We start from the raw sequence: 115343 nt of genomic DNA, 5'->3' as shown, positions 1-115343 counted from the left end.
AAAGATTGTTACAAATACGTATTAATCTTTCTCTGTCTATTTTAGCCGTATTCAAAGGCGAATTATTTTCGCTTACAGTGCTTATGCTTTTTGGAAAATAGAGCTCAGTGATAACACGTTCTTAATACGACCAAGCAATTCGTTTTGCTCTTCTTCTGTACGGAATTCACCTTTGGTATTACCCCAAACCGGTCCCGGCCATGCTATGTCATCTTTGAAGCGAGCGATATGGTGAATGTGCAGTTGCGGCACCATGTTACCTAGTGCACCGAGGTTTAACTTGTCTGGACGGAATGTTGCTTCCAGTGCTTGGCTTACCGCTTGAGACTCTAGCAAAAACTGTTGCTGTTCTTTCATTGGCAAGTGGTGAAGCTCTTTTAGGTTTGCACGTTTTGGTACCAAGATAACCCATGGCACAGCATTGTCTTTATGCAGAAGCGCCACACACAGAGGGAAGTGACCGATAACGGTAGTGTCTTTTGCCAATTGAGGGTGCAGTTCAAAACTCATTATATTATCCGATTTGAATTGAATGACATCAGTATACGCCAGATAAAACAAAAGGTTGACGCTTTCACGCCAACCTTTCTAAATCGTCTCGATTCTCGATTCTCGATTCTCGATTCTCGATTCTCGATTCTCGATTCTCGATTCTCGATTCTCGATTCTCGAATCGCTTACATACGCTCTAGAGTATCGATACCTAGTAGAGACAGACCTTGCTTGATGGTCTTCGCTGTTAGCGCTGCTAGTTTCAGACGGCTTTGTTTCACAGCTTCGTCTTCAGCAACTAGGATAGGGCACGCTTCGTAGAAACTAGAGAACTGACCTGCTAGTTCGAATAGGTAGCTACACATGATGTGCGGTTGGCCTTCGCGAGCGACAGATTGAACCGCTTCTTCGAACTGCATAAGTTTAGCAATAAGTGCTTTCTCTTTCTCATCAGTGATTTTGATGTCACCTTGGAGAGCGTCCATAGCAACACCAGCTTTAGCGAAAATAGAAGCTACGCGAGTGTATGCATATTGCATGTATGGTGCTGTGTTACCTTCAAACGCTAACATGTTGTCCCAATCGAACACGTAGTCAGTCGTACGGTGTTTAGATAAGTCAGAGTATTTAACCGCTGCCATTGCAACTGTTTTAGAGATCTTCTCTTTTTCTTCCGCATCTAGTTCAGGGTTTTTAGATTCGATCAGTTGTGCTGCACGAACTTCTGCTTCATCTAGAAGGTCGGCAAGACGAACGGTACCACCCGCACGAGTCTTGAATGGCTTACCATCTTTACCAAGCATCATGCCGAACGCGTGGTGCTCAAGAGATACTGACTCAGGTACGTAGCCTGCTTTACGAACAATTGTCCAAGCTTGCATTAGGTGCTGGTGTTGACGTGAGTCGATGAAGTAAAGCACACGGTCTGCGCTTAGCTCTTCATAACGATATTTTGCACATGCGATGTCTGTTGTTGTGTATAGGAAACCGCCATCGCGTTTTTGAACGATAACGCCCATTGGTTCGCCATCTTTGTTCTTGTATTCATCTAGGAATACAACTTGCGCGCCATCATCTTCAACGGCAAGACCTTGTTCTTTTAGGTCTGCAACGATCTTAGGAAGCATGTCGTTGTACATGCTCTCGCCCATTACGTCGTCACGAGTCAGTGACACGTTTAGACGGTCGTAGTTGCGCTGGTTTTGGATCATGGTTACATCAACGAGTTTTTTCCACATTTCTGCACAGTACTCGTCACCGCTTTGCAGTTTCACAACGTAGTTTCGCGCCTTTACTGCGAAGTCTTCATCTTCATCGTACAGCTTTTTCGATTCGCGGTAGAAGCCTTCAAGGTCCGCAAGTTCCATAGAAACTTCGCCAGACTCTTGTTGTACACGTTCAAGGTTTGCGATAAGCATACCGAACTGAGTACCCCAGTCGCCGATGTGGTTCGCACGGATCACTTTGTGACCTAGGAACTCAAGAGTACGTACTACCGCATCACCGATGATGGTTGAACGTAGGTGACCAACGTGCATTTCTTTAGCAACGTTTGGTGCAGAGTAGTCAGCAACGATAGTTTGAGCTTCGTCTGCCGCAACGCCAAGACGTGAATCAGCCAGTGCTGCTTCCGCTTGTTTTGCTAGGAACTCTTCGCTTAGGAAAATGTTGATGAAACCAGGACCAGCGATTTCTGTCTTGCTCGCAATACCATCTAGGTCTAGAACATCCAGTACTTTCTGTGCAAATTCTCGTGGGTTAGTACCCAGTTTTTTAGCAACGCCCATTACGCCGTTTGCTTGGTAGTCACCAAATTGTGGCTTTGCTGATTGGCGTACTGCCGCAGGACTGCCTGCAGGTGCGCCAGCGGCTTCTAGAGCCTGAGATACTTTGTCATTAATAAGTGCTTGGATATTCACACGCGTTTCCTTCAATTCAAGGACGAAGAACTCGGCGAAATAAGTGCCGAGTTCTGTTGGAGTTCACAAAAATGGGGCTAATGATAACAACTTTATTGCTTTTCATACAGAGAGGAATTGGGGAAATTTATACTTTTTCGATTGAATGGAAATGTGGCTTAGTTTGCGTTTACTATTGCGCTCAGAGTAATGAGATAAATCGCCCCATAAGAGAGCCACAATGACGACTCAACTAGTTGAAAAACGCCTAGCGCCTAAATTGATGATCCAAGATCTGGATGAATTTATGGCGAAGATTGAAGAGCTTGCATCCCTGTTAAAACTGGATCTGAGCTTTGCTCAAGCTGACCATATTGCGCTGCGAATTAATGATACTGAAACAGCAAAAGCCGCGCATGAAGCATGGAATCAATACGGTAAGGTGATTTCACAAGCGAAAATCAACGGTCGTCCAATCATCGTTATCGAATTCGACAAAGCGTTGGAAAGCCGTGGTTGGAAGATTGAGTGTCTGGAACTGCCATACCCTGCGGAAGGCAAAATCTACCCAACTGAAAGCTGGGAACATGTGGAGTTTGTGATTCCGTCTCATGCCGAAACCGCAGATGAGTTTCTTGCTGATTTGAGACACACTTATCCAGCGTTTGGCGCACGCTTTAATGAGTTAGAAGAGCTGGGTGTGAAGATCAAACTGTCGAGCCCGAAAGGGGATGGCGAACGCTTGAATAACCCAACAGTGGCGTTTAAGTACCAAGGCATTTGTATCAAACTGCACCCGCATTCACTTAAGCGTATTGTGGAGTCTGAGCAGGCGTAAAACGCTAGGGTGAGAATTGCTGAGTTGCGATAGGCAAAAAGGGAGCCGAGGCTCCCTTTCGTAAGCGAATCACTATTTAGCCAGTGACTTGCTTTTTGGGTTGGTAATGGAAAGTTTTTTGCCTTTCAACTCTTCATCTAAAGGCAGTGTAAAAGTTTTGGCAAACGGCATTCGTTTACAATGATCCGCCTTGTCTCTAACGATAGTAATAAGAGCTTCTGTCTGTGAGCTTTGCTCTATTTTTAGGCTAAAGTCCTCGTTTTCACTGCAGCCGTTAGACTCTGTGATAAATGAAATTTGACTCTCACTTGTCCTATAAGTCTCTACCATCATTGCTTGGTGCTCAGACGTCTGGTTTGTTTGCAGTCCTGCGTTTGCTGAACATGCAGTTAAACTGATAGTGCCCAAACCAAGTAGGAATATCTTGAGTCTATGTTTCATCTCGTTACCTTTTTTTGCGTCGTACGAATGAACCTGCAGCCATTAACACCAGTAGGCCAATAGATAAACTGCCGCCTGAACTAGACTTTTTATTAACGTCGTTACCAGCATCGCCCGTATTATCTGTGCTGACTGACATATTTATGTTGCGAACAAATGCTTGCGCGCTGTAAATGCCACTTGAAAACGGGTGTTGGACGTATTCAAACGTTATCGTATTAGATGCTTTGTAAAGATCGATCTGGATCTCTTTATAATCGAGGAGTTGGTTGGTGCTATCGTAAATTTCACCATTAACTAAGATGAACAAGTAATCAAAACCATCGGACATTACTTTGAGATCCATGGTAAGTTTGCCCTTCGGAAGATCGGTCAAAACCAGCTCAGATACACCAGGATAAGCTCCCATATCCGCTGATTGCAGTTCACCATTTTCAGCCGTCCAAGCGTTTTGACCGGTATAAACATTTGCGTCTGCTAGCGGAATGGCATTACGCACTGATCTGCTTGCTTTATCTACACCTGAATACTCGAAAGTTGTTGTGAGTCTGGACAGTTTCGGATGATCGGTAAAGAGCTCTATCGTTGTTTCTGATCCCGAATAGCTAGGTTGGTAGCCGACGGTAATTTGACAGCTTTGCGAAGGCTTTAAGGTACCAGTACAAGTGCTTTTCTCGATGGTACTTCCGTATGATATTGTGCTTTCGTAGATGTTTAATGGGATAGTATCGTCATTACGAATAGTAAAGGTCTCTTGCTGCGCTTTTCGCTCAACGAAACGAAGATCTCGGTACTTAGTGAAGCTGATAGTATTGCGATGGCTATCTATCCATCCATTGTGTTGAAAATGAGCGACGTTGGCGTAAACACCATAAGCGTTTGGTTGAGCACATCCATCCCCCCAGCTGACCACGCCTAGCAATTTGTTGATACCGTTATCATCAACGATGAGTGGACCGCCGCTATCTCCTTGGCAGCTATCTTTACCTCCCCAATAGTATCCGGCGCAAATACCGTCATCTGATACATTAGAGTAGTTTCCTGGTAGGTTTTGGCAGGTAGCTCGATCTACGTATTCCAAATCTACTTGTTGTAAAACGGTTGGGTATATTCGGTCTGTCGTGGACGTATTTCCCCATCCAGCCACGTGCAACTTGTCTCCTACGCGTACGCTATCTAAAAGTTCTGGCGTTGCCAGGTCAATAGTTGCGCTATCGATATTGCGTTCTAATTCAATAAGAGCGATGTCATTGTTCGTTGTTATGTTGTTATATTCATCATGTGAATAGATATTTTTAATGGCGATGCGCTGTGCTTGAGACTCTCTGTTTTTGTCATAAAGACCAAGAACGATATCCAGATCGTCCGCATTAAGACCTTCCACACAGTGCGCAGCAGTTAATACGTATTTTCCACCTAGGAAACTGCCACCACAAAAGTGACCAATAGATGTAGGTTGTCCTTTACGTACCAGTGAAGCAATAAATTTCCAGTCGGAAGTGTTGGCAGGTTCGCCGCCGATAATGCGAGTGGATACATCATTCTGAACAGGCTCAAGAGTATCTGCGATTGTGGTTGCTGGTAAAGTCAGCCCAATCAGAAAAGCCACTAACGTTTTTTTCATTTTAATTCCGTAATATTAACGTGGTTTATTATAAGGAGGGCAAATGATAAACGGAATCATTCTCTCAGTAAATAGTTGTGGAGAAATGAAAAATTATAACGTATCGGTTTAACTTTGATGGTTAGAATTGGAGGGGGGATCTTCTGAAAAGATGAAACCCGCCAAGTTGGACGGGTTTCACTATCGTTGTAACTAGTACGGAGGGATTACAGGATCACTGTCTTATTCCCATAAACAAAGACGTGGTCATTGATCACTTTATTCAAAGCCTTACTCAATACGTTCTTCTCTACATCGCGTCCCGCTTGCGCCATATCTTGGGCATTGAATGTATGGTCGACAGGAATTACGTCTTGCTTGATGATCGGCCCTTCATCTAAATCATTAGTCACGAAGTGTGCTGTTGCACCGATGATTTTCACACCGCGATCGTAAGCTTGTTGATATGGCTTCGCGCCAATAAAAGCAGGTAAGAAGCTGTGATGAATATTAATGATTTTGTGGTGATATTTCTCAACAAACGTCGGCGTTAATACGCGCATGTATTTAGCTAGCACCAAAAAGTCAGCATCGTATTGATCGATCACTTCTAGCATCTTCTGCTCGTGTTCTTCACGGCTAAGGTTTTCATGGGTCACATGGTGGTAAGGAATGTCGAAGCGTTCAGTGAGAGTTTGCAGTTTGTCGTAATTCCCCACCACAGCGGCGATCTCAACATCTAGGCTTCCATCGTAGGTTTTCATCAGAATATCGCCTAAACAATGCGCTTCTTTTGTGACGAGAATGACGATGCGCTTACGGCGAGAGCCAACCAATTTACGCTTAGCACCTTGCGGGAGAGCTTGGTCCAAGTCGGCAAGAAACGTTTGATCGTTGAAGTACCCCTCCAACTCCGTTCTCATGAAAAAGTGGCCACTGGTATTATCAACAAATTCGTTATTGTGAACGATGTTGAGTTGGTGCTTGTAACAGATATTAGTAATTTTCGAGATGAGACCCGGGGCGTCAGAACAGTGGGTCAACAGTGTTTTCTTTTCCATAAATCAGGTACTTCCATGCATTAATATTTTAGCGTACGAATTTGTTATTATTCCCTGGCGGGTGTAACTGTACTGCCATGTTTCACCATAAATAATCTATTCTTACGTTGGTTTCAACAAAATATCCGCGTGTCGCCGCAAGCTGGTCAGATTGTGGGCTGATGTCACTCCTATTCCTCTGATATACTCTCGATAATTTTTCAAACTCAATACCAAGCATGATCGCAAAAACTTTTTCCTCTGATGGCGCGTTAGGTAAGGCCATTCCTGGCTTTCAAGCTCGTCAGCCACAAATCGATATGGCGGAAGCCGTCAGCAGTGCGATCAAAGATCAAACCCAGTTGGTGGTGGAGGCAGGAACCGGAACCGGTAAGACCTTCGCATACCTAGTCCCTGCGCTGTTGAGCGGTAAAAAAGTGATCATCAGTACAGGCTCGAAAAACTTGCAAGAGCAGTTGTACCATCGTGACTTACCGCTCATGGTCAATGCGCTTGGTTTTTATGGCCAAGTGGCGTTATTAAAAGGGCGTTCTAATTATCTGTGTTTGGATCGTTTGAGCCGCCAAATGGTCGAAAGCCACACTAATGAATCTGACCCGACGTTATTAACTCAACTGGTTAAAGTGCGTACTTGGTCATCAGAAACCAAAACAGGTGACCTTGGTGATTGCGATGATCTGCCAGAAGACAGCATGATCATTCCGACTATCACCTCAACCAATGATAACTGTTTAGGTAAAGAGTGTCCGAGCTACACCGATTGCTTTGTATTGAAAGCGCGTAAGCGAGCCATGGATTCCGACATTGTTGTGGTGAACCATCACTTATTTCTTGCTGATTTAGCGATCAAAGAGACAGGATTTGGTGAACTGATTCCAGAAGCCGATGTGTTTATTTTTGATGAAGCTCATCAGTTGCCAGATATTGCGAGCGAATATTTCGGCCAGTCAGTTTCAAGCCGCCAAATTCACGATCTTGCCAAAGACATTGAAATAGCCTATCGCACCGAAGCCAAAGATATGCGTCAATTGCAAAAAGTGGGCGACAAACTCATGCAAAGCGCAATGGACATGCGGATTGTATTGGGTGAGCCAGGCTTTCGTGGCAACTGGCGTGAGGCGTTGCAATCAGGTTCTATTAAGCGAGAATTATTGCGCTTAACTGATAGCCTCGAATTGGCGATTGATGTACTCAAAATAGCTTTAGGGCGCAGTCAATTACTGGATACGGCCTTTGAACGAGCCAATTTGATCAAAGGCCGTATAGACCGGGTATGTGATGTCGATATTACCGGTTACTCATACTGGTACGATACCTCGCCTCGTCATTTCGCTCTGCACATTACGCCTCTTTCTGTCGCGGACAAGTTCCATGAGCAAATAGAGATTAAACAAGGCGCGTGGATTTTCACGTCAGCAACCCTAGCCGTATCGGGCGATTTCAAGCACTTTACTGAGCGCCTTGGCCTCAAGCCTACAAAGCAATTTTCTCTGCCGTCCCCCTTTGATTATCAAAAGCAAGCGCGCCTTTGTGTGCCAAGGTATTTGCCAGAGCCAAACAGTAACGGCTTAGCGGATAAGTTAGTCCGAATGCTTGCTCCGGTGATTGAAGAAAATGATGGTCGCTGCTTCTTTTTATGTACCTCGCACAGCATGATGCGTGAACTAGGTGAGAAGTTCCGAGAAGTACTTGAGCTGCCTGTGTTAATGCAAGGGGAGATGAGTAAGCAGAAAACCTTGGCGGAGTTTATGGAACTGGGTAACGCTTTACTCGTGGCGACGGGCGCTTTCTGGGAAGGGATTGATGTTAGAGGTGATGCGCTGAGCTGTGTTATTATCGACAAATTACCGTTTACCGCCCCTGACGATCCGTTACTCAAAGCCCGTATCGAGGATTGTCGATTACGTGGCGGTGAACCATTTGCTGAAGTACAAATCCCGGATGCAGTGATTACGTTAAAGCAGGGAGTCGGGCGATTAATTCGAGATCAGAAGGATCACGGTGCGTTGATCATTTGTGATAATCGCCTCGTCACGCGAGACTATGGTGGTATTTTCCTCGGAAGTCTACCACCTATCCCAAGGACGCGAGACTTAGATGGAATCAAAGCATTCCTGAAAGCAGAACAATCTGTCACAGACGCAAGTGCTGAGGCATAACCCAATAAATGAGAGTTGTAGAGAGTTAAATGAGCGCAAAAATTCTTGCTATCGATACAGCGACTGAAAACTGTTCAGTTGCGTTGTTGGCTAATGATCAAGTGATTTCACGTAGCGCGGTTGCACCACGCGATCACACCAAAAAAGTACTGCCAATGGTTGATGAAGTACTCAAAGAAGCTGGCCTGACTCTACAAGAGCTGGATGCGTTAGCGTTTGGACGTGGTCCAGGTAGCTTTACTGGCGTTCGTATCGGTATTGGTATCGCACAAGGTTTGGCGTTCGGTGCTGACTTACCTATGATCGGCGTTTCAACGCTGGCTGCAATGGCTCAAGGTAGCTATCGCTTACATGGTGTGACCGATGTCGCTGTGGCTATTGACGCACGTATGGGTGAAGTTTACTGGGCACGTTACACTCGCCAAGCAAACGGTGAGTGGGCAGAGATGGATGCAGAGTGCGTAATTCCACCAGCACGTCTCGTTGAAGAAGCACAAGCAGACGACAAAACGTGGACGACAGCAGGTACTGGTTGGGATGCTTACCAAGAAGTATTAGCAGACCTACCGTTTAATCTGACGCATGGTGACGTTCTGTACCCTGATTCACAAGACATCGTGATTCTTGCTGAACAAGAATTTAAAAAGGGTAATACCGTGCCGGTCGAAGATTCGAGCCCTGTTTATTTACGTGATAATGTGACATGGAAAAAACTTCCTGGTCGCGAATAGTCCGTTTTTCATTAACCTGACAAAAAGCAGGGCGTTTGCCCTGTATTTTTATGGAGTGCTATGGCGTCGATTAATGGCTTGCCTCCTTCTTTGATTCCCGGTGCAAATCGCACTCATAAAGCCAGTCAAAAGAAGCAGGTAAATAAATCACAAACAAAGCAGCCTGTAGGTCAGCCTTCAAAGGTTGCTAACGCCGTGGCGCACTCCATAAAACACGTGGATGAGTCCCAAATTCACCGAGCTCAAGTGCAATATGACCTTCCTGAAGGGGGCGCACGTAAAGCAATGGAGCAGTACATGGATGTCATGAATCGAGCTAAAAAAGAGGAACTGGCTCAATTACTTGGTGTCGATATTTACGTGTGAGATCTCCCCAGCTTGGGGTTACTAATATTGAAAGGTGGTTTATGAAGGTTTTTGGACGGTTTTTTCTCGCATTATTTGCTACGGTTGGTTTGTCTGCGTGTAGCTCTTTGCCAGAGGAGCTAAATGCAAGCACAGAATTGGTCGTTACAGACTATAAAGCGTTTGCTGAGTCTCAGGGGCAAGTGAGTGAAGATGTTCGCCTTGGTGGAATCATCGCTAAAGTGGATAACTTTAAAGATAAAACGCGTCTAGAGATTGTAAACCTTCCTATCAGTGAGTCTGGTAAACCTGATATTGATGAAGAGCCTACGGGGCGTTTTGTCGCCTATTTTGATGGCTATTTAGAGCCTGTCGCCTTTAGTGAAGGCCGTTTGGTGACGGTTGTAGGCAAAGGAGCAGGGGAAGAAGAAGGAAAGATCGGTGAGCACGGTTACATCTTCCCAGTAATTAAGGGGGAAGGGTACCGTTTATGGAAAATTGAAGAACGTGTACGCATGTATGACTCGCCAACCTACTTTTACCCATGTTACTCGATTAACTGCCGCATGTGGCGTAATGATTTCCCGCAAGACGGTAAAGTGATAAAACAGGTCAAATAATCTGCGATGCATGAGCGTCAATTCGAGCTTCCTGCCGGCAAAATGGCAGCCCTTGAGATAGGGAACGAGAAAACGGCTGACTTGTCAGTCGTTTTTCTTCATGGGTGGTTAGATAATGCGGGCAGCTTTAAAGCGCTCATGGAGCAGTTGAATCAACTTAATCCTCACTTACACCTCCTCGCCATCGATCATTTTGGTCACGGTTTATCGAGTCATAAATCTCACGATAATTATTACCCCTTTCACGACTATATTGCCGATTTATATCAGCTGTTGGACGAATTATCACCAAACAGACTGATATTAGTAGGGCATTCACTTGGTGCTTTAATCGCAAGTTGCTATAGTGCTGCGTTTCCAGAGCAGGTCGAAGCTCTTGTGCAAATTGAGGGAGCAGGACCTCTTACTGAAGATCCTACTAACAGTTTGCCTCGTCTTCGCGATGGCGTTTTAAGTCGAATAAGACAGCAAAACAAGCCAGAGCGAAGCATTGCCTCCTTCGATCTGGCGTTAAAATTACGCATGCAAGCCAACCAATTAACCGCTGAGCAGCTTCTGCCGATAGTCGAGCGAGGAACGGAGCAGCGAGGAGATAAATGGTATTGGCGGCATGATGCCAAGTTAAAATGTGCGTCGCTTTACCGAATGGCGCAAGCGCATGCTAACTCGATTACCAGCCAAATACGTTGTCCTCATTTGATCGTATTAGGCGATCAAGGATTTCAGAATTTACCATCTAACCAAGCTGATTGGGGAGAGAACCCACCGCAAGTGGTTTCTGTCAAGGGTGGTCATCACTGTCATTTAGAGCAAATACTCGAGGTCGCAACGCGAATTCTTGGTGTAGTTAACAAAATTTAAACAAGTGTTTGAGAGTTGCGTGCTCAAGCACGTTCGCTGTGCTGTAATAGCTTTCAAAATAAAAAGGACGCTATTTTTTAGCCAGTTATAAACGAGGAGTAACATCGTGGATAAACCATGGCTTTCACGTTATCCAAGTGACGTACCTGAAACCATTAATCCAGAGCAATATGAGTCTTTGGTAGAAATGTTTGAACAGTCTGTACAAAAATATGCAGACCAACCAGCATTCATGAACATGGGCTCGGTTATGACCTTCCGTAAATTGGAAGAGCGTAGTCGCGCATTCGCAGCGTATCTGCAAAACGAGTTAAAACTGCAAAAGGGTGACCGCGTTGCTCTGATGATGCCAAACTTACTGCAATACCCAGTAGCATTATTTGGTATTTTGCGTGCAGGTTGTATCGCCGTAAACGTTAACCCACTTTACACTCCTCGTGAACTTGAACACCAATTGAATGACTCAGGTGCGACGACGATTGTGATTGTGTCTAACTTTGCGAATACGCTAGAACAAATCGTCGATAAAACACCAGTCAAACACGTAGTGTTAACCAGTCTTGGTCAAATGCTGCCACGAGCGAAAGGTACGATTGTCGATTTCGTGGTGAAGTACGTTAAGGGCATGGTGCCTAAGTACGATTTACCTGGTGCAATCTCAATGCGTCAGGCTCTACGTAAAGGTCGTCGTCTACAATACGTTAAACCGTTTATGTCTGGGGATGACATTGCATTCCTGCAATATACGGGGGGGACGACAGGTGTCGCGAAAGGCGCGATTCTGACTCACCGCAACATGATTGCGAACGTTCTACAGGCAAAAGGCGCGTACGGACCGGTTTTATCTCCGGGGCGTGAATTAGTCGTGACAGCATTACCGCTGTATCACGTATTTGCTCTTACCGTAAACTGTCTGCTGTTTGTTGAAATGGGTGGTCGTAACTTACTTATTACCAACCCTAGAGATATTCCAGGGTTCGTGAAAGAGCTACAAAAGCATCCGTTTACTGCGATTACGGGCGTGAATACCTTATTTAATGCATTGGTCAATAATGAAGATTTCCACGAGTTGGATTTCAGTAATCTACGTTTAGCCGTTGGCGGCGGCATGGCAGTGCAGCGCTCAGTGGCAGAAAGATGGCAAAAGACCACGGGTTGTTATTTGCTCGAAGGTTACGGTCTAACAGAGTGTTCTCCGTTGGTGGCGGCATATCCGCATGATCTTGTTGAATACAATGGCTCTATTGGTCTGCCGGTACCATCAACAGAAGTTCGTATCGTGGACGAAGAAGGTAACGCTCTTGCGAATACTGAAACTGGCGAACTTCAAGTTCGTGGTCCTCAGGTTATGCAAGGTTACTGGCAACGACCTGAAGCAACGAAAGATACGATTAACGAAGACGGCTGGCTATCAACCGGCGACATCGTTAAGTTCGATGACGAAGGCTTCCTGCATATCGTTGACCGTAAGAAAGACATGATCTTAGTATCAGGCTTTAATGTTTACCCGAACGAAATCGAAGACGTTGTAGCACTTCACGGCAAAGTACTTGAAGTTGCTGCTATTGGTCAGCCGCATGAAGTGTCTGGTGAATTAGTGAAGATTTATGTCGTGAAACGCGATCCGAGCTTGACCAAAGACGAAGTGATCGCGCATTGTCGAGAACACTTAACTGGCTACAAAGTTCCGAAGTTGGTTGAGTTCCGCGAAGACTTACCTAAAACCAATGTCGGTAAGATCTTGCGTCGTGTTTTACGCGAAGAGAATGACGCTGAACTTGCGAAGAAAAGCGCATAAGCCGATTTCGTCGAGTCGAGAGATTTAAAAAATGATAGAATGCCAGCGTTTTGCTGGCATTTTTATAGCGAGAAGTATGTGAACTATCAAATTATTACTAAAAACAAAGACCTAGAAGAGGTTTGCACTCATGCCCGAGAGGCAGACGTAGTGATGCTGGATACCGAATTCGTTCGTATTCGCACTTTCTACCCGCAGTTAGGTCTGATTCAGCTTTTCGATGGTAATCGCCTCTCGCTGATTGATCCGACTGAATTAACGGATATGACGCCGTTTGTAGCGCTATTAAAAGATACTTCTGTGCTAAAAGTGCTGCACGCATGTGGTGAAGATTTAGAAGTTTTCCAAAACGCTTTTGGTTGTACACCATTCCCTATGGTGGATACGCAGCTGATGGCCGCTTTTCTCGGTCACGGCCTATCGACAGGCTTCGCATCGCTGGTGGAAGAATATTTAGGCGTAGAGCTCGACAAAAGTGAATCACGTACCGACTGGATGGCTCGTCCACTGACACAAAAGCAATTAGATTATGCTGCCGCAGATGTTCATTACTTGTTACCGTTATACGAAAAGCTGTTCGATAAGGTGACGCAAGCAGGTTGGTGGGAAGCTGTACAGCAAGAAAGTGATTTACTCGTTTCGAAACGTATTCGCGTAACCAATGAAGAGCATGCCTACCTTGATATTAAGGGCGCTTGGCAATTAAAACCTTCTGAGCTGGCGATTTTAAAGCCATTGGCGACGTGGCGTTATCGTGAAGCAATCAAAAGAGATTTAGCGCTGAACTTTATCTTCAAAGAAGGTGATCTATTAACGGTCGCTCGTCTTGGTTTAACGAACTTTAAGAAGATGGAAGCAGAAGATATTGATATCCGAGCGATTAACCGCCATGGCGCGAAGATTGCCGCGATTGTTAAACAAGCGAAGCAAACACCTTCTGAAGAGTATCCTGCGAAAATTGAGCGTTTAATGGACTATCCGGGTTACAAGCAGGTCTTCAAAAATATGAAAGACTTGGTGAAATCGGCTTCGCAGAAGTCAGGTTTAGCCACGGAGTTCCTTGCCTCTAAAAAGCAGATCAATCAGTTGATCAGTTGGGTTTGGAAAAAAGATCGTGACCCAGAAGTGTTGCCTGATTTGATGCAAGGGTGGCGTTTGGATTTACTCGGCGACAAGATGAACAAAGCATTAAAGTAATGAAAGATGAAAAAGGTTGGCCTCGATGCCAACCTTTTTCGTTCTAATTAGAGCATTCGTCTGGCGAGAGAAACTGATTACTTTTCTTCGTCTGGTAGCTTCACATTTAGCTCAAGAACTGAGATATCGTCGTCTTTGTGCTCAAATGTTAAGTCAACCATATTTGGATCAATTGCCACGTACTTGCTGATCACCTTCAAGATGTCTTCTTTTAATTGAGGCAAGTAAGACGGCGCAGGATCATTTTGGCTGCGGCGCTCTGCGACAATGATTTGCAAACGCTCTTTAGCTAGATTCGCAGAAGTTTTCTTCTGTGGACGGAAAAATTCTAATAATGACATGTCTAGCCTCCAAAGAGTCGTTTAAAGAGTCCTTTCTTCTCCTCAGTAAGGAAACGAAATTCAACCTGATTGCCTAATAAGCGATCAACGGTGTCAGAATAAGCCATACCCGCATCGGTGTTATCGTCAAAAGTGACTGGCACACCTTTGTTTGACGCGTTAAGCACGGCTTGGCTTTCTGGAATCACGCCCAGTAGTGGAATATGTAAGATCTCCTCAACGTCTTCAACGCTTAGCATTTCGCCTTGAGTGACGCGAGATGGGTTGTAGCGAGTCAGTAACAGATGCTGTTTTACTGGCTCTAGCCCTTGTTCTGCACGCAGTGACTTAGAATCTAAAATACCGAGAATGCGGTCAGAGTCACGTACAGAAGAGACTTCTGGGTTCGTTGTGACAATGGCTTCATCGGCATAGTACAAGGCCATTAACGCGCCTTGCTCGATACCTGCTGGTGAATCACAAATAATGAAATCAAAGCCCATTTCATCAAGTTCGCCGAATACGCGCTGAACACCATCTTTTGTCAGTGCGTCTTTATCACGAGTTTGAGAAGCAGGAAGAATAAATAGGTTGTCCGTGCGCTTATCTTTGATCAGCGCTTGGTTTAATGTCGCTTCACCGTTAATGACGTTCACAAAGTCATACACGACGCGGCGCTCACAGCCCATGATTAGATCGAGGTTACGCAAACCGATGTCAAAATCGATCACCGCGGTCTTTTTTCCCTTAAGAGCTAGACCAGAGGCGATGGCTGCGCTTGAAGTGGTTTTACCAACGCCACCTTTACCAGACGTTACTACAATAATGCGTGCCATTTTTTTTCCTTTTTAGATTAAATCGCGAGAACTTCTAAATGTAATGATTCATCGGCTTTACTGATCATTACTTTCTTTTGCCAGTACTCGCTTTCAATTTGATCGCTTAACCAGTAGTCACCCGCAATGGATACCAGTTCTGCTTGTAAATCGTGGCAAATAATACGCGCTTCCTGCTGACCACTTGCTCCTGCAATCGCACGACCTCGAAGTGTGCCATGGATATGAATAGAGCCGTCAGCAATGACTTCAGCACCTGCACTGACGTGCGCTAGCACCACCAAATCACCATCTTTTGCGTAGATCTGTTGTCCTGAGCGGACAGGCGTACGAACTACTTTCGTTGGTGCCATTTTGGCAGGTGCTTGGCTTGGTGATTTGCTCGCCGACATAATGGCGAAGCCAGCTTCGGAAGCAAGGTTTTGTACACGCTTGTCTTTACAGCCCGTTACACCGACCGGAATAAAACCAGCATCTGAGATGCCTTGTTTAAGCTTAGGGAAATCAATGTCGCCTTGTACTTTTGCTATATTGATTACCAAAGGCGCGGATGCAAAAAAAGAAGGTGCTTGAGAAACTTTTTCTTGCAAAAATTCGACAGTCTTTGCGATCTCATTGTCAGAAAGGTGTAAAACTGACAATGTAAAACTGCTACCTTTAAGGTCTGGTGAATGGGTCATCGTGGACTTCTTGCCTTTATTGAAAGAGCGTTGCCTTAAACTAGGTATGTCATGTTATATTTCATCCTTTGACGCAGCAAGTTCTCTCGGGGGCAAATAGGTGAATTAATCTCAAATTTGCTATTAAGTTTGCGAGAATTTGACGTTTACAACCTAATCCGCACTCAACGCGGCTAAATCAGCATAAAAGGCGTGTCATGCTTTGTTCTATTTATAAAAGCTCGAAAAAAGAAGGTACTTATCTCTATATTCCGAAAAAGGATGATTTTTCACAGGTTCCTGACACCTTAATGCAGATGTTCGGTAAGCCTATCGCTGTCATGACGATTAAACTTGATGGCCGTAAATTGGCACAAGTTGATATCGAAAAAGTGAAGGCTTCATTACAAAATGATGGCTTCTTTCTTCAGGTTCCACCGCCGCCGGAGAACCTATTAGAAAAGTACAAAGAACAAAAAGCCCAGCAGAAAGGCGAATAACGTCATCGTTTTTCATCTGGGATTTCTGCCTTGCTCAAGGAGGGCAATATGAAAAAGATACTGGCTACCATGCTTAGCGTTGGTATGTGTACCTCGGCTTTTGCAAGTAGCGAGGGTTTTGATGAATACTTGAATAAGCTGCGTGCTGAAGCTCGTGATAAAGGTATCTCAGAGCAGGTCATTAGTGCTGCTTTTGCTAATGTTGAGTACAAGCCCCGAGCAGTAAAAGCGGACCGAAACCAACCAGAAAAGAAACTGACATTGGATGAGTACATTCCTCGCGCGGTGCCTGAATGGAAGGTGAAGCAAGCCAGACAACTCTACAAAGAGCATTACACCGAGCTAAAGCGTATAGGCGATGAGTACGGTGTCCACCCGCGCTTTATTGTGGCACTTTGGGGAGTTGAAAGTAACTTTGGTAAGTTTACCGGCAACTTTAAAGTGATTGATGCACTATCCACAATGGCATTTGAAGGCCGTCGTGAAGAGTTTTTCCGTAAAGAGACTATGTCGGCACTGCAGATCCTCGATCAAGGCCATATTGAGCTAGAGAACTTTAAAGGCTCATGGGCTGGTGCTATGGGTCAATGCCAGTTTATGCCAAGCTCTTTCCTTCGTTTTGCTGCTGACGGCAACGGGGATGGTAAAAAAGACATATGGCAATCTGAAGCGGACGTGTTTGCATCAACCGCTAACTATTTGAGCAAGTCTGGTTGGGATGATAAATATACCTGGGGTCGCCAAGTTAAGGTTCCTAAAAATATTGATCGCAGCCTAGAAGGGCGCACGGCTGAAAAAGGCAAATACCTTCAAGAGTGGAGCCAATTAGGTATCACAAAATATGACGGTAGCCCGTTGCCAAAACTGGATGAAGACATCAAAGCATGGTTGATCATGCCGGACGACGAGAATGGTCGTACGTATCTGGTTTACAATAACTATAACGTATTGATGAAGTGGAACCGCTCTTACTACTTCGCACTTGCTGTGAGTCACTTGGCTGACCGCATTAAATACTGATCTGCCATCAAACAATTTGGCATCCAGTCTTCAATACAAGGGCTCTTCGGAGCCCTTTGTTTTTTCTATAACCAAATCGAGGTAAAGCGTGTTATCTGAACGTGCCGCACAAATGGTGATTTTCTCCGCTCTTCTTAAACACAAAAGCTTCACAGCTGCTGCAAAGAGCTTAGGCGTGTCGGTGTCTCATGTGAGTAAACAGTTAAGTCAGTTAGAAGCGTCTCTTGGTATCAAGCTTGTTCAACGCACTACGCGAAGCTTTACGCCGACTGAGGCAGGGAAAACCTTTTTTCATCACTGTGAGCAAGTGGTACAAGCGGTGAGCAGCGCCACATTAGAGATGGAAACCCAGCGGGATGAAGTAGCAGGTTTGGTACGTCTTGGGTTGTCGCAATCATTTGGTACCTTACACATTATTCCAGCGATTCAAGAGTTACGCGAACTGTATCCTCAACTTCAAGTGGAAGTACATCTGTTTGACTATAAGGTCGATATGTTAGCCGAAGGGCTCGATTTATGGGTAACCAACAACGAGCATTTGCCTGAAGGTTACATTGCGCAGCGTTTGACGGATTGCCAGTTTGTTGTTGCGGCATCGCCAGATTACTTATTGAAACATGACACGCCAACAGAACCGGATGACCTATCTGCTCACAACTGCCTCATATACAGAAGCTGGGAGCGTGACTATACGGGGTGGGCGTTTACCAAAGATCAGCAAGAATTGAACGTAAAAGTCTCGGGTAACTATTCAGTGGATCTGGCAGAAGCCGTCCGGGATGCGGCTATTGCAGGTTGGGGTATTGCCTACCTTGCCACTTACTTGCTGGGTGATGAGTTCAGAACGGGTAAGTTAATACAGCTGTTACCTGACTGGAAAGCTAGCCAGTCGATGCCGTTTTATGCGGTATACCCAAGCCGCCAACATATGCCAAAAAAAATATCCGCAGTGATTAACTTTATCAAACAGAAGATCGGCAACCCTTGTCATTGGGACCAACGTTTGGCGCCTTACATCTCTATTCCTAAATAACAGGATCAATGACGTTGTAGAACGACACATAAGGTGATTCACTTCACAAAAATTTTTCCTGAATCAGAAACATATTTTCCATATGGAAATAATTAAAATAAGCAAACGTTTATCTTTAATAAATTCAATTGGTTATTTTGTTGGTCAGTTATTGGTCGCTTAAACTTTTCACACTGTTAACATCCTCAACTTGCAGCATTTTGAGTCCGCTATACAATCCGGTGCCTTCCATATCCCCCTTCTGTCGGATTCATTTTATGAACTCAATTATTGGTATCGTAGCCATACTATTCCTAGCATGGCTACTTTCTACAAATAGAAAAAATATAAAGCTGAGAACGGTGTCGTTTGCGTTTGCTTTGCAGGTACTGTTTGCGTTGTTGGTTTTATATGTACCAGCAGGACGAGATGCGCTGAATTCAGTGAGCAGTGTTGTGTCGAATTTGATCAACTATGGTCAAGAGGGCATTGCGTTTTTATTCGGTAATTTGGCTACAGGGGGCTTCACCTTTGCGATCAATGTTCTGGGTATCATCGTTTTCTTCTCCTCTCTTATCTCAGGTCTTTATCACATTGGTGTGATGCCAAAAATCATTAACTTTATCGGTGGTGGTATTCAAAAGCTGCTGGGTATCGGTCGTGCTGAGTCTTTGTCTGCTACGGCGAATATCTTTGTTGGCACCATTGAAGCACCATTAATGGTAAAGCCTTACCTAAAACACATGACTGACTCGCAGTTCTTTGCAGTTATGACCGGTGGTTTAGCGTCAGTTGCTGGCGGAACGTTGGTTGGTTACGCATCACTGGGTGTCGACCTCAACTATCTTATTGCTGCTGCATTTATGTCAGCACCTGCCGGCTTGTTGATGGCAAAAATTTTAATGCCAGAAGATACGGATAAAGCAGCAGATATCGACATTAGCCAAGTTGAAATTCCACGTGCAACCAACGTAGTAGAAGCATTAGCCGATGGTGCCATGGCGGGTGTACGCATTGCTGTATCGGTCGGTGGTACGTTACTGGCGTTTATTAGTGTCATTGCAATGCTAAACGGCATGTTAGGCTGGATAGGTGATCTTATTGGGACCCCCTTAAGTTTTGAGCTCATCCTAGGTTTTGTGTTTGCGCCAGTCGCTTGGTTGTTGGGTATACCATGGCAAGAGGCAACCACAGCAGGCTCGCTGATTGGTAACAAGATTGTGGTGAATGAGTTCGTCGCTTTCATCCAGCTTGCAGAAGTGAAGTCTCAACTTAGTGAACACTCACAAGCAATCGTGACGTTTGCTTTGTGTGGCTTTGCAAACATCTCAAGCATGGCGATGCTGATTGGTGGGTTGGGCTCATTGGTACCAGAAAAGCGTGCATTTGTTTCTAAGCATGGTTTCCGTGCGATTATCGCTGGTGTCATGGCGAACTTAATGAGCGCTTCGATTGCGGGCGTGATTTTAAGTCTGTAATTGAAATAGATATCAACAATTAGCAAAAAGGCTCCTTGCGGAGCCTTTTTCGTATCTGAAGTTTTACGTTATTTGTCTGTGTGGAACTGTTCGCAAGCGAGCATCGTGTTCTCAATTAAACTTGCGACGGTCATTGGGCCAACGCCACCAGGAACAGGAGTAATAAAGCTCGCACTTTCACGTGCTTTGTCGTATTCCACGTCGCCAACTAGTTTGCCTGAATCAAGACGGTTAATACCGACATCGACCACCACTGCGCCTTTTTTAATCCACTCACCAGGGATGAAGTTAGGCTTACCAACCGCCACCACGACAACGTCAGCTTGACGCACATGACTCTCTAGGTCTTTGGTAAAACGGTGACATGTTGTTGTTGTGCAGCCCGCAAGCAGCAGCTCAAGTGTCATTGGACGACCAACAATGTTTGATGCACCAACCACAACCGCATGTTTACCACGTAGCTCAATGTTGTAACGGTCGAGTAGGGTAATTATGCCCTTTGGCGTGCAAGAGCGAAGCTTTGGAATACGCTGCGCAAGACGACCAACGTTGTAAGGATGGAAGCCATCCACGTCCTTCTCTGGGTGAATGCGCTCTAAAACATGTGTTGTGTCTATGCCTGCAGGAAGGGGTAATTGCACTAGAATGCCGTCAATTTCATCATCGTTGTTTAATTCATCAATCAGAGCTAGTAACTCTTCTTCTGAGCTAGACGCAGGAAGGTCAAAAGACTTAGAAACAAACCCAACTTCTTCACATGCGCGGCGTTTGCTACCGACATAAACGTGAGAAGCAGGATCTTCACCAACTAGAACCACTGCTAAACCAGGAGCACGTAGCCCAGCTTCAACACGTGCTTTAACACGTGCAGCCACTTCGGATCGAACAGTTTGGGAAATGAGAGTTCCGTCTATATTTTGAGCAGTCATGACTTTCCTTATAAATTAAGAAGGCAGATTATCTGCGGCGCATTGTCGCAGAATTTCTTATTAACATCCATACGCAAACGTTTGCTTTGTGGTGTTTTTGAACATTAAGCGTTTTAATGGACTTTTTTTAGGCATTCAGATCAGAATGTTATGAAAACCCGTTGATTTACCCGTTTGAACTCGTATAATCCTGTCCCTGTAGCGCGCCCTTAGCTCAGCTGGATAGAGCACGTCCCTTCTAAGGATGTGGTCATAGGTTCGAATCCTATAGGGCGTGCCATTTATTTCGGGGCGTAGCAGGTTAGTACTTGCTACGCCCTTTTTCGTTTTTGCTATTTTTAGTCAAGTAACTAGTCAAGTAAGCGTGAAGCTTAATGTAACTAACTGAATTACCATGCTTACTATTCCCCTTTCAATGTTAGTACGTGCTTTGTTTACATTGGGGAGTTGGGCATCGATGTATTGCCAAATCCTAGTTGATACCGAAGGAGTGCTACTATGGTGTGGATATATCAAGTGCTTTATAAACTCATATCAAAGGCAATACAGGGCTGATGTTGACTGTACTTTGAACATGCTCATGAAAGATCTTAGTTTTATCCATGTAATGGTCAGGTAAAGCGATAAAATACACGCTCGGACAATGGCCGAAACTTATTCGCTACATTGACGACAGCCACTTAACTATCGACAATAACAGTGCTGACGTGCAATTAAACCTCTGGTCATTGGCAGAAAAAACGGTCTCTTCTCGACCAATCCAAATGAGGTTGAAGCGAGTGCGATGCTTTACAGCATCGTCGAGACAGCGAAAGCTGAGCCTAATATAGATGCGCTTCTACCATGGAACTTCAAACATTAGCAAACCGCCCCGTAGGTTCATGGGCGCTTACGTCTTAGCTACCTAGTTTTAGTTTTTCAGTCATATTAAGTGAGTTGTTGAAGATAGAGTCAGCAATTTGAGTCGGGAACTCTTTAGGTAATCTGGATTTTAAGCGCTCAATAGCTTTAGGCATTTCAACTTGCATTTCATCAAGAATCGCTTGCATTTTTTCTTGGTCAAAACCTACATGCTTAGCTGTATCAATAAAGTGACGAGGATAGATTTTACTTATCTCATACTTTTTACCCTTGGTTGCTTTTAACCCCATAGCAAGCTTTAACTTCCGAATGTTTAGGCCTCTTCCTCCTAGTACTGGGTATGCTGATAAAATGTCGTAGAAAGGGGTTAGTCTGTAGCTTCCTCCTTTTTCTATAAAGATAGAAAAGTTTTTAGCATGTCCATCTGTTGCGCCGATAGCCCATTGAAAAACTTGGAATTTCATAAAGTTATATTGATCTTCGATTGCATTGTTAGAACCCATTAATAGATCCATTATTTCTGCAATTCCAGGTCCACCTTGAGATTCATATTTGATAGATGAGGGCATTCCATTTACCTGGCAAATATCTTCCTGTGGCAAACGCAATAGTTTTGTTTTATCACGGTTCCAACGTCTATCAAAGCGCTCTACTGCTAATGCTTTTACTTCACTTGTTTGGATGATTTCAACTTTAGGTACTTGAAAACCAAGCTCCCGAGCTAACTCAATACATAAGAATTCATTTTCAACACTATCTGTTAAATCCAATGTTGCTTGAGCTTGCTGTATCTCACCGATAGGTAACTTTATAATGTGTGTTGTTGGTGTATTACCTTTTGGTATACACCATTGTTCGTTGAAGCGAAGTAGAGCTGTTTTTTCTTGGGCGCCTGCTACAGAAATCCTAAAATCATCTTCCTCTTCTAGCATTCCTAGTGGGATGTCCGACTTGTAGGCGAGAAGTACATTTTCAAGTTTGTTCTCGTCTAATATTTCATAGCTAAGAGGCTCTTCTTTGTAAGGTTGATCTGGAGGCAATAATGAGACTGCTCCAACACTATCTTTCCCGACTTCTTTGAGAAGATCAAATGGCTGTTTAGATGCTGCCTTGTATCTTGCTACAATTCTGTCTCGAACTTTTGGGGTGTCAGGCAAAAGGTTATCAAAGTAGTTGATGACTGCGTCTGACTTTATAGAATTTAGTTGTAGTTTTAATGATAGTGATAAAGGGCGGGCTTTATCACTATCAATCCAGCTAGGGTCATATTTGAAAGAATGTGCTCCATTTGTTTGTTTTTGTAATCTACCAACAAGCTCTCCGTTCATATATGCGACTAATTCTTGCATCACCAATCCTCATCACTATTAGTATTGCTCTCTGGCTTATGATTTTTTTCATATACACTTATTGTCAGCTCCATCGCTTGAAGCAGTTTGAAAAAGGTTGAAAGTGTTGTTCCACTGGGATTATTTTCAAAGTTAGAAATAGTCGATTGTTTTAAGCCTACTTTTTTTGCTAGCTCACTTTGACTCCAGCGATTTTTTTGCCTTATGAGGAGCATTCTGTCTGCGAGTTGTTTTGGGCTATATATCATTTGTACTACCCCCGAGTAGTCTGTTTATCTAGTGAGATCCGCATAACCTATTCGACCTATATTCAAAATTTGCTATAGATTTTTAGTGATATTATCCCTTACAAGCGATAATAACATGACTATCCCTTCCAGAGGATAGATGATTCATTATCCCTTTCAGGGGATAGATAATGCTTTATCCCCTAAAAGGGATAGATAGTGCATTATCCCTTTCAGGGGATAGATAATGCTTTACCCCTCTATAGGATATATCTATTCAGGCATACATCTTTGATGTCTTAAACAAGATCTCAAATAGGCTAATAAAACTTGGTTAGGGGATCTGAGTCTGTTACTTTTTCTTTTATATTATTACAAATCAAATGCTTAATGTTTGGTTTCTGTTTTTACATATCTAATCTGGTAGCTATTTCTGGATCAATGATTGGTTGACTCGACATTAATACCCGTCATTTGATTAAACCGAGCGTTATGTTGTATTTCGCGCTCATTGCACTTTTAAATTACCAATTCTGAAGTTTCCTAAACAATACTCCAAGTCGAGCTAGCTTGGTTAGTTAGGGCGTATCACATCATTCAATTACTCCATACATGAGAAAGTGGTTATGACATAGGGTTGTTTAACCAATTAAATTTCAAGATATGAAGGTCAGACAGCCATTCCCACGCATGTGAATACGGTTATGACAGTGGGACCTAATTAATCAATTAGGTATGACGTGTGTTGAGACAATAAAGATTGCCCGTAAGCAAGAAAGTTTGCCCGTAGCGCACAACCCATTGTTTCGGTTAGTAGAGTATTGATGGTTGTTAAACCGATGCCCTGAACAGATCTGGTTAAGACCTACACCTTACGGGCAAACGCCGTGTTTTAACGGGCAAAGTTTATTGTTCCTGCACACATGCCGATAAGGTTGATTCCCATGAGTGGGAATAGAGCAAGTAACTAAAAATCAGCGGCACTCGATTTTGTTGAGCATGCCGATAATGGCTGATTCCCATGCGTGGGAATAGGGCAAGTAACTAAAAATCAGCGGCACTCGATTTTGTTGAGTATGCCGATCAAGTTGATTCCCATGCGTGGGAATAGAGCAAGTAGCTTAAAATCAGCGGCACTCGATTTTACTGAGTATGCCGATCATGGTTGATTCCCATGCGTGGGAATAGGGCAAGTAGCTTAAAATCAGCGGTACTCGATTTTGTTGAGCATGCCGATCAAGGCTGATTCCCATGCATGGGAATAGAGAAACTATCTAAAAATTAGCGGCACTTAATTTTGCTAAGTATGCCGATCAAGTTGATTCCCATGCGTGGGAATAGAGCAAGTAACTGAAAATCAGCGGTACTCGATTTTGTTGAGTATGCCGATAAGGTTGATTCCCATGCATGGGAATAGAGAAACTAACTAAAAATTAGTGGCACTCAATTTTGCTAAGTATGCCGATCAAGTTGATTCCCATGCGTGGGAATAGAGCCAGTAACTGAAAATCAGCGGCACTCGATTTTACTGAGTATCCCGATCATGGCTGATTCCCATGCGTGGGAATAGAGCGAGTAACTAAAAATCAGCGGCACTCGATTTTGTTGAGCATGCCGATCATGGCTGATTCCCATGCGTAGGAATAGAGCGAGTAGCTTAAAATCAGTGGCACTCGATTTTTCAGAGCATGCCGATCATGACTGATTCCCATGCGTGGGAATAGGGCAAGTAACTAAAAACTAGTTGTGCAGGAACAATAAACTCTGCTCGTTAAAACAAGGCGAATGACAATAGAGTTTGCCCGTATGGTGTAGGTCTTAACCAGACCTGTTCAGGGCATTGGCTTAACAGCCATCAATACTCTACTAACCGAAACAATAAGTTGTGCGCTACGGGCAAACTTTATTGTCTCTACACAATGACGATATGAAAATAACAGCACTATTCCCATGAGCTGGAGTAAGCTGACGATAAAGGTTGAAAAATTATGAGTTGAAAAGAAACTGAGAAGGATTTCTTCCTAGTTACCAGCTCGGAATGGGACATGAATGAGTTGGGGCAATCTGTCAGTTTCACTTCCCCGATGTGACCAGACCTGAAGTCGTATGAAGCGTTGTTCACCACGACAAGAGTGAATGTATCACCAGATGCCCCTAGGATTCTGAATAAAGTAGCGAATCCGACAATGTAACGAAACTTGGCCGTTAGACTGAGTGGGAACAAAATCGTGAGAGGATGTTCCTCCTGAAAACCACAGTTCGGGTAAGTGCTAGGGAGTCAATATGATGAACGCATGTGAATCCATTAAAGGTACGTTATGTGATGAAGCAGCGGAAGTGGTTAATACGCTGTGGCCAAAATGGCAATGAGAGTCGGAAAGGAGTTGGGCAGTGGCCTTTCGTGATCGTTATACTCTCCGTACTAGAGTGAGCATCTAAGTTGACATTTTACGTAACATACGGAACAGGGTAAGCCTGTATCGCTCCCTATGGGAAAGCCTTTTGTGGCCGATAGTGATGCAGGTAAAGGAGGTCGGAAAAAGCGATACCAAAGGGAGGGATAGCGATAAACTACTAGATCATATTAACCTTGTCGAACGTTAGTCCCTAACCCCTATTATTAATTAGCTAGCCAGTTCTAACTCACGAGACAGCTCGCGGTTCTCGTCGCTTTCCTGTATGTAATAGTCAAAATCAATATCAATATTTACAAAATCATTTTGTTTGTTCTCAGCGAATGTTTGAAATAAGGACTTGAACTTACGAGGTTGACCTGACGGGCAGGCACGTAGCAAGCCAGTAACTTCTGAGATGTGCGACTTTAGGATGGCATAGCCAATATCCTCTGTAAGGCGCTGATAAATCTTGTGTTTCGGATGACCTTTATCGCTGTACGTTCGGCTTTTTTTTAAAAAACTCTGAACTTCAGGTGGCAGCAGACTATAGACGTAGCGGAGTGTGACTTGTGCTACCCATTGCTGAGTTTTACCCATGCCACGGAATTTATGACCATAAACACGATGCACTTGCTCATAAAACGCGACGGGGAACATACCATCCACTGGCACAGCGCTCAGTTGATTCTTCAATGTTGTCATTTTCTTCAGCGCATCCGTCGCAGGCGTTTCGCTAGCAGAGCGAGCGATACCGCAGGCCTCGTCTATGAGTGATACAATGGAGGAGCTGACAGATTCTTCCATCATCTCGATGCAACGCCAATACAGATCGTATTGTGTGTGATGTAATTGACCCTCACGCTTTAGTCGACTATAGAGAATGCAGATTGAACCGACCAACTCCGCTCGATAGCCATACCTAGTGTTACCATTTTTGTCTTCGTAGTACACGCGCTGAGCAAGTTCCTGAATTTCAGGCGTTACATGCGGAAGAAGGTTGTTGGCCCCAATGACTGCTGGCATACCGTCGAGACGTTTTTCGCCCTTTCGTGAACGATTAAATGCCTCAAAAAGCGCGGTATCATTAAGTAACCGATGGCCTTTATTGGTCACTGTGCAACTTAATGCCCTATTGAGTACATAGACATTGCCAGAACTAATTTCATAGGTGGGTACAGAACTGTCGTGCGGATCGAATGACTGAAAGCTATTGAAATATAATTTCACCTCATTGGATAGACGTTTAATGTGTTTCAAATTATTTTTTGTCTTATTTGAAATGGATTTATACATAGTAAGTTTTCCTATATAGCAAGAATTAAATTTTAGCAATAAACATTATTGGATATAACCTAATGAGCTTCCTGATCAAGTTTCTGCCTGCCTAGCGATGTGCGTAGGATAATAAAATATGAAAAGATTGGAAGTGCAAAAAATTATCGTGAGCCGAACAATATTTAAACAGTGTGAATTATATACAGTTGGCTCGTTTGTGCTTAGGTGCTGAAAATTAAATAATTAATGAAGTTAATCAAATGCTAACAATGTTAACATGTTGCGAAATGCATAAAGTGTATTTATATCAATGCATTACAATGATGACTATAGTGGAAGGGTTGTGGCAATATAAGGATGAAAAGATAAAAGAGAGATGATGACTGTTCAATAATATTTTGTATAATAAAAACAAAAATAAAAAAGTAGTATTATCACAAAAATAAAAAAGTGGTTTTCTCAGGGGAGAAACTAAAAATCACAAAAATTTTAATTTTTTTGTGGGGGTTTTAAATAAAAAATATTTTATGGTATTATAAGGACGAGAAACTTAAGAGCTGACGAAAAGTGTTTAATAGTTTTTCTGGTAAGAGAAAAATTAAAATTCCGTGGTAATATAAGAACAATATTCAAAAATAAAAACTTCGTAGTACTTGAAAAATATTTCTCTAAAATGACGGGTAGTCTAAACCTCAAAGCATTAACATTCTAACCTGAAAAATTAACGTGGTTTGGTAGTCTAATATTTAAACAATCTAGCGACCGTTATTAAATTGGATTACTATCGTGCTGTTGAATATAATAAACCATCAACCAACTGAATCTACAGTCAATATTCCTCCCCTTTAATTTCTGACTAAAAAACACCCAGTCAAAAAAAACGACATTGTATGGGTTTTGAACCGAAAAGGTGTTCTAATTAGCTTAATATTTTAAGCATTTAGTTTCATTTGGTGCTACTTTGTCAGATTCTGCGAAGGTTAGTTCTAAGTTCAATACCCAACAGACATATAAGTATTAACATACTTTTCCTAATCTGATTACAGTGGATTAGGGCAATAGTTCTAAAGCGTTCTGTCCAAAAGTGAGCTGTGTGATGTCGAGTGTGGGTGTACGATTAAGTCACACTTTATAATCAAATCTGTCAGATCGTGTATGAGTTAGTATATGTGATTTTAGTCCTGCTTAGTTTGGTCTGTTACTTTTATTAAATCTCCGCCAGGTTGAAATTGATACTCCAGCTAACTGACAGGCTTTGAGCTGTGATAGCCCATTTGATTCGATGTATTGATTAGCCTTGAGGCACTTTCCAACAGTTTCTTGAGTCTGCTGTTTGCCTCGGTACTTGCCTTCTTTCTTAGCTTTATTTATTCCTTCCGCTTGTCGTCTTCTACGATCTTCATAATCCTTCGCGGCAATCGCTGCGAGTACATCAAAGAGAAGTTCATTCAGCTTCTTGAAAATAATGTTCGTAAGCTCATCACCGATAGAGTCGTCATTCTTTAATAACTGGTAACTCGTAGGGATATCGACAGCTACAATCGATACGCCAGATTGAACTAGCTTGTTTTTTAGCTTTTCCCAATCCTCGCTTGATAGACGTGTTAAGCGATCTAATTGCTCCACAAGGATGGTGTCACCATCTTCTGCAATATCGATAAGCTGATTTAAGATAGGTCGGTCAAAATCTCGACCTGAAGCATTTTCAATGAAGTACTCTGCTACTGTTACTTTGTGCTCACTTGCAAACCTTTCGAGGTAAGTTTTTGCACGAGTAGCATCTTGCTCCGAAGTAGATGCTCGCAAATATCCATAAATCATACTGTCTTATTCCTAATGGTTCATTTAGATACTCTAGTGAACTATAGTTCATTTAAGTCTGAGTTCAACCTAAATGACGCTCAAGCTCATATAGATGTGACGGGTATACCTAAAAGAACCAAAGAACAGTGTTCATATAACAAACAAAATAGAAAAAGCTAAAGAGCTTACTCTTTAGCATTGCCTAGTGACATGCTCGGAACTATAAAGCTTTGAATGCTTAAGTTCAGTTTGATAAAGAAGGGGGGAGTGAAGTCACAAAGTGGCAAGAACAGTGTTCCCGATGTTTTCTGCGTCAGTGTAAATGGAGAACCAATCACTAAACTTTGCTACTGATTGCTTACCTATACCGAGTTATCTTGTACGGAGTAATATTCTGTTGATCCTTTAGTATCAAACCTCATAATCTGACGAGCATGCAAAGAGTTCACCTTGTAAAGTAGAATAAGCTAAAGAGCTTTGCTCTTTGGCATTACCATCATTGATAGATAGAAGTTAGTTGCTATCGGAGTCACTAGAGCAAATTTTGTTTTTTGTTTTTTGTTTTTTGTTTTTTGTTTTGAGACGAGTGACAAGAAAAATCTAAGTTGCCACTTGTTATATTTATACCTTTGATTTTTAAGAGTAAATTTTTCTTATTGGTCTTTGGGGGATAAGAGAACACTGTTCACATTGTCGGTTTTAATTTTTTGTTGATTTCGAATTACATGATTAAAAACAAAAAAACTATAGAACAGTGTTCTTAAATCATGATTCCACCACTTTTATGGCTAGAGCTTGCTTAAACTAGCACTCCAGTCAGGTATAATCCCGACTAATTAGTAAAAGGATTCGCAAGAGCGAATGCACTTCTATCGAGAAAGTTATGACAACCAATACCGCAGTAGAAAAAATCAGCCTTGAAGAGCTAAAAACATGGCTTTGGGGCAGCGCAAACATCATGCGTGGCACAGTAGATAGCTCAGACTTCAAAAACTATATCTTTGGTCTCCTGTTCTTAAAACGTCTTTCAGACGTATTTGACGAGCGTGTAGAAGCCGTGATGGAAGAAGAAGGTTGCAGCGCCGAAGATGCAATGGCGCTCATTCAGGAAGATAACCCAGAGCAATTCGTTCCTGTGTATGCACGTTGGAACAAGCTGATCGAAAGAACGGAAAATATTGGTGAGTACATCGATGAAGCCTTTGCTGAAATCGAACATCAAAACCCATCACTAGAAAAAGTGCTTACCGCCATTCAATTTGGCGATAAAGAGAAGCTCAGCAATGAGTTACTAACTCGCCTACTCCGTCACTTTAACCAGCACAAGCTGGGCAATAAAAACCTCTACAAAGCCGACCTACTTGGTGATGCATACGAGTATTTGATTGGTAAATTTGCTGATGATGCTGGCAAGAAAGGCGGCGAGTTCTACACCCCTCATGAAGTGGTAGAACTTATCGTTAAGCTGATTGACCCACAACCAGGCCATGAGATTTATGATTTGACCTGTGGGTGTGGCGGCATGTTGGTTGAGTCCGCTCGTCACATCAAAGAGAACTACGAGAATGGCACCATCATGGGCAAGCCTAACTGTAAACTTTACGGTCAGGAGAAGAACCTAGGAACATGGGCAATTGCTAAACTCAACATGTTCTTGCACAACCTAGATGGTGACATTAAGCGCGGCGATACACTGGTAAATCCATTACATAAAGATGGCGAAGGCCTTCAAACGTTCGACCGTGTGATTGCCAACCCACCTTTCTCTCAATCTAAGTGGTGGGAACCGCTAGAACTCAATGACGGTAAAATCATTGATGGAAAAAGTGGCAAAGAGAGAAACGTGAAATACAGCACTGACCTTAAAGATCCTTATGGTCGTTTTGGTCTTGGCGTTGCACCGAGGACAAAAGCAGATCTAGCCTTTGTTCAGCATATGGTTGCCTCAACGAAAGATGACGGTCGTATCGGCGTTGTCGTCCCTCACGGTGTACTTTTCCGTGAAGGTGATGAGGGTAAAATTCGTAAAGGTATGCTTATCGGCAACGATGAATTTAAAGGCGACTTGATCGAAGGTGTAGTTGGTTTGCCGCCAGCACTTTTCTTCAACACAGGCATTGCGGCTGCTGTTTTGATCATCAATAAAGACAAACCTGCTGCACTGAAGAACAAGGTTATTTTCGTTGATGCTTCCGCCGAGTTTGGTGAAGGTAAGGCGATGAACTTCCTTCGCGAAGGCGATATCAAGCGCATCACGACCGAGTACAGCAAAGCGAAACAAACTTTAGTTGATGCAGGAAAGCAAACGGAAGATAAACTTTCTAAGTTGCTGGACTCTGTCTCGGTTGATAAATATCTACGCGTTGTCGATATTGCAGAAATAAAACAGAATGACTTTAATCTCAACATCAGTCGATATGTAGATACTTCAGAACCCGAAGAAATTGTAGATATACAAGATGTACTGAACAATCTTACAAATATTGATTCGAAACTAGCTGAGGTTGATCAATCTTTATCTAAACAATTGTCATCCATCATTAAACAGGGTTAATTATGCTTGGTAATAAGATTAATAACATTCCTGATGGATGGAAAGTTGAGCACATCGAAGACTTTGCATCGATAAAAACAGGCACTGGAGATACTCAAGACCGAGAAGATGGTGGTAAATATCCCTTTTTTGTACGCTCAAACACTATTGAAAGAGTAAACAAATATACGTTTGATGGAGAGGGAGTTTTGACATCAGGTGATGGTGTAGGAGTTGGTAAGATTTATCACTATGTGAATGGGAAATTTCACTACCATCAACGTGTCTATAACATCCATAACTTTAAACCTCACGTTTTAGGAAGGTATTTCTACCAGTTTTTTCGCTATCGCTTTTTTCAGCGTGTATCACGAATGAGTGCAAAAGGTTCTGTAGATTCGGTGCGAATGGAAATGATTGCGAAGATGAGTATTCTTATCCCTACAATCGAAGAACAACAGAAAATTGCAGATATCCTTTCAACTGTTGATAAGAAAATCGACCTTATCGACCAAAAAATTGCAGAAACCGAAAAGCTTAAAACAGGCTTAATGCAAAAGCTGTTTTCAGAAGGTGTCGGTGTTCAGGACGAGAATGGAGAGTGGCAACCGCATACTGAGTTTTATCTATTACCGACAGGAGAATACCCTCAAGCTTGGCAACCAAAAACTCTAAATGATGTTTGTGAAAAAATTGGTGATGGCATTCACACAACACCTAAATATGTTGAAGATTCAGAGTACAGGTTTGTAAATGGAAATAACATAAAGAATGGCAAATTAGTAATTACTAAAAAAACTAAATGCGTGTCTAAAAATGAGTATGATAAGCACAAAAAGGAGCTATCTCTAGACACTATTTTACTATCTATCAATGGAACTATTGGAAGCTTGGCGTATTACGATGGAAGCTCTATTGTTTTGGGCAAAAGTGCTGCATACCTTTCTCCCAAAGAAATGATACAAAAAGAGTTTCTATACTACTACTTATCCACCTCAAACGTATCCAAATGGTTTGCTATGGGATTAACAGGCACAACTATCAAAAATTTATCTTTAAAAACAATACGTAATACACCAATAGCAATACCACATTTTAAAGAGCAAGCCGCAATCACAAGTATATTGACAGAGGTCGATAAAAAAGTTGCCCTTTTGAAAGCTCAAAAACACGAAACCCAGCAACTGAAAAAAGGCTTAATGCAGAAGCTACTTACGGGTAAATGGCGAGTTCCTGTTGAGGAAACTGAAGCAGCTTAGCTATAGCTCTATGATGCCTTCAAACGAAGGCATCTAAAAAACAAAAAATGTAATTTAAATGAACAATAAAAAATGAATAACAATAAATAAAGGAATAAGGTATGTCAGGTCAGGCTGAATCATCAAATCCAGAGCTAGTTGGGGTAGAACGCCCAGCGATTGAATGGTTAAAAACTCTTGGTTATCAGCATATTAAAGGTCGAAATGTAGAGCAAACACACAAGACCGAGCCTGTTATTCTGGAGTCAGTGTTAACTGACAGGCTACACGCCCTTAATCCTTGGCTGGCCGAGATTCCAAACGGAGCAGGCAAAGCGATTAAACAGCTCAGAGACATATGGTTTGAACATAACAGCGACTTAATGCTGGCTAACCATGCGTTCTGGAAGCATGTTCTGTTTCAATCGAACCTGCAACAAAAAGACAAATATGGTCAACCTCGTAGTATCCGCTTCATTAACCAAACGGGTGCCGAGGGTAACTTATTCCATGTGGTTGATCAGTACATCGGTAAAAATGCCAACGATGAACTTTTTAAGCCAGATTTATTGTTATTCATTAATGGCTTACCCCTGGGCTTGATTGAGTGTAAAAACAGCTCAATTAAGCTCAGCAAAGGCATTGCACAAATTGATGGCTACCAAGGCACTTTTACTCAACACTTTGCCTTTAATATGGTTTGTGCTGCCATTAACCGCAGCCAAGCCAAGTATGGTGCTATCTATGCGTCAGAACAGTTCTATCTAACTTACAAATTTGATCCGAAAAAGCCTGACGAGAACATTGTTCTTACCGAATTAGAAAATCGATTAGGAAAGAAGCCTACAGAGCAAGACAAGCTACTGTGGGCATTATTCGAGCCTTCCCGATTCGTGCGTTTAGTCTGTTTCTACCCTATGTATGAAATTGAAAAAGGCGTCATGATCAAGAAACTGCCACGTTACCAACAGTGGCGTGCCGTAGAGAAAACGCTACTCCGTCTACAGGGTAAAGACCCACAGCTATTAGGCCAAGAACTTGGCGGCGTGGTTTGGCATACGCAAGGGAGTGGTAAATCACTGACGATGGCACTACTTGCCCGTTTAATGCGAGCCGAAATTTCTGGTTTCAATAACCCAAGTATTTTGATTCTTACCGACCGCACTGACCTTGACCGTCAGATCCACAATACCTTTACTAATGTCGGCCTTGAATCGATTAAAGCAGATTCCGTCGCTGGGCTAGAAGCCATGCTCAGCAATGACTACGGCACCATTTTCACTTCGACCGTTCAAAAGTTTCAAGAAAGCGATGGTAAGCAGATACAGGCCGCAAAAGAGTCTGAAGATGAGGATTCCATTGCAGACTCTAAAAGTCGTGTCAGACGCGTTTTGAGGAAGGATGATTCTGGGCAAGAACAGTGCTGGATTTTGAAGGAGAACAATGTTCTTCACGGTCAAGCCGATGCTAATGGCAACCCTAAAAAAGCCAAATGGGAACTCGTGAGCGAAGAGAAAGTTGATTTTCGTGTTCTGAGTACCAAGCCAAACTTCTTCGTGATGGTTGATGAAGCTCACCGCAGCCAGTATGGATTCCTTGCTGCATTCATGCGTGCTTCTTTACCTAATGCCAAGTTCATAGCATTTACTGGCACCCCGCTTTTTAAAGACGATAAAGAAACCCTGGGTACATTCGGCGGTAAAGAGTACATCGATACTTACCGCCTCGACGAGGCGGTTGCAGATGGTGCAACGCTGCCTATTAAATATCTTGAAGGTATGGCGCAATGGGGTAGCGACGGAAAGCTAAAACAAGCTTTTGAGGATGAATTTGGTAATGAGCCTTTAGCCCGTAAGAAAAAGCTAAAGCAAGAGTTACTCAAAAAACGTCGTGGTGCTATCGGGCGTATTGAGGAGAATGCTCGCCATCTCGTCGAACATTTTCTATCAAGTGTGAAGCCTCGCGGCTTTAAAGCCATGCTGGTATGTGACGGGCGTGATATGGCTGTTCGCTATAAAGACGTACTGAACCAAATCATGCAGGAACGTCAAAACGAAGGTCTGCCGACCTTTGAAAGCCGAGTGGTTATTTCTCTCGGTAGTATGACAGATAAGCGTACAGGTATTAGTGAACAACAAGCTCATTATGCATCAGGCTCAACCTCAAAACTTGAAACTATCGAAGAGCGTATCAAGCGAGAACTCAAACAAGGCCAAACACCGATAGCTGTACCGTCAGAAAAGATCCCAAGCTTGGTGAACGATGAATTTAAGCTACCGTATGGTGATGAGTCTGCTAATACCAAAGAAGAAACCAAGTTTAACAACATTGGGTTAATCATCGTTTCTGACATGCTGTTAACTGGCTGGGATGCTCCTATTGTCAGCACTCTATATTTGGATAAACCGCTAAAAGAACATACTTTGCTTCAGGCTATTGCTCGTGTAAACCGAACTCGAAAAGGTAAGAAAGCGGGTTACATTGTCGATTATTTCGGTGTAGTTGAGTACCTAGATGAAGCGCTGAAAGTTTATGGGGGTGACGTACAACCCGATCAAGTATGGACGGACGTAGAAGCGGAGTTACCACGTCTTCAATCAGCTTTGACAAAAGTGTTAGACATTCTTCCGAAAAAGCACAATCCCGTGAAGCAACCAGAACCTTACAAAGAGGATGCAGATCTCTACCTAGACCCAGATACTCGTCTAGATATTGTTGAAGACTTCCTCGTTGCTCTCGCTGGATTCAATAGCCGCTTAGATATCGTGTTACCCGACGAACGCGCATCTAAATATCAGCCTTACTTCAAAGTGCTGAATGAGATAAAACTCCAACTGCGCAACAAAATGCCTGAGAGTGCTGATACGGTTCGCATCACCGCATCTGAATCTGAGCTGCTTAAAAACATGCTCGACGAGCATATAGAAGCAAGTGAAGTTAAGAGCTTGCTAGGTCGTGAAGTTTCAATTCTGGATGCTGCAGATATGGATCTACTCCGCAAACAAAAAAGTGCAGGGAGTGCAGCGTTGGTCATGAAGAACAAACTCAAACACACCATTAAGACGGGTAAAGGTAAAGATCCTGCCTTCTTTGGCGACTTGGAAGAAGAGCTAGAGAAACTTATCCAAGATGAACGTGAAGGACGTATTGAACAAGCTCTATTCCTAGAGCAGCTAGAACTTTTTGCTCAGCGTGTTCGTGATAAAGATGCAAAACCATCTGAAATGGGCTTGGAAACAGCAACAGAGCGAGCCGTGTTCAACTACTTGGAAAAGCAGGTAGAGGAAGCTGAAGCTCTGGCATGGACTAAAGGCATCTTTAGCCACCCTGATATCGCTGAAGTAATGTTGTCTCCGATATGGAAAAAACAGACTGATATTCACAATGAGATCAAGAAAACAATCAGAACGATTTTACGTGGTCTTGGAGGCTGGGATATGACAGTAGCACGTCAGCACTCTGCTGAAATTTTCAGTATTATGCTGAACAACTGATCCTTTGCTTCATTAATGACGAAAGAAACAGATGCCAATTTTTCAATACGGTACAACTGAAATCGAGTGGGAATTTAAGCTCGATTCAAAACTCAGTCACCACTACGTTACTGTAGAACGAGGTAAGACCGTTCTTCTTAGAGGCCCAAGTGCCTCTGAGGACGAGCAACGAGAGCTGATTCAGTATAGAGCAAGGTGGATCAAAGAGCGCCTAGCCGAAGTAAATCAACCGTTAAAAGAAGAAATCGTCACAGGTAGCCGAGCGCCCTACCGTGGTCGTTCTTTCTATTGTGAAGTGATCCCTGCGCCAGAGTTATCGACGGTAGAAGTGAAGTTTAACCAAAGCCGTTTTAAAGTTCTTTCTCCCGAAGGCCACTTCGTCAGCCGTGAGCGATTCAAACCAGCTTTAGAACGTTTCTACAAACAAAAAGCCTTAGACAAAGTTGCTTCTCGTTTACGCTATTGGCAGCAGGAAACGGGTATGCAAGCCACAACTTTCCACATAAAAAAGTTTGATGCACGTTGGGCTAACTGCACCGAGAACAATGTTCTGGAGTTCCACCCTCGTTGCATGGAGTTTTCCAATAAGGTGATGGATTACATAATCCTTCATGAGCTATGTCATACCGTAGAAAAAAGCCATAGCAAAAACTTTTGGAAACTAGTCGCCAAGTATTGTCCTGACTGGAAAGAGCTGCATGAAGAGGTAGAGCGTTCTGGTATGGGTTTTTGAGGAAAATAATGACAACTCAAAAATATACAGTAAATCAGTACATGATCGATTCAGTGGTCAACTGGGTTAAGTCAGGTGAGATAGCGATACCCGAGATTCAACGTCCTTTCGTATGGGATTCATCAAAAGTAAGAGACTTGATCGATAGTTTGTACCAAGGTTTTCCCGTCGGTTACATCATTGCCTGGAAAAACCCTAACGTAAAACTCAAAGATGGCTCTGTTTCTGAGGGTAAGAAAGTACTTATTGATGGACAGCAACGTGTCACCGCTTTACAAGCAGCTCTCACGGGCCAACCTGTAATTAATCAGAAGTACCAAACTGTTAAGATCAAGATAGCTTTTAATCCATTAGAAGAAAAGTTTGAAGTACTGAACCCTGCAATTGAGAAAGACAAAACTTGGGTGAATGATATAGCACCACTAATGAGTGGTGAGGTAAAGGTGCATCATCTTGTTCCAAAGTACCTAGAGCTTAATTCTGATATTGAAGCGGATTTGATTTATGACCGTATTGATAAGCTCTGTGACATCGTAAAAAAACAGATCGGCATGATTGAGCTGGATTCGGAGCTTGATATTGAAACGGTAACGGAAATCTTTATCAGAATTAATTCTAAAGGGGTCGTCCTGAGCCAAGCAGATTTTGCTATGTCAAAGATTGCAGCGAATGAAGAATTCAATGGTAATACTTTACGAAAAGCGATTGATTACTTTTGTCACCTTGCTAAAGCCCCTGAGTTTATTGCACATATCGAGAATGATGAGGCCTTCATCTCTACTGATTACTTCAAGGCTATGAAGTGGCTACGCAACGAAAATGATGACCTCTATGATCCAGATTATTCTGACATGCTAAGAGTGGCTTACACATCTAATTTTGATAGAGGTCGGTTGGCATTTTTAGTCAGCCTATTATCTGGCCGAAACTTTGAAGCTCGAACATATGAGAAAGAGATAGAAGAGGCGTCATATGATACTCTCGCTAATGGTGTAAAAGAGTTTATCAACGAAACAAATTTTAAACGTTTCTTAATGATTATCCGTTCTACAGGCTTTGTTAGTCGAAGTATGATTCGTTCGCAAAATGCTTTGAACTTTGCTTATATTCTTTACCTCAAACTAAAACGTGACTACGGAAATGAACCAAAAATCGAACATTGGGTTAGGCGTTGGTTCGTAATGTCAGTGTTGACAGGCAGATATTCAGGCTCTCCTGAAAGTAGGTTTGAACAGGACATAAAGGCAATTTCTAGTTGTGATGATTTTACAGATTTTTTATCCAGAGTAGAGGCTACTGAGTTATCCGATGCTTTCTGGGATTTACGGCTAGTTCAAAATTTAACAACATCAAGTACTAATGCTTCTGCATTTAAAGTTTACCTTGCGGCTCAAGCAGCAGCTAATGAAGTTGGATTTTTATCTTCTGCAATTTCGGTCAAAGATATGCTGATACATAAAGGTGATATGCATCATGTTTTCCCTAGAGCATATCTCAAGAAAAATGGTTTCACACAGGCTAAGTATAATCAGGTGGCAAACTATGTATTTTTGCAGCAAGAGATCAATATCAAGATTGCCGACTCTGCGCCTGATGTATACATCGACCAGGTACAAGCTCAATGTGACAACGGTGACTTAATGTATGGTTCGATTCGTGACAAACAAGATTTAGATGATAACTTTGTAGTTAACTGTATGCCACTAGATAATACGTTATATAAGTTAGAAAACTACGATGACTTCCTAATTTATCGTAGACAGAAAATGTCTGAAAAGATAAAGGAATACTATTTCAAGTTATAACGCTATAGGATGAATCAAAGCCAGAAATGGCTTTGATTTCCTATAACTACCCAAGCGCAGCTCGTAGGAACTGAGTATCCAACAAGGCACGCCAGCGAACTATCTTGCAGCACTTATCAGTGCGCTGTCATGAAACGTATGCTCAGTGCGTATTTTGGTGATTGCTATCGCTCGGGGAAATGACTGATCGGAATGCTCCGACATATGCACTCAGCACCCCAGAAATTGATTTATATCGTGAAAGTGTCGATTTTAGAAAGTCTATCAACGGCCTTGCCACGATTCTCGAAAGTGATATAAATTTGTCTCTTGGCAGCGGTGCATTGTCCTGCTTGCCAATAAACAGCGTGATAAAATCAAAGTGTTGTTCTAGGATAAAATAGGCTTCGCCCTCTGGTATCAACGGCTTGAAAAAGCCAAATATAAGTGGCCTCCCAAAGAGAAAAAAATCAGGTACTTACACTCACTCAGTTCGAGTTTGAAAAGCTACTTTCTGGCTTCACGATTATCGGCCACAAACCTGTTAGAACAAACTATTTTACAATGACTTAATCGATAAAGAAGCCATATACACAAAGCGATGCTTGAAGAACGAAAAGAAAACCTTAACATAACAATGAATGAGATTGCGAAAATCCTAGGTATATCTCGCACTGCTGTTAATAAATTAAAAATAAAATACATTGATAGTCTTAATTTAATGTTTCTTGGAGTTGTTTTATTTAATCATGCTATTAAAATAGCATGATTGTTCGTGATAAAGTGTTATATATATAAATATATTTTGTGTGTTTATTTCTATGGGTGGTTGGTTTTAATTTTGATCTATTATTAAATTAAAAATTAAAGCTACATTCCCTCAAAAAAATATGTTATAACTATTATGACTGTTATAACTATTATAACGGTTATAGCTTTAATATAAGGAGAAAAACAGAAAAACTAAAATTAAATGAGCAAAACTTGCGCTTGTTGATTTTTTTTCGTTGTCGAAGAGCGCAATTACTGTGTCGCAAACGACAGTTTTAGTGCTTCGTGTGACACTTTTTATTTGTCCGCACGTAGCGTAAGCTTTCGTGCAGAGAGGTTTGTCCGCAATGTGGTTTTTCGTGCATCAAAAAAATTCGCTTTGATCTTCATCAGATTTTAGGAGTTACTACAGCAGTTTATTTTTCCAGAAAGCCTTTATCTGTGTGTTCGACTAGCATTGTGTATAGGGATATAAAGAGGTTAATTTACGTTTGAACTCTATAGAACAGTGTTCAAACGTAAGTTACTTTTCTAATATTCAAAAACCAAAAACCAAAAACCAAAAAAGTAATTGCGATTGTGTAAATAAATTGAAATTTACGAGAACTGTGTTCTTGATAACAGCGATAATTTAATTTATCTGGTTGAAGTTTTATCTAAAAATGACAGGTTGCGTCTTGGATAACCTGTACTAATTAAATGTTTGCATCAATTATCTTTGTTCATTATTTTATAAATAGCCGCTCGTGATAAACTTGATTCTTTCGCAATCAAAGAAACAGTGATTGAGTCATCCGTTTCTTTTTCTTTCAGTAACCGATATGCAATTTCGTGCTTGGAACTGTCCACCTTACTTCCTGACTTAGAGCCAGTTTTCACTTCATAACTTTCAACTACACACATCGCCTCATATCTGCTCAAGCAGTTCAATATCGTCAATGCCTTTTGCATTAAATTAGAGTTAATCATCCATACACCTGAATCCTTATGTTTCCACATATTAGCTTCAACTTGACCACCCAAGAGCTTTACAATCTTGATGATCCAATCATCAAAGTTAGATCCATTGACCATCTCAGGGAGTTTCTTAGAAGTATACGGATAATGCTCTACGGTAAAAACGAGAATACACTTCGCAAAAGCTTGCCAGCCATCAGCCCCCTGATCCAGCTTATTTAAATCCGTAATCGCCAATGTTGACGGAGTAGAAAACAAATCCATCCATCTATATAGTGTTTTCGCATCTAGTTTTTGCTCACCACGTTTGTGCTTCTCTAACTTAGCTTGCTCATCTGAATCACTTGAATGTCGGTATACCGCAGACATCAATCTGCGAGTTGCTTGTTTATAAACGATAGAATTACGAGATGAATGATGCTCTTTACAGTAGTAATGGGACTGATTTACCCGTCTAAAACACAAGGCACAAAATGGCAATGACATTGCTGTGTAATCTTTTTCCACCTTGTCTGAAGATGGCTTTTGAGGTGTTTTCCCTTTCGCCTTCACAAGCATCTGTTCAATTACATCAACATAATCAATAATCGCAGACTCCTGATCTTGCAGACGTGCTCTTTTACTATTTACTGGATAATACACGCGATAATCGATTAGCTTCTCAATACATGTGCTCAAGCCGCCTGAAAAGCGAATAAATTCTTGAATGGTTCGAGGACGCTTGCCAATGAAGGACACTAGGAACGGAATGTCTTCAGCTAACACTCCTGCTACTAACTCTTCTAAGGGGACATCAAAAGCGTCTAATACTGAAATTCCATCTCTACTCTTCTTTTGAGTAAGTTTCTTCCCTTCAAATTTTGCAATTTCTTCTAGCTTCTCAAGGTTGTTCAGTAACTGCTTGTTCAGCCACACTGCTGCTAAATCATCCACTAGTGTCACCCATTATGTCTTTTGCTACCTCTACAAGCTCATCAGCATATTACATACGATTACATCAAAACAAACGCACAATCAAAACAAACGAGAAAAATAAAAATGATTGATAAAAAATTCATAAGAATAAATGACTTAGCAAAACAACTTGACGTAACAAAAGTAACAATCTGGAGATGGAGAAAAGAGGGTAGACTGCCACCTGCTATAGCCATTAGCCCAAGAGTTGTTGGCTGGAAACGTGAAACTATAGAAGCATGGTTAGATAAACAAGCTACAGAGCTAGCGTACTAAGGGAGTAAGTAAATGAACGTACACACTAAGCAACTTACTGACTCGCAGGTACGTGAATCAGTCAAACAAAAATACGTGCAAGAAATGCTCAATGCCCAAAAAGACCCAGAAAAAGGGACGAGCTTTGATATCTACCTAAATGCATTTGAAGAAGCAAGGGCTGCTGGAAAACCATTCAAAAACCCGACTCAACTCCAAGAGGCAGTAGGTGGGAAGTATACAAAAGTTCAGATCGTATTTAGTGTGCTGGATGCAATGCAGTCAAGAATCACAAAGAACTATAATGAAATCCCAGAGTGGTTTTCTGCCCCTATTGAAGCAGCATTTAAGCTTGATATAAACTCCCTTTGGCAAGCAGTAGAACATGATATATCTCAGGCTGTAGAGACTCGGGTCAAAATAGCGGAACATCAATCTGAGCTAAGACGCCAGCAGGTAATTCAGTCTAGCGAAACGATAGAAGAGCTTCAAGACAAGTTAGCAGAACTTGATCCATTGCCTGATAAGGTCTCAATACTCACAAAAGAAAAAGACAATCTTTATGGTGAAGTGCAGAGACTAGAATGCCTAGTGCAAGAATTGCAGGTTTGTACAGACGCTTCTTTTGAATATCAACGGACTAATGCTGTACTGGCAGTAGAAAGAGACAGGCTACTAGCAGAAAATGACCAACTTCGTACTGAGCTGACCCAGTGTAACGATATAATGCAGCAAGCCCTTATCGAAAAAGCCAAACTTGAAGGTCGTTTAGCCGAACGGCAAGACATCAACTCAAGCGAATCGGCATCAGACCATCAATAAAGCTTATTTACGGACACTCAACCTCAGCGGTAATGAGGTTGAGTTCTCCTTTTCATAAAAGAAGAAAATAACCAAATGACTCACAAATAGACATCTCAAGAACAGTGTTCCCCTTCCCTTATTCAAAGAATCGTGGAACCTGAACAGAGCTGTACTACAACTAATACAATTTATTTATAACCCTTTATCACTCTGAAACATCATCATCGAGCAAATTGAAAGAAGGCAGCTCCCCCCTCTCCAAACATGGGATACTTTAAACACGTTTATGTCGAGTAAACGACACTAGTTACCAAGTGTCGTCCCTCGAAGAACCGTGCGTGCCACTTTCACTGCATCTGCCTTGTTCAAAGAGACACAAACGGCTGAAAAAATTAGCGCGACAGCTCGTTAGACCCTAACTAGCTAATTGGCATGATACTTTGTGGTTTCTTATGTCATTCCCAGTCACATAAACGGCTAGTATAACTTGAGTTGAATACGAAAATGGTTGATCATCAATCATTAGCAATAGTGTAAAAATACCGTTTGAAGTCTTAAGTCTACTTACGAATACATAAGGACCATTTTGTTTAATACGAAGCAACTAAGCCCTTCTAAGTCTCTCATCTTTAAGTAAGTAGATTTTTCTCATTGGATTAACAAATAACAAGAAATATACATGGATATCAAATACTGGGAAGGTGGGCTAGAGCGCCACGAAATTGATGCTATTAAAAAAATTGAAAATGTGCTCAGTGCTTCAAGTGTGCAAAAGCAGAAAGGTAAAGGCGTAAATAAAGGACAAGGATTTGAAGCACTTCAAGCGTTAAAAAAGCCCTTTAATGAAGGCTGGAAAGGATATGCAGGTTTCCGATTTATTAATAAAAACAAGCAAGGCGAAATAGATTTATTAATTGTTACTCATTGCAACATACTTATTGTTGAGCTTAAACATTGGAACGGAAAGCCAATAACTTCAAGCAATGGTAAGTGGTATTGGGGTGATGAAGACCGAGGTAAATCTCCTGTTGAAGTCACTCGTAATAAAGAGTTTCTGTTAAAGAATTTACTGAAGCCATTTGCTGGTAAGTTTAAAAACGAAGGCCGTACTCCCCATGTTCACTTTGTAGTTGTGATGAGTGGTAACAGCAACTTTTCGCACTTACCTAAAAAAGATTTAGCTAATACTTTGTCGCTAGGTGATTTTTGTAAACTGTGTTCAAACGAAGGGCAATTTAATAAACGTTTCACACCGCACCCAGATGCTAAAGTTCTACTTAAAGATATTCCACTATTAGAAAAAAGCTTACTGCTTAATGATAAAAAAGTAGAGGCTAAGCCTTTGTCTGTTGAGGGCTGGTTAGGGCAAGAGCAAATATTTGAGCATCCAAATAAGGTTTATAAAGAGTTTTTTGCTCAAAGTGAAGCGGACAAAAATGATCATGCCATTATACGTAGCTGGGATTTCGATAATCTTTCTAACCACGATGCTAAAACGCCTGATGGTCGAATAAAAATAGTCTCTCGTGAACGTGAAGTACTGACAAAAATAAAACGAGAAAGCAGAGAGCTTTACGAGCATTGTGTTTCATCGCTAACTATACCAACTAAAGAGAAGATCACCTCGCAATATAATGAGGTTGTTGAGCTTCCCCATGGGCATGAGCGCCTTAATGACTTTATCACCACTTATGGTGAGAACTTATCAATCGATGAAAGAGTTAACTTAGTTCGAGTATTAGTCGCTCGCTTTGCTGACTTGCACCAACTACAACTCGCACACCGAGATATCGGAAATCACAGTATTTGGTTAAGCACTGGGCAACGTGTAGCTCTTTCTAATTTCATATCGACATTTGCACGTAAAAAAGAAACCGTTGGTGATATTAGAGATGAGTTGTCTGTCTACAATCAAGATACGACTTATTCTTCACCATACCATTATGACGTTGTCCGATTAGCGATTATCGCTTGGGCTATTTTGGAGGCAGTGCGGTTAACGCCAAACCTTGAAAAAACAATTTCAGAAAAGTTAACTCAATGTGGTGACTGGTATGGTGAAACACTTTTAAGGGCTTTTGAAGGCGAAACTTTTGCTAATGCTGGTGAATTGCTCGATGCATTAGTAGAACGAGAGCCCAGCAAAGAAGCAGCGTTTAGTTTTTCTAGTAAAGAATTAGAGCGCTTTGTTAAGGCAACTAAAGTTTCTAGGCTGCACCCTGAAGTCGAATTTATAACTGAATCAGATGTTAAAGAGGTTTATAAGGCTGACTCAGGTATAGTAAAAGTATGGAACAACATCAATCCTACCGATATTAACGCTGGTCTTGGTTTACGCACATTATCGTTTTTAGAGCGAGTAGAAAAGCTACAGAGCATCGATTTAAGCTTTATACCTACAGTTGTTGATTATGGGATTACAGCACGAGATAGCTCGTTGTATTTGGTTTCTGAGTGGGTTGAGGGCGAAGCTTTAGACCCTTATCGAATGCGTAATAGAAGAAACGATATCGTAAAAAGCTTAATTTCTCATGTTGAACATATGCATTCATTAGGCTTTGCACATGGTGATTTAAAGCCAGAAAACGTCATTGTTGATAAGCAAGGTGATGTTTATATTATTGATATTTTAGATTTTCACCATGATTCAAAAGAACTACTGAACACTGAATATAGCCCTATAGATATTGATAATAGTTCTGCATTTGAGCGTGACAACTATGCCGTTATTAAGATAGCTTCGGAGCTATTAGAAATCGAATGGGGTACTAAAAACGACAACTTCGAAGCGATTAGCCTAGCAATTATTCATGAGCTTGAAGATGTCGATTTTGGTTTTAAAGAGTTAACTCGTTTTAAAGATGCTGTTTTAAACCCTGAAAAAACAACTACCCCAACTGTTGAAATAATCGATATTGAAATTGGAAGTAATAGAGAAGACTTTGAGTCGGTTACTATATATCCTGATAACGGTAAGTTGTATGTTTCAATTGAAGAAAATCGCAGCAAAGGTTATGGATTAGTTGTTGTATTTTCAGGGTTAGGTGGCGTTCAAAAACTTTTCTTCGATGACGCTCGCTTCGAATTTGAGCACGGATTACGCCCTATCAAAAGTGATAGGAGTGAAGTTTCTCGTAGAGATATAGAAAATGCCGTTCTTGAGCTACCGTTTGGTATTCGAATTTCGCAAGGTCGAGCGAGCTACTTAGACAACATTAATAGACGCATTCGTCAGTTTTATAGTTTTGAGAATGCAGTAAAGCAATTCCAGTTAAAGCTACACAAAGTAAAACCAATATCATTAGAGCCTCAAGCTCAACCTGCTGAAGTTGAAGCAAATGTTAAACCAATATCTACGAGTGAACTTTGGCAAGCAATTCTTAAAACGGAGACTGAATCTCATCCCTATGTAGAGCTTACTGGTGAGCCAACAACACACAGAGATAATAAAGATACGCTTATCTTACCTTATGAAGCAGATAGAGATCCACTTGATGGGTTTACAGCTAAAGATCAGGTTGAAGCGATTATTGTTGATGGTGACGAAGATTACTTTGTCGGCGAAGTTAATTTGTCTGCTTCTGGATTAAATAGAGTACAATTATCTCGGTACACTCCCCGCGCTTACCGTTTGAAAGAGAGTGATACCATATTCTTCCGCAGCAAAGCGGATAAGTCTTCTTTCAATAAACGAAAGAACGCCTTAACACGCATTCTTGACCAAGACTCAGTTGTTGAAAATTTATCTGAATATTTTGAACCTGACTGTACGTTAGAACCTACAGATTACGACTTAACAGTTACTGACAGTGACTTTGCTTGTTATGACATAAAGGACGATAAGGGTAAGGTTGTTAAAACGCTTAATGAAAAGCAACGTATTGCTTTTCAAAAGCTATTAAGGTTTGGCCCTCTCTCAATGTTACAAGGACCTCCAGGTACAGGTAAAACGGAATTTATTGCTGCTTTTGTTCATTATTTAATAGAAAGGCAAGGTGCAGAAAGGATCCTACTAGTCAGCCAGTCTCATGAGGCTGTGAATACCGCTGCAGAGCGTATTAGGAAACATTGTAGTCGTTTAAAAACAAAACTTGATGTTGTTCGGTTTAGTCGAAGTGAATCAACCATATCTCATTCTTTGCGCGACGCATATTCTGACAACATTGTTAGCCAAAAAGTTGAGCAATTTGAGACTCAGTTAAAATATAGAGTGTTAAGCCTAGCTAAATCATTAAAAGCCCCCAATGAATATTTAGAAGCCTATTTAGCTTTAGATAAAAAACTTCTTTCTTTGATCACAGAACAAGAAAGTGCGTTGAGAGAAATAGATGATAATGACTTAGAAGCTAAACAGAAAAAAGCCATTAAGAAACAAATTGGTGAACGAAAGTCTCTTATTAATAGCAGGCTGCCTCAAAGTATACGAATCAACAAAGATTGGCACGATAACTTAAGTGAAGTTAGAAGTGACTTAATAAAAGATTTAAACCGCGAGTTTGCTATTGAGCATAATACTTCTAGTTCGGTCCAACGATTAGTGAAATTGTCGAAAGACATGATCAGAGTTATGCAGTCTGGCAATGCCAATATGGACGAATTTCTTGCTCGCTCAAAACAATTGGTTGCTGGTACTTGTGTTGGTATAGGCAATTGGAATATTGATATTGCAACTAATCAGTACGATTGGATTATTATTGATGAAGCCGCTCGTTCTATTGCTAGTGAACTTGCTATTGCAATGCAAGTTGGTAAACGAATTCTCTTAGTAGGTGATCATAAGCAATTACCGCCTCTTTATACTGACCCTCATAAAAAGGCATTGGCAAGGCATTTAGGTATTCCGTCTTCCAATGATATTGATGAATTAATTGAAAGTGATTTTGCGCGGGCATTTGAAAGTGATTATGGCCAGCAAGTAGGGGCCAAACTACTTGTGCAATATCGAATGGCACCTGCTATCGGTTCTCTAGTATCACAATGCTTTTACGATGGTGAGCTTGAGAATGGTGATCGTAAAATTCCTGATATTTACCGTGACGTGCCAAATGAGATGAACGCATTTACTACGTGGGTTGATACCTCACATTTAGGTAAACAAGCGAAACACCAAGAAAATGGCTCAAGGTATAACATTTACAATGAGAAAGAGGCTGAAGCTATTGTTGATGTGCTCAAACAAGTGGATGAGAACAAGAACTTTTTAAGTTCGTTGTTAGAGCAAGTAAAAGAAGGTGAAGCTGCTATAGGTATCATATGTATGTATGCAGAGCAGAAAAGGTATTTAAGACGAAAAGTTAAACAGTCTGGTTTTTCTGATGGGCTTATAAAGTTGCTTAATATTGATACGGTAGATAGTTATCAAGGTAAAGAGAATAGAATTATTATTCTGTCTGTTACCCGCTCAGACCAAAGGCAGTCATCAGGTTTCATGTACTTGCCTAACAGAATAAATGTCGCTCTTTCTAGAGCAATGGACAGGTTAGTTATTGTTGGTGATAAAAGAATGTGGCAAGGGAAAAATAGCCATCTTCCGTTTGGAAAAGTGATTACCTATATGGAAGAAAATGCTAATGAAAGCTTATATCGCTTTGTAGATGCTAAAACCAAGAAGTTTAAGAAGGCGGTATAACGGTTATGGAAAACACAACGATTGAATTTAATGAAGTAGACTACATTGTACCTACAGAGACATTTAAAATTGAATTCTCATATTTAAGCAAACAAGGTTTCCCATTCATTAAGGAGTTTTTGCTAAAAGCTCTTTATATTTCACCACTCTCAAAGTTTGAATTGTCTTCATTTTTTGGTTTTAACCAACGAGAACTTGCGGCAGCAATTGAAGAGCCCATTAGTAAAGGGGAGATTGCATATTCTGATGATGGAAAGTTGTTTTTAACCCCACTAGCTAAAGGTTATTTTTCATCGTTGGATGATAAGCCTATGGTTGAAAAGCCCCAGACTCGAACTGCTTCTCTGTCTTTTGAACTAGCAGGCTTTAATAAAGTTAAAAACCAGCATGACAATTGGCATTCAGGCCTTCGCTTAAAAGCAAATCATGAAATACAGAGCTTAAGTGAGCAACATGCAAGAGCAATGTTTACTAAACACTTTCAGCAACTTGTTCAAAATGATGAATTAGGCGGGTTCAAGATTCATGAAAATTCACTGCCTAGCCTTTATTCCGTTGATAAAGTTACAAGAAAGAAAACTATTGCTCACAGAATTAGACGCAGATTTGAGATCGATTTAAACAACCAACTTAAGCCGTTAGATCTTCGTCAGGAATACGTAAATGACGAAGCAGTGGCACAAGAAATTTTAAACGAAACAGAAAATTTTAGATTAAGCAACAACCTTAATAGTATTATTTCGGCTTGGGATACCTTTGAAGATATGTCCATTTCTCGGTTTATTAATGATGCCAGCATAGATCTTCGAAGTCTGCTCGCTGAAATGGTGGCAGGTTCATATGATAAGCCTTATTATCTGATATTGGGGCCGTTATATGGTAAACAGCCGTTTAGTGTAATTGAGAATCACTTAAAACAACTAAAGCCTTTTAAAAAAGCACAAAAAGCAAAAGTGTTATCTTGGTATGGTGCAAACACTCGTTATTGGGGAATGAGTGAAGGGTTTAACAACGCTAAAGCGACTCTAATTAACTATAGTAACAAGGGAAAAAGTAGAAATTATGAGTTGAAGCTTTACTTACCTTGTGACAACCATCCCAATGTTGAAAGCCAGGCTGGTAAATTGTGGAAACACAAATTAGGTAACTTGGAATTTTGTGAAGGCATAAGAAACGGGTTATTTGATGGTAGCGTTGAGGTTTTGGTTTTAGAGGGAGAGTTTGCTGCTGTGAGCTATCACCTAGCTTTACCTGATATTAGTCCCGTCCATATACCTTTAGGGTTCTTCACCACAGATCAAAAGTTAATTGCCAACATAGTTAGAATTGCTAATGAGTTTTTGAAAAGCTCTGCATCAAACTGCCAACCTAACTTAATCGGCAAGTTATAAATTGGTGTCTGATTTTAGGAAGTTATAGCGGGTGAGTGAATTAGGTCTGTCAAATGTAGGTTGACTGCAATGAAAAAAGTAATCTGAAAAGCAGCGTGTCCCAAGGAGCACAACTCACTTTAGTCCAAAAACCAGCTTGAATATGGGCTAGGATTACACTGACTAACAAAGTAGAACAATGTTCACTCTTGATAGAAAACCTACAGAGCGAAGCTCTGTAGCCTAGCTACTTTATCCAGTAGATAGTCATAGCACCAGTGCAAAACCAAACTTGATGGGGACTAGGCATTTAAGGTTTTCTAGTGAGGCAAGCGCCAGATTAAATAATTAAATGCAGCTAACTCGTTATGCTCTAGTTACATGTTACGCATAACATGCCTTACATATTAGGAAGCAAGGCTCTCCTTCTTCCAAGGAAGCTCTTTCTCAAGGTATATGAGCTTATAATCCTCAAGGCGTGAATTGAGCGCCTCTTCCCATTTCTCTAGCCCTGAACGCTTTTCATCGATGTATTCGTACATGTCGTAGTGTCTGCCTGACACATCATTAATGGCATGTCCCTGTATACGGTCACGATACTCTTTTGAGATTTTGATTTCGCCACCTAAAGTCTTTACCGTTCTACGAAAGTCTCTAGCGACAAACGACCTCACTTTTGTCACTTTTTTGTACGTAATTAGCGCTTGAGCAATTGTGTTAGTTGGCATATGTTCATCAGTATTTGTTTTCTTATAGAAAACAAATGGGCTATTAGTACTGCTTGTTTGTTCTCTAATTTCTTCTAGTATTTTGATCGCAGATTCAGTGAGTGGGACCATGTGGTTCTTCTTGGTTTTTTGGAAAGCTTCAGTGATTAGAACTGTTCTTTGAGCAAAATTGATATTCGACCACTTAATCGTTACCACTTCGTGTGGGCGCTGTCCTCCGAGATAGAAACAAAGCCTTAATACCTGCCTAGTTTGATATGCGAGGTTTAAATCGTCATACCGATGTTCCATGTCATAAAGAAGGTGAATTACTTCTTTCCATGACAGGTAATGGTTTCCCACTTTTTCGGATTGTGTTGGGATATTAGATATAGGGTTGCTTTTGATTCCGAATTTTGCGCCTCGATTGCGATATTTGGGGTCATTGTCATACTCCAAAGCAAAGTTAAAAGCAGCATGAAGAATTGAACGGATTTTGTTGCTTTTCGAATCGTAACCTTGGTCTATAGGGATTGCTAAAGCGTCAAGAAAATCTTCGGCTTCAAAGTCCTTAGCTTTTTTATTTATGTCGACATAAGGGAATACGTTGGCAACGATTTTTTGATATTCGTCTTGATATGAGCGGTTACCTTTATCTTTTTTGTGCTGCGTATGAAAATTGATGAGTTGCTCAAACGTTCCTAATTCTTTTTGTTCACGCTCTTCCTTGGCTTTTTCTTCGGCTTGTTTCTTTCGTTCGGTTTTTGGATCGATTCCTTGAGATAATAGGTCACTATATTCTTTGCAAAGGTCACGAGCTTGGGAAAGGGTCATACCTGGAAATTTCCCGAGAGGTATAAACTGAGTATTATTAGGGCCTTTGAAGTAGCGGAATTTGAAGTTGATTGAACCTGAGGGCATGACTTGAACTCCGAGCCGACCTTTTCCTCGTTCTCCTGTTTTGTCCCACACGTAATATGGACTTTTCTTCGGCTGTAATCCCTTTATCTCTTTTACAGTTAGCATTTTATCACCTCAACTCACGAACTAGCGCAACTTGACTAACAATAAAGTTAGTCAAGTAACTAGTCAAGTAAGGAAGTGATTTAGTGTAGTTGTATGTAATCGTAAGTAGTATGATTACTATCTAGGTTTGATGTAAGTAATTGATTTTATTTTGTTGCTTAATCTTGTGTTATCGTTTGAAACTATAAAACCATATCACTTCTAAGGATGTGGTCATTGGTTCGAATCCAATAGGGCGTGCCATTTATTCAAAAGCCTCGATAACTCTTTGAGTTGTCGGGGCTTTGTCGTTTTTAGGTTTTTGGCTGTAATTGCCACTCTATCTACAACTTTTGAATGGCATTCTAGCCATTGCAATTTCTAGCAATTAATATGGACGCATATTAATTACCTTTCGTTAACCTTTATGCCTGCCACTTCTAACTTTTATGACCGACACGCCGACTCTTTCGCGAAGCAATACACATCGATCCAGTTTGAGGATGTCCACGCGAGTTGGAGAGTCTTCTGGCCCCAGGCTGGAGATCGTGTGTTAGATGTTGGCGCGGGCTCTGGTCGAGACGCGAAATGGATGGCTGAGCATGGGTGTGAAGTTGTTGCGATTGAGCCTGCTCAAGCACTTCTAAGGCTTGGTAAGTCTTACTGTGGCGATTCCGTTACTTGGCTTGAAGATGCATTACCTAAGCTTGAGAAAACCATTAATCTTGGCTTTCGCTTCGATTTAATTCTTGTCAGTGCGGTATGGATGCATCTTGCGCCTACGCACCGTGAACGTGCATTTCGCAAACTTGCAAATTTGTTAGCGCCTAATGGTCGATTGGTGATTAGCCTTCGTCACGGTGACTTTTCTGACGGTCGTAAAGCTTATCCCGTATCGGTTGAAGAGCTCGAAAAGTTTGCAAAGAATAGCGCTTTAATGGTGAGAAACGTATCTCTCGATGACGATCAGTTAAAGCGAACGGGTGTATCTTGGCAAACTGTAGTGATGTCTTTGCCTGATGATGGTTCCGGTGATCTGAATAAGGTTCGCCACATTATCGTCAATGATTCCAAATCGGCTACCTATAAGCTCGCACTACTACGTACTTTACTACGTATTGCAGACGCTCATTCTGGTGCAGTGGTTGATCGCAGCGAAGGTAAAGTTGCAATCCCATTAGGATTAGTTGGCTTATATTGGATTCGTCAATTTAAGCGTTTAATCGATAAAGAGAACATCCAGCAAAGCTCGAACTCGTCTAAAGGGCTAGGTTTTATAAAGCCCGATGGCTGGGGCAGACTTTCCCATTTAAGTCCTGATGATCTTGCTATAGGCACGACATTTTTTGGTGAAGATGCAGTGGCGCTTGATAAAGCGATAAAAGACAGCTTAAAAACCATAAAAGATGGTCCCGTCACTTTTACCTATCAAGGTGATAAATCAAACCCTTACTTTGAAATGATTCGTTCAGCTAAGAAGCCAAAACGTTCAATTGTTGTGGATAGCGAGTTCCTCGAAGGTTATGGGCTGTTTGTGTTGGATGAAAGCCTTTGGGATTGTTTTCGATTGTATAACTCTTGGATTGAGCCGCTGGTGGTCAACCAATGGATTATGGAAATGCAACGATTTCGGTCTAATCAAGAGCGGGGTATTCCACTGCAAACGTATCATGATTGTTTGGTCTGGATTGATAAAGACCATGATACGCGAGTCGTGCGAAAGAGAATTGAACAGTTGAAGCTCAGCCATTGCGACATTGTCAGTGTATGGAGTGGAAGCAAATTACGAAATGAGTATCACGTTGATCACTGTTTGCCATTTGCTTATTGGCCCAACAATGATAAGTGGAACTTACTACCAACATCTAAGGTTGAAAACCTAAACAAGCGTGATCGTATTCCTGCTAGCTATCGATTAAACGCATCCAAGCCGCGAATTTTGGATTGGTGGCAGTTAGCTTGGGGAGAGACGGATAATTTGAGTCGGACGTTTTTTACCGAGGCTTCATTGTCGCTACCTAATGTGCCTGCATCTTGTCAAGATTTTGAGCATGTCTTTGAAGCGATGGGATTACAAATTCGTGGTGTTAAAAGTCGCCTTTGTATCGCGGAATGGTAATGTCTTGTTTGCCGTTACAGCGTGATATATGAACCTGATAGGCAACCAACAAAAAAGCGCTGGTTAACCAGCGCTTTTGCATTTACTAAGGGCATTACATCTTTTTAAAGATGATGGAGGTGTTGATGCCGCCAAAGGCGAAGTTGTTACTCATCAAATATTTCACGTCCAGCTCTCGGCCTTGTCCGGCGATGTAGTCTAAATCACCACATTGCTCGTCGAGGTTTTTTAGGTTGAGCGTTGGGTTGAACCAGCCTGTGTGCATCATTTCTAAACCTAGCCACGCTTCAATCGCGCCACAGGCGCCTAGTGTGTGGCCAAAGTAGCTCTTGAGTGAACTGATTGGCACTTTGCCCAGAGCATTCGCTGTTGCGTTGCTTTCCGCAATATCGCCGCGGTCGGTGGCAGTGCCGTGAGCAGATACATAGTCGATCTTCTCAGCAGGAATCCCCGCGTTTTGCAAAGCCATTTCCATACAGATTTGCATGGTTTCCATCTGTGGTTGAGTGACGTGTGCGGCATCACAGTTGCTGGCAAAACCGATGATTTCTGCATAGATTTTCGCGCCACGAGCGACGGCGTGTTCGTGCTCTTCCAGAACTAGCGTTCCCGCACCTTCACCAATCACCAAACCATCGCGATCGGAGTCATAAGGTCTTGGTGTGCTTTTCGGGTCTTCATTCTTCAGACTGGTGGCAAAAAGGGTATCGAAGACAGCAGATTCCGTTGGGCACAATTCTTCAGCGCCACCAGCAACCATCACCGTTTGGTAGCCGTGTTTGATCGCTTCGTAGGCATAGCCGATTGCTTGGCTGCCAGAAGTACATGCACTGCTGGTTGGGATCACTCGGCCTTTCAAACCGAAAAATAGACCAACGTTCACTGCCGTAGTATGCGGCATCATCTGCACGTAAGTCGTTGCGGTGATCGCTTTAGTGGTTTTCTCATTTAGCATGACACCAAATGCACCGATTGCGTCGGTACTGCCTGTTGATGAGCCGTATGCGATACCCGTTTGACCGTTGGTTAGCACGTCGTTACCAATCAAACCTGCTTGGCTTAGTGCGTTTTCTGTTGCGACGGTCGCCAATTTGGAAACACGCCCCATGCCGCGTACTTGCTTGCGCTTGTAGTGCTTTGGCAGTTCAAAATCTAAAATTGGTGCCGCGAGCTTGGTGTTCAAACCATCATACTGTTCGTAAGAAGGCATGTATTGCGTCGCGTTCTGGCAGTCACGCAGTTTTGGTTCGACAGATTGCCAATCGTTACCAAACGCAGTCACGCCTGACATTCCGGTTACAACAACTCGACGGCTCATACTAGGCCTCCGTTTACCGAAATGACTTGGCGAGTTACATAGCCTGCGATGTCAGACATAAGGTAACTGACTAAACCAGCAACTTCTTCTGGCTCTCCCATGCGGCGCAAAGGAATTTGCGGCATCGCGTGTTCTTTCACGTGTTCGTCTACCATGCCTGTGTCGATAAGCCCTGGAGCAACGCAGTTTACGGTAATTTTGCGTTTTGCCAGTTCAAGAGCGAGTGATTTTGTTGCACCAATTACGCCCGCTTTCGCTGCGCTGTAGTTAGTTTGACCACGATTCCCCATTAGGCCAGAGACTGATGCAAGGGTAACAATTCGGCCTCCTTTGCGCTTTTGCACCATTGGCATAACACAAGGGTGAAGAACGTTGTAGAAGCTATCTAAGTTGGTATGAATCACACCATCCCATTCTTCTTCGGTCATCGCAGGGAAAGCGGTATCTTTTGTGATGCCAGCGTTGTTTACGACGCCATAGTAAGCGCCGTGTTCGGCGATATCGGCTTCTAGCTTCTCACGACAATCTGCACGGTCACTGATGTCGAATTGGATAAGACGACCGCTACCACCATGCTGTTCGATGGTGTTTAGGGTGTCTTGCGCGCCTTGTTGATCGCCCATGTAATGGACAATGACTTGGAAACCATCTTTGGCTAATTGAACGGCAATGGCTTTACCGATGCCTTTGCTGGCACCTGTAACGAGGACTTGTCGGGTCATTGTTGACTCCTGATTTTCATTTCTTGTAATTTTTCTTCTGATGGAACGTAAACGTTCAATTGGCAAGTCGCTACAACAGTTCCTTGTAGCTCAATACGGGCTGAAAAAACCGCCATACCGTTATCTTCCATAACTTTTTCAGCATACACATCGAGCACCTGTCCGCGAGAAAACGCATCGCATTCAGACGTGTATCGACGGCTACCAAGCAAAAAGCCAATCGGTGGCGCTTGTTCTTTCATTAATGCGTGGTAACCAGACCACGCCGCGACAGATTGCGCCATAAACTCAATGCCAACGTAAGCTGGCACAGTTTGAGAGGCCGAGTCGAAGAACGGGTTGTGTTCTGCGATATCAACCTGGCAGTGAATCGTATCTTGTTGAACATCCAAAGCACGATCAACCAAGATCATTGGTTTGTCGTGTGGCAAAAGTTGTTCGATGGGAGGAAATTTAGTCATGAGCGTAACCAAAAATAAGACTAATATTATTGCCACCAAAAGCAAAAGAGTTGCTGAGAATCGCTTTGTTACCCAGTTTGGTTGGCGTCTCAACTAACGATATATGGATATCGTCTGCTTTGGTTTCGCAGTGTTGTATTGGCAAATCAAGGTTGTACTTGAGAATATGCCAAGCGATCGCGGCTTCCGTTGCACTTGCTGCGCCTAATGTGTGTCCGGTAAGTGGCTTTGTCGAGCTGACGGGAACGGAGTCACCAAAGCAGCGATGAATGGCTTTGCTTTCCATCGCATCGTTTAACGGCGTTGCTGTGCCATGCGCGTTGATGTAACCAATGTCTTGCGCTGTAAGTCCTGCATTGGCCAACGCTTTTTTCATCGCTTCTTCTGCGCCTAACCCTTCTGGATGTGGTGCGGAAATATGGTGTGCGTCTGAGCTGTCGCCAGCTCCGAGAAGAGCAACGGGCGCAGGTGTTTTGCTTAGCAACATTAATGCTGCGGCTTCGCCGATATTGATGCCGTTGCGATGTTGATCAAACGGCTTACAAAGGCTATCGGATAGAGCTTCTAGACCGTTAAAGCCGTTTAGTGTTAGGCGACAAATGGTATCTACACCACCCACAATAACCGCATCAACAATGCCAGAGCGAATCAGGCGTTGCGCGGATAAAAAAACACGACCACTAGAAGAGCAAGCGGTTGACACTGAGTAATGTGGGCCGCTCAAATCAAAGTAGGCGGCAATAAAATCGCTGCAGTTACCAAGCTCTTGTTTGGTGTAATGGTAATCGGCAGGAAAATTATCGTTTGCCAGCTTTTCACCAAATGCGATTTCGCCATCTGAAATGCCAGATGTGCTGGTGCCGATCACGACCGCGATACGGTCACGACCATATTTAGCAATGGCGTCACGCACGTCGCCTTCGATTTGCTGCAAAGCCGAAAGTGCGATGCGGTTGTTTCTCGTATCAAACTGGCTGAGTGCGGGTGGTAATTGCGGTAACGCCTGTGCGATTCGACCGATTACTGTTTGGCGGCCTGAATTTAAAATATCTTGGTCAACCACCATGTTGGATGGCTTCGCTCCTGATAAACACTGGTGGATGAGCGCATCATCTTGTCCCATGGCAGAGTGAAAGCCACAGGCCTGAATATACAAAGGTTGAGAAGAGCGAATAGGCATATTGTTATTCTAAATTGTTCTTAATTAATCTGATGTTGTAGTGTTTGAATAGAAATTGAAAACTGATGTTTGAGGTGATGAAAATCAATCTTACCCTCTAACTTGTTAGACGAACTGTATTGAATCTCAATGATCTTTTCACCGTCGCTATCAAAGATGGCGCGAGAATTATTTTTATCAATAATTCGCCACCTTACCTCATTTAACGACCCTTCCCAAGCGGAACTCGGCCAGAGCGTGATCATCAGGTTAAATAATACCTGTTCTGGCTGCGGTAGCGAACCTTGTAAACCGTTGAGCACTTCGGTTTGAATTTGTTCTCCATCGTAAGACAGTGAGAGTACTCTCGTCCCCCAGGATGAGAAGCCTGCCAGCACCACTTCGTTGTTGATCACTTGCAGTTGTACCGGAAGTTGCTCAGATGTGGTTTTACCATCTATTGCCCAAGAAGCCGTAATTAACTGACTGGCAGACAACTGATAGCCCAAGCTTGCGGGAGTGGGCAAGCTAACTTGGGTGTGCTCGGCAATGTCGACCAGAGGCGTCGATTGGTGAGGGACCAAGCTGCATGCACTTAAAAACAGACTCAGTACGATTAACGTCGCGCAGCGAAAAGCATGGTTAAAAATCATGACGTCGTTTCCTCTGTTTTAATCGCAATCGGAGAGAGCAGCCAAGCAACAAAAATACCACTTAACACCGTAATGCCGAAACTCTGAATCGCGTGAGTTTGGCTGAGTGATAGCAACCCAAATGACAGCACAGTGGTTATTGCCGAAAGGGTGATCGCCAATAGTGTGCTCACGCTGCGGGCTTTCTCGGCAAAGAACAGAGTGTAATCGATCCCGATACCAAGAATGAGCACCAAGCCAAGCAAGTTGAATAGGTTTAATGTTGTTCCCATCGCGACTGCCGTTGCCAGACCGCAGGCGCAAGCAATCAATGATGGCAGTAAAACTCGCCAACTGTGTTGCGGACCGTACCGCTTGATTAATACCAGAAAGATCACAGCACTGGCGGCTGCCAATAGTTCCATGATTTTGATTCGGTATTCACCAAATAGGGTGGATATTTCTTCAGCTTTGTTTAGGTAGACAACATCAGACTGTGATTTGGCAAATGCCTTAACAACAGCGGAGTCTTGCAATTGGTTTAACACCACTACCGTTGCCGATTTTCCTTTGATCTTACCCAAATGAAGAAAACGTACAGGCGCTGATACCGGGTTTTGCAAGTACTGTTCAACCGTAACAGGGATAAAGTCGGCGTCCATTTTGGGCTTTTTACTTAAGCCCAGCCCGGAAGTAAGTGGGCTGGATTGTGTCGCGTAAAGATCGCGAATCAATTGATAGTCTTGTTGCTGACGTTCCACTGAGCTCAAGTAGCGGCTCAGGCTCTGGTAGCTTTCGATGGTGCTGTCCGCTTTCCACGCTTCTAAAGTTGGTGTCAAAGACTCCAGCTTTTTCATTAGGCTTTCGTCATCGTCGGCGGTAACGACCAACATTTGCTGCGAAGATTGCATGCCACTGAGCTTCGTAATCAAGGTTTCTTGCTGCTTGAGATCTTTCGGCATCGTTTGCAGCAGACGAATGTCGTCATCGTAGTTCAATTGCAGCAAGAAAAAGCCACTCGCAACCACACATAACATCGGTAATCCGACTTTAATCCGAGGTTGATTCCAAAGCGTTAACCATTTCGCCAACAGTGATTGTCCTGGTAAGTTCGAAATGGATCGCGATGGGTTACGAGCCAGTATCGGATACCAAGCCACCACGGTGATGTAAGCAGCAATCAGACCAATGGATGAAAACAGCGCAAGCTGCTGCAAACCTGGAAACGGTGCCACTAACATGCCCAAATAGCCGATCAAACTGGTGATTAAGCCAAGTGTGATAGCTATGAAAATATGCTTTAATCCTTGCTCGCTATCCCATTCATTTCCCGCCGCAAGACGTTCGGTTAGGTAGTGGAATGCGTAGTCGATAGACACGCCGATTAAACTTGCACCAAACACTAAGCTGAACAGATGGACTTTTCCAAAAATCCACGTCGTAACGGACAAAGCAACGAGCAAACCAATGGTGATGGAAAGCAGTGCCAGAGACAGTGGTATCACACTACGAAAGACCAACACGAGCAATGCAATGATACCGAGCAGAGAGAACACACCGATGGTACTGATCTCCGATTTGGCACTTTGCGTACCAAAGTTGGCGTAAAATAGAACGCCAGTATGTGCCACTTTAGCGCCATATTTCTGCGCGACGCTTTGCTCTAGTGCTTGAATGTCAGGGACGGCAAGCTGCCCAGTTAGGCTATAAGGCGAGTCTTTTAGCTCAGCAGTAATAAGCAAGTATTGAGCACCGTCTTTTTCGACGGACAGATAGCCGTTATCCAATCGGAAAGAGGACGATTGCTGGGTAACTTGGCTTAAATAATCACGAAATAGCAAGAAAGGATCATTTTGTAACTCTTGCCCAGTCACTCCAGAAAACGGGTTGTACAGAGACTGAATCACATGCTGCACTTGCTGTTCTGGATTTTTGCTTAAACGCTCTCGTTGTTCAGGCGTGAGTAATTGGAAACGGTGCTTAAAGTAGTAACTCGCCCAAGCTTGCTGCTCTTGAGGTGAGATTTTTCCCACCACATCGCGAAAATGATTACTTTGTCGTAACCCCTTATCAAATTCAGTGGCCGCTGCAAAAAGGGCATTTTTGTCCGGCGCTGTGATCACGAAAATGACTTTGTCGCTCATACTTGCCGAGACCGACTCAAAGGCTTGCTCAGCCACTGGGTTTTGTTGGTTCTTCGGCAACAGTTTTAAAATGTTGGTCTCAATCGGAGATTCTGCACTCCAAACCCATTGTTTGAGTAGCAACGCGCCCGCTAAAACAACGAGATTGAGCCAAACCAGAGCAAAGGTATGAGTGCCAAGACTGAGTTTAGAAACGGAATTGAGCGTCTTCGGCATCCGTGAGTTCCTGAGGTAGAGAGGTCTGGTTTGTAAACGTGATTTCGGTCTTATCGCCGCGCAGCTCTTGCAGGGTTAGGCGATCAATATGCGTTTTACCGGAAAGGGTGATGGCTTTAAACACCGCATTTAATGGCGACTGTTTGGGCACTAAAACGAGCTGCCACTGATTGTTCTCAACTGAAAAATCGAGTGTGAATTGTTCTTGCAGTGCAGAAGTATCCCCGTGGAACACGGATAAAAACACATGGCTAAAGTAGAACGCCATTGGGTTTTCTTGTGCAGAGATCGTTTTCGGATCTTGGTTGGCAAAAGTCTGACGAAGTTTGTTTTCCGTCAATACCAAATTGACTGCGAAAGGTTCTGTTTGTTGCCACAACAAGCCATGTGTTTTGCTCAGTGTGAACTGACCTTTAGAGGTTAGAGGTTGACTGAACATTTCCAGATGACGCTGCTGCGTAAAATCTCCGCGTACGATTTCATGCTGAGACAACTGCTGTTGAAGCGACGCCAAATCCGTTACGTTTGCTGTCGGTGTGGCCAATGCTGGAACAGAAAATATCAACAAAAAAGAGAGTAACCACTTTTGCATTAGTTCAGGCTCCCATGGTTGTGCCATTGCTCTACTTTATCTAAAAAGACTGCTGGAGACACAAAGCACATCTCTTGCTTTTCAATGGATACGGCGACTTGCGTTGTATGCGCTTTGCACATACGTTGATTCGTTTTGGCGTCGTAAATCACGTAATCCACACGCAAGCGGTTTTCCCACTCAGTGAGTTGCGCGGTAATACGAATGGTGTGATTAAACGGAATCGCCTTGACGTATTTAACGCGCGTGTCGATGATCGGCCACATATACCCAGAGTTTTGCATATCGCGATAGCTGTATTGAATCTTCTCCATCAGCACACGACGCGCTTCTTCAAAATACCGAAAGAAGTTGCCGTGATAAATCACGCCCATCGGGTCAGCATCTTGGAATGAGGTGACCATTGTCACCTCCGCTTCTAATGGGTAGAGAACCTGCTCTTGCATTATACCTCCGCGTAGAGTGGCCAATGACGTTGCTGAATGCGTTCAATGAAATGACGCAAATCTTGTTCCAATGGGCGATCTTCAATCACAAATTCAAACTCGCTCAGTACGGCGTCACGAATTACTCGCAAACTCTGACTCATGTGGTGTTCGTCCAATTCGTTATGACGGCGACGAATCTCAACCGCTTGAACGCTTGCTAGGAGTGAAGCCGCAGCAACTTGCTCTGTTAACTCAAGTACGCGTAAGCAATCACGAGCCGCGATGGTGCCCATGCTCACTTTGTCTTGGTTGTGACATTCGGTTGAGCGAGAAAAAACGCTTGCTGGCATGGTGTTTTTCAACGCTTCTGCCGTCCAAGCTGAGATACCAATCTGAACCGCTTTAAAGCCGTGGTTGATCGGTTTACGCTCGCCTTCTGCACCGGTTAAGTTAAACGGCAGGCTGTTATTGAACTTGTAATCCATCAATTGCGCCATCTGACGATCCAGCAAATCAGCTAAGTTGGCAATGTTCACTTTCAACGTATCCATCGCCATTGCGATATGACCACCGTAGAAGTGACCGCCGTGCAGAACGCGCTCATTGTCGCCATCGATGATTGGATTGTCGTTGGCACTATTTAGTTCATTCTCAATCAATTGACGTAGCCAAGGCAGTGAGTCTTGCACCATGCCAATGACGTGTGGCGCACAACGCAGCGAGTAACGATCTTGCAGTCGGTCGCTATTGCGTGGCGGACGCTCAGCATTGAGATCATCACGCAGCCAAGCCGCAACTTGCTGTTGACCAGGATGAGGTTTTACCGCAAACAACGCTTCATCAAAGTGGAAGTCATTACCTTGCATACCCACAGAGACCATCGCGGTAATCTTGGTGCAAAGCTGCGCTAGGTATTCTGCACGTTTGTAGGCAAGACAGGCGAGGGCCGTCATCACGGATGTACCGTTCATTAACGCCAAACCTTCTTTTGGTTTTAGGCGAATTGGCTCAATGCCCAGCTCTGCAAACACTTCTTGTGTTGGTCGCACATCACCTTTGTAAAGCACTTCACGTTCGCCAATTAAGGTCGCCGCTAGGTAAGACAGAGGCGTTAAATCGCCACTTGCGCCCACCGAGCCCTCTTGTGGAATACGCGGCGCAATGTCGTGGTTGATAAGCGTAACGATTTGGTTCAACAGATCGTGAGACACGCCAGATACGCCTTGCGACAATGAACATAAACGTGTTGCCAGCACCGCACGAGCTTGCTCATGAGAAAGGATTTGACCTAAGCCACAACCATGGAAGCGTGTAAGGTGCAACGGAAGTTCATCCACAAGAGCGGGTGGAATCGCCACAGTACATGAATCGCCGTAACCCGTGGTCACGCCGTAAATAACGCCTTCTTCCTTCAGTAATCGTTCCAGAAACGCCACGCCACGATCAATTTTCGCGGTAAATTCTGGCGAGGTGTTCATGTGTGCCTTTGCACCTTGAGCAATGGCAACGACATCTTCGATGGTTAAAGATTGGGCACCAAAAGTGATGTTGTGATTATTGTTGTTTGTCATGTGGCTGATTACTTAAAGTCCAGAAGTTAAAAAAGTTGTACCACTGTAACGGCGCTTGCAGTGTGTGGTGTTCTAATCTTTGTGCGTACTGTTGAACAACGCGTTCTAGTGCCTGCTGACGCTCCTTGCGTGGTAGCGTGACTTGGTCACTAAACTGTTCAAAGTACACATTAAAATGCGGAGTGTTCGCTTCATCGTCGCGTAGGCCGAAGAGTAAGTAAACCGGCGCTTTTAATACCGAGGCTAGCATGAATGGGCCTTGCGGGAATGGTGCAGGTTTACCAAGAAAATCTGCCCAAACGACCCGATTTTCTTTACTGGTGGAAGTGCGATCGCCAACGATCACTACCCATTCGCCTTGCTCGATTTTTTGTTGAAGCAGAATCGCGGTGTCTGGTCCCATTGAGCTGACTTGAATCAGATTCAGTTCCGAATTTGGGTTTACCGCCTTCATTACCGCATTAAATTGTTCAGCGTGTTGGGTAAATACCAAGGCATTGATTTTGACATGAGAGTGTCGACGACCAAGCGCGCGGCAGAGTTCGATATTGCCAAGGTGCGAGCCTAATATGAGCACGCCTTGTTTTTTCTGCGCCATCTCTTCGAAATGATGTTGGCCGTGAATGGTTAGGTTGTCGACATTAAAGTCACCTTGCCATGCTGCCAGTTTGTCGAGCATGGTTCGCCCAAAAGAAAGCAGATGATGATAGCTGTCCAACTGTTTTGGCAGTGCGATGTTCTGCTGCGTTGCGTAGTACTGCAAGTTTTGCAGGTAAATCTCAGACGCTTCACGGGCAGATTTACCCGTGAAGTGGTAGTAGCGCATGACTAATTTTAAAATCAGGTCAAACGCTTTTCTGCCGAACAAGCGGTAAACCGCGAGTAAGGTTTTGATGCCTAAAATCGTGCCTTGTTCTTTTCGTTTCGACCAGTGGGCATTACTGTCATCAGTGTTTCGGCGCTTTCTGGCGAGTAGCGAAGGAATGCGCGGCAACATGCCAAAAAATAGGCGAGTGTGCATCCAGCTTATCTTGACGTTGTCCCACAATGCGTCGAAGTGGGAAATGCCACCTTCAGGGTAGATCACGCGCGTTGGAACAAAATCAATGTCGACGCCTTCCCAATACATTCGCACCAGAATTTCAATATCAAAATCCATGCGTTTGCCGATGCTGTACTTGTTCAACACGGCGACCGTTTTCGCCACTGGATAGGCGCGAAAACCGCACATGCTGTCTTTGATTGACAGTGACAAGGTTTCTATCCACACCCAAACGTGTGTAGCGTAGCGACCATACAAACGGGATTTGGGTACGCTCTCGTCGTATATCGGTTGGCCCGAAATCAGGTTATCTGGTTTTGTTTCGCTGGCGCTGAGCAATTTCGGCAATGCTTCTAGGTCGTGCTGACCATCTGCGTCGATTTGAATGGTGTGCGTAAAACCAAGTTGGTGAGCTTGATGTAGGCCTGCCATCACAGCGCCACCTTTGCCTTGGTTTTCTCTCAAACTAATCAGTTTTATCAGCCCTTGCTCACTCAAAGCAGAAAGCGCTTGTTTGGTGTCTTCATTGCTGCCGTCGTCCACGACCAGCACTGGCAAAGCGAAAGAGGATAACGACGCAACCACGTCTGCAATTGTGCTGCCGTGGTTGTAGCAAGGAATTAAAAAGCAGGGGCGATAATCACTCACGTGACTCACCCAGTTTCATTTTTCCTGACGAGTGAGTCACCAAGGTTTCACCGTTTTTCGATGTGTACTTAAAGGTCAATTTCTCGCGCTCATTGTCCCAAGAGAGTGAGAGGCAAACGGCTGCGTTTGGTAGAATCGGCTCTTGAAATTTGATGACTTCCATTCCTTTAAATACCTTGGGAGTATTCAAATATTGAACGGCGTAGAACAGCGCCCAATCAATTTGAGTGACGCCGGGTAAAAGAGGGAAGTGATTGAAATGACCTTGGAAATCTAAGATGTCAGCATCCACTCGCAGCGACAGCTCCGCGGTATGGTCACTCACTTCAATATTCTGAATAGTTGGTTTTCTTTTATCCATGTTACTAGCTTTATTGGAATAGTTTTTCAATTTCAGCAACTTGGCGTTTGCCTTGGCTGTTCAATGGAATTTCGTCGACCACTCGGAATTTTCTCGGGATAGCGATCGGTTCTAGCCAATTGCGCAGTGCCTTGCGAAGCTCAAGCCAAAATTTGCCTTTACCAAGTTCATTAAGCACATCGCTGCCTTGATCGTTAAGTACGATGATCGAGACTAACGTGAGGCGACCAGATTCTTCCATTGGGATCACCACGCTTTCTTGAACCCACGGCAATTGCTCTAAACGTTTTTCCACTTCGACAAGGGAAATACGCTTTTCTTCGACTTTGACGATTCGGTCAGTGCGTCCACGCAATTCAAAAGAAATACTATCATGGAAATAGCATTTATCCGCAGTTTGGTACCAAGTGTTTTCATCAATGTGTGGCGAGCGGAGCTTTAAACAATTTTCATGGTTAAGCTCGGCTTCAATACCAGGGAATAACGTCCAGGGAGTACTGGCTTCGTGCTGCTGACGGTAAGCGATGCCGCCGGTTTCTGTGCTGCCAAAAACTTCAATAGGAAATGACCCAAACAACAACTGGCTGTGCTGCGCGGCTTGGTTTGGCAAGGGACCACCAGAAGAAAATACGCACCGAATCGCAACCGGATTGTGCTCTTCACTGAGTCGTTTTAGTAACGCAGGGCTGCTTACTAGCGTGGTGTCAGCATCAGCGTGATGGACAATTTGCTCTGGGAACTCAAGGTTGTGTGCTGAAAATGGACGTGCGGAGCACAAAGGCCACAATACGCGGAACAGCAAGCCGTAAATGTGTTGATGAGAAACGGTGCTTTCAACGCGTGTGCTGGCAACCGTGTCGCCCCACAGGTTATCTAGAATAGCAACTTCGATATCGAGCTGTTTCAGCGTTTTTGCAATGGCTTTTGGTGTGCCGCTTGAACCCGAAGTAAATAGCGTTACTGGTATTTCTGCCAGGTTTAATTCACGCCAAAAATAAGGTTGTTTGGCCTCTGGCTCGCTAATCACGGTGGTTTCTAGCAATGATTGAGCTTCGATCAAAAGCGAGCTCACGAGTTCTGGAGCCGAGACATCGGCATCATGCAGCAACAAATCGTAGTGCTCACTGAGCTCTTTGAGTGCTTCTGGTTGGTAATTACCAGGTAATACAATGGATTTTCCTGCATAACAACAAGCAAAAAAGCCAACGGCAAACAGGTAGCTGTTGCCAAAACACAACGCAATGTTTTGCGTTGGTTGGGTTTCTAGCTGTTGAGTAAGTGTTGCGACGTGCTGTTGGAAATCACCCCACGTGATAACCGTATCGCGATCGTAAGAGACTGGGGATTGCTCAGACCTCTCTGCGATGAACAAGGTCGCAAGGGAGGTAAAGCTCGAATACGTTGTATTCATACGATTAGTGTTCCTTTCGAACAAATTGACGCACGATCCATTCTCCAGCGAACAAGCCACCAGCAAGTAAGTAGCTGATGAGGCCGTTATAAAGCGTCCATATTTTTACTGGTAGGAAACAGGTATAGAGTGCAACGGCAGCATTGAGCGTAAAAAAGGCGCACCAAACCACCGTCACTTTGCGAGTGTAAGCCACGCCACTAGCCGGAAGGTCGGGTTCTTGCAAGCGAGCAAGCCTCTCTATGATCGATTGCGGCTGTTTTAAGCTCAGTCCAAATACACACAGCATACATAAATTGACAACGACAGGGTAAAACTGAAGCCACCCGTGTTGTTTAAACACCATGCCAAGTGTAATTAGAACAATGCCAACAGCGCCCGTAGCGAGCGCCAAGAATTTAAACTCTTTTAGTGGGGTCTTATTTGCGACGAAAACACGCAAAAGTAACGCAGCAATTAACAAGCCCCCAACTAAGTTCAAGCCATATTTATCTATACCGAAATAGACGGCGAAGGGGTAGGCAAGCAGTACAATTGCAGACAGACCAGTCAGCAATTGGCGCATTAACTTTCCTTCAATAACTCAGTAACAGCGTTAACCACATCGTCAACGGTTCTTACTGCACTAAACTCTGCTGGCTTGATTTTTTTGCCAGTGACATTCTGTAGGTGTACGACCAAATCAACGGCGTCAATGCTATCAAGATCGAGATCTTGGTATAAGTGCGCATCTGATTGAATGTCGGCTGCGTCAATTTCGAACAGCTCAACAAGCGCATCTTTAACTTGTTCAAATACTTGATCTTTATTTACATCAGTCATGAATATACCTACAACTTATTCATTAGTTTGAGAAGAAACGTATTTCGCTAGATTTGCTACAGACGCAAAGTGTTCGCGCGTATTTGAGTCGTCGGCATCAATAACGATGTTGTATTGTTTTTTTATTGCGAGTCCAAGCTCAAGCGCGTCGATAGAATCTAAGCCAAGTCCATCACCAAAAAGTGGTGCATCCGTTTCAATATCATCTACGGTTAAATCTTCAAGGTTTAAAGCATCAATAATAAGTTGCTTAATGTCGTTGTGTAACTGTTCCACTGGGACCTGCTTATTAATAAAAGTTTTCTGGAAAAATGTTTTCAGCTAGGTGCTGTTGTAAGCGTCGCGCCGCTATTGTCGGCGACGTAGTTTGCTTTATAAAGGGGGTAATCTCAACTTTATCCTTTACTTCAACCCTGAAAAAGGGCTTTGTTGCCGGTACTTGATACCATTTTTTCTCTTTTGTGAGGAAACTTGGCGTTACCGTAATATGGACAACTCTTAAATCTCGTTCTGTTCTTACCGCAATTTGTGCTGCACCGCGTTGTAATTTCGGCTCTACACCTGGTGTTGTTCTTGTTCCCTCAGGAAATATAAGCAACACGTTGCCTTTGTTAAATCGTTCATCACAAAGTGCTAATAAATCATCCGGTGCTTCATTGGGAATATATCCGGCTGCTTTTACGATGTGCTTCATAAAAGGATTCGACCATATTGCCGATTTTACTAAACAGTCGCAGCGATTTAATTGTGAAGCAATGAGAACGTAATCGATTAAACTAGGGTGGTTGGCAACAATTAAACAATTACGATCTTGTTGAAGAATATCGGCACCAATAATTTGATAATCGATTGCGCCACTTAGCTTCATCAATTTACAAAATGTGTTGAATGAATATCGAATCGCACCCTGAACTTTATATTCGCGTTCCGTTTGGTCTGAAACAAAAATACGAATGGTCGGAATAACAATGAAACTCAGTACTAAACCACCTAACCCAAATACTGAAAAACAAAAGCCTGTTGCTAGCACACGCCAATACTGATTTAAGCGAGTCATTTTTTGTGCCATTCCCAAGCTTGTTGCGGAGCGAAAATAGTCCACTGGCTTTTATCTAACAAGTATTGTTGCAAAAATACTAAACCTTGAGGAAGAGGATGACCGGAACGTTCTGCGTTTATGGAGCTTTGTATCGCGAACTTGTCTCCATGAGAAAGTATTAAGCCAAGTCCAAACCCTTGGTATTGTTGGTTTTCATATTCTAAATAAGAGTCAGGCATAGGCTCATCAAAATCAACAAGCAGTACTTTTTTGTCAGGATTGTCGGACAAAAACAGCCATGCTTCTAATATTGCGCTTTGGAATGTGTTTTCTGCCGCAGCGATAGAAGTTAGGGGAATGGGTTGTTTAGTTGCGATAGTGGCAAGCCCTGCGGCGGTATTGTGCACCGATTGAGAAAAAGCCATCGGAGACGCCTCTTCTCCATTAATTATATCTTCAACTAGTGCGACGCTGCGATGCAGTTCACCATGACGGCTTGAAAATACAAGGTAATCAACTTGATGTTGATTAAGCATTTCGATTGCAGTTTGTACCGCCAGTTTACTGAGTGGGCTCATTCTTCTGCGCATCATCGCAGGAATATTTGCAACATTGATTTTGCCATCTTCTGGCCATTTTATCTCTGTTGCCCATTGTTTCCATTCATTGGATTCGGATAAACCGAATGAATTCGCTGTCCACGCATCAATATTGAACGAAATGTTGATCTTCGAGTTAGGCATATTGGGTTAAATTGTTTATTTTACAGCTCGATACAAATTGGGGTTGACCCAAATTCACAATAAAAAGGAAATTATCATGTCGCGTTTTAAGCTGTATGTCTCGTTATTATTAACTTTGCTTCTTGTTGGTTGTGGACGAGTACAACCTGTAATGAATGTGGAGGATACTCCAGTTGCTTATGATCTTCAAAATAAACAAGTAAAAATGGCCATAGTGCAATCAGCAACTAACCGAGGCTGGACGATCGAAGAAGTAAGCCCTGGTGTTCTTATTGCAAAAATCCACGTTCGTAAACACTCTGCAGAAGTAAAAATCCCATACAATAATAAATATTACTCAATTATTTATCTCAACTCAGTAAATCTCAAAGCAAGTGATGGCAAAATCCACCGCAATTACAATCGTTGGGTAAACAACTTGAATGTTGATATTCAGCGAGCTATTGCATTGTTGGGCAATCAATCTCAACAATAAAACTATTAATTGCAGTTAGGTTTTTCCGTGTTAAATCAAAATAATGACCCTTTTAATGCTTTTGAAGCGAAGACAGAAGCTCAGAAGTTATCTTTTGCACCAATCGTGTTCCAGACCGCCAAAACGCTTCGAGATTTAGGTATTTTAGCCGCTTTAGACAGCGCTGGTGCTCAAGGCATGAGTGCCACAGATATTGCCGAGAAAACGGGAGTATCAGAATATGGTGTTAAAGTACTGTTGGATATGGCAATTAGTGCGCATATTGTTTTATGGGAACGACCTAACTATTCGCTTGCAAACCTTGGTTTTTACCTTCTTCATGATGGTATGACGAATGCAAACATGGATTTTACGGCAGATGTTTGTTACGCCGCGATGATGCATTTGACGGAAGCAATTCAAGAAGGTAAACCGTCTGGTTTGAAAGAGTTGGGCAATTGGGAGACCATCTATCAAGGTCTATCGACGTTACCAGAACAAGCCAAACAGAGCTGGTTTAAGTTCGATCATTTCTATTCGGATCGCTCTTTCCCACTTCTGCTTAAAGAGGTATTTGCAAGGAAGCCAAAGCATCTTGTGGATATTGGCGGAAATACGGGAAAATGGGCGATTCAGTGTTGTAAACATGACCCTGACGTTCAAGTGACGATTGTTGATTTACCGCAGCAATTAGAAGTAGCGATGAAGAATGTTTCAGAAAACCAGTTCGTCGAGCGTGTACGTCCATACCCTGCAAACATGCTTGATAAAGCACAAACATTGCCTGAGCATGCTGACGTATGGTGGATGAGCCAGTTCTTGGATTGCTTTTCCCCAATTGAGATCCTCAATATCCTTAAAAAAGTTAAAGCCCAGTTAACGAAGGGAGATACTATTTACGTATTGGAGCTGTTTTGGGATGCTCAAAAATACGCGGGAGCTTCCTATAGCCTTAATGCCACTTCTCTTTATTTTACCTGTTTAGCTAACGGTAATAGTCGCTTTTATCGCAGTGATGATTTCTTAGAAATTGTCGAAGCGGCAGGTTTATCTGTCGTTGAAAGAACCGACAATATTGGCCTTGGTCATACCTTATTAAAACTACAAGCAAACTAAATTCAGAATGAAAATAGAGCTCAAGCAAGTTGTTGTCGTAGGAGCGGGGCCATCAGGTTCAACCGTTTCTGCCTTATTAAAATCGCGTGGCATAGATGTTGTTGTCTTAGAAAAAGCGACTTTTCCACGTTTTTCCATAGGAGAAAGCCTACTCCCTGCATGTATGGAAGTTGTTGAACAAGCAGGAATGACTCATGCAGTAAAGCAGTTTGGTTTCCAGTATAAAGATGGTGCTGCATTTCGTCGTAATGGCGTATACACCCAGTTCGACTTTACAAACAAATACACACCAGGACCGGGCACGACGTTTCAGGTTCAACGTGCCAACTTTGATAAAGTATTGGCAGATAGCGCTGAAGAGCAAGGCGTAGAGATTCGTTATCAGCATGAGCTGCTCAACCTAGTGTTTGAAGGGAAAAAGTCTCGATTAGAAGTGCTCGACTCAAATAAGAAGGCTTATCAAATCGAAGCAGATTTTGTGCTGGATGCAAGTGGCTTTGGGCGTGTTTTGCCACGCTTGTTGGAGCTAGAAGAACCTTCTTGTCTTCCGCCTAGAAAAGCGATCTTTACCCATATCGAAGATCATATCTCTCCCCAAGAGCCGGAATACGATCGCAACAAAATTTTAATTTCAGTTCATCCTGAAAATCACGACGTATGGTACTGGCTAATCCCATTCTCTAATGGTACCTGTTCGTTTGGTGTGGTGGGTGAGCCAGAATTTTTTGAACAATACCCAGAAGATAAGATTGCAGCGTTGCAGCAGTTAGCCAATGAAGAGCCGGGTTTGGCTGCTTTATTGCGAAACGCGAATTACCCGAATCCAGCAGGCGAGTTGGGTGGCTATTCTGCTAACGTCAAACGTTTAGCGACAGAGCACTACGCGTTGCTTGGTAATGCTGGTGAGTTTCTTGATCCTGTATTTTCATCGGGTGTCACTATCGCCATGAAATCGGCAGAGTTTGCAGCGGACTGCGTGGTTCGTCAGCTGAATGGTGAAAAGGTTGATTGGCAAGAAGAGTACTCGCAACGCTTAATGGTGGGAGTGAACACATTCCGCACTTATGTGGAAGGCTGGTACAACGGCACGTTGCAAGATGTGATTTTCTATCAAAACCCGAATCCACGTATTAAACAGATGATTAGTGCGATTTTGGCTGGATATGCTTGGGATACGAATAATCCTTACGTAAAACAAAGTGAGCAGCGTTTGTCGACGCTTGCAGAACTGGTTCGGGAAGCTGAACTGTAAGAATATACATTCGCTTATCCGAGAATCAGTAAACCTAGGTCTTACCAAAAAATTGGTAAGACCTTTTTAATGCCTCTTTACTTTTACTTCTAGCGTGTTGGAGACACATTGACCACTTACATCGGTGTGTATCGAATTTGAGAATTTTTATGGTGACATTGATCACATCTAGAATTCCTGTTGCTGATATTTATATTAAATTTGTAGGAAATGGATTACATTCTGGGAGTGTTCCCTACATCCGGCTTCGTTGTGAAAACGGTTTATAAGCAACTGTATAAGTTAGTAAAGTTCCAAAAACTACACCAAAAAAAAGACAAGTTTCTTACCAAATCAATTCGCTTGGTGAGTTCGAGCCATCGACTACGCCAAACGCTTCCTCTACTTTCTAAAATTGTCGAAGAACATGACGCATCAACGGTCTCTTCGATTGCAGATCCCGAGAACGCGGTAGCGTGGGGAGGTAAAGTTTCTCCAGAGTTCAAATCTAAAGTCATCCGTATTAGTAAAGAGCTAAAGATCAATCCTAATCATCTTATGGCGTGCATGGCATTTGAAACTGCTGAAACTTTCAGTCCAAGCATCAAAAATGGTTCCGGAAGCGGGGCTACAGGGTTAATTCAATTTATGCCCTCTACCGCAGAGTCATTAGGAGTGAACACAAAGACTCTTGCGAGAATGGGCGCGCTTGAACAACTTGACTATGTGAAAGCGTACTATTGGCCCTATCGAAATAAAATTAATAGCTTAGAAGATGCTTACATGGCCATTCTCTACCCTGCTGCGATTGGTAAACCGCCGTCTTTCGTTTTGTTCAGACAAGGCTCAATTGCCTATCGACAGAATGCAGGTATCGACCGCCACAAAACGGGGAAAATCACGCTTAATGATGTTTCCTACAAAGTGAGGAAAAAATTAGAAAAAGGTTTGCAGCCCAATTTCCTGGGCTAAGATTGTATCATGTTCCTAGTTTTTCGCGCATGAATCCTTCTGTTACTTCACGGGGATTCTGATACACTACGCGCCCATTTCCTCTGTTGAGACCTTTCTATGCCATTTTCTAAGCTTGGTTTAAGCGCATCGATTGCTGATGCAGTAAAAGCGCTAGGTTATGAAAAACCCACTTCTATCCAACAAAAAGCCATTCCAATCGTATTGCGTGGCCGCAATTTAATTGCAGCAGCGCAAACGGGCACAGGTAAAACGGCCAGTTTTGTTCTGCCAATCTTAGAAAAGCTTAGTCGAGGCGAAACGCAACGTAAAAAACGCGCTCGTGCGATTATCCTAACGCCAACACGCGAACTTGCGCTTCAGGTTCATCAAAGTATTGAAGCTTATGGTAAAAACTTACCATTACGCTCAATGGCGATGTTTGGTGGTGTGGATTATGCACCACAAAAACAAGCCTTGATCGAGGGTGTCGATATTGTGGTAAGCACGCCTGGGCGCTTGATTGATCTGTACGGTCAACGCGCGATTCACTTTGATGAAGTGGAAATGCTAGTGCTTGATGAAGCCGACAAAATGTTGGATATGGGATTCATCGATGCGATCGACAAAATCGTCGACTGTATGCCAGAACATGTGCAAAGTTTGCTTTTCTCAGCGACGTTATCTAACCCTGTTCGTGACTTGGCGAAAAATGCGATTATTGATCCTGAAGAGATCACGATTGCAAAGCACAGTGCCTCAAAATCAAATATTAAACAGTGGATCACGACCGTCGATAAAGACATGAAGTCGTCGCTGTTAAGTCACTTGCTTAAAGAAAATGACTGGTCGCAAGTACTGGTATTTATTGAAACTAAACACGGCGCAGCCAAACTGGTAAGCCAACTTGAGAAACGTGGCATTGTGGCAGAAGCATTCCACAGTGGCCGTAATCAGCGTGTTCGCCAGGAATTAATAGAAAAGTTTAAAGCGGGTGAAATCCAGTACTTAGTCGCAACCGGCGTTGCTGCGCGCGGTATTGATATTGATAATCTGCCAGTTGTCATCAACTACGATTTACCTTACCCAGCGGATGAGTATGTACATCGTATTGGTCGTACAGGTCGTGCTGGCGCGAAAGGTGAGGCGATATCACTGGTTTCAAAAGACGACTTTAAGAACCTCTGCATGATTGAAAGTCGTTTAGGGCACTTGCTAGAGCGAGTGGAAATTGAAGGTTTTGCGCCAAGAAAGCCAGTACCAATTTCAATTTTAAATTACGTGCCTAAGAATAAACGTAAACCGCACGATAAGCGCGAATCAAAATAGCCAGTTTATCCCATGATCTAAAAGCCGCATTCTTGCGGCTTTTTGCGTTTTTAAGCATCCAATTATGTAGCCATCGCGACGGTTTCTATTCGGTAATGAGGAAAAAAGTTAATCAGTGTCATACGCTTAACACGTAAAGTGAATCAAGGTGCGTTAAGCTTTTGTCAATTATCTGTCCGCAGGTTTGCACAAGGTAAGGAATGGGCGCAAACTTTTTTGCTTGCTAATGAATGCATAAGATGGGGCACAAATGAAAACAGGTGATAAGCAATTCGCCGTTATTGGTCTTGGCCGATTTGGTTTGGCAGTGTGTAAAGAGTTACAAGATTCAGGCGCTCAAGTTTTAGCCGTTGACATCAACGAAGACAGAGTTAAAGAAGCCGCCAGTTTTGTTAGTCAGGCGGTTGTGGCTAACTGTACTCACGAAGAGACGGTTGCTGAGCTCAAACTTGATGATTACGACATGGTGATGATTGCCATCGGAGCGGATGTCAATGCCAGTATTCTTGCGACATTGATTGCTAAAGAGGCGGGAGTAAAGTCAGTATGGGTTAAAGCCAACGACCGCTTCCAAGCTCGTGTTCTGCAAAAAATTGGCGCAGACCACATTATCATGCCTGAGCGTGACATGGGGATACGTGTCGCGCGTAAAATGCTCGATAAACGGGTTCTTGAGTTCCACCCATTAGGCAGTGGCTTAGCTATGACGGAGTTTGTGATTGGCTCTCGTTGGATGGGTAAGACACTAAGTGATTTGGCTCTGTGCAAAGTCGATGGCGTGCAAGTGCTAGGGTTTAAACGGGGCCCAGAAATTACCAAGGCACCTGACCTTAATACCACACTAGAAATTGGTGACCTAATTATTGTGGTCGGCCCTCAAGATGCGCTCGCAAATAAATTAAAATCGCTATGACGTATTTTCATCAGAAAGGTGTTTTTTACGCACCAGATGGTAAACAAGAGAAAGCGAAAGGCAACGAACCGCGAATTATATTGCTCAGTTTTCTCGGTGTTTTACTGCCTTCTGCGGTATTGCTAACCTTGCCAGTTTTTTCTGTTACGGGCCTGTCGATAACGGATGCTTTGTTTACCGCAACGTCCGCTATTAGTGTGACAGGGCTTGGTGTTGTCGATACTGGGCAACACTTTACGCTTGCGGGTAAAATCTTGCTGATGTTTTTAATGCAAATCGGTGGGTTGGGGCAGATGACGTTGTCGGCGGTCTTACTCTATATGTTCGGCGTGCGTTTGAGTTTGCGTCAACAAGCGCTGGCGAAAGAAGCATTAGGGCAAGATCGGCAAGTCAATCTAAACCGACTAGTAAAGCGGATTGTTGTTTTCGCGCTTGTTGCAGAAACGATCGGGTTTATTTTTCTCTCTATCCGCTGGGTCCCTGAAATGGGCTGGCAGACTGGTATGTTTTACGCCTTGTTTCATGCAATTTCTGCATTTAACAACGCTGGGTTCGCGCTGTTTTCTGACAGTATGATGAGCTTTGTGAATGATCCGTTGGTTATCTTTACACTGGCGGGGCTATTCATTTTTGGCGGGCTTGGTTTTACTGTTGTGGGTGACATCTGGCTAAACTGGCGCAAAGGTTTCCACTTTTTGCATCTTCACACCAAAATCATGCTGATTGCGACACCGATATTGCTCTTAGTCGGAACGATGATGTTTTGGTTACTTGAGCGAAGCAACCCAAACACAATGGCGTCTTTACCTGCAACAGGGCAATGGTTGGCGGCATTCTTTCAATCTGCGAGTGCTCGAACGGCAGGGTTTAATAGTGTTGACTTGGCGTTGTTTACCCAGCCAGCCTTACTGGTCATGATTGTTCTGATGTTAATTGGAGCGGGTTCCACCTCAACGGGGGGCGGTATTAAAGTTTCCACATTTGCTGTTGCGTTTATGGCTACGTGGACCTTTTTACGCCAAAAGAAACATGTGGTTATGTTTAAGCGAACCATAAATTGGCAAACTGTGACTAAGTCATTGGCAATTATCGTTGTGAGCGGAGCCATCCTGACAAGCGCAATGTTTTTATTGATGCTTACCGAGAAGGCCAGCTTTGATAAGGTTATGTTTGAAACCATTTCCGCATTTGCCACAGTGGGGCTCACCGCCGGTTTGACTGCGGAACTTTCTGAACCTGGTAAATACATTATGATCGTGGTGATGATCATTGGTCGTATTGGGCCGCTCACGCTTGCCTACATGTTGGCACGTCCTGAACCTACCTTGGTCAAATACCCAGAAGACGCCGTTCTTACAGGTTAATATAGCGTTAAACAATGGCCGCGCGACCATTACGAGCATTGATTAATAGCAGTGCTCGTACATTTATAGAATATGTGGAATGTTGCCCAGTTTTACCTACAAATTCGTAGAAGTTCATTTCTTCTTCCTTTCGTTTCGATACTATTCATTCACTCAATTTATATTCTCAGAAGCTACGCTCATAACAGCGTTTTGGAATCCGACGCTTTTGTAGTGTGACACCAAACTACGTCGTGTTATCTGAGCGAATTGATACCAGCCTTCGTCAATAGTCACTCAGTCTTACTCTATGCCCATAGGGTTACTTTGTGTTTGTTGTGCTTGGTATGAATGAACGAATCGAAAAGATGGAGTCGTACTTTGAAATTCAACACACTCGCCATGGCTATGCTAACTGCGCTTCTTGCAGGGAAGAGCATGGCAACTACTCCGCCATCGCCGGTTTGGCATACTATTGCGTTGAGCGATGGTAGCTCCAGTGAGGCAATTCTACGTGGAACGGCAGATTTCCACTGGTTTGAAGATAAGCAGGGCAATGCCTTACTTCAGGAAGACGGCGTTTGGTTTTTCGCGCAGATTCAGCGCGAGTCAGACACGCCAATATTGATCTCGACAGGTGTGGTGAAAACGCAGTCGAGTGAGCCACCTGAGTCGGCGAGGTTTCGCCCGGATTTACAAGTTAAACCGCAATTATCTTCTCTAAAAACCATTGAGCCGATGGCACGAAAAAACCTACTGCGTTCGGCGCAAGGTTACCAGGCGATGAGCAGTTCAACGGTGAAGCAGCAGCCCCTATTGGTTGTGCAAGTTTCGTTTGATGACCAAGCAATGGTGCATGATTTTGAGCAACGCGTATTTAATACCAATGGTCAAAGCGTTGTGGATTACTTTGATAAAAACTCTCAAGGTAAATTCAAAGTTGTTCCTGCACTTGAGAGTTACGGCACCGCCAATGACGGTGTGATAGATGTGACTGTGGCACAAAGCCACCCTAACTGTCACTCTAGTTCGACTGATAAGACATGCACCGCCAAGTTGAATGCGGTTTTCACCGAGGCTTATCAAAAACTGGATCCATACTTTAATCTTTCGGCCTACGACAGCAATCAAAATGGTACCGTAGAACCGTCAGAACTCTCTGTCATGTTTATTTTTGCGGGGGGGGATCGTTCAACAGGGGTTCTCAACCGTCCTGCGATTTGGCCGCACAAATTCTCTCACAATGATGTCACATTAGATGGTAAAAAGATCACAGACTATTGTGTGTTCGCTGACTATCAAGTTGATCATCAAGCGACGTTGGGCGTGATCGTACACGAGCTTGGTCACTTAATGCTTGGCTTACCGGATTTGTACGCAAGGAACAGTGATGCCTCGATTGGCTCTTGGGGCGTGATGGGTGGCGGTTCATGGGCGCAGAAACCGGGAGATTCATACGCTGGTGACACTCCGGTGAACATGAGTGCATGGAGCAAACACGCTGCTGGTTTTGTTGTACCAACGGTAACTCATGAAAGTCCAGCGCCTATTTCTGTGAACAACGACGATGTCAAGCTGGTGTATCTCGACCCGTACTTGAAAGAGTTTGGTCCACGTATTTATTTGGAAAATCGCACCTTTAGCGGTTACGACCGAGCATTGGCGGCTGAAGGTATCCTAGCGACGGCGGTCAATGTCCAGAACCGCTTTAATGATGTTGGCGCGATGCAGGTTCAAATCATGCAGGCTGATGGTCTGAATGAGTTAGAAAATGATGGTAGGAGTGACGCTGACGATTTATACCCTAATGGTGGCGATGTCATTTCAGATACATCGACCCCGGGTCTGAGAGCGATCACAGGGTTTGATACTGGGGTTCGTATTTCCAACATTGCCAGCAACACCAACGGCGGTAGCTTTTCTCTTGAGCATACAAACGAACCAAATAAATCAGCATGGCTGAACTCTCTTCACCAAGGTTATGTGTACGCGAGTGGGAGTAACTCTCTGGCGGTGTCACTGGACTTGAATAGTGATACAGAGCTTGATGGTCTTCAACTTTACGCGCAAAGAGATAGCGCTCAAAGTGACATGACTTATCGAGTTTGGCGATTCCCATTTTCTGGAAACATTGGCTATCGATTAATATTGAATCAAAACAACGCTGAGCTTTTACAACAAGGTAACTTCCAAAAGTCATCTCGAATTTTATTCCCCCAATCAAGCCAATTGAGTGCGGGTCAGCACTTATTGGTCGTTGAATTGGAAGGCGGTCAATTTGATGCAAACTTTGACTTCGGCCGCTTGCTAAAAACTGAAAAAGCCTCCCTACCTGTAATGTGGACTGGTGATTACAGTGAGATTGGCACGTTTGGTCTAGAAAAAGCCGGGTTCTCTTATATTCCGTTTGCAGCATTATTAAATGTGGATGCGAGCAACTTGGTTGAAGCGAAATCTGATTCGTTACAAACCAATAAAAATACGCCAATCAAACTGAACCTGATGGACAATGATTTCATGGCGGTAGGGTATCAGTTCAATGTGGACATTGTGCAGAAGCCTGAGCACGGCACCATCTCTGGCAACCAGTACCAACCTGAAGCTAACTTCGTTGGTCTGGACACTTTCCAATATCGTTTGTTGTCGGTTGATGGTGCGTACTCATCTTCAATCGTGAATGTGCAGGTGGAAGTGCTTGGCAGCAACGAAGCGCCAGTGGCTGTGATTGATGTTGATAATAAAGATATGACGGTTGGGCAGCGAGTCACGTTGTCTGCGTTAAATAGTACGGATGCTGATGGTGATGTGTTGAGTTATAAATGGGAGCAGTTGGCTGGCACTTCAGTTTCTCTTGGCAATGCAACCAGTGTTAGCACAAGCTTTACGGTGCCTCAAGGTGCAAAAGCGGGTGAGGTTCTGACATTCCGTTTAACCGTGACTGATCCTAGTAATGAAACGTCCAGTGCTACCGTCGATTTAACCATGAAAAACGCAGCGCCACTTACGCTTGCAGATACGGCGACCGTTGCCGTTGGTGAAAGTATTCTGATTGATGCAGCGAGCAATGATTCGGATGTGAACGGCGATAAACTGGTTGTAGAAAGCGTACAGAACGTAACGGGTGTGGGAAGTGCGAGTGTAGAGAATGGCAAAATCCGTTTTCAAGCACCGGATAGCCCTACTGACGGCATCAAGCTGCAATATACGGTTTCAGATGGTCATGGTGCCACTGCTACGGGGGAAGTTATCGTGACGGTTGTTGCTTCTTTGAAGACAACGACATTCAAGAACTCTGAAGGTAGCGGCAGTGTTTCTTATTGGGCTTTGATGTTACTTGCAACATTAGGCTGGCGACGTCGCGTCTAAAACGGTATTGAATTGCGGTATAAGCCACTCACATTGAGTGGCTTATTTTTTATCTGATTTATTTTGGTTTCGTTCTCATTATCTTATGAGATGTGTTTCTCATTATTTTTAAAGCGATTTTTCTACTCTGCGGTTACCCTAGGGGCCGATTTTTATGAACTAAGGATGTTATATGTCTACCGAGGGCTTTTCTGTTTCGGAAATATGCCGAGAAGCGGCAGTTATGGTCAGAAGGAATCTACTCGCAATTGTTATTGCTTGTATTCCGTTGATTATTGTGCACTCAATTTTTGCTTTTATGTATCCTGAAATGACGGGGCAAGATCAAGCGAACGTTCAAGAAGGCAATGTCTCAGGATTTTATTTCGTCACAATTATTTTGTACCCACTTGTTGCCGCTATGGCGGCTGTGCGTGTGCATCGAATTTATTTAGTCGGCGATTACATGCACTCGGCGTTGGATGTATTTCGTTTGTCAGCTCGAGAATTCCGTTTCATAGGCTGGTGGATACTGTTTGGACTGATGATGATGCTCGTTATTGGTATCCCGATCTTTGTGTTGTCGTTTATCTACATTGCAGAAAGTGGTGAAGCCGACTTTGTTGCTATGGCTATTATCACAACGATTGCAAGCATTCCTGGCTATTGGGTAATGGCGCGATGGTCATTTGTGTTGCCGGCGACAGCAATGGATCATCAGCCGCGCAGTTTGCGTCGTTCGTGGAACCAGAGCAGAGCATACAACAAACAAGTATTCATTTTGATGGGACTAATTCCATTGGGTGCGGGCTTGCTCAGTCAGCTGATCTTTAGCCACTTTACGAATCTCTTTATGTTGAGCCTCGTCGGTGTGGCCTATGGTATTTTTGGCGCGTACCAGCTGGCATTGTTATCGTTGAGCTATAAAACGGTAGTGGATATCGAACGCGCTCGTTTTGATACGCCATCACAGCCACCAAAAACGGGTGAAGAATTTTCCGCTTAACCCTTTGATCGTTTTTACATGCTACCTCCGTTTAGGAGACGGTCTGCGGCAGGTTGATACCTTCCTGCCGCCTTCGCGTTATTCACGCAAAATACCCATGCCCATTTCATGGCTGAATGACAGGGACATTCACACGTATACTCACAACAGTACTTCTTTTTATTAAGGAACCCTACATGTCCATTTGGCAACGGGTCAATTTCACCCATCGCTTTAGTCAATTACCGTCAGCGTTCTATACGTTGGTCGAGCCACAACCCTTGGACAACACTCGCTGGGTCGCTTGGAATGGTGAGTTTGCACAGCAGTTTGGTTTACCAGAAGAGCAAAACGATGAGTTATTGGCGGTTTTTTCCGGGCTAAGTGAATTCGAACAATTTCGTCCTCTTGCGATGAAATATGCAGGCCATCAGTTTGGCGTTTACAACCCAGATTTGGGTGATGGACGTGGATTACTGTTGGCAGAAATTGAGCATCAGGATGGTACTTGGTTTGATCTTCACCTCAAAGGTGCAGGGCTAACGCCTTACTCGCGAATGGGGGATGGGCGAGCGGTATTACGCTCGACTATCCGTGAGTACCTGTGCAGTGAAGCCATGGCGGGCCTTGGGGTTCCGACGACACGTGCTCTCGGTATGATGGTCAGTGATACACCTGTTTATCGAGAAAAAACGGAATCGGGCGCTTTGTTACTTCGAATGGCTGAAACCCATGTTCGATTTGGTCACTTTGAGCATTTCTTTTACACCAACCAGTTAGCAGAGCAGAAGCTGTTGGCGGATAAGGTGATTGAGTGGCACTTTGCTGATTGTGCATCGGTGGAGAAACCATATGCCGCGATGTTTGACGCCATCGTGACTAAAACAGCCGAGATGATCGCATATTGGCAAGCTTTTGGTTTTGCGCATGGTGTGATGAATACCGATAACATGTCAATTCTTGGGCAAACTTTTGATTATGGTCCGTTTGGCTTTCTTGATGATTATGAGCCGGGATACATTTGTAATCATTCAGACTACCAGGGTCGTTACGCATTTGATCAACAGCCTAGAATTGCGCTTTGGAACCTGTCAGCACTGGCGCATGCGCTATCGCCACTCGTTGAACGAGAAGATTTAGAATCGTCGTTGAGTCAATTTGAAGTTCATTTAAGCCAGCAGTTCAGCCGCCTCATGCGTGAGAAGTTGGGCTTAAAAACCAAGATAGCGGAAGATGGGCGTTTGTTTGAAGCTATGTTTGAGCTTCTTCACCAGAACAAAACGGACTACACTCGCTTCTTCAGAACACTTTCAAATCTTGATAATGCGCCTTCCCAAGCCGTAATCGATTTATTTCTCGACCGAGAAGCTGCGCGAGCTTGGCTTGATCTGTACTTAGCTCGGTGTGAGCTAGAGGTTGATGAACTAGGGGGCCTGATTTCAACCGAACAGCGTTGCAAACAGATGCGTCAAGCCAATCCCAAATACATCTTGCGTAACTACTTGGCTCAGTTGGCGATTGATAAAGCGGAAGAAGGGGACCTTAGCGAATTACACCGATTGGCCGAACTGTTAAAACGCCCATTTGATGAGCAACCCGAGTTTGATGATTACGCGAAATTGCCGCCGGAATGGGGGAAGAAAATGGAGATAAGCTGTTCTTCATAAATGGGTCATTTTCCACCCATTTGTATCTTTTTCTTGGGTGGAATTCACTCGTTACACTTCGGATTCATGTTAATGGGCCATGTTAATTTATTGAAATACATATAAATTTTAACATGGTCCATTAATTGCTCTTTGTTGAACATCCGTACCCATCGCCTAACACCTAGTTACTCATGGACGGGATGGGATGTGATTCAACAAGGAGAATAATAATGTTTAAGCCTCTAACTCTACTATCTGTCTCTGCACTTGCTGTTACCAGTTTTAATGCTGCCGCAAATTGTGACCCGGGTGAAACGGTCATCAAGTTTAGCCATGTAACGAACGCGGACAAACACCCTAAAGGCATCGCGGCTTCGTTACTTGAAAAGCGCGTCAACGAAGAGATGAACGGTAAAGTCTGTATGCAGGTGTTTCCTAACTCAACACTTTATGATGATGACAAAGTGTTGGAAGCGCTACTGAATGGTGATGTTCAACTCGCTGCTCCTTCTCTTTCTAAGTTTGAGAAATTCACCAAGAAGTACCGCCTATTCGATCTTCCTTTCTTGTTCGATGATGTCGACGCGGTTGACCGTTTCCAAAACTCGGAAGCGGGTGAAAAGCTGAAAAATTCAATGAAACGTCGTGGCCTACAAGGCATTGCGTTTTGGCATAACGGCATGAAGCAAATGTCAGCCAACAAGCCGCTCATTTCTCCAACTGATGCTGAAGGACTTAAGTTCCGTGTTCAAGCCTCTGATGTACTCGTTGCTCAGTTTGAGCAGCTAGGTGCTAACCCACAAAAAATGTCGTTCAAAGAAGTTTACGGTGGCTTGCAAACTAAGGTTATTGATGGTCAAGAAAATACTTGGTCAAACATTTACGGCAAAAAATTCTTCGAAGTTCAAGATGGCATTACGGAAACGAACCACGGAATTCTGGATTACTTAGTTGTGACGTCAAACGACTTCTGGAAAAACCTACCAGATGATCAGCGCGAGCAGTTAAACACCATTATTCAAGAGGTAACTGCTCAGCGTAATGCTGAGTCAACCAAAGTAAACCTTGCGAATAAGAACAATATCATCGAAGCCGGTGGTGTGGTTCGTACTCTAACGCCAGAACAGCGCCAAGAGTGGGTCACTGCACTTCAACCAGTATGGAAGAAGTTCGAAAAAGACATTGGTTCTGACCTAATCGAAGCCGCTTTGGCGTCTAACCAAAAATAATAACACCTAGCACATTTAGCCCTCTCAAACTGAGGGGGCTCTTTCCCCCTACAGACGACGTGATGTAATTATGGAACAGACTTTTTTTGCCAAGGCTGGACGAATCACTGATGCCATTGAAGAGACTTTGATTGCTTTCTTCTTGGGTGCCATGACCTTGCTGACCTTTGCCAATGTCATCTTTCGTTATGTCTTTAACGACAATATTCTTTGGGCGCTTGAGCTCACCGTTTTCATGTTCGCATGGATGGTGTTGGTTGGCGCATCTTATGGTGTGAAAAAACACTTTCATATTGGTGTCGATGTCATTATTAACATCGTTCCGGAAGGTAAACGAAAAGCCCTGGCGCTTTTTGCAGCAATGTGTTGCTTAGCCTTCTCTATTTTGCTGTTAATTGGCGCTTGGAACTACTGGTATCCGTTCGCTACTGACCGAGCGTGGTATGAAACGGACGATATTCCAATGCCTGAAATGCTCCAGTTCATGGCCGACTGGTTAAATGAGGGAGAGCGTTATGAAAAGCTGCCACGTTTTATTCCTTACTTCGCTTTGCCACTTGGAATGGCGCTACTAACGTTTAGATTTGTTCAAGTCACGTGGCAAATCGCTACTGGTAAGCTCGATCGCTTGATTGCAGGACATGAAGCGGAGGAAGAGCTCGAATCTCTTAAAGCTGAGATGAGTGACGCTGAAGACGTAATGGCTCCAAAGGCCTCGCAAGACGCTAAAAACAAGGAGCAATAAGCCATGGATATCTTATTTCTATTTTTGATGGTAATTGGCTTTATGCTGGTTGGCGTGCCAATTGCTATTTCGCTGGGCCTTTCCAGTGTTCTTTTCCTTTTAATGCATTCGGATGCCTCTTTAGCGTCAGTTGCTCAAACGCTGTTTAATGCATTCGCGGGCCACTACACGCTATTGGCTATTCCATTCTTTATATTGGCTTCAAGCTTTATGTCGACGGGTGGCGTAGCAAAGCGGATCATTCGTTTCGCCATTGCCATTGTAGGCTGGTTCCGCGGCGGTTTGGCGATGGCTTCGGTTGTCGCGTGTATGATGTTTGCCGCGTTGTCAGGTTCCTCACCTGCAACGGTTGTTGCCATAGGTAGTATTGTTATCGCAGGTATGATCAAAAACGGTTACTCAAAAGAGTTTGCCTCTGGGGTAATTTGTAACGCAGGTACGCTAGGGATTTTGATCCCACCTTCGATTGTGATGGTGGTGTATGCAGCCGCAACGGATGTGTCAGTTGGACGTATGTTCCTTGGTGGTGTGATTCCCGGTTTGCTGGCGGGTGTCATGTTGATGATCGCGATTTACATTGCCGCGAGAATCAAGAACCTTCCAAAGCAACCTTTTGTCGGTTGGAAAGAAACCTTTGATGCCGCCAAGGATGCAAGCTGGGGCTTGTTGTTGGTCGTCATCATTCTTGGTGGTATCTATGGCGGTATCTTTACGCCGACAGAAGCCGCTGCGGTTGCTGCTGTGTACTCATTCTTTATTGCTAACTTTGTATACAAAGACATGGGGCCATTTGCAGACAAGAAAAACACTAAACCTGCGCTCGTTAAAATCTTCCAAACCTTTGTTCATAAAGACACGAAACACACCCTGTATGAAGCGGGCAAACTCACCATCATGCTGCTGTTCATCATTGCTAATGCCTTAATTTTGAAGCATGTTTTAACGGAAGAACGGATCCCGCAAATGATCACCGAGTCGATGCTCTCGGCTGGTCTCGGACCAATCACTTTTTTGATTGTGGTGAACGTCTTGTTGCTGATTGGTGGTCAGTTCATGGAGCCATCAGGCTTGTTGATCATTGTTGCGCCGCTCGTGTTCCCAATTGCGATTGCATTAGGTATAGACCCAATTCATTTGGGCATAATGATGGTGGTGAATATGGAGATAGGAATGATAACGCCGCCCGTGGGTCTTAACTTATTTGTGACCGCTGGTGTTGCCAAAATGTCGATGATGAACGTAGTGAAGGCAGCATTACCCTGGGTTGGAGTGATGTTCTTGTTCCTAATTATCGTCACATATGTACCATGGGTTTCGACTTGGTTGCCTACTACCTTGATGGGGCCGGAGATCATTACCAAGTAATGGAAGCCAGAAAGTAGAAAGAGGTGTGAGAATTCACACCTCTTCGTCTATTGACTTGTAACAAGTTTTGCGCGGGTCTGAATTAATTCGACGTTCATAGTGTCGCCACCTCTTTTTATTTTTACGACGCTCTTCACCGAATCTTCTCTCTTCTTGATAGCAACCGTCTACGAGCACGGTATCTGTAACAATCGGTATTCTCACTTTTTCGTTCATATCTGTAACAACCATGATAAACCTGTTGTTAAAAATTATGATTCAAGTTGAATATAATGCCAGTTATCTGAACGTGTTTTATTTGTAAAGGTCTTTATTTATTTGGTAGCGCTGCATCTTGTCGTAAAGGGTTTTTCTTGGCACATTCAATTGGCACATTGTCTGTTTAATACTACCGTTGTTTTCTAATAAAGCGCCTTCAATGGCTGCTCTCTCAAACTCCGCTACTTGCTCTGCAAGGCTTGAGGAAGACTTAGCGACTGGGTTTGATTCTCCCAACTGAATTAACTTACCCAATAGCACAAAACGCTCTGCAGCATTTCTGAGTTCTCGAACATTGCCAGGCCAGTCATGGCTCATCAGTTGCGCTAGATCTTGGGGTGACAAGCTAGGTGAGCTTTTGCCATAACGTGAAGCTGCTACCAACAGAAAGTGGTGAAAGAGGGCTGGAATGTCTTCTTTTCGTTCGCGTAGTGGCGGGAGATCCAAGGTCACGACATTGAGCCGATAATAGAGGTCCTGACGGAAAGTACCTTCTTCAGCTGCGTGTTTTAAATCGACCTTTGTTGCGGCAATCACTCGAATATCTAAAGGCAATAATTCATTTGAACCGACACGCTCAATCACGCGCTCTTGTAATACCCTCAATAAACGAATTTGGGCTTGGATAGGCATCGACTCGATCTCATCCAAGAAAAGTGTGCCGCCTTGTGCAAACTCAAATTTACCGATACGACGGCTTTCGGCGCCAGTGAATGCGCCTTTTTCATGGCCGTAGAGTTCACTCTCAATTAAGTTCTCTGGAACCGCTCCACAATTTACGGCGACAAAGTTTTGGTTCCGGCGAGAGCTTTGCTCATGTAAAGAACGAGCGATTAACTCTTTCCCTGTACCGGTTTCACCAAACAACAAAATATCGGCGTCGGTATCGGCGATTTGGGTGATGGTCTCTCGTAATATTTGGATGCTAGAGGTTTCACCAATAACTCGTGGACCAAGGGTTTTACTGGCTTTAAGTGACAGGCGCAGTTTTTCATTTTCATTGGTTAGTTTGCGCTTCTCAATCGCCCGCTTAACCGTTTCAACCAAATGTTCTGGCGCAAAAGGTTTCTCAATAAAGTCGTAAGCGCCTTGATGAAGGGCTTGCACAGCCATGGAAATATCACCGTGTCCAGTGATCATGATGACGGGTAAGTTTGCATCGCGTTGAGTCAAAGTTGTCAGCATATCCATACCAGAAATGCCCGGCAAACAGATATCAGTGACCACGACGCCAGCTTCTTCTCCTTGCTGCATCGCTATTAAAGCCGATTCTGCATCCACAAAAAACTTGGCGTCGATATCCGCCAGTTCAAAGGTCTGTTCTATAGCGATTCTGAGATCGGCCTCATCATCAATAAAAAACACCTGACACATGATCTTATCCTTTTGATGGTTCAGTGTTGTAAGAAGTGATAGGTAAACACAATGAGAATCGAGCGCCGCCTTGTTCTCGATTATGGGCACATAATTTTCCATTCATACTGGCTAAGATTTGTTGCGAGATAGAGAGACCCAAACCTAAACCGTTCAGTTTAGTAGTTAGAAACGGTTCACATAAATCAGAAAGTGAGAAAGAGCCAAGCCCTGGGCCATTATCATCAACATGAATCCAAACCAAATCAGTGTGCTCATCGTGTTCTACAGATAATTCTACCTGTTTGTCTTGTTGTTCTTTGAGTGCTTCTATCGCATTAGTCAGTAAATTGACCAACACTTGCTCCAGTTGAATAATATTGATCTGCACTTCAACATCATGCTTTGGCAAATTTGTTTCTAACGTGACGCGCCCTGATTTAAATGCGGGCTTCATCAGTTCTTTTACAGAGGCAATCACAGGGAACAATCGAGATTGAGCCAACTCGTCACCACTGGTTTTTTTGGCGAAAGAGCGAAGTTGCTGACTGATATTTGCCATACGGTCAGTGAGAGCAGAAATGCGAGTGAGATTATCTTCCACTCGCTCATATTTTTCTTTTTTTAGAAACAGCTTGCCGTTCTCCGCAAAGCTACGAATTGCCGCAAGTGGATTATTCAGTTCATGGCTGATACTGGCTGACATTTGTCCTAACACCGCGAGTTTCGCTGCTTGCACCAATTCATCTTGAGTAACGCGTAAAGTTTGCTCGGTATCGATACGCTGTGCGATCTCAGCTTGCAACTCGGCAGTCCGTGCCATGACTTGATATTCCAACTTTTGATTGGCTTCTTGTTGAATTCGTTCAATTTGCAAGTGACGCTGTTGACGGTGATAGATAAGCTGACCAATTAAAAACAAAACCATGAATGCTAGAGTGAGTACAAAGATGTAACCCATGGTGAACCAAACGATCGACTGTTTAGGAGACAGCACACGAATTGTCAGTTTGAGTTCGGGGAGGGGCAGCGAAGAGACCACCAAGGTTCCTTTATTGTATGGGTAACCCTGTTTAAGCTCAGAATGCACCTCGTCCAAACTACCTACTAATCCAAGCGTTTCAATTGGCGCATCAAGATATTGTTGGCTTGCCCAAACTTGCTTTTTCTCTTTTTTTGTCAGTGGTTGTAAGCTTTTGAGTAGCCATTCACTTCGGCTACTCATGAAAACAATTCCGTATGGGTCGCTGGCGACAAAAACACTGTTAGGTTGCTGCCAGTTGTCCTCTATCTTACTTAGGTCCATCTTCACCACGACGACACCAAGTACACCGCCAGCGTATACGATGGGATAAGAATAGTAGTAGCCACGTTTACCAGATGTTGAGCCCAGTGCATAGTATTGGCTTCGTTTACCTACAATGGCTTGTTTGAAATAAGGTCGAAATGCAAAATTTCGACCGATAAAGGAGCGCTCTTTACGCCAGTTGCTGGCCGCGATCGTTGTACCCCATTGATCGATTAAGTACGTATCCGCTGCTTCAATCACGCCATTAACGGATTCTAAATACCGATTAGTGATTTCCAGTTGCGCACTGTTGTTGGGGTGCTGAAGCGCTTGATAAAGAGGATCATCTTTAGCGAGAAGATTTGGGATATGGGCGTACTTATCGAGTTTATTTTTTATATGGCCAGAAAATTGCTCCAGCTGTGATTGGTGTTTATCAAGTAGAGATTGATAACTGGTCTGCCAAACCCAATGGCCACCGATAATTGCGGACAGGAAATAGAAAGCAAAAAATGTCAGCAGAATCCGTTTTTTTTGCGACATCCTTACACTCCTTACAACTTCCTTTGGTCACGTAAGAAAATGTTAATAGTTTGTAGGAAGGATTAGGGATTTAGTTTTCAACTCTGTGGAGTAAAACAAGAGCAAGATCTCTTTTTAGGCTTTTCGATAAAAAAACCGGTCGATTCTCTTGAAAAAGTCGCTATTGTCCCCATTCTAGATATGCTGGCGATGCTTAGACGGTGTCTGAATCGCATTTTTGAAGAAAAAATGGGTCAGCATTCGAGAATTTAGCGCAGACAATGTCCACATAGTGGCTATTGGCTCGACAGGGTTGCGACAGATCGCTAGAATGTCGCGTCTAAAAATTCTGTCCTGAGGCTAATAGGAGATACCTTTGGTTATTTTATCGAAGATATCACTGATTAGTCCGGTACTGACAACCAGTATCGATACTCGATTTTAAATTAGGTGTTCGGACAGAACACTACACAAGGATGAAGCGTAAGCTCCTCTGAGTTTCGCTCATACGCTCGGAAAACCGAGCCACTTTAGAGGTTTATATATAATGCAAGTTACTGTTGAAACGCTAGAGGGCCTAGAGCGCCGTCTAAACATTACTGTTCCAGCTGCAAACATCGAAGACGCTGTAACAGCTGAACTACGCAACATCGCTAAAAACCGTCGTTTCGATGGTTTCCGTAAGGGTAAAGTGCCTCTAAAAATGGTTGCTAAGATGTACGGCAAAGCAGTACGTCAAGACGTTCTTGGTGAAGTAATGCAACGCCACTTCATCGAAGCTATCGTTAAAGAGAAAATCAACCCAGCTGGCGCTCCAACTTTTGCTCCTGTAGAGAACAAAGAAGGTTCAGACCTAGTTTTCACTGCAACTTTTGAAGTTTACCCAGAAGTTGAGCTTAAAGGCCTAGAGAGCATCACTGTTGAAAAACCACTAACAGAAGTTAAAGATGCAGACGTAGAAGAGATGATCGATACTCTACGTAAGCAACAAGCAACTTGGGTTGAAGTTGAAGAAGCAGCAGAAGATGGCAAACGCGTAAGCATCGACTTCGTTGGTTCTATCGACGGTGAAGAGTTCGAAGGTGGTAAAGCTGAGAACTTCCCTCTAGAAATGGGTGCTGGTCGCATGATCCCTGGTTTCGAAGACGGTATCGCAGGTAAAACTGCTGGTATGGAATTCGACATCGACGTGACTTTCCCAGAAGATTACCACGCTGAAAACCTAAAAGGTAAAGCAGCTAAGTTCGCAATCAAAGTGAACAAAGTTGAAGCTCGTGAACTACCAGAACTAAACGACGAGTTCGTTGCTAAGTTCGGTGTTGTTGAAGGTGGTGTTGAAGCACTTAAAGCTGAAGTTCGTAAGAACATGGAACGCGAACTTAAGCAAGCTGTTAAGAACCGCATCAAAGAGCAAGCGATTGACGGTCTAGTTGAGCAAAACGACATCAACGTACCATCAGCGCTTATCGAGCAAGAAATCCAAGTTCTACGTCAACAAGCTGCACAACGCTTCGGTGGTAACCCAGAAGCTGCTGCTCAGCTTCCACGTGAACTGTTCGAAGAACAAGCTAAACGTCGCGTAGTTGTTGGTCTTCTACTAGGTGAAGTAATCAAATCTGAAGAGCTAAAAGCGGACGACGAGAAAGTTAAAGCGCTAATCGAAGAAATGGCTACTGCATACGAAGATCCATCAGAAGTTATTGCTTACTACGAGCAAAACGAAGAAATGATGAACAACATGCGCAACGTAGCTCTAGAAGAGCAAGCAATCGACGCGATCATCGCTAAAGCACAGGTTTCTGAGAAAGAAGTAGGCTTCAACGAGCTACTTAACCAACAACAACCTGCTGCTTAATAAGCAATATCTTGCGTAGAAGGTTGACTTAACGTTAACTATTCTGCTAACAATGGTCCGTATGATAGTCATCATCCGGGCCATTTATTTTAGGGACATAAGAATATGAGCTACCAAGAAAAAAATGCAATGTCGCCAATTATGGACGCGCTAGTACCAATGGTGGTTGAACAAACTTCCCGAGGCGAACGCTCTTACGACATCTACTCACGTCTGCTGAAAGAGCGCGTGATTTTTTTAACGGGTCAAGTGGAAGACCACATGGCAAACCTTGTCGTGGCTCAGCTACTTTTCCTAGAATCTGAAAATCCAGATAAAGATATTTTCCTATACATCAACTCACCAGGCGGCAGCGTAACAGCAGGTATGTCTATTTACGACACCATGCAGTTCATTAAGCCAAATGTGAGCACAGTATGTATGGGTCAAGCATGTTCAATGGGTGCCTTCCTGCTTGCAGGTGGTGCGCCAGGTAAGCGTTACGTACTGCCTAACTCTCGTGTAATGATCCACCAACCATTGGGTGGTTTCCAGGGTCAAGCTTCTGATATCCAAATCCATGCTCAGGAAATCCTGACGATTAAACAGAAGCTAAACAAGTTGTTAGCAGAACATACAGGCCAACCTCTTGAAGTCATTGAGCGCGATACTGATCGTGATAACTTCATGTCATCAGAGCAGGCTGTGGAATACGGTATCGTGGATGCAGTGTTAAGCCACCGTGGCGAGTAATTTGCCAGCGCATTTTGGCAAAAATTGATATACACTCATTCATGAAGAGTAAAGGCTAAGAGGTTAGCGAATGACAGATAAAAGCAAAGAAAGTGGCAGCGGTAAATTGCTGTACTGTTCTTTCTGCGGCAAAAGTCAGCACGAAGTTCGCAAGCTAATCGCAGGTCCGTCAGTGTACATTTGCGACGAGTGTGTCGACTTATGTAACGATATTATTCGCGAAGAAATCAAGGATGTTCTCCCTAAGAAAGAATCTGAAGCGTTACCAACGCCAAAACAGATCCGTGAACACCTTGATGACTATGTGATCGGGCAAGATTACGCGAAAAAAGTGCTCGCAGTTGCGGTATATAACCACTACAAGCGTTTACGCAATGGTGATACAACGAGCGAAGGTGTGGAGCTTGGTAAGAGTAACATCCTTCTAATTGGTCCTACAGGTAGCGGTAAAACACTACTTGCGGAGACATTAGCTCGATTCTTGGATGTGCCATTTACAATGGCAGACGCGACGACACTAACCGAAGCCGGTTACGTAGGTGAAGACGTTGAAAACATCATCCAAAAGCTTCTGCAAAAATGTGATTACGATGTAGCTAAAGCGGAACGCGGCATCGTTTACATTGATGAAATTGATAAGATTTCACGCAAAGCTGAAAACCCATCTATTACGCGTGACGTATCTGGTGAAGGTGTTCAGCAGGCGCTACTAAAACTTATCGAAGGTACGGTTGCATCGGTTCCACCTCAAGGTGGTCGTAAGCATCCTCAGCAAGAATTCCTACAAGTGGACACATCTAAGATCCTGTTCATTTGTGGTGGTGCTTTTGCTGGCTTAGACAAGGTGATTGAGCAGCGTGTTGCAACAGGTACAGGTATTGGCTTTGGTGCTGAAGTTCGTTCGAAGAATGAATCGAAGACGGTAGGTGAGCTATTTACTCAAGTTGAACCTGAAGACTTAGTGAAGTACGGCCTCATTCCAGAATTCATTGGTCGTCTACCTGTAACAACAACACTGACTGAGCTTGATGAAGAAGCGTTGATTCAGATCCTATGTGAACCGAAGAACGCACTGACCAAGCAATATGCAGCATTGTTTGAGCTAGAAAACGCCGAACTTGAATTCCGTGAAGATGCGCTGCGCGCTATCGCGAAAAAAGCAATGGAGCGTAAAACAGGTGCTCGTGGCTTACGCTCGATTCTTGAAGGCGTGCTACTTGAAACCATGTACGAATTACCATCTGCAACAGACGTTAGTAAAGTCGTGATTGATGAGTCCGTCATTAATGGCGAGTCAGAGCCACTGCTTATTTACAGTAACGCAGACAATCAGGCAGCTGGAGCAGAGTAAATTCAGCCATAATGAAAAAGGAGGTAAGTAATTACCTCCTTTTTTTATTTCTCTTATTGAATCCAAACAATTAGCCCCCATATACTGCCTTAAGTAATACGTTAAACGTGAAAGCGGAAGAGAGAATTATATGAACTTGGAACGTTCCGAGCGTATCGAGATCCCGGTACTACCTCTACGTGACGTAGTGGTCTACCCACACATGGTTATTCCATTGTTTGTTGGTCGTGAGAAATCGATTAGCTGTCTAGAAACGGCGATGGAAACCAACAAACAAGTTCTTCTTGTGGCACAAAAGCAAGCGGATACTGACGAGCCTACGGTTGACGACCTATTTGACGTAGGTACGGTAGCCACCATTCTCCAGCTCTTGAAGCTTCCGGATGGCACAGTAAAAGTATTGGTCGAAGGCCAGCAGCGAGCAAAAATCAATCACTTTAAAGAGAGTGACTTTTTCCTAGCGGAAGCTGAATTTGTTGTTACGCCAGAATTGGATGAGCGTGAGCAAGAAGTGATTGTTCGCAGCGCGATTAATCAGTTTGAAGGGTTCATTAAGCTAAACAAGAAGATTCCACCAGAAGTGCTAACGTCACTTAATGGTATCGACGAAGCCGCACGCTTAGCGGATACCATTGCGGCTCATATGCCGTTAAAGTTGGTGGATAAGCAGCAAGTGCTTGAAATTGTTGACGTCACTGAGCGTCTGGAATTCCTGATGGGCCAGATGGAATCAGAGATCGACTTGCTGCAAGTTGAAAAACGAATTCGTGGTCGCGTTAAAAAGCAAATGGAAAAATCTCAGCGTGAGTATTATCTGAATGAGCAAATGAAAGCGATTCAGAAAGAACTTGGTGAGATGGAAGACGCACCAGACGAGTTCGAAACGCTACAGAAGAAGATTGACGAATCAAAAATGCCTCAAGAGGCACGTGAAAAGACAGAGCAAGAGCTGCAAAAGCTTAAGATGATGTCTCCAATGTCTGCTGAAGCAACAGTGGTTCGTAGCTACATCGATTGGATGGTCAGCGTTCCTTGGGCTAAGCGCTCAAAAGTTAAGAAAAACTTAGCGAAAGCAGAAGAGGTTCTTAATGAAGATCACTACGGTCTAGAACGCGTCAAAGAACGTATCCTTGAATACCTGGCGGTTCAAAACCGTATCAACAAGCTAAAAGGTCCTATCCTTTGTCTTGTTGGTCCTCCTGGTGTAGGTAAAACGTCTCTTGGTCGTTCAATTGCTTCAGCTACAGGCCGTAAGTATGTTCGTATGGCGTTGGGTGGTGTGCGTGATGAAGCGGAAATTCGTGGTCACCGTCGTACTTATATCGGCTCATTACCAGGCAAATTGATCCAGAAGATGTCGAAGGTTGGTGTGAAGAACCCGCTGTTCTTATTGGACGAAATCGACAAAATGTCTTCCGATATGCGTGGTGATCCGGCATCGGCTCTACTAGAAGTACTTGATCCTGAACAGAATAACTCGTTCAACGATCACTACCTAGAAGTGGATTACGATCTCTCTGACGTTATGTTTGTTGCGACATCGAACTCGATGAACATCCCGGGTCCATTGTTAGACCGTATGGAAGTTATTCGTTTATCTGGTTACACCGAAGACGAGAAGCTGAACATTGCAAAACGTCACCTTGTTGATAAACAAGTGAAGCGTAATGGCTTGAAAGCGGATGAGATCGTCATTGAAGATTCTGCGATTATTGGCATCATTCGTTACTACACGCGTGAAGCGGGTGTCCGTAACTTAGAGCGTGAGATTTCTAAGATCTGCCGTAAAGCGGTGAAGAACATCTTGCTGGATAAGGACATCAAGTCAGTAACGGTAACGATGGACAACCTAAAAGAGTACTTAGGTGTTCAACGTTTCGATTACGGTAAAGCGGATGAAAGTAACCGAATTGGTCAAGTAACTGGCCTAGCTTGGACCGAAGTGGGTGGCGATCTATTAACGATTGAAACTCAATCAATGCCAGGTAAAGGTAAGCTGACACAAACGGGTTCTCTTGGTGATGTGATGCAAGAGTCTATCCAAGCAGCAATGACAGTGGTTCGCTCTCGTGCAGAAAAGCTAGGTATCAATACTGACTTCTACGAGAAGAAAGATATTCACGTACACGTCCCGGAAGGCGCGACACCAAAAGATGGCCCAAGTGCGGGTACAGCAATGTGTACAGCATTGGTTTCTTCTCTAACAGGCAACCCTGTGAAAGCAGAAGTAGCGATGACGGGTGAAATCACACTGCGTGGTGAGGTTCTACCTATCGGCGGCCTAAAAGAGAAGTTACTTGCGGCACACCGTGGTGGCATTAAGACAGTGCTAATTCCAAAAGATAACGAGCGTGATTTGGAAGAGATTCCTGATAATGTTATCGCGGATCTGGAAGTTATCCCTGTACAGTGGATTGATGAAGTACTGAAAGTCGCACTAGAGCGAGACCCGACGGGCGTTGAGTTTGAGTCTCAAAAATAGTGATGTGTAGCAAAAATAAGTAAAAGTTTACGCTGATAAGCCCAAAAAGGCTTGTCAGCGTTTTTTTTGGGCGCTAAGTTAGTTTCGATAGCTGCCAGCCCTTGATGAATAAGGGGTGGAGCATATTTTCTTAACAATGGAACGAAAGTCATCACAAAAATAATCACAGATGACACAAAGGGGAAATTACAGTGAATAAAACTCAGTTAGTAGAACAAATCGCAGAAAATGCAGATATTTCTAAAGCGTCAGCGGGTCGTGCTCTAGATGCATTCATCGAAGCAGTAAGCGGAACTCTTCAATCTGGTGATCAAGTCGCTCTAGTTGGCTTTGGTACATTCAGCGTTCGTACTCGTGCTGCACGTACTGGTCGTAACCCAAAAACTGGTGAAGAAATCCAAATCGCAGAAGCAAAAGTACCAGCTTTCAAAGCTGGTAAAGCACTGAAAGACGCTTGTAACTAATCACGGCGTTATTTCTGTAACCGGCCATTTGCTTAACTTTTGCTCAAACAATAAGTTTCGAACAAAAATTTACAAACTTCGAGCCGAACTTTCTTAAATTATGCGCATCATACTGATGCGCATTTCTTTTTCTGATATTATTGCGCCATTATTTCTATTAGATAGAAGCAGTAGGCTTCAATTGTGGAGAGCAGTTAAATTATGATGGATCGACTACGCGAAGGCGTGAATAGCATCGCGGTCAAAATTATCCTTGGACTTATCATCCTGTCTTTCGTATTTGCAGGTGTAGGTAGCTACATCGTTGGTGGTAGCAACAACTCTGCAGCGAAAGTCGGTAACACTGAGATTCCTCGTGGTGAGTTCGAGATGGCATACCAAAATGAGCGTAACCGTATGCAAGCTCAGTTGGGTGACTACTTCTCTCAAATGCTGGCTGACCCTGCATATGTTGAATCTTTCCGCAAATCCGTTTTAGATCGAATGATCAATGACGTGTTGCTTGACCAACAAGCTGAAGCTTTGGGTCTGCGAATCAGCGACACTCAAGTGCGTAGCATGATTCTAGACATGCCTCAGTTCCAATCTAATGGTCAGTTTGATCAAGAGATCTATCAAGCTTCTTTGCGTCGTGCAGGCTTTTCGCCAGACTCTTTTGCTGAGTACATGCGTCGTGAATTGGTTCGTGAGCAACTGCTGAATGCGCTACAAAACAGTGAATTTATTCTGCCGGGTGAAGTACAAGCAGAAGGCAAGCTGTTCACTCAAACTCGTGATATTCGCACGATTCAGATCGACTTAGCGGAGTTTGCGAAAAATATTGAATTGACCGACGAAGAAATTCAAGAGTACTACAAAGCAAACCCAGACAACTTTACACGCCCAGAGCAGGTTAAAGTCTCTTACATCGAACTGTCAGCTGAAGCGCTAAAGGAACAAGTTAATGTTTCTGATGCTGAGGTGAAAAAGTACTACGACGAGCACTTAAACAAATACTCTTCAGAAGAGCAACGACGTGTCGCTCACATTCTTGTAGAAGGGGACGATGAAGCAAAAGCGCAAGCTATCCTAGATGAGCTAAACGCGGGTGCAGATTTTGCGACGCTTGCTCAAGAGAAATCTGACGATTTTGGCAGCGCTGAAAACGGTGGTGACCTAGGTTGGATTGAGCGTGATGTGATGGACCCTGCTTTTGAAGAAGCGGCATTCGCACTGAAGAATCCTGGCGATACGTCGGGTCTAGTAAAGTCGGACTTTGGCTATCACATTATCAAGCTTGAAGAGCTAAAAGATTCTGTGGCGAAGCCATTTGAAGAAGTCGCTGCTGAAATCAAACAAGAGATGGTCGACCAACAAGCGATCGATCAATTCTACGAGTTGCAAAATGAGCTTGAGCGCGTAGCGTTTGAATACCCAGACTCATTGTATGATGCTTCTCAAGCGGTTAACCAAGAAGTGAAGACAACGGACTTTATTTCTCAGGTTGATGCACCTGAAGTGCTTCGTAGCCCTGCGGTAATGCAAGCTATCCTAAGTCCTGAAGTTAAAGAAGATGGCCTAAACTCTGAAGCTATCGAAGTTGCGCCTGAGCATATTATCGTTGTTCGTGTTGAAGATGAGCTTGACGAGACAGTTCTTCCACTAGAAGAAGTGAAAGATCAGGTTGTTGCAGAGCTATCTCGTGTTAAAGGTGAGCAAGAAGCGATGGAACTTGGAACACAAGTCGTTGCGGCATTGAAAGAAGGTAAGACGAACGTGCTTGCTGAAAACAATCTTGCCTTTGGTGAACAAGAGACAGTAGATCGTCGTTCTCCGTTAGCAACAACGGTATTCGCGATGGCAAAACCAGTCGATGGTAAACCAGTATACGGTCAGTCTAAAGATCTTGAAGGTAACATCATTATCATCGAGCTTGACGCTGTAAACGCAGAGCTAGATAGTGAGTTAGAAGATCAAGTTGCGATGCAAATGCAGCGTGCATCTTCTCAGCAAGATTTATCATCTGTACTAGCCGTACTGCGTGCAAATACTGACATTGAGTACTTTGTTGTGAGCAACTAAGCACAATTAGTGTAATTTGTATGTTGAATAAAACGGACCGCATAAGCGGTCCGTTTTATTTTTGTCTTTATGAACTTCAATCATCAATAGGCATTACTTAAATTAGTGCGCGTTTAAGTGATAGCGGCCGTTGTGAATTTCGGGTCATCTCAGTTTGTTAAATGCATAACCATATTGCTTTCCATTGCAAACTTGATAGTGACTCGCTCTCGACGACTGTTTTTAGCCTACTATTTTGGAGATTGTATGTTCAATATGAAATGGATTTTGACATTGTGCTTATTTGTTTTTGCACCTTTTAGCATGGCTGCGGATTCAGCCACTGACAAATATGAAGGAATTGAAATTACTGTAAATATCAACACGGCCACTGCTGAAGAAATTGCGACCATGTTGAAAGGTATAGGTGAGAAGAAAGCGCAGAGTATAGTGGACTACCGCGAGGAACATGGCCCTTTTAAAACGGCAGCAGATTTGAAGAGCGTAAAAGGCATAGGTGAAGCGACAGTTAAGAAAAACGAAGACCGCATTTTACTGTAGCTTGATGTATTGCAGATATTGAGTCTGAATTCAGAACAATATCTGTTTCCCTATTACTGCTTTCCCGAACCAGCCCCTCTTTCGTGGTTCGGGATTTTTTATCCGAATAAACGACGGCGAAGGCCTTTTTCCAGTAAAGCCATTACTAACCCACCGAGTGCGCCAAACATATGAGCATCAATAGCAACGTTTGCACCGATAAGCTCAGCAGTACTGCTGGATGGGCCATAGACCTGCTCCCATGCTACTTTGGCGATTAGTCCTCCAACTAACAACACACTGCTTCTTCTGCTTTCAAAGACTTCTCTGAGCGCCCAAAATCCAAACAATCCGTGTAATACGCCGGATAAACCCACGTATACCGACATGTTGGTAAACAAATTCAGCGCACCAACACATGCACATAAGATTGAAAAAACGATAAGGAAGTTACGAGTGCTTGGGCGAAAAATAAAAGTAATGATCCACAATCCGGCGAGGTTCATTCCTAAGTGCGCAAAGTTGGTATGTGTGAGATTTCCTGTTACGATTCGCCACCATTCACCATGGCGTATATTGTAGCTGTGCCACTCGGTTAGGCTTGCCATTGGTTCAAATTGAAGTATCAAACAGATCACGCTGATAATACTCAGCAAGGTATAAAGGTTCACTCTATGTCTCGTTATTGTTCTCGTTGTGGAAAATCGCAAAAAGCGTGTATTTGCCAATGGATTGTACCGCTGGCAAGCGAGGTAGAACTTATCATTCTTCAGCACACGAGTGAAGAACATCGTCCGCTTGGTACGGCACGGATTCTCAATTTGAGTTTAGATAACTGTATTTGTTTGATAGGAGAGGACTTTTCTTGTGATGATGCCTTAAATCACTTATTAGCGGATGAGTCATATCAACATTTTGTTCTTTACCCATCAGAAGAGTCACGATGCATTTCTGAAATCACTCAAGCGAGTCATAGTGTATCTAAGAAAATACGTTTGATTTTGCTCGATGGTACGTGGAAAAAAGCGTACAAAATGTGGCAACTCTCAAGCAACTTACATCCACTCCCAACCGTGCAGTTGCCTAAGCAACTACAAGGGCACTACACCATTCGTAAGGCGCCCTCTGAGAATAGCTTATCGACAGTCGAGGCTGGTTATCATTCGCTTCGCTTGCTTGAACCCGAGCGAGACTTTACACCGCTGATGCGTGCGTTTGAAAAGATGATCGAATTCCAAATCGCCCAGATGCCTCCGGGCGTTTTTGAAAAGAATTACTTGAAAGGTTGAGTGTTACTAAAGAACGATGGAAGAGAAAAGTTGGCGGTGTAGCTTTTGCGCGTGACCATCGGTCATTGCAGAAATATAATCGGCGATGACCCTCATTTTATTGCTCTCGCTCTTCGCCTGACACCACAGATCTCTTGTATGAACGGGTAGTAATCGCTCTGGGTCTGCTGTTAACGCTTCAAAAATATCCATAATAATTTGCTGACCCTTATACTCAACGATCTGGACCTGCGGGACTTGGATAACGAAGGTGCTGACAAAGTGCTTGAGTACGTCAAGTGCACGTGCCATCTGTGGTTCTAAACACGCATTCCAAGACAGTAACGGGTTATTAAACGGCTCATCCACCGTTTTGATTGAAATGCTGGTCAGTAGCGCGTTAACCATACCACCGATAGCATCTTTCCGCTCATGGTGCTTACCGCTAAATAGCATCTGTCCGATGGAATCGATATGAGCTTCAAACCACGGGTCGCCACAGTCCGCTAATTGACTTGCTGCGCCTTCTTGCCATTGCTGACGTGTCACCATACCAAGTACGATTGCATCTTCTAAATCATGAACACCGTAGGCGATATCATCTGCTAGCTCCATGATTGAGCAGTCGATTGATTTAAAACGCGTTTTACTGTGCTCAAACTCCGATTCTGGCGTTGAACGCATCAGACTAAGCAATGCCTTGTCGTTGTCAGAAAGCGGTGCAATTACCCAATCAAATAAGTCTTTATCACAATCATAAATGCCTTTAGCTGGGCTCCAATCTTTTGCTTTTAGTTTACGTTGATGCTCGGCTGGTTGAGGCAACTTGACGGAGCGTGTTTGACTAATGAGGGCAGGGTACTTAATCAAACCAAACAGCGTGCGGCGTGATAAATTCATTCCGAAATGCTCGGTATAAGGCTCTAACTTAGTGACGATACGAAAGGTTTGGGCGTTCCCCTCGAAGCCGCCATGTTCGCGCATTACGTAGTTTAGAGCGACTTCTCCCCCATGACCGTATGGAGGATGCCCGATGTCGTGAGCCAAACATAATGAATCAATTAAGCTGTCTGATGGTAATAGTTCACGGAACTCTGGTTGTTTTTTCTTTAACTGGGCGACGATACCGGTCCCGAGTTGCGACGCTTCTAAGGAGTGTGTTAACCGACTGCGGTGAAAGTCTTCCAAGCTATTGCCGTGTACTTGGGTTTTTGCTTGTAGGCGTCGAAATGCAGCCGAGTGAAGAATGCGTGCTCGGTCTCGTTGGTACGGGCTCCGATGGTCGTCTCGACGGATTTTATGCTCATCATCATGGCGCTCTTGCCATTGCGGGTGTAATTCAAACGACACGATTATCTCCGTAAGCTAACTGATTTCATCTAACGATAATTCGAAACTTGGGGCAAAGGTATTGAGAAAGTAATCCATTTCAGGCGTTTTGCGTTCTTGCAAAGTGACGTCTAAGCGTTTTTTTGCCAGAGCGAACTCATGGTTACCGGCGCTTAGTTCTTCAAGACATTTTAAATAGGCACAGATGGAATCGGCTTGCTTAACGATTTTTGCGTCCTCTTCGTGTGCAGAGTGAGAAAGAAGATAGGGGGCAAAATCATCTTGGAACTCTTCCGGTAACATGGAGAGTAATTTTTGTTCCGCTGCCGATTCTATCTTCTTATATTCTTTGGCAATTTCAGGATTGTAATACTTCACTGGAGTTGGAAGATCACCCGTTAATACTTCGCTGGAGTCATGGTACATGGCAAGAATAGCGATGCGTTCTGGATTAAGGTTGCCGCCGAACTTTTTGTTTTTAATGAGGGCAAGGGCATGAGCGACAAAAGCAACTTGTAAGCTATGCTCTGAAACGTTTTCTGGTGAGACGGACCGCATTAAAGGCCAGCGTTGGATCAGCTTCATTCGAGCCAGGTGGGCGAAAAAATGGCTTTCTTTCATGGCTTTCTCCGTTTCTGGTGTAAAAAAGGAACTCACTAGGAGTTCCTCTAAGCATATGAGAGATCAGCACTAATTACTACCAGTGATTCATTACTGGCTGTAGGTTGATAGGAATCTTTCAAAACGTCCAATGGCGATTTCTAGATCTTCAACGTGCGGTAGTGTCACGATGCGGAAGTGGTCTGGTTTTGGCCAGTTAAAACCGGAACCTTGCACCAGTAAGACCTTCTCTTGTTTTAAGAAATCTAAAACCATCTGCTGATCGTTCTTGATGTTGTACATTTTAGTGTCGATTTTCGGGAAGAGGTACATCGCACCCTTAGGTTTGACACAAGAAACACCAGGAATCTGATTGATCAATTCATACGCTCGGTTGCGCTGCTCTAATAAGCGTCCGCCAGGTAAAATCAGTTCATTGATACTCTGGTATCCACCTAACGCGGTTTGAATGGCATGTTGCATTGGTACGTTTGCACATAAACGCATTGATGAAAGCAGCTCCAAGCCATTCACGTACCCTTGAGCCAGATGTTTAGGCCCCGTTAGGAACATCCAGCCACCACGGAAACCACAAACACGGTAGGCTTTTGAAAGGCCATTGAATGTCATGACTAGCACGTCTTCAGTGAGTGTGGCGACTGAGGTATGTGTTGCACCGTCGTACAACACTTTGTCGTAGATCTCATCTGCGAAAATGATCAGTTTGTGCTTGCGTGCTATCTCAATCACTTCAAGTAGGAAGTCACGGCTGTATACCGCACCTGTCGGGTTGTTCGGGTTGATCAGAACAATGCCACGTGTCTTTGGTGTGATTTTCTTTTTGATGTCTTCAAGGTCTGGGTACCAGTCAGCCTCTTCATCACATAGATAATGAACCGGCTTACCACCAGATAGTGCAACTGAAGCTGTCCATAACGGATAGTCTGGTGCTGGGATCAGCATTTCGTCGCCATTGTTTAATAGCGCTTGCATGGCCATTACGATCAACTCAGACACGCCGTTACCTACATACACATCTTCGACATCTAGCGAGCGTATACCTTTACGCTGATAGTGTTGGACCACAGCTTTACGAGCAGAGTAAATACCTTTGGAATCACAATAGCCTTGAGAAGTCGGCAGATTACGAATCACGTCGACTAAAATCTCATCAGGGGCGTCAAAACCAAATGGGGCAGGGTTACCAATGTTTAGCTTTAGGATTTTATGCCCTTCTTCCTCCATGCGCTTAGCATGTTTGAGTACAGGACCCCTAATGTCGTAGCAGACATTGTCGAGTTTTGACGACATCCCGATATTTTGCATTGTTTAATTCCTAAAAATTCGTTAATTTCTTTATTAAAATACAATAATTTGTTTTTTATTAGAATATATATCTGTAAATAATCTGTCTGCTGGTTAAGTTTTGCTCGCTTGCTATCACAGGATTTCGCAAAAGATCGCATACGACCTTGATTTGCTTTGGGTCTAAACTTAGAGTAGCCGTCAGTTACCATTTATCCTCACATACAACGAGGTTGATTTGTCACAGTTCCATCAAGCCGTAAAGAGAATTATCGAGCGAGTTCAGCAATCGGAAGGCAATCAAACACGTCTGGTCGAGCCCCTTAGCGAGAAACCTAATTTCTCATTTATTGATTGGCTTGATGCACAACCACTTTTCCCTAAGTTTTATTGGCAGTCCCGCGATACACGTGAAGAGGTCGTTGCACTAGGGCAATTGCACGCTTTTGTTGAGCCAGGTCCTGCTTATACCATTCTAGGTGAAGGGCAAAGAGTCTGGGGCGGGCGCTCTTTTGATGGACAGCATGAGAAGAATCGTCGCTGTATGCCTTCTTTTTTCTTTTTGCCTCAAATTGAGTTAATTCGTTTTGACCAACAGTGGTCTCTCGCAGTTAATATTTCAGAAGACAAAGCGCGAACTCTAGCTGGGTTGAATAAACTGGTTTGTGAGGTCGCGGCCTTAGCTCCAATTTCGTCTCACATCCGCTCTATTGTTCACACGCCAAGTCAGCCTCAATGGAATGAGTTAGTTCATAAGGTTCTGACTGGTATAGAGAATGATGATTTTAAGAAAGTGGTTTTAGCGCGTCGCTCTACCGTGCAGCTTGATAACACATTAAGTGCTGCACAGCTACTTAAAGCAAGTTACTTAAATAACCATCATAGCTTCCATTTCATGCTGAGCTTAGACAGTAAGCACAGTTTTATGGGGTCTACGCCAGAACGTTTGTATTCTCGCGTAGGGCATGAGCTACATACCGAAGCGTTAGCAGGTACGATTGGTCGGGGAGACAATGCCACTCAAGATATGGAGTTGGCGAATTGGTTATCCCAAGACCAAAAGAACCTCAACGAAAACCAGTATGTGGTGGACGACATCATTGATCGTCTATTACCGCATTCTGAAATGGTTGAAGTGGAAGCTGAACCGAGTTTGGTCAGACTACGAAAAGTGCAGCACCTTAAGCGAAATATTCACGCTAGTCTAAGAGCGGGGATAAATGGTGTTCAGTTGTTATCGGCGCTTCAGCCAACAGCGGCGGTTGCTGGCTTACCCCGACAAGAGTCCATGCAGTTTATTCTTGATAATGAGCCCTTTGCACGCGGCTGGTACGCGGGGTCAATGGGTTATATAAGCCATGAACGAGCAGAGTTTTGTGTCGCAATCAGAAGCGCGCTTGTGCTCGGTGATCAAGTACAACTGTTTGCGGGCGCAGGGATTGTGCCTGGTTCTGTGGCAGAACATGAGTGGGCAGAACTTGATAAGAAAATGTCGACGTTACTTACGCTGATTTCTGATCATCCGCCATTGGGAGTCGCATCATGAGTCATGACCAAGCGGTGCTCAATCGAGTTTGGTCAGAAACCATATTGATTGAGCTTCAGCGATTTGGCGTTAAGCATGTTTGTATCGCTCCCGGATCTCGTTCTACTCCTTTAACTTTAGAAGCGGCAGAACAGTCCGACTTTTCCATTCATACTCATTTTGATGAGCGTGGACTGGGCTTTATGGCTCTTGGTTTAGCGAAAGCTACTCAGGAGCCAGTGGCAATTATCGTTACCTCTGGTACGGCAGTGGCGAACCTATTACCGTCGGTTGCCGAAGCCAAACTTACTGGTGAAAAACTGGTGCTGCTGACAGCAGATCGTCCAGTAGAACTTGTCGGCTGTGGTGCAAACCAAGCGATAAATCAATTGGGTATTTTTTCACATCATGTTTCGGCCAGTTTGAATTTACCAAGCCCAAATTTAGCAACGTCGCTTAACTGGTTGCTGACCTCTGTTGACGAAGTGATGTTTACTCAGCAATTGCAGGGTAGTGCTGTTCATATTAATTGTGCATTTCCAGAGCCTTTGTATTCCAACGGCGCAAAAGCGGATTATCAAACCTACTTAGATTCGGTCGCCGGATGGCGAAAAGGAAGCGGCACTTATACTCAGCGTTTTAGCCATTTGTCACAGGCGAACATCCCGCCTTTTTCGGACAAAAAAGGCTTGGTTGTGATTGGCAGCTTACCGCTTGAACAAGCGCGTTCGGCGCAGGCATTTGCACAAAAGATGGGATGGCCAGTACTTGCAGACCCGCAAAGTGGCCTCAGTTCGGATTGGGCGTATTACGATGTATGGCTTCAACTTCCCGAGTTTGCAAACGAGCTTGAATCTTGTGAACTTATTATCCAATTTGGTAGCCGAATCATCTCCAAACGTTTGAACCAATGGATTGATAAACAAGTATCGAAAAATCAACAAAGTAAAGACGTTCAGTATTGGTATGTCTCACCTTGTATGGACCGGAATAACCAAAATCATCTGGCGCAAATGCACTGGGTTGAGCCTCCTAAAACGTGGGTTTCTCGCATTAGTTTTGAGAAGTCAATATTTGCTGGGTGGGCTGATAGGTTAGCGAATGACGTTAAGCGAGTTCATCAACGTATCGAAGAAGCCTTCCTATCTGATTCAGCGTCTGCCATTGACGAAATTGCGTTGGCAGCAGACATCAACGAGCGCACAAAGAACGTAGATGTTTTCTTGGGTAATAGCTTGTTTGTTCGGCTTGTCGATATGTACGGAAAATTGGATGGTGTAGAGGTTTTCACTAATCGAGGCGCGTCAGGGATTGACGGTTTGTTTGCTGCAGCATCAGGCGTGCAACGGGCAAGAGGTAATCCGTTACTGATGTATATCGGTGACACAGCAGCACTTTATGATCTCAATTCTCTGGCGCTATTTTCTCACAATAAACTGCCGGCGGTACTTGTTGTTACCAATAATGACGGCGGTGCGATTTTTGATATGTTGCCAGTACCACCAGAGCGCAGGACGACATATTATCAAATGCCTCATGGTTATCAGTTTGAACACGCGGCAAAGCAGTTTGGTTTGGCGTATTTGCATGTTTCTACACTGGAGCAATTCCAATCATCTGTAAAAGAGCATTTATGTCACGGCCAAGGAACGTTGCTGGTCGAGGTTCAAACCCCATCTAACCAAGCAGCTGAGACACTCAAGGCATTTAATAAGAGTCTGAATGCTTTACTTTGAACGTTTCCCTGTATTAGAAAAACACCAAAGTAGAACGTTGCCCACTTTGGTGTTTTTGCATGGCTTACTCGGTAGCGGTGCCGATTGGCTCGCGTGTTTAAATGCATTACCCGAATATGAGCGTGTTACGGTTGACCTTCCTGGTCACGGACGCAGCCAATCTATTTTTTGCTGCGATTTAAATGATTGCTGCAAACTTCTTGGTTCCACACTATCTTTATTATTTCCCTCACAACAACCACTTATTTTGATTGGATACTCTATGGGCGGCCGCATTGCGATGCATGGTATTGCCCATCAATGCTTTCCAGAGCTCAATATTGCAGGCGCGATTATTGAAGGGGGAAACTTCGGGCTTCAAACTGAGTCAGAGAAACAGGTGAGATTAGAGAATGATGCTCGCTGGGCAATGCGTTTCAAAACTGAACCACTTGAACGTGTTTTGAACGATTGGTACCAACAAGCGGTGTTTTCTTCACTAAACCATGAGCAAAGACAAACATTCATTGCGAAGCGAAGTGATAATCTTGGCTCAGCGGTGGCGAATATGTTGATGGCGACATCGTTAGCCAAACAGGCATATTTGTTGCCCTCACTGCAAAAGCAGAACATACCAGTGTATTACTTGTGTGGTGAGAAAGACCAAAAATTTAGCCAACTGGCACAACGTAGCGGGTTGGCGTATCGACAAGTTGAAGGCGCTGGTCATAACGTCCATCAAGAGCAGCCCAAACAGTTTGCGATACATACCAAGCAAATAATTCAGTCTCACTTTGGTGAGAGTAACGAGAACAATGGGAATCACCATGGCTAAAACAGTAGGCATTTCTGAAGAAGAACTTTACGCTCCGGTTCAATGGAAAGATTGCGGCGAGAAATACGAGGACATTCATTACCATAAGTCTGAAGATGGTATCGCGAAAATCACCATTGCGCGTCCTCAAGTGCGTAACGCGTTTCGTCCTCAAACGGTAAAAGAGATGATTGATGCGTTGGCAGATGCGCGTTACGACTCTGGTGTTGGCGTGATCATTCTGACAGGTCTAGGTGAAGACGCATTCTGTTCTGGCGGCGACCAGAAGATCCGTGGCGACTACGGCGGCTATAAAGACGACCAAGGCACACATCACCTCAACGTATTGGACTTCCAACGCGATATTCGTACTTGTCCAAAACCAGTGATCGCATCGGTATCTGGTTGGGCTGTTGGCGGTGGTCATGTACTGCATATGATGTGTGATCTAACAATTGCAGCTGACAACGCTCAATTTGGTCAAACAGGCCCTAAAGTGGGTTCATTTGACGGCGGTTGGGGCGCATCTTATATGGCTCGTATCGTAGGCCAAAAGAAAGCTCGCGAAATTTGGTTCCTATGTCGTTTCTACAATGCTCAAGAAGCGGTAGACATGGGCCTAGTAAACACAGTTGTACCACTAGCGGATCTAGAGAAAGAAACCGTTCGTTGGTGTCGTGAAGTTCTGCAACACAGCCCAATGGCATTGCGTTGCTTGAAAGCTGCGTTGAACGCGGACTGTGATGGCCAAGCGGGTCTGCAAGAACTGGCGGGTAACGCGACTATGATGTTCTACATGACAGATGAAGGCCAAGAAGGTCGTAACGCATTCAACGAGAAACGTCGTCCAGACTTCGATAAATTCCCTCGCAACCCATAATCCGTCTAAATGAGGAGCGTGTTAGCTCCTCTGTTCCTTTTTTCCTGAGCGCCTCCCCCTCTGGGAGGCTGGTGGGATTGCTCGTCAGAACGCTCAAATATACGGCATTACATAGGACTTGAATTATGCGTGAAGCGAAAATTTATCGTTATAGCTTGCTCATGGATAGTGGTGTCATCCTACGTGACAACAAGCTAACCGAGCGTGTTGGTTATGTTGTTGCGCTTTCCGAAGATGGTAAAACAGGGTTTGGAGAAGTCGCTCCTCTTCCTGGTTTTAGCTTAGAGAGCACCGAAGATGCGGGTGTTCAGCTACAAGAACAGGCGGAGCGTTGGGTAGCAGAGTTGGATGTGGATTATGCCAATATGTACCCGTCGGTTGCGTTTGGTTTATCGATGGCACAACTTGAATTAGCTGGTGGTTTACCACAACAAGGTAAATACCAAACAGCGCCACTATGCACTGGCGACCCAGATGAGCTCATTCCAAAGCTGAACGAAATGGAAGGTGAGAAAGTCGCTAAGGTGAAAGTTGGACTTTATGAGCCAATTCGCGATGGCATGCTTGTGAACCTTTTTCTTGAATCAATCCCTCAATTAACGCTTCGACTCGATGCCAATCGCGCTTGGACACCAGAAAAAGCGCAGCAGTTCGCTAAGTACATTGCCCCGTCTCTGCGTCAACGAATCACGTTTCTAGAAGAGCCGTGCCGCTCTCCTGGCGATAGTCTCTCTTTTGCGATTAATACTGGTATTGCTATCGCTTGGGATGAAACATTGCAAGATGCGGTTCGTCGTGAAGATTTCCGTCTTGAAGATCTAACTGGTGTGAAAACGATCATCATCAAACCCACACTCATTGGTTCAGTGGATTTTTGTATTACACTGATAGAGAAAGCGAAGTCACTGGGGATGAAAGCAGTGATTAGCTCGAGCATTGAATCCAGTCTCGGTTTAACTCAATTAGCGCGCTTTGCCCAATGGCAGCTGCCTGATGAAGTTCCAGGTTTGGATACGATTGGCTTATTCAAAGCTCAGCTAGAGCAGGGCTGGCCTAAGTGTGAACTTCCCGTTCTTCCTCTAAAAGACCAGGAGATTGTGTGGCATTCTGCGTAGACAATATTGCGAAGGCACCATGGAAATATTGGGCTCAAACGAGCCCTTTTTCTATTGCACTCAAGACATCAACAGAAGTATTAAACTGGCAACAACTCTCGAAGCGTATTGACCAATACACTCACTATTTGAATGACTTGGGTGTAACTCGGGGGGATGTGCTGACTTTGGTTGGCAAGAACCAAGTAGAAACACTGTTGTTTTATCTTGCCTCCAAACAGTTAGGCGCGCTCGCTGCGCTGACCATGGAACAACCACTAGATAAGTTGCAGGGTAAGCTTGCTGCACTTTACAGGCCTGATCAAACTCGGTTTATCTGGTTTTCTCAGGAGTGCGCTTCGACCTTTTCTGAACATGATATACAAAAACTCAAGGCAACATTGCTTTCACCGCCTGTAGTATCACAGCAAGAGAGTGATTCGTTGACTGAAGATAGCTATCATCATGACCGGCTCGCTTCAGTAGTATTTACTTCTGGCTCTACAGAGGAGCCTAAAGCTGTGGTTCATACACATCGACAGCATCTTGCGTCTGCAGAGGGCTTGTTGCAGGAGTTCATTTTCACTCAGCAAGATGCTTGGCTGTTATCGCTTCCGCTGTATCACGTCTCTGGATTAGCGATTGTCTATCGTTGGCTATATGTCGGAGCAACACTAAAAGTCGGTTCAGGGAAACTTGTTGATGATGTTCAGGGCGTATCACACGCTTCTTTGGTTGCGACTCAGCTCAAACGGTTATTGGATGATGATGCACATTTGTCATTGACACATGTGCTACTGGGCGGCAGCCACGTTGATCACGAGTTGGCACTACGAGCAACAGGGCAAGGCATTGAGACATGGTTAGGTTATGGGATGACGGAGGCGGCCTCTACCGTTACCGCAAAGAGAATTGACAGCACCAGTAATGCTGGACATGTATTGAAGCACCGTAAGATAAAATTAGTTGACCAACGCATTTTTGTTGGCGGTAAGACATTAGCGGCAGGGTATTTCCATCAAGGACATGTTACCCCATTTCTGGATGAGAAAGGCTGGTTTGACAGCAAAGATCTTGGCGAGTGGCAAGGTGATGAATTAAAGATAATCGGCCGTGCCGACAATCAGTTTATCTCTGGTGGTGAGAATATCCATTGTGAAGAGATTGAAGCCGCTTTGAACCAAATTGATGGTGTAGTGCAGAGTATAGTGGTTCCAGTCGAAGACGCGGAGTTTGGTCATAGACCAGTAGCTGTGATTCAGACCAATGGATTGCGCAGCAAATCGGAGTATGACCAGCACTTGCAATCAAAGTTAGAGAAGTTTAAATGGCCAGTGGAATACCATGTAATGCCACAAACTCTACTAAAAGGCGGGATCAAAATTTCACGTAAGGCCGTGAAAGAGTGGCTATTGTCATCACTTCAGCATTAGTCAATTTTGCTATGTATTAGTCATAAAGAGAATTTCGTATCCTTATAACTCTGAATCATAATTATGCTTCTTCGTGGAGAGAAAATGCATAAGGTTCAGGATGGCAAAGCTAGTTTTAATTGCGGCAGTAGCACTACAAATTAGTATCGCGATAAGTAGTGAAGGGCTAGCCCGCTCTCTTGCAGAGCTAACGGTATTTTTGAACGCTATTGCGTTGGTCGTTATATACAAAAATAGCAAACGGGAAATACCGTCCCCTCAACGCGATAAGCAGACCACCAATATCTAAAACAGTAACCAACTTAGAGAAGTGGTCGAAATTAACACCCACAGAGTCACACCAAACAACAGTGGCTTAGCTCCAGCAGACTTTAGTTTTGAAATTGAAATGCTACAACCTATCAAGAACAGACATACAACCAACGCTTGCTTTGCTCCAATGAAAATGCCGTGATAGATCATTTCAAATTGAGGAAAGAAGTCGCTAAACGCGATAGCTGCACAGTACCAAAAAATGAAATAAGGGATAGCTAGTTTTTTCTTTCCATACTCTTTTTGGCCTCTTGAAAAGATGACGGCACTGATCAAAGCAACAGGAATGATCCATAAAGCGCGCGCGAGTTTCAATGTTGTTGCCGTAGTTAGCGCTTCTTCCCCATAGGCCGAGGCAGCCCCGACAACAGAAGATGTGTCATGAATGGCAATTGCAGCCCATGTGCCAAACGTGTGTTGATCTAGCCCTAAAGCATGTCCAATCACAGGAAACACAAAGAGTGCAATGGAGTTCAGGACAAATACCGTTGCCAGTGCTAATCCAATCTGCTCGTCTTTCGCTTTAATCGCCGGTGCCACAGCAGCAATTGCGCTACCACCACAAATTGCAGTACCTGATGAGATTAAGTAAGCGGTTACTCGCTCCAATTTAAGCACCCTGGCAATGAGAGTGCCCATGATCAGTGTGCCTGTAATAGTGGCGATGATCAGGCCGATACCATCCGATGTGACTGTAAGCGCTTGCTCGAAGTTGATGCCAAAGCCTAAGCCAATAATCGAGTAAGACAGCAGCTTTTTAGTAAAAGAAGCGATGGGCAGCTCGGAAGGCACAAAACCAAAACTTGCGAGTAGAAAACCGATAACTAGAGCAATGGGAGAGGAGGCAAGAGGGGTTAGACAAAAAAGTAACGCCAATCCAAACAGGAGGTAGTTTCTATTCAAGGTTTTTATTCGCTGTTGTGAATGAAAGGGAGAGTATATCGCACTGGGTGTGGTCAGTTTGTCTTAATGATTTGAACACATGTTCAGTTATCCTAAACATGTGTTCAAGTGTATTTATCGCCAGTCGCCTCTAAGTTGATGCACTTTATCGAACATTGTTTTTGCCGTTGCCTCGTTTGGTGGCACCGGTTGTCCTGCCTCTATTTCTAGCTTTGACCAAAATCGAGTCGGTAAGCCACAGCATGCGCGACCTTTTGCGCGGCTGAAATAGCTTCCCCATAAGCCTTTAAGTGCAACAGGTATGACAGGTACTGGACTACGACGTAGGATTATATCAATACCGCGCATGAATTCATTCATTTCACCATCTGAAGTTAATCTTCCTTCAGGGAAAATACAGACGATATGACCTTCGCTTAGCGCAGCTTCCACATCGTTAAATGCACGTCTGATAGAGCTTCTGTTACTCGCTGAAATTGGAATTACCCCAGTTCGACGTAAAAAGCGCCTTAATGGAGGTAGGTTGGCGTAATCTTCCTCCATCACAAAACGAATCAACCTTGGGCATACGGCACTAAGTAGCAATGCATCCATGTAGCTTACATGATTACATACAATCAATGCCCCACCATGCTCGGGTAGGTTGTGTAGATTCTTATGCTTAACTCGATAGATGGTGTGCGTAAGCATCCACATGACAAAGCGAACTACAAAAATAGGAATTTGCAAAAAGATGTAAGCGGCGACTAAGAAATTTAAAATGGCTAACAATGCAAACAGTTGAGGAATTGTCATCTTGATTACACTTAGGCACACAATACCTAAGACAGCGCTGCCGACCATAAACAGAGAGTTAAAGATGTTGAGCCCTGCGATGACTTGAGCACGTTCGGTTTCCTTTGCTCGATGCTGCATTAATGCGTAAAGAGGCACGATAAACAAACCGCCCGAAGCACCAATCATCAATAGGTAGAAAAATAATGGCCAAAAAGGCTCATATCTAAAGAAGTCTACAAAGTTATGGAAAGTAGGTAGATCATTGGGAATGGAAGTGGCCATTAGGTACCCAAATACCGTAATGCCAAAGGCACCAATTGGCACAACACCGACTTCTATACGATGGTTTGAGATCCAATTGCAAAGTAGCGACCCTAGCGCGATACCAATGGAAAATAGAGCGAGCAAGAAAGACACCGCACTCTCGGTGCCATTTAGGTAAATCTTAGTGAAATTCGGGAATTGTGTTAGATATGCGGCGCCTAAAAACCAAAACCAGCTTATTGCCATTATGCATTGAAAAACAACTCGATCGGATTTGGCGATAGAGAGCGTGTGTTTGGTTTGCTTGTATGGTTGCCAACGAAAAGAGAGATTGGGTGCGCTGGCTGCAGCAAAGGGGATTGAGCGGCTCGACAAGTAGCCTAACAATGCGAAGATCACGACACAAAATGCGGCGAGGTATTTTGCGTTGTCTGCAGAGGCTATAATCCCAGCGCCTAAGGTGCCAATAAGGATGGCGATAAAGGTACCAGCTTCAACAAGAGCGTTGCCGGGCACTAACTCTTTAGCATTTAACTTTTGAGGCAAAAGGGCATATTTAACTGGGCCAAAAAATGCTGACTGTGTGCCCATTAAAAACAGTAGCAATAAAAGCACACCATAACTTTCGGTTATGAATCCGATGGCACCCAAGAGCATGATGGCTATTTCAAATAGTTTGACCTTACGAATAAACCATGACTTTTCATATTTGTCGGCTAATACGCCAGCGGAAGCAGAGAACAGAAAGAACGGTAGAATGAACAAGCCTGCCGCAAGGTTGATGAACAAATTGCTCGAAATAGGTAGTGCACTGGAGCCAGCGAATGCGACAAACAACAGCAAAACGTTTTTAAAAATATTGTCGTTGAAAGCGCCAAAAAACTGAGTAATGAAATAGGGCAGGAACTTTCTCTGCGTAAGTAAGGACGGCTGTCTGTCGGATGACATGGATAATCCTTTGTTACCAGTTCGTGAGGTAGTTAGAAAGAAGATTACTGATCAATTCTTTGCCATCAATCGGTTCACTAGAGAAAAACTTATCATCAACACTGAGTAAAGTAATGCCATGTACGCCAGACCAAAGGACTCGACTCGCTTGAATCACTTCGGATTCAGTACGATGTGGTGCGATTTGAGCCAATAGTGACTCTAGCATTCCCGTCATACCATCGATACGTTTGGCATGCCATTCCGGAAGTTCTGCTCCATTCATGTTGTGTTCGAACACTAACTGCCAACGGTATGGGTGTTTTTGAGCAAAATCGTGGTAGCAATAAGCGAGTTCAAAAAGCGCTTGATGGGAGTCTTTGCTGTCATTAGTCGCTTTGCGTGCTTCTTGAGATAACTCATCTAAAGTTTGAGCGACAACATGAAGCAACAACAAATTATAATTACCAAAAACATTTACCAATGTGCTTGGCACGTAACCAATCATGTTAGCGATTTTACGAAGACTGAGTTCGTGGTAAGAATTCTCATCTAAAAAGTTTTTGACCGTTGTTAAGGTCAAATTCACTAACTCTTCTCGGGTGTGATCGTTTCTGCGCGCCATACTCTCAAACTACTTTATTGAACATCGTTCAATATGATAGTCAGCTACCTATTAACCGTCAACAAGGCAATGTGTCCAAGTGCCCTCAAGGTGTAGGATTCTGAGCTGTGTCACTGATTCTAATTCAAGTAAAACAATCTGGAGTATTAGTGAACTTATTCCATACTTTTTTTACATTGATCAAGCGCCTTCAGCTGAATTGTAAGCAGTGTGAGCAGTCTGCATTTTTGGCAATATTCTGATACATGTCAGCTTCTATAAGCTATTTTCATCAATCGGTATACAGAGTATGATGACTTAAAAATCATCTTTGGCGTGCTACTGTTTGAAACAACGATTGTTTCGTCTTGAAAATGGGGCACTATCTTAGATAGCTAACTTTAAGGATAACGATGAAACGTTTATTTTCTATTGTTGCTTTATTGATGTTTACTGTTGCTGTAACGCCTATCGCGGAAGCGAAGAAGTTTGGTGGCAGTAAGTCTTTCGGTAAGAGCTACAAAACTGCACCAGCACCGAAACAACAGCAACAAAACACCAATACGGTCGGCAAAGATCAGACGACAAAGTCTTCAAGTAAGAAAGGCCTTATGGGGGGGCTGCTAGGCGGACTTCTTGCTGGTGGTCTACTTGCTGCATTCTTTGGCGGTGCTTTTGAAGGTATCCAGTTTATGGATATCCTAATTATTGGTTTGATTGCCTTTGTCATCTTTAAACTAATGCGCGGTATGCTAGGTGCGAAGCAGGGCAGTATGAACCAGCATCGTCAACAGCCTGCATTTGGTGGCAACGCATCTAAGTTTGAGCAACCAAACATGCAAAACTTTGAGCAACAACCAAACACAAATAATGGTGGCTTTGGTGGTTTTGGCGCTCAAACAGACGTACCACATAACTACCCACCGGGTTTTGACCAAGCAGCGTTCATTAATGGTTCTCGTGAACACTATCGAATCCTGCAAGGTGCGTGGAATCACAACCAGCTAGAAACTATTGAAGAATATGTTTCTCCAAGCTTGTTTGAAGACCTAAAAGCAGAGCGCGCGAAGCTCGACGGTGAGCAGCATACTGACGTAATGTACGTTGATGCGGAGATCGTCCGTGCTGATTACGATGCAAATAAAGCACAGCTTAGTCTGCAGTTTAGCGGTCGTTACCGTGACACAGTAGAAGGTGTTGAAGAAGAAATCGAAGATATCTGGCACCTAGAGCGTGACTTGACTGCGCCTAATGCGCCATGGTTAATCGTTGGTATTCAAGGCTAGTCACCTTTAAACCAATTTAGTCACTAGTAAAAATCCCGCATCCCCTGCGGGATTTTTTGTATCTATCATTTATATTTCTTGTACGTGTTTTTATGCAAACATCACTAATTGAGTCCGTTTGGTAATTTTGCGAGCCCACTTTTTCTAGTAAGTCCTCAAGTGTTTTCCTATTTATATTGAACATTCATATTAAGGCCATACGAACTAACAAAATCAAAATAGCTAGTACATTGTTTGTAGGGTAAAGATCTGCTCCTCAGCCTTTTGTTTGTGGAGTTTCACATGGGGTTGGTTGCTTTAGTGAGATTGAGTATAGGTTATACCAATCGTAGTAAATAACTGGTCATTCTAGCTTGTTAAAATACTCGATAACTGCGTTGCAATTTTTGATTGTAG

General features: G+C 43.6%; 93 protein-coding genes, 1 tRNA gene and 2 pseudogenes. 54 read left to right on the top strand and 42 right to left on the bottom strand.

Annotated features, from left to right (window positions below; all coding sequences use genetic code 11):
• Positions 1-81 precede the first annotated feature (81 nt).
• Positions 82-510 (bottom strand): HIT family protein, encoded by a 429-nt coding sequence (locus R7070_RS10445; RefSeq protein WP_039841466.1) that lies wholly within the window; start codon positions 508-510, stop codon positions 82-84.
• Between the two features lie 167 nt (positions 511-677).
• Positions 678-2411, bottom strand: coding sequence for an arginine--tRNA ligase (gene argS / locus R7070_RS10440; RefSeq protein WP_005388349.1), 1734 nt, complete (start codon positions 2409-2411; stop codon positions 678-680).
• A gap of 220 nt (positions 2412-2631) precedes the next feature.
• On the opposite strand from argS, the gene R7070_RS10435 reads away from it, so the two are divergent.
• On the top strand, positions 2632-3228 hold the full coding sequence (locus R7070_RS10435) for a VOC family protein (protein WP_256900425.1): 597 nt from the start codon (positions 2632-2634) through the stop codon (positions 3226-3228).
• Positions 3229-3300: 72 nt separating this feature from the next.
• Here R7070_RS10435 and R7070_RS10430 read toward each other — a convergent pair whose 3' ends face one another.
• The 3 genes from R7070_RS10430 to purU all read right to left on the bottom strand — a co-directional run bounded on the left by R7070_RS10430 (position 3301) and on the right by purU (position 6333).
• Positions 3301-3669, bottom strand: coding sequence for a hypothetical protein (locus R7070_RS10430; RefSeq protein WP_017819944.1), 369 nt, complete (start codon positions 3667-3669; stop codon positions 3301-3303).
• Positions 3670-3673: 4 nt separating this feature from the next.
• The gene (locus tag R7070_RS10425) at positions 3674-5293 is read right to left on the bottom strand and encodes a serine protease (RefSeq protein WP_065274266.1); all 1620 of its coding nucleotides are present in this window, start codon (positions 5291-5293) and stop codon (positions 3674-3676) included.
• A 206-nt stretch (positions 5294-5499) separates the two neighbouring features.
• Complete coding sequence (purU, locus tag R7070_RS10420) at positions 5500-6333, bottom strand: formyltetrahydrofolate deformylase (protein ID WP_005382206.1); 834 nt, start codon at positions 6331-6333, stop codon at positions 5500-5502.
• A gap of 218 nt (positions 6334-6551) precedes the next feature.
• On the opposite strand from purU, the gene R7070_RS10415 reads away from it, so the two are divergent.
• The 7 genes from R7070_RS10415 to rnd all read left to right on the top strand — a co-directional run bounded on the left by R7070_RS10415 (position 6552) and on the right by rnd (position 14044).
• The gene (locus R7070_RS10415; RefSeq protein WP_025766979.1) at positions 6552-8492 is read left to right on the top strand and encodes an ATP-dependent DNA helicase; all 1941 of its coding nucleotides are present in this window, start codon (positions 6552-6554) and stop codon (positions 8490-8492) included.
• Positions 8493-8521: 29 nt separating this feature from the next.
• Positions 8522-9223 carry a tRNA (adenosine(37)-N6)-threonylcarbamoyltransferase complex dimerization subunit type 1 TsaB gene (gene tsaB, locus R7070_RS10410; RefSeq protein ID WP_033906910.1) on the top strand — a complete coding sequence of 234 codons (702 nt, stop codon included), beginning with the start codon at positions 8522-8524 and terminating at the stop codon, positions 9221-9223.
• Positions 9224-9283: 60 nt separating this feature from the next.
• Positions 9284-9589 (top strand): hypothetical protein, encoded by a 306-nt coding sequence (locus R7070_RS10405; RefSeq protein ID WP_017819942.1) that lies wholly within the window; start codon positions 9284-9286, stop codon positions 9587-9589.
• 41 nt (positions 9590-9630) lie between these two features.
• Positions 9631-10188, top strand: coding sequence for a Slp family lipoprotein (locus tag R7070_RS10400; protein ID WP_017819941.1), 558 nt, complete (start codon positions 9631-9633; stop codon positions 10186-10188).
• A 6-nt stretch (positions 10189-10194) separates the two neighbouring features.
• Positions 10195-11049 (top strand): alpha/beta fold hydrolase, encoded by an 855-nt coding sequence (locus R7070_RS10395; RefSeq protein WP_238958909.1) that lies wholly within the window; start codon positions 10195-10197, stop codon positions 11047-11049.
• A 106-nt stretch (positions 11050-11155) separates the two neighbouring features.
• Entirely contained in the window at positions 11156-12847 is a 1692-nt protein-coding gene (fadD, locus tag R7070_RS10390) for a long-chain-fatty-acid--CoA ligase FadD (RefSeq protein ID WP_005382216.1), read from the top strand.
• A 78-nt stretch (positions 12848-12925) separates the two neighbouring features.
• The gene (gene rnd, locus R7070_RS10385) at positions 12926-14044 is read left to right on the top strand and encodes a ribonuclease D (RefSeq protein WP_138939406.1); all 1119 of its coding nucleotides are present in this window, start codon (positions 12926-12928) and stop codon (positions 14042-14044) included.
• A 77-nt stretch (positions 14045-14121) separates the two neighbouring features.
• Here rnd and minE read toward each other — a convergent pair whose 3' ends face one another.
• The 3 genes from minE to minC are packed head-to-tail and all read right to left on the bottom strand — an operon-like array spanning position 14122 to position 15880.
• On the bottom strand, positions 14122-14385 hold the full coding sequence (gene minE / locus R7070_RS10380) for a cell division topological specificity factor MinE (protein WP_005388332.1): 264 nt from the start codon (positions 14383-14385) through the stop codon (positions 14122-14124).
• Between the two features lie 2 nt (positions 14386-14387).
• Complete coding sequence (gene minD, locus R7070_RS10375) at positions 14388-15200, bottom strand: septum site-determining protein MinD (protein WP_005388331.1); 813 nt, start codon at positions 15198-15200, stop codon at positions 14388-14390.
• Between the two features lie 17 nt (positions 15201-15217).
• Positions 15218-15880 (bottom strand): septum site-determining protein MinC, encoded by a 663-nt coding sequence (gene minC / locus R7070_RS10370; protein WP_005382304.1) that lies wholly within the window; start codon positions 15878-15880, stop codon positions 15218-15220.
• 197 nt (positions 15881-16077) lie between these two features.
• Between minC and R7070_RS10365 the strand changes: the two genes are divergently transcribed.
• The 4 genes from R7070_RS10365 to R7070_RS10350 all read left to right on the top strand — a co-directional run bounded on the left by R7070_RS10365 (position 16078) and on the right by R7070_RS10350 (position 19869).
• Positions 16078-16359 (top strand): YcgL domain-containing protein, encoded by a 282-nt coding sequence (locus R7070_RS10365; protein ID WP_005382303.1) that lies wholly within the window; start codon positions 16078-16080, stop codon positions 16357-16359.
• Positions 16360-16407: 48 nt separating this feature from the next.
• Positions 16408-17379 carry a lytic transglycosylase domain-containing protein gene (locus R7070_RS10360; protein WP_005388330.1) on the top strand — a complete coding sequence of 324 codons (972 nt, stop codon included), beginning with the start codon at positions 16408-16410 and terminating at the stop codon, positions 17377-17379.
• Between the two features lie 88 nt (positions 17380-17467).
• A complete protein-coding gene (locus R7070_RS10355) occupies positions 17468-18412 on the top strand; it encodes a LysR family transcriptional regulator (RefSeq protein WP_017634801.1) in 945 nt (314 codons plus the stop codon).
• Between the two features lie 257 nt (positions 18413-18669).
• Positions 18670-19869, top strand: coding sequence for a NupC/NupG family nucleoside CNT transporter (locus tag R7070_RS10350; protein ID WP_005382298.1), 1200 nt, complete (start codon positions 18670-18672; stop codon positions 19867-19869).
• Between the two features lie 68 nt (positions 19870-19937).
• Here the strand turns inward: R7070_RS10350 and folD are convergent, their stop codons facing one another.
• On the bottom strand, positions 19938-20798 hold the full coding sequence (gene folD, locus R7070_RS10345; RefSeq protein WP_256900424.1) for a bifunctional methylenetetrahydrofolate dehydrogenase/methenyltetrahydrofolate cyclohydrolase FolD: 861 nt from the start codon (positions 20796-20798) through the stop codon (positions 19938-19940).
• Positions 20799-21001: 203 nt separating this feature from the next.
• On the opposite strand from folD, the gene R7070_RS10340 reads away from it, so the two are divergent.
• A tRNA-Arg gene (locus R7070_RS10340) sits at positions 21002-21078 on the top strand.
• Between the two features lie 334 nt (positions 21079-21412).
• Positions 21413-21660: pseudogene (locus R7070_RS10335) on the top strand (IS66 family transposase); the annotation flags it as partial.
• Between the two features lie 34 nt (positions 21661-21694).
• Here R7070_RS10335 and R7070_RS10330 read toward each other — a convergent pair.
• The 4 genes from R7070_RS10330 to R7070_RS10315 form a co-directional block, all read right to left on the bottom strand.
• Entirely contained in the window at positions 21695-23008 is a 1314-nt protein-coding gene (locus R7070_RS10330) for a type II toxin-antitoxin system HipA family toxin (RefSeq protein ID WP_318136655.1), read from the bottom strand.
• Positions 23008-23256, bottom strand: coding sequence for a type II toxin-antitoxin system antitoxin HipB (gene hipB / locus R7070_RS10325; RefSeq protein WP_256954248.1), 249 nt, complete (start codon positions 23254-23256; stop codon positions 23008-23010). The genes R7070_RS10330 and hipB overlap by 1 nt, the downstream gene beginning before the upstream one ends.
• 2603 nt (positions 23257-25859) lie before the next feature.
• Positions 25860-26744, bottom strand: coding sequence for a P63C domain-containing protein (locus R7070_RS10320; protein ID WP_318136656.1), 885 nt, complete (start codon positions 26742-26744; stop codon positions 25860-25862).
• Positions 26745-28091: 1347 nt separating this feature from the next.
• The gene (locus R7070_RS10315) at positions 28092-28727 is read right to left on the bottom strand and encodes a recombinase family protein (protein WP_318136657.1); all 636 of its coding nucleotides are present in this window, start codon (positions 28725-28727) and stop codon (positions 28092-28094) included.
• Between the two features lie 865 nt (positions 28728-29592).
• Here R7070_RS10315 and R7070_RS10310 point away from each other — a divergent pair.
• From R7070_RS10310 to R7070_RS10290, 5 genes are all read left to right on the top strand, one after another.
• Complete coding sequence (locus R7070_RS10310) at positions 29593-31263, top strand: class I SAM-dependent DNA methyltransferase (protein WP_318136658.1); 1671 nt, start codon at positions 29593-29595, stop codon at positions 31261-31263.
• A 2-nt stretch (positions 31264-31265) separates the two neighbouring features.
• On the top strand, positions 31266-32501 hold the full coding sequence (locus R7070_RS10305) for a restriction endonuclease subunit S (RefSeq protein ID WP_049879910.1): 1236 nt from the start codon (positions 31266-31268) through the stop codon (positions 32499-32501).
• Between the two features lie 101 nt (positions 32502-32602).
• On the top strand, positions 32603-35974 hold the full coding sequence (locus R7070_RS10300) for a type I restriction endonuclease subunit R (RefSeq protein WP_318136659.1): 3372 nt from the start codon (positions 32603-32605) through the stop codon (positions 35972-35974).
• A gap of 31 nt (positions 35975-36005) precedes the next feature.
• Positions 36006-36707 carry a SprT family zinc-dependent metalloprotease gene (locus R7070_RS10295; protein ID WP_318141209.1) on the top strand — a complete coding sequence of 234 codons (702 nt, stop codon included), beginning with the start codon at positions 36006-36008 and terminating at the stop codon, positions 36705-36707.
• 8 nt (positions 36708-36715) lie between these two features.
• Entirely contained in the window at positions 36716-38512 is a 1797-nt protein-coding gene (locus R7070_RS10290) for a DUF262 domain-containing protein (RefSeq protein ID WP_318141208.1), read from the top strand.
• A 1458-nt stretch (positions 38513-39970) separates the two neighbouring features.
• Here R7070_RS10290 and R7070_RS10280 read toward each other — a convergent pair.
• Positions 39971-41152, bottom strand: a complete 1182-nt coding sequence (locus R7070_RS10280; RefSeq protein WP_318136708.1) for a hypothetical protein — start codon at positions 41150-41152, stop codon at positions 39971-39973.
• Positions 41153-41257: 105 nt separating this feature from the next.
• Here R7070_RS10280 and R7070_RS10275 point away from each other — a divergent pair, with 105 nt between their 5' ends.
• The 4 genes from R7070_RS10275 (at position 41258) to R7070_RS10260 (ending at position 49252) form a co-directional block, all read left to right on the top strand.
• Positions 41258-41449 (top strand): helix-turn-helix transcriptional regulator, encoded by a 192-nt coding sequence (locus R7070_RS10275; RefSeq protein WP_318136707.1) that lies wholly within the window; start codon positions 41258-41260, stop codon positions 41447-41449.
• A gap of 12 nt (positions 41450-41461) precedes the next feature.
• On the top strand, positions 41462-42250 hold the full coding sequence (locus tag R7070_RS10270) for a DNA repair protein (protein ID WP_213912204.1): 789 nt from the start codon (positions 41462-41464) through the stop codon (positions 42248-42250).
• 661 nt (positions 42251-42911) lie between these two features.
• Positions 42912-47861 carry an AAA domain-containing protein gene (locus tag R7070_RS10265; protein ID WP_318141207.1) on the top strand — a complete coding sequence of 1650 codons (4950 nt, stop codon included), beginning with the start codon at positions 42912-42914 and terminating at the stop codon, positions 47859-47861.
• Between the two features lie 5 nt (positions 47862-47866).
• Entirely contained in the window at positions 47867-49252 is a 1386-nt protein-coding gene (locus R7070_RS10260) for a hypothetical protein (RefSeq protein WP_318141206.1), read from the top strand.
• Between the two features lie 386 nt (positions 49253-49638).
• Here the strand turns inward: R7070_RS10260 and R7070_RS10255 are convergent, their stop codons facing one another.
• Positions 49639-50964: a tyrosine-type recombinase/integrase gene (locus tag R7070_RS10255; protein ID WP_318141205.1), complete on the bottom strand. Its 1326-nt coding sequence runs from the start codon at positions 50962-50964 to the stop codon at positions 49639-49641.
• A gap of 406 nt (positions 50965-51370) precedes the next feature.
• On the opposite strand from R7070_RS10255, the gene R7070_RS10250 reads away from it, so the two are divergent.
• Positions 51371-53062, top strand: coding sequence for a class I SAM-dependent methyltransferase (locus R7070_RS10250; protein ID WP_005382296.1), 1692 nt, complete (start codon positions 51371-51373; stop codon positions 53060-53062).
• A gap of 94 nt (positions 53063-53156) precedes the next feature.
• On the opposite strand, the gene R7070_RS10245 is transcribed toward R7070_RS10250, so the two are convergent.
• The 17 genes from R7070_RS10245 to R7070_RS10165 are packed head-to-tail and all read right to left on the bottom strand — an operon-like array spanning position 53157 to position 68371.
• Positions 53157-54380, bottom strand: a complete 1224-nt coding sequence (locus tag R7070_RS10245) for a beta-ketoacyl-ACP synthase (RefSeq protein WP_256900423.1) — start codon at positions 54378-54380, stop codon at positions 53157-53159.
• Positions 54377-55102: a 3-oxoacyl-ACP reductase FabG gene (fabG, locus tag R7070_RS10240; protein ID WP_005388326.1), complete on the bottom strand. Its 726-nt coding sequence runs from the start codon at positions 55100-55102 to the stop codon at positions 54377-54379. The genes R7070_RS10245 and fabG overlap by 4 nt, the downstream gene beginning before the upstream one ends.
• Complete coding sequence (locus R7070_RS10235; protein ID WP_025591465.1) at positions 55099-55563, bottom strand: hotdog family protein; 465 nt, start codon at positions 55561-55563, stop codon at positions 55099-55101. The genes fabG and R7070_RS10235 overlap by 4 nt, the downstream gene beginning before the upstream one ends.
• Positions 55556-56743, bottom strand: coding sequence for a beta-ketoacyl-[acyl-carrier-protein] synthase family protein (locus R7070_RS10230; RefSeq protein WP_318141204.1), 1188 nt, complete (start codon positions 56741-56743; stop codon positions 55556-55558). The genes R7070_RS10235 and R7070_RS10230 overlap by 8 nt, the downstream gene beginning before the upstream one ends.
• Positions 56744-56763: 20 nt before the next feature.
• Positions 56764-57375 carry a DUF3261 domain-containing protein gene (locus R7070_RS10225; protein ID WP_064376297.1) on the bottom strand — a complete coding sequence of 204 codons (612 nt, stop codon included), beginning with the start codon at positions 57373-57375 and terminating at the stop codon, positions 56764-56766.
• Positions 57372-59714, bottom strand: coding sequence for an MMPL family transporter (locus tag R7070_RS10220; protein WP_318141203.1), 2343 nt, complete (start codon positions 59712-59714; stop codon positions 57372-57374). Before R7070_RS10220 ends, R7070_RS10225 begins: the two co-directional genes overlap by 4 nt.
• Positions 59686-60306, bottom strand: a complete 621-nt coding sequence (locus R7070_RS10215; protein WP_256900431.1) for a LolA family protein — start codon at positions 60304-60306, stop codon at positions 59686-59688. The genes R7070_RS10220 and R7070_RS10215 overlap by 29 nt, the downstream gene beginning before the upstream one ends.
• Entirely contained in the window at positions 60306-60752 is a 447-nt protein-coding gene (locus R7070_RS10210) for an acyl-CoA thioesterase (RefSeq protein WP_256900421.1), read from the bottom strand. The genes R7070_RS10215 and R7070_RS10210 overlap by 1 nt, the downstream gene beginning before the upstream one ends.
• Entirely contained in the window at positions 60752-62305 is a 1554-nt protein-coding gene (gene hutH, locus R7070_RS10205; protein ID WP_256900420.1) for a histidine ammonia-lyase, read from the bottom strand. The genes R7070_RS10210 and hutH overlap by 1 nt, the downstream gene beginning before the upstream one ends.
• A complete protein-coding gene (locus tag R7070_RS10200) occupies positions 62289-63995 on the bottom strand; it encodes a glycosyltransferase family 2 protein (RefSeq protein ID WP_256900419.1) in 1707 nt (568 codons plus the stop codon). The genes hutH and R7070_RS10200 overlap by 17 nt, the downstream gene beginning before the upstream one ends.
• The gene (locus tag R7070_RS10195) at positions 63988-64356 is read right to left on the bottom strand and encodes a 3-hydroxyacyl-ACP dehydratase (RefSeq protein WP_176310852.1); all 369 of its coding nucleotides are present in this window, start codon (positions 64354-64356) and stop codon (positions 63988-63990) included. Before R7070_RS10195 ends, R7070_RS10200 begins: the two co-directional genes overlap by 8 nt.
• A 10-nt stretch (positions 64357-64366) precedes the next feature.
• Positions 64367-65767, bottom strand: coding sequence for an AMP-binding protein (locus tag R7070_RS10190; protein WP_213917111.1), 1401 nt, complete (start codon positions 65765-65767; stop codon positions 64367-64369).
• A gap of 4 nt (positions 65768-65771) precedes the next feature.
• Positions 65772-66332: a hypothetical protein gene (locus R7070_RS10185; RefSeq protein WP_017819931.1), complete on the bottom strand. Its 561-nt coding sequence runs from the start codon at positions 66330-66332 to the stop codon at positions 65772-65774.
• Complete coding sequence (locus tag R7070_RS10180) at positions 66332-66589, bottom strand: acyl carrier protein (protein ID WP_005382279.1); 258 nt, start codon at positions 66587-66589, stop codon at positions 66332-66334. Before R7070_RS10180 ends, R7070_RS10185 begins: the two co-directional genes overlap by 1 nt.
• A 15-nt stretch (positions 66590-66604) precedes the next feature.
• Positions 66605-66865, bottom strand: a complete 261-nt coding sequence (locus R7070_RS10175) for a phosphopantetheine-binding protein (protein ID WP_005382278.1) — start codon at positions 66863-66865, stop codon at positions 66605-66607.
• A gap of 13 nt (positions 66866-66878) precedes the next feature.
• Positions 66879-67646: a lysophospholipid acyltransferase family protein gene (locus R7070_RS10170; RefSeq protein WP_005388305.1), complete on the bottom strand. Its 768-nt coding sequence runs from the start codon at positions 67644-67646 to the stop codon at positions 66879-66881.
• Positions 67643-68371, bottom strand: coding sequence for a beta-ketoacyl synthase chain length factor (locus R7070_RS10165; RefSeq protein WP_017819930.1), 729 nt, complete (start codon positions 68369-68371; stop codon positions 67643-67645). Before R7070_RS10165 ends, R7070_RS10170 begins: the two co-directional genes overlap by 4 nt.
• 76 nt (positions 68372-68447) lie before the next feature.
• Between R7070_RS10165 and R7070_RS10160 the strand changes: the two genes are divergently transcribed.
• From R7070_RS10160 to R7070_RS10100, 13 genes are all read left to right on the top strand, one after another.
• On the top strand, positions 68448-68846 hold the full coding sequence (locus R7070_RS10160; protein ID WP_005382272.1) for a hypothetical protein: 399 nt from the start codon (positions 68448-68450) through the stop codon (positions 68844-68846).
• A gap of 27 nt (positions 68847-68873) precedes the next feature.
• Entirely contained in the window at positions 68874-69941 is a 1068-nt protein-coding gene (locus R7070_RS10155) for a class I SAM-dependent methyltransferase (RefSeq protein ID WP_017634791.1), read from the top strand.
• 7 nt (positions 69942-69948) lie between these two features.
• On the top strand, positions 69949-71193 hold the full coding sequence (locus R7070_RS10150) for an NAD(P)/FAD-dependent oxidoreductase (protein ID WP_206949635.1): 1245 nt from the start codon (positions 69949-69951) through the stop codon (positions 71191-71193).
• A 210-nt stretch (positions 71194-71403) separates the two neighbouring features.
• Complete coding sequence (locus R7070_RS10145) at positions 71404-72144, top strand: transglycosylase SLT domain-containing protein (RefSeq protein ID WP_085569947.1); 741 nt, start codon at positions 71404-71406, stop codon at positions 72142-72144.
• Between the two features lie 99 nt (positions 72145-72243).
• Complete coding sequence (locus tag R7070_RS10140) at positions 72244-73452, top strand: DEAD/DEAH box helicase (protein ID WP_005382264.1); 1209 nt, start codon at positions 72244-72246, stop codon at positions 73450-73452.
• Positions 73453-73702: 250 nt separating this feature from the next.
• On the top strand, positions 73703-74365 hold the full coding sequence (locus R7070_RS10135; protein ID WP_005388291.1) for a potassium channel family protein: 663 nt from the start codon (positions 73703-73705) through the stop codon (positions 74363-74365).
• A complete protein-coding gene (locus R7070_RS10130) occupies positions 74362-75729 on the top strand; it encodes a TrkH family potassium uptake protein (RefSeq protein ID WP_005388288.1) in 1368 nt (455 codons plus the stop codon). Before R7070_RS10135 ends, R7070_RS10130 begins: the two co-directional genes overlap by 4 nt.
• A 360-nt stretch (positions 75730-76089) precedes the next feature.
• A complete protein-coding gene (locus R7070_RS10125; protein WP_318141202.1) occupies positions 76090-79074 on the top strand; it encodes a M6 family metalloprotease domain-containing protein in 2985 nt (994 codons plus the stop codon).
• 172 nt (positions 79075-79246) lie between these two features.
• Positions 79247-80059, top strand: coding sequence for a sugar transporter (locus R7070_RS10120; protein ID WP_213871763.1), 813 nt, complete (start codon positions 79247-79249; stop codon positions 80057-80059).
• Between the two features lie 176 nt (positions 80060-80235).
• On the top strand, positions 80236-81705 hold the full coding sequence (locus R7070_RS10115) for a protein adenylyltransferase SelO (protein WP_085569944.1): 1470 nt from the start codon (positions 80236-80238) through the stop codon (positions 81703-81705).
• Between the two features lie 212 nt (positions 81706-81917).
• Positions 81918-82916 (top strand): TRAP transporter substrate-binding protein, encoded by a 999-nt coding sequence (locus tag R7070_RS10110; RefSeq protein WP_017634784.1) that lies wholly within the window; start codon positions 81918-81920, stop codon positions 82914-82916.
• Positions 82917-82986: 70 nt separating this feature from the next.
• Complete coding sequence (locus R7070_RS10105; RefSeq protein WP_005382256.1) at positions 82987-83661, top strand: TRAP transporter small permease; 675 nt, start codon at positions 82987-82989, stop codon at positions 83659-83661.
• 3 nt (positions 83662-83664) lie between these two features.
• Positions 83665-85026: a TRAP transporter large permease gene (locus R7070_RS10100; RefSeq protein WP_005382255.1), complete on the top strand. Its 1362-nt coding sequence runs from the start codon at positions 83665-83667 to the stop codon at positions 85024-85026.
• 33 nt (positions 85027-85059) lie between these two features.
• Here the strand turns inward: R7070_RS10100 and R7070_RS10095 are convergent, their stop codons facing one another.
• The 3 genes from R7070_RS10095 to R7070_RS10085 all read right to left on the bottom strand — a co-directional run bounded on the left by R7070_RS10095 (position 85060) and on the right by R7070_RS10085 (position 88468).
• Positions 85060-85242, bottom strand: a complete 183-nt coding sequence (locus tag R7070_RS10095) for a hypothetical protein (protein WP_021034161.1) — start codon at positions 85240-85242, stop codon at positions 85060-85062.
• Positions 85243-85320: 78 nt separating this feature from the next.
• Positions 85321-86658, bottom strand: coding sequence for a sigma-54-dependent transcriptional regulator (locus R7070_RS10090; RefSeq protein WP_005382254.1), 1338 nt, complete (start codon positions 86656-86658; stop codon positions 85321-85323).
• Positions 86659-86662: 4 nt separating this feature from the next.
• Positions 86663-88468 carry an ATP-binding protein gene (locus R7070_RS10085; RefSeq protein WP_005382253.1) on the bottom strand — a complete coding sequence of 602 codons (1806 nt, stop codon included), beginning with the start codon at positions 88466-88468 and terminating at the stop codon, positions 86663-86665.
• Positions 88469-88507: 39 nt separating this feature from the next.
• On the opposite strand from R7070_RS10085, the pseudogene R7070_RS10080 reads away from it, so the two are divergent.
• The 8 genes and pseudogenes from R7070_RS10080 (at position 88508) to R7070_RS10045 (ending at position 97932) form a co-directional block, all read left to right on the top strand.
• Positions 88508-88720: pseudogene (locus R7070_RS10080) on the top strand (hypothetical protein).
• A gap of 274 nt (positions 88721-88994) precedes the next feature.
• The gene (gene tig, locus R7070_RS10075) at positions 88995-90302 is read left to right on the top strand and encodes a trigger factor (protein WP_005382251.1); all 1308 of its coding nucleotides are present in this window, start codon (positions 88995-88997) and stop codon (positions 90300-90302) included.
• A gap of 105 nt (positions 90303-90407) precedes the next feature.
• Positions 90408-91034 (top strand): ATP-dependent Clp endopeptidase proteolytic subunit ClpP, encoded by a 627-nt coding sequence (gene clpP, locus R7070_RS10070; protein WP_005382347.1) that lies wholly within the window; start codon positions 90408-90410, stop codon positions 91032-91034.
• A 70-nt stretch (positions 91035-91104) separates the two neighbouring features.
• Complete coding sequence (gene clpX / locus R7070_RS10065) at positions 91105-92385, top strand: ATP-dependent protease ATP-binding subunit ClpX (protein ID WP_005382345.1); 1281 nt, start codon at positions 91105-91107, stop codon at positions 92383-92385.
• A gap of 130 nt (positions 92386-92515) precedes the next feature.
• Positions 92516-94867: an endopeptidase La gene (gene lon, locus R7070_RS10060; protein WP_005382343.1), complete on the top strand. Its 2352-nt coding sequence runs from the start codon at positions 92516-92518 to the stop codon at positions 94865-94867.
• 191 nt (positions 94868-95058) lie between these two features.
• Positions 95059-95331 carry an HU family DNA-binding protein gene (locus tag R7070_RS10055; RefSeq protein WP_005382341.1) on the top strand — a complete coding sequence of 91 codons (273 nt, stop codon included), beginning with the start codon at positions 95059-95061 and terminating at the stop codon, positions 95329-95331.
• A gap of 201 nt (positions 95332-95532) precedes the next feature.
• Positions 95533-97392, top strand: coding sequence for a peptidylprolyl isomerase (ppiD, locus tag R7070_RS10050; protein ID WP_318141201.1), 1860 nt, complete (start codon positions 95533-95535; stop codon positions 97390-97392).
• Between the two features lie 255 nt (positions 97393-97647).
• Positions 97648-97932, top strand: coding sequence for a ComEA family DNA-binding protein (locus R7070_RS10045; protein ID WP_031777211.1), 285 nt, complete (start codon positions 97648-97650; stop codon positions 97930-97932).
• Between the two features lie 98 nt (positions 97933-98030).
• Here the strand turns inward: R7070_RS10045 and rrtA are convergent, their stop codons facing one another.
• Positions 98031-98582 (bottom strand): rhombosortase, encoded by a 552-nt coding sequence (gene rrtA, locus R7070_RS10040; RefSeq protein WP_005382331.1) that lies wholly within the window; start codon positions 98580-98582, stop codon positions 98031-98033.
• Between the two features lie 3 nt (positions 98583-98585).
• On the opposite strand from rrtA, the gene R7070_RS10035 reads away from it, so the two are divergent.
• Positions 98586-99200, top strand: a complete 615-nt coding sequence (locus R7070_RS10035; RefSeq protein ID WP_025766956.1) for a tRNA-uridine aminocarboxypropyltransferase — start codon at positions 98586-98588, stop codon at positions 99198-99200.
• A 6-nt stretch (positions 99201-99206) separates the two neighbouring features.
• On the opposite strand, the gene R7070_RS10030 is transcribed toward R7070_RS10035, so the two are convergent.
• From R7070_RS10030 to R7070_RS10020, 3 genes are all read right to left on the bottom strand, one after another.
• Positions 99207-100529, bottom strand: coding sequence for an anti-phage deoxyguanosine triphosphatase (locus tag R7070_RS10030; protein ID WP_085569942.1), 1323 nt, complete (start codon positions 100527-100529; stop codon positions 99207-99209).
• Positions 100530-100544: 15 nt separating this feature from the next.
• On the bottom strand, positions 100545-101129 hold the full coding sequence (yfbR, locus tag R7070_RS10025) for a 5'-deoxynucleotidase (protein ID WP_062730721.1): 585 nt from the start codon (positions 101127-101129) through the stop codon (positions 100545-100547).
• 90 nt (positions 101130-101219) lie between these two features.
• The gene (locus R7070_RS10020) at positions 101220-102434 is read right to left on the bottom strand and encodes a pyridoxal phosphate-dependent aminotransferase (protein ID WP_053303263.1); all 1215 of its coding nucleotides are present in this window, start codon (positions 102432-102434) and stop codon (positions 101220-101222) included.
• A gap of 217 nt (positions 102435-102651) precedes the next feature.
• Here R7070_RS10020 and R7070_RS10015 point away from each other — a divergent pair, with 217 nt between their 5' ends.
• From R7070_RS10015 to R7070_RS09985, 7 genes are all read left to right on the top strand, one after another.
• Positions 102652-103959 (top strand): isochorismate synthase MenF, encoded by a 1308-nt coding sequence (locus R7070_RS10015; protein ID WP_053303262.1) that lies wholly within the window; start codon positions 102652-102654, stop codon positions 103957-103959.
• A complete protein-coding gene (menD, locus tag R7070_RS10010; RefSeq protein WP_053303261.1) occupies positions 103956-105674 on the top strand; it encodes a 2-succinyl-5-enolpyruvyl-6-hydroxy-3-cyclohexene-1-carboxylic-acid synthase in 1719 nt (572 codons plus the stop codon). The genes R7070_RS10015 and menD overlap by 4 nt, the downstream gene beginning before the upstream one ends.
• Positions 105661-106488 carry a 2-succinyl-6-hydroxy-2,4-cyclohexadiene-1-carboxylate synthase gene (menH, locus tag R7070_RS10005; protein ID WP_042524030.1) on the top strand — a complete coding sequence of 276 codons (828 nt, stop codon included), beginning with the start codon at positions 105661-105663 and terminating at the stop codon, positions 106486-106488. Before menD ends, menH begins: the two co-directional genes overlap by 14 nt.
• The gene (gene menB, locus R7070_RS10000; protein ID WP_104975975.1) at positions 106481-107347 is read left to right on the top strand and encodes a 1,4-dihydroxy-2-naphthoyl-CoA synthase; all 867 of its coding nucleotides are present in this window, start codon (positions 106481-106483) and stop codon (positions 107345-107347) included. Before menH ends, menB begins: the two co-directional genes overlap by 8 nt.
• A gap of 125 nt (positions 107348-107472) precedes the next feature.
• Entirely contained in the window at positions 107473-108462 is a 990-nt protein-coding gene (gene menC, locus R7070_RS09995) for an o-succinylbenzoate synthase (RefSeq protein ID WP_005382317.1), read from the top strand.
• Entirely contained in the window at positions 108447-109874 is a 1428-nt protein-coding gene (menE, locus tag R7070_RS09990; protein WP_213961822.1) for an o-succinylbenzoate--CoA ligase, read from the top strand. The genes menC and menE overlap by 16 nt, the downstream gene beginning before the upstream one ends.
• Before the next feature lie 100 nt (positions 109875-109974).
• The gene (locus tag R7070_RS09985) at positions 109975-110163 is read left to right on the top strand and encodes a hypothetical protein (RefSeq protein WP_017819996.1); all 189 of its coding nucleotides are present in this window, start codon (positions 109975-109977) and stop codon (positions 110161-110163) included.
• Here the strand turns inward: R7070_RS09985 and R7070_RS09980 are convergent.
• The 3 genes from R7070_RS09980 to R7070_RS09970 form a co-directional block, all read right to left on the bottom strand.
• Positions 110160-111089, bottom strand: coding sequence for a YeiH family protein (locus R7070_RS09980; protein WP_318141200.1), 930 nt, complete (start codon positions 111087-111089; stop codon positions 110160-110162). The genes R7070_RS09985 and R7070_RS09980 overlap by 4 nt on opposite strands.
• Positions 111090-111203: 114 nt before the next feature.
• Positions 111204-113078, bottom strand: coding sequence for an MFS transporter (locus R7070_RS09975; protein ID WP_005382310.1), 1875 nt, complete (start codon positions 113076-113078; stop codon positions 111204-111206).
• Between the two features lie 13 nt (positions 113079-113091).
• Positions 113092-113682, bottom strand: a complete 591-nt coding sequence (locus tag R7070_RS09970; RefSeq protein WP_005382308.1) for a TetR/AcrR family transcriptional regulator — start codon at positions 113680-113682, stop codon at positions 113092-113094.
• Positions 113683-114074: 392 nt separating this feature from the next.
• Between R7070_RS09970 and R7070_RS09965 the strand changes: the two genes are divergently transcribed.
• The gene (locus R7070_RS09965; protein WP_005384268.1) at positions 114075-114947 is read left to right on the top strand and encodes a Tim44 domain-containing protein; all 873 of its coding nucleotides are present in this window, start codon (positions 114075-114077) and stop codon (positions 114945-114947) included.
• The last annotated feature ends 396 nt before the right edge of the window (positions 114948-115343 follow it).

Source organism: Vibrio sp. 1557 (assembly GCF_033340175.1).
GTDB classification, from domain to species: domain Bacteria; phylum Pseudomonadota; class Gammaproteobacteria; order Enterobacterales; family Vibrionaceae; genus Vibrio; species Vibrio alginolyticus.
This window is presented reverse-complemented; position numbering and strand designations above follow the sequence as displayed.

Coding starts and splice junctions, on each gene's coding strand:
- R7070_RS10445 (WP_039841466.1), bottom strand. CDS start 510: ATGAGTTTTGAACTGCACCCTCAATTGGCAAAAGACACTACCGTTATC.
- R7070_RS10435 (WP_256900425.1), top strand. CDS start 2,632: ATGACGACTCAACTAGTTGAAAAACGCCTAGCGCCTAAATTGATGATC.
- R7070_RS10430 (WP_017819944.1), bottom strand. CDS start 3,669: ATGAAACATAGACTCAAGATATTCCTACTTGGTTTGGGCACTATCAGT.
- R7070_RS10425 (WP_065274266.1), bottom strand. CDS start 5,293: ATGAAAAAAACGTTAGTGGCTTTTCTGATTGGGCTGACTTTACCAGCA.
- purU (WP_005382206.1), bottom strand. CDS start 6,333: ATGGAAAAGAAAACACTGTTGACCCACTGTTCTGACGCCCCGGGTCTC.
- R7070_RS10415 (WP_025766979.1), top strand. CDS start 6,552: ATGATCGCAAAAACTTTTTCCTCTGATGGCGCGTTAGGTAAGGCCATT.
- tsaB (WP_033906910.1), top strand. CDS start 8,522: ATGAGCGCAAAAATTCTTGCTATCGATACAGCGACTGAAAACTGTTCA.
- R7070_RS10405 (WP_017819942.1), top strand. CDS start 9,284: ATGGCGTCGATTAATGGCTTGCCTCCTTCTTTGATTCCCGGTGCAAAT.
- R7070_RS10400 (WP_017819941.1), top strand. CDS start 9,631: ATGAAGGTTTTTGGACGGTTTTTTCTCGCATTATTTGCTACGGTTGGT.
- R7070_RS10395 (WP_238958909.1), top strand. CDS start 10,195: ATGCATGAGCGTCAATTCGAGCTTCCTGCCGGCAAAATGGCAGCCCTT.
- minE (WP_005388332.1), bottom strand. CDS start 14,385: ATGTCATTATTAGAATTTTTCCGTCCACAGAAGAAAACTTCTGCGAAT.
- minD (WP_005388331.1), bottom strand. CDS start 15,200: ATGGCACGCATTATTGTAGTAACGTCTGGTAAAGGTGGCGTTGGTAAA.
- minC (WP_005382304.1), bottom strand. CDS start 15,880: ATGACCCATTCACCAGACCTTAAAGGTAGCAGTTTTACATTGTCAGTT.
- R7070_RS10365 (WP_005382303.1), top strand. CDS start 16,078: ATGCTTTGTTCTATTTATAAAAGCTCGAAAAAAGAAGGTACTTATCTC.
- R7070_RS10360 (WP_005388330.1), top strand. CDS start 16,408: ATGAAAAAGATACTGGCTACCATGCTTAGCGTTGGTATGTGTACCTCG.
- R7070_RS10350 (WP_005382298.1), top strand. CDS start 18,670: ATGAACTCAATTATTGGTATCGTAGCCATACTATTCCTAGCATGGCTA.
- folD (WP_256900424.1), bottom strand. CDS start 20,798: ATGACTGCTCAAAATATAGACGGAACTCTCATTTCCCAAACTGTTCGA.
- R7070_RS10330 (WP_318136655.1), bottom strand. CDS start 23,008: ATGCAAGAATTAGTCGCATATATGAACGGAGAGCTTGTTGGTAGATTA.
- hipB (WP_256954248.1), bottom strand. CDS start 23,256: ATGATATATAGCCCAAAACAACTCGCAGACAGAATGCTCCTCATAAGG.
- R7070_RS10315 (WP_318136657.1), bottom strand. CDS start 28,727: ATGATTTATGGATATTTGCGAGCATCTACTTCGGAGCAAGATGCTACT.
- R7070_RS10310 (WP_318136658.1), top strand. CDS start 29,593: ATGACAACCAATACCGCAGTAGAAAAAATCAGCCTTGAAGAGCTAAAA.
- R7070_RS10305 (WP_049879910.1), top strand. CDS start 31,266: ATGCTTGGTAATAAGATTAATAACATTCCTGATGGATGGAAAGTTGAG.
- R7070_RS10300 (WP_318136659.1), top strand. CDS start 32,603: ATGTCAGGTCAGGCTGAATCATCAAATCCAGAGCTAGTTGGGGTAGAA.
- R7070_RS10295 (WP_318141209.1), top strand. CDS start 36,006: ATGCCAATTTTTCAATACGGTACAACTGAAATCGAGTGGGAATTTAAG.
- R7070_RS10290 (WP_318141208.1), top strand. CDS start 36,716: ATGACAACTCAAAAATATACAGTAAATCAGTACATGATCGATTCAGTG.
- R7070_RS10275 (WP_318136707.1), top strand. CDS start 41,258: ATGATTGATAAAAAATTCATAAGAATAAATGACTTAGCAAAACAACTT.
- R7070_RS10270 (WP_213912204.1), top strand. CDS start 41,462: ATGAACGTACACACTAAGCAACTTACTGACTCGCAGGTACGTGAATCA.
- R7070_RS10265 (WP_318141207.1), top strand. CDS start 42,912: ATGGATATCAAATACTGGGAAGGTGGGCTAGAGCGCCACGAAATTGAT.
- R7070_RS10260 (WP_318141206.1), top strand. CDS start 47,867: ATGGAAAACACAACGATTGAATTTAATGAAGTAGACTACATTGTACCT.
- R7070_RS10255 (WP_318141205.1), bottom strand. CDS start 50,964: ATGCTAACTGTAAAAGAGATAAAGGGATTACAGCCGAAGAAAAGTCCA.
- R7070_RS10250 (WP_005382296.1), top strand. CDS start 51,371: ATGCCTGCCACTTCTAACTTTTATGACCGACACGCCGACTCTTTCGCG.
- R7070_RS10245 (WP_256900423.1), bottom strand. CDS start 54,380: ATGAGCCGTCGAGTTGTTGTAACCGGAATGTCAGGCGTGACTGCGTTT.
- fabG (WP_005388326.1), bottom strand. CDS start 55,102: ATGACCCGACAAGTCCTCGTTACAGGTGCCAGCAAAGGCATCGGTAAA.
- R7070_RS10235 (WP_025591465.1), bottom strand. CDS start 55,563: ATGACTAAATTTCCTCCCATCGAACAACTTTTGCCACACGACAAACCA.
- R7070_RS10230 (WP_318141204.1), bottom strand. CDS start 56,743: ATGCCTATTCGCTCTTCTCAACCTTTGTATATTCAGGCCTGTGGCTTT.
- R7070_RS10225 (WP_064376297.1), bottom strand. CDS start 57,375: ATGATTTTTAACCATGCTTTTCGCTGCGCGACGTTAATCGTACTGAGT.
- R7070_RS10220 (WP_318141203.1), bottom strand. CDS start 59,714: ATGCCGAAGACGCTCAATTCCGTTTCTAAACTCAGTCTTGGCACTCAT.
- R7070_RS10215 (WP_256900431.1), bottom strand. CDS start 60,306: ATGCAAAAGTGGTTACTCTCTTTTTTGTTGATATTTTCTGTTCCAGCA.
- R7070_RS10210 (WP_256900421.1), bottom strand. CDS start 60,752: ATGCAAGAGCAGGTTCTCTACCCATTAGAAGCGGAGGTGACAATGGTC.
- hutH (WP_256900420.1), bottom strand. CDS start 62,305: ATGACAAACAACAATAATCACAACATCACTTTTGGTGCCCAATCTTTA.
- R7070_RS10195 (WP_176310852.1), bottom strand. CDS start 64,356: ATGGATAAAAGAAAACCAACTATTCAGAATATTGAAGTGAGTGACCAT.
- R7070_RS10190 (WP_213917111.1), bottom strand. CDS start 65,767: ATGAATACAACGTATTCGAGCTTTACCTCCCTTGCGACCTTGTTCATC.
- R7070_RS10185 (WP_017819931.1), bottom strand. CDS start 66,332: ATGCGCCAATTGCTGACTGGTCTGTCTGCAATTGTACTGCTTGCCTAC.
- R7070_RS10180 (WP_005382279.1), bottom strand. CDS start 66,589: ATGACTGATGTAAATAAAGATCAAGTATTTGAACAAGTTAAAGATGCG.
- R7070_RS10170 (WP_005388305.1), bottom strand. CDS start 67,646: ATGACTCGCTTAAATCAGTATTGGCGTGTGCTAGCAACAGGCTTTTGT.
- R7070_RS10165 (WP_017819930.1), bottom strand. CDS start 68,371: ATGCCTAACTCGAAGATCAACATTTCGTTCAATATTGATGCGTGGACA.
- R7070_RS10160 (WP_005382272.1), top strand. CDS start 68,448: ATGTCGCGTTTTAAGCTGTATGTCTCGTTATTATTAACTTTGCTTCTT.
- R7070_RS10150 (WP_206949635.1), top strand. CDS start 69,949: ATGAAAATAGAGCTCAAGCAAGTTGTTGTCGTAGGAGCGGGGCCATCA.
- R7070_RS10145 (WP_085569947.1), top strand. CDS start 71,404: ATGGATTACATTCTGGGAGTGTTCCCTACATCCGGCTTCGTTGTGAAA.
- R7070_RS10140 (WP_005382264.1), top strand. CDS start 72,244: ATGCCATTTTCTAAGCTTGGTTTAAGCGCATCGATTGCTGATGCAGTA.
- R7070_RS10135 (WP_005388291.1), top strand. CDS start 73,703: ATGAAAACAGGTGATAAGCAATTCGCCGTTATTGGTCTTGGCCGATTT.
- R7070_RS10130 (WP_005388288.1), top strand. CDS start 74,362: ATGACGTATTTTCATCAGAAAGGTGTTTTTTACGCACCAGATGGTAAA.
- R7070_RS10120 (WP_213871763.1), top strand. CDS start 79,247: ATGTCTACCGAGGGCTTTTCTGTTTCGGAAATATGCCGAGAAGCGGCA.
- R7070_RS10115 (WP_085569944.1), top strand. CDS start 80,236: ATGTCCATTTGGCAACGGGTCAATTTCACCCATCGCTTTAGTCAATTA.
- R7070_RS10110 (WP_017634784.1), top strand. CDS start 81,918: ATGTTTAAGCCTCTAACTCTACTATCTGTCTCTGCACTTGCTGTTACC.
- R7070_RS10105 (WP_005382256.1), top strand. CDS start 82,987: ATGGAACAGACTTTTTTTGCCAAGGCTGGACGAATCACTGATGCCATT.
- R7070_RS10100 (WP_005382255.1), top strand. CDS start 83,665: ATGGATATCTTATTTCTATTTTTGATGGTAATTGGCTTTATGCTGGTT.
- R7070_RS10095 (WP_021034161.1), bottom strand. CDS start 85,242: ATGAACGAAAAAGTGAGAATACCGATTGTTACAGATACCGTGCTCGTA.
- R7070_RS10090 (WP_005382254.1), bottom strand. CDS start 86,658: ATGTGTCAGGTGTTTTTTATTGATGATGAGGCCGATCTCAGAATCGCT.
- R7070_RS10085 (WP_005382253.1), bottom strand. CDS start 88,468: ATGTCGCAAAAAAAACGGATTCTGCTGACATTTTTTGCTTTCTATTTC.
- tig (WP_005382251.1), top strand. CDS start 88,995: ATGCAAGTTACTGTTGAAACGCTAGAGGGCCTAGAGCGCCGTCTAAAC.
- clpP (WP_005382347.1), top strand. CDS start 90,408: ATGAGCTACCAAGAAAAAAATGCAATGTCGCCAATTATGGACGCGCTA.
- clpX (WP_005382345.1), top strand. CDS start 91,105: ATGACAGATAAAAGCAAAGAAAGTGGCAGCGGTAAATTGCTGTACTGT.
- lon (WP_005382343.1), top strand. CDS start 92,516: ATGAACTTGGAACGTTCCGAGCGTATCGAGATCCCGGTACTACCTCTA.
- ppiD (WP_318141201.1), top strand. CDS start 95,533: ATGATGGATCGACTACGCGAAGGCGTGAATAGCATCGCGGTCAAAATT.
- R7070_RS10045 (WP_031777211.1), top strand. CDS start 97,648: ATGAAATGGATTTTGACATTGTGCTTATTTGTTTTTGCACCTTTTAGC.
- R7070_RS10035 (WP_025766956.1), top strand. CDS start 98,586: ATGTCTCGTTATTGTTCTCGTTGTGGAAAATCGCAAAAAGCGTGTATT.
- yfbR (WP_062730721.1), bottom strand. CDS start 101,129: ATGAAAGAAAGCCATTTTTTCGCCCACCTGGCTCGAATGAAGCTGATC.
- R7070_RS10020 (WP_053303263.1), bottom strand. CDS start 102,434: ATGCAAAATATCGGGATGTCGTCAAAACTCGACAATGTCTGCTACGAC.
- menD (WP_053303261.1), top strand. CDS start 103,956: ATGAGTCATGACCAAGCGGTGCTCAATCGAGTTTGGTCAGAAACCATA.
- menH (WP_042524030.1), top strand. CDS start 105,661: ATGCTTTACTTTGAACGTTTCCCTGTATTAGAAAAACACCAAAGTAGA.
- menB (WP_104975975.1), top strand. CDS start 106,481: ATGGCTAAAACAGTAGGCATTTCTGAAGAAGAACTTTACGCTCCGGTT.
- menC (WP_005382317.1), top strand. CDS start 107,473: ATGCGTGAAGCGAAAATTTATCGTTATAGCTTGCTCATGGATAGTGGT.
- R7070_RS09985 (WP_017819996.1), top strand. CDS start 109,975: ATGGCAAAGCTAGTTTTAATTGCGGCAGTAGCACTACAAATTAGTATC.
- R7070_RS09975 (WP_005382310.1), bottom strand. CDS start 113,078: ATGTCATCCGACAGACAGCCGTCCTTACTTACGCAGAGAAAGTTCCTG.
- R7070_RS09970 (WP_005382308.1), bottom strand. CDS start 113,682: ATGGCGCGCAGAAACGATCACACCCGAGAAGAGTTAGTGAATTTGACC.
- R7070_RS09965 (WP_005384268.1), top strand. CDS start 114,075: ATGAAACGTTTATTTTCTATTGTTGCTTTATTGATGTTTACTGTTGCT.